Origin of the sequence: Rhodococcus sp. ACPA1 (assembly GCF_002300195.1) — a bacterium.
Lineage (GTDB): Bacteria > Actinomycetota > Actinomycetes > Mycobacteriales > Mycobacteriaceae > Rhodococcus_F > Rhodococcus_F opacus.
Map to the genome: position 1 here is coordinate 518,042 of NZ_NSDX01000003.1, position 115,343 is coordinate 633,384.

Below are 115,343 nucleotides of genomic sequence, written 5' to 3' on the forward strand. Positions count from 1 at the left end.
GAGGCCGCGCCGAGCAGGACCGCCTCGTCGGCCAGTCGCACATGCAGTGCCTTCTCGTCCGCCTCCGAGTACACGGCGACGCTGGCTACACCGGCCTCTGCACACGTGCGAATGATGCGGACCGCGATTTCGCCGCGGTTGGCGACGAGGACCTTGGACAACATGCCCGGACTCCTTGGGGTTTCGAAATACCTGTGCGATGGACGCCCCGGTGTGGGGTCGCCTTCGTAAGACCATGTCGCTTAGACAAACAATCGTACGTTCGCTTACGGTACCGTCAGATGTGGTAACGGTCAACGATGGTCCCCGCCGCATCCGTGAGGTGGGGTCGACGACAGAGAGGACACGGACGGTGATTGCGTCTGCCGAACAACTCGAGTTGCTGGTCGACGCTCTGCGAGTGACCCCCACCGGTGGGAACCGGTTCCGTGGACCGACCGCGGCCCGGAAACTGCCGCGGCTCTTCGGTGGGCAGGTTCTCGCCCAGGCGCTGATGGCCGCCGGTGCGACGGTGACCGTCGGTCGAACCCCACATTCCCTGCACGCGCTGTTCCTGCGCGGCGGAGACCCCGAGGCGCCGGTCGTCTACGAGGTGACGATCCTGCGCGACGGCCGCTCCTATAGCGCCCGCGCCGTCACAGCGACGCAGGGCGGTGCGGTACTGGCGACGCTGCAGTTGTCGTTCGCCACCGCGCAGACCGGACCTGAGCACGAGTGGTCGGCGTCGCCGCCCGGCACCACACCGGGTCAGCTGCCGCCGCTGGGCGAACGACTCGAACCGGACCTTGCCATGCTGCCGGCGTGGTGGTCGGATCCGCATCCGTTCGATTTCCGCTTCGTCGATCATCCTGAAGCGCTCGCATCGGCCGGAACCCGGGTCCCGGAACAGTTGTTCTGGGTACGCGCGGCCGCGCACGTCCCGGACGAGCCGTTGCTGCACACCGCGTTGCTGACGTACATCAGCGACCTGACACTGCTCGATCCTGCGCTGATGCCCCACGGGCGCTCCTGGTACGGCAACCGGGTGATTGCCGGTGCCAGCATCGACCACGCGATGTGGTTTCACCGCCGGTTCTCGATGAACGACTGGATGCTGTGTCGGCAGGTCAGCCCGATCGCCACCGGTGGCCGATGCCTGTGCACCTGCGACTTCACCACCGAGGCGGGTCTTCGCGTCGCCTCGGCGTCCCAGGAGGGCATCCTGCGCGAACCCTGATCTCGACGGCCCCGTTCAGACCGGCACGATCTCCGACTCGGAGGCGAGAAACCAGGTGATGTCCCCGATGAATTCTTCCTCGTGCTCGCGGACGGCGTCCGCCTCCGGCGAGGCGAACGCCTGGGCCACCGCGGCGACGGACGGGAACCACAGCTCCGCCATCCCGTCGTAGGCCCATTCCGTGCGATGCTCGATCGCCGGGTTCTGCACGTAGCGCTCGAGTTCCGGGAGCTTCCATACGTACTGGGGGTGCTCGACGTTCCAGTACCGGAGGAACTCGTCGCGAGAGAGCTCGGACTTCGACGTGATCAGCGCAACGATCTTGACGGACATACATTTCTCCTTCAGTCGGGGTCGGCGACGGTAGAAGTTCGGCGACCAATCGGGAATGCACGGCGGCGTTCGGCCGGAGATGACAGCTTCCGGTCGAACGCCGCCGTGAGGGGATTCAGTGCGCGAGGGTCTTCGTCTTGTCCAGACCTGCCCCGGTCAGGGCTCGCACTTGAAGTTCGTCGAAGGCGGCGTCATTTGCGGGCTCACGACTGAGGTAGCTGCCCACGATGCACCCGAGGAATCCGGCGGGCACCGACAGCAGGATCGGGAAGGCCAGCGGGAAGGGCGCTGTGGTCGTCAGTGAATCCGACAGCAGCGGAGCCAGACTCGGCCACACCAGCGGACCTGTCAGAATCAGCGCCAGCGCCGTCAGCAGACCCGACAGCGCCCCGACTACGGCGCCGAGGGTACGCATCCGCCGCCAGAGCAGCGTCATGATCAGGACGGGGAAGTTCGCGCTGGCCGCGGTGGAGGTCGCCAGCGTGGCCAGGAAGGTCACGTTCTGGGTGCCGCCGATGGCCAGGGTGACACCGACGGTGACGATCACCAACGCCACTGCCGCGATCCGGCCGACCGTCATTTCCTCGGTTTCGGGACGGTGGAACGTCTTGGCCCACAGGTCGTGGGCGATCGTGCTCGACGCGCTGAGCACCAGGCCGGCCGATACCGCCAGCAGCGTGGCGATCGAGACCGCGACCACCAGCGCCAGCAGCAGGTCGGACGCGAAGCCGTCGCCACCGCCGAGCCAGACGGTCAAGGCGGGTAGGGCGAGATTGCCGCCCTTGCCGGCGATTTCCTCCCCGCCGGCGCCGAGGGCGGCGCGTGCCGAGATGCCGAGGAACGCGATGAGGACGTTGAATCCACCGATCAGGCTGATCGCCCAGATCGCGGACTTGCGTGCCTCGATGGCGTCGGGAACGGTGAAGAACCGCATCAGCACATGGGGCAGGCCCACCGCGGACAACGTCACGGCCACTGCCATGGAGATGATGTTCCAGGGCCCCTTGAAGGAGTTGCCGGTGGCCAGGTAGTGATCGCCGAATTTACTCTGCGAGACCGCCTGCTCGATGATGTTGAGCGGGTTGGGATCGATTCGGATGAGAACCAGGATCACCAGCAGTGCGACGACGCTCATCAGGGCCACGGCCTTGATGATCTGCAGCCACGTCGTGGCGAGCATGCCGCCGAAGAGCACATAGGTCAGCATCAGGACCGCGGCGATCACCACGCCCCAGGAGAAGTCGATTCCGGCGAGGGCCTCCATCAGCACGCCGCCGGCAACCATCTGGGCGAGTAGGTAGAAGACACAGATGAAGAGCGTCGAGATCGCCGAGACGATGCGGACCGGACCGGACCTCAGTCGGGTGGCGAGCGCGTCGGCGAACGTGAAACGCCCCAGATTGCGCAGCTTTTCGGCGATCAGGAACATCACCATCAGGAAGATCCCGCACGCGAAGATCGCGTAGACGATGCCGTCCATGCCGTAGAGGTAGGCCAGCCCGGCGTAACCCAGCAGGGAGGCCGAGGACAGGAAGTCGCCGGCGATGGCGGTGCCGTTCTTGCGTCCGGTCATACCCCCGCCGGCCGTCCAGAACTCCGCCGACGTCTTCGTGCGGCGCGAGGCGAAGTAGGTCGCCACGAAGGTGGTCGCCAGCAGCAGGATCGTGACGACGACGGCGGTGGTGTTGAATCCGTCAGACATTGCCCGCGACCTCTCGCTCTCGGGTGGCGGGCACGCTCAGCACGGCCGCGGCCAGGGTGTCCCAGTGGCGTGCGCGGCGCACGTACCAGGCGCCGAGTCCCATCACGGTCGCGACGTAGGTCAGGGACAGGATCAGCCCGATGCTCAGCCCCGACACGGGACGCTTGGCGATGATCTCCGGGGCGAAGGCGGCGAAGCCGACGAGCGCGCAGAATGCCACCGCGAAAACGCTCCAGGCGACGGTGAAGAAACTTCGGCGGTCACGTCGCAGGCGGAGCATCGACGGATCCGACCAGAGTCGACTCCAGTCGACGGAGGTCTCGGTGGGAGGCATGGTCACCCTTTCTCGTGCTGGTCGGTGCCGTCTTTCGCGCGTATACCGCGAGTTCACGACGAGTGAGGGCGGACCGGGTCGCGTGTGGGACCGAACGGTCTGCACGCCCTCTGTAATGGGCATCACACAGGCTATACGAACGGGTGTTTGTTTGTCCAGGCGAAACGAAGGAGCTTCTGACCTCTTGGAAAAACGTGCGTTCGTTTGTATCGTGGGGTGGGTGACCGGGTCACAGCGCGGCGGCCGCACCCTTGCGCCCTGAAGGCCGCGGTCACCCCGAGTCGGAGGAGTCTCATGATCGGAAGCGGCACCCTGCCGGACACCACGGAGCAAGCGGATCTGCGCGAGATGGTGCGCGAGATCATCGAACGATTTGCACCCCCGCAGCGGGTCAGGGAACTCGACGACGCCAACGCGTTCGACCTCGAGCTGTACCGGGCGCTCGGGGAGGCCGGGCTGATCGGACTCGACGCCCAGGCCGACGGCACGAGCGGCGCCGACCCGAGACTCCAGATCATCGTCCTCGAAGAGCTCGCCGCCGGTCCGACCTCGATGGCGGTGTGCCTGGTCGTGCAGTACATGGGCGTCGGACTGCTCACCGAGTACGGCAGCGACCAGCAGCGCAGCACCGTCCTTGCCCCGCTCCTCGACGGCAGCGAGCGGGTCGCCTTCGCACTGACCGAACCCGACGGCGGCACCGACGTCGCCCGCGTCATGCGCACCCGGGCGAAGAAGTCCGACGACGGCCGGTGGATTCTCAACGGCGCTAAAACCTGGATCTCGGGTCCGCAGCACGCGAGGAATCTCATCGTCCTGGCCCGGACCTCGACGCCCGAGTCCTCTCCGATCGACGGCATCACCATGTTCGTGGTCCCGACCGACACTCCCGGCATCACCGTGCGGGAACTCGATACCTTCGCCATCCACAGCCTGGACACCTGCGAGGTCACCTTCGACAACGTCGAAATCGATGCCTCCGCCGTCCTCGGGCACGTCGACCAGGGGTTCCGGCAGGTGCTGGGCACTCTCAACGGTGAACGACTCAACGCCGCCGCCGCCGCACTCGGGATCGCGCGGGGCGCGCTGGAAGCCGCCGTCGACTACGGCCGCCAGCGTCAGGTGTTCGGGCGTCCGGTCGGCAGCTTCCAGGCCGGCCAGCACCGGCTCGTCGACGGCGCCATCGCGATCGAGTCGGCCCGTGCCTTGATGCTCCAGGCCGCCGAGGCCACCGCCACCGGGAAACGCGCCGACATTCTCAGCGCCATGGCCAAGGTCGCCGCCTCCGATGCGGCGGTCGCCGTCACCGACGCCGGCATGCGCCTGATGGGCGGATCCGGGTTCAGCAAGGAATACCCGATGGAGCGGTTGTTCCGCGACGCCCGCCTCTACACCTTCGCCCCATTGACCAACGAGATGCTCCGCAACCACATCGGTGAGAAGTACCTGGGATTGCCGCGGTCGTTCTGACTCGCGCACCCGCACACCACTACACAGAAAGAAACACCATCATGCCCGCGATCACCCCCTTCGCCGACGAACTCAACGCACTTCCGCCGCTGGCCTCGCGCTACGTCGACGTCGACGCCCTTCCTTGGCGCCCCTCCGGGTACGAGGGCATCGATATCAAGGTGCTACTCAAAGACGAGGAGAGCGGTCTGCTCACCGCCCTGTTCCGCTGGCAGCCCGGATCGGTCCTGCCGCTGCACGAGCACGTCCGGATCGAGCAGACCTGGGTGCTCGAAGGAAGCATCGTCGACGAGGAAGGCGAGACCACCGTCGGGAACTTCTCGTGGCGCCCGCAGGGCAACCAGCACCGCGCCTCTGCGCCGAACGGGGCCCTGGTGCTGTGTTTCTTCCTGACCCCCAACAAGTTCCTCGAGGGCCCGAACGCCGGCTCCACGCTGGAATGACGGCCACCAAACCAGACCCGAGGAGCTCGTGTTGTCTCAACCCACCATTCATCGCACGCGGCTGTTCTCGCCGCTGACCCTGCGCGGTGTGACTTTTCGCAACCGCCTCTGGGTAGCGCCGATGTGCCAGTTCTCCGCCGACGACGGCATACCCGACGACTGGCATCTGGTGCACCTCGGCTCGTTCGCCAAGGGGAAGGCCGGCCTGGTGCTCACCGAGGCGACCGGGGTCAGCCCGGAAGGGCGGATCAGCCCCAAGTGCACCGGGCTGTGGAACGACACGCAGCTCGAGGCGTTCGCCCGCATCAACCGGTTCGTCACCGAGCACGGATCGATCCCCGGTATCCAACTCGCGCACGCCGGTCGCAAGGCCTCCGCGCAGGTTCCCTGGGAGGGCGACGGCACCCTCCCGATCAGCGAGGGCGGCTGGGAGACGGTCGGTCCGTCGGCGACGGCCTGGGGAGACCAGGCAGTGCCGCGCGAGATGACCGTCGCCGACATCGCGAAAGTGGTCACCGACTTCGCCGACGCCGCCGCCCGTGCCCTGGCCGCAGGATTCCGGGTCGTCGAGATCCACGCCGCACACGGATACCTGCTCCACCAGTTCCTGTCCCCGATCACCAACCGGCGCACCGACGACTACGGCGGAGACCCCCACCGCCGCGCCCGGCTGCTGCGGGAGATCATCGCCGCGGTCCGCGCGGTCTGGCCGGAGGAGTTGCCGCTGTTGCTCCGGATCTCCGCCACCGACTGGGCAGAGGACGGCTGGGACGTCGACGACAGCGTCGCACTGATCCGCTCGCTCGAGGGTTCCGGGATCGACCTCGTCGACGTCTCCAGCGGCGGCCTGACCCCGGAGCAGAAGATCACCGTCGGACCGGGATACCAGGTGCCGTTCGCTCGCCGGATCCGCAACGACACATCCCTGCCGGTCGCGGCCGTCGGACTGATCACCGACTCCTCTCAGGCCGAGCAAGTCCTCGTCGACGGAGCCGCCGACGCTGTTTTCGTCGGACGGAACCTGCTGCGCGAGCCGATGTGGCCGCTCAAGGCGGCAAAGGAACTCGGCGTCGAGGACACGCTCGACTGGCCGACCCCGTACCAGTCGGCCCGCTACCGCGGCAACATCCCCTGATCTCCTGGTGGGCGCGATCGTTGACATGGATGGGTGCCCACCCGGTACCGTAAGAAAACAATCGTTCGTATGTGGTAGGCGTGCCGGGTCCCGAGGACTTCCGCGCGCCGGGCGGCACCCACGGCCGCATCATCGCCGCCAGCGTTCGTGTGTTCGCCGAGCAGCGCTACCTGAAGGAGAAAAAATGTCCGAGACCAGCCCCAGCCGTCATCAACTGCTGATCGACGGTAAGTGGGTGGATCCGGTCGAAGGCGGCACTGTCGACGTCTTCAACCCGTCGACCGGAGAAAAGCTCGCCGAGATCGCCGCAGGCGGCCCGCGCGATGTCGAACTGGCGGTGCAGGCTGCCCGCCGCGCATTCGACGACGGCCCGTGGCGGCGGATGCCGGCCGAGGCCCGCGCCCGGATCCTGCACCGCTTCGCGGACCTCATCGAGGCCAACGCCGACGAGATCGCCCTCATCGACACCCAGGACTGCGGAAAGCCCTACGCGTTCATCCGCGACATCGACCTGCCGAACATGGCCGACCTGCTGCGCTACATGGCCGGGTGGACCACCAAGCTCGAGGGACGCACCATCCCGCTGTCGCGGCAGAACCCCGGAGACTTCTTCTCCTACACCCGGCGTCAGCCGGTCGGCGTCGTCGCCCAGATCATCCCCTGGAACGGCGCAGCACTCGCCGCGGTCTGGAAGCTCGCCCCGGCGCTGGCCGCCGGATGCACCGTGGTGCTCAAGCCCGCCGAACTCGCCTCCCTGGCCCCGCTGCGCCTGGCGGAGTTGGCTGTCGAAGCCGGTGTGCCCGACGGAGTGGTCAACGTGATCACCGGAACGGGCGCGGACGCCGGAGCTCCGTTGGCCGGTCACCCGCAGGTCGACAAGGTTGCGTTCACCGGCTCGGTCGAGACCGGCAAGAGGATCGTCGTCGCGGCCGCATCGAACCTGAGCAAGCTGACCCTCGAACTCGGCGGCAAATCTCCCAATGTCATCTACGACGACGCCGATCTCGACATCGCCGTCGACGGAGTGCTCGGTGCGGTCCTCTACGCCCAGGGGGAGGCCTGCACGGCCGGGTCGCGGCTGTATGTGCAGCGCAACGTCTACGAGGAGGTCCAGACCCGCATCGCCGCCAAGGTGCCGCAGATCAAGATCGGGCCCAGTGCCGAGCGCGGCGTCCTGGTCGGCCCGATGATCTCCGACCAGCACCGCTCTAAGGTCAAGACCCTCGTCGAGGGCGCGCTCAGTGACGGAGCGGAGATCATCGCCGGTGGTGCCCAGACCCGCGAGCCCGGTTACTACCTCGAGCCGACCGTGCTCGGCGGGGTCGACGACGACATGACCATCGCCCGGGAGGAGATCTTCGGCCCGGTGGTTTCGCTGATGCCGTTCGACGACGAAGCCGAGGTGCTGCGCCGCGCGAACGACACCACCTACGGTCTGGCGGCCGGAGTGTGGACGAGTAACGTCGGTCGCGCCCACCGCTTCGCCGAGGCGGTCAACGCCGGCGCGGTATGGGTCAACTGCTACAACGTCTTCGACGCCGCTCTGCCCTTCGGTGGCTTCAAGCAGTCCGGCTGGGGCAAGGAGATGGGCGGCGAAGCCCTCGACGGCTACCTGCAGAGCAAGGCGGTCACCGTCTCGCTCGCCTGACACCTTTCGAAGCCCTCGCACGCCCGGCTGGTGCACCAGCCGGGCGTGCGCGTGTTCTGTGGCCGAAGCCGGTTCGACCCCACTACTTGGACGCTGCGGGGTTGTTCGGCACCAACTCTCGTTGTGATCGTTGACACGACAACCGAGACTGAACTAACATACGTACGTTCGTTTATTGGATTGTGGCCCCATCTTGCGCCACCGCCTGCATTTGTTCCGACTGCAATTGGCGGTCGAATCCGCCGCGCGCCGTGTGCACTTAGGTTCACCGCACCCACCCGAAGACGCCTCCTGCCTTGTCGGCGGAGAATCCAGATACCAGGAGCCACGTCATGACAACATCGACGCTCACCGGCGCGCGAGTGACCTACACACGTGCACCCCTCTACAGTTGGTGGGTCCTGCTGGTCAGCCTGCTGTGCTTCATGTGCTGCTTCATCGGCCTGAACACCGTCGCCGTGTTCGGCACGGTCATCCAGGACGACTGGGGAATCAACGCCACCCAACTGTCGTTGCTCACCACCGCATCGATGCTCACGTTCTGCGTGGTTCCGGTCTTCGCCGGCAAGTGGGCCGCCCGTATCGGGGTGAAGAAGATCGTCGTCATCGGCCTGCTCTGCAACGCCGTTTCGGCGCTTTTGATCCCGGTGGTCGGTGAGTCCTACACCGGAATGCTCGTGCTGCGTCTGCTCCTGGGCTGCTGCGGCGGCGTGATGAATGCGTCCCTGGCCACCCACGCATCCTTGTGGTTCCCGAAGAACCGTCGCGGTTTCGCGACCGGCCTGCTGATGGGCTTCCTCGGCGTCGGCTTCTCCATCACCTCGTTCGCCGGACCGCTGCTGACCGACAGCGGCATGTCGTGGGAGATCGCCTCGATGTGGCTGACCGTGGTCCCGAGCGTCGCCTGCGGTGCGTTGTTCGTGCTCACTGTCAAGGACTTCCATAAGGCCCACCCCGGTGTGCCCTCGATGGACGCCCTCGTTGCCGAACCTGTCGGACTCCGGCGCCCGCACTCGACCCGTTTCGATGCGCTCCCCAAACCGGGATCGCTCGCCGAGGCGCTGCGCAGCTCCCGTGTGTGGTGGTCCTCGCTGTACGGGGCAGGAACGGCGATCACCCTTTACGGGCTTTCCTACGCCCTGCCTTTGTTCCTCGAACAAGACCGCGGCATGACGCTGCTCGAAGCCTCGGCGATCATCGGCGTCACCTTCATGTTCAAACTCGTCGCGGCTCCCGTCGGTGGCCTGATGTCGGACCGGCTCTTCCGCGGCGAGCGATTCCAGACGAACATGATCGGTGCCGGTCTGGCCGGCGTCATGGTTGTCGCTCTGCCCGGGATTCCCGCGAGCACTCTGGGGATCTACCTGTGCATGATGTTCCTGGCAGCATCGCTCTACGGTGGCACCTACTGGGCATGGGCGGCGGAACTGTCTCAGCCGCAGGCGAATTACCAGACGAGTGGACTCATCGTCACCGTCAGCAATGTCGGCGCCGTCCTGGCCGCCCCGATGCTGGGGCTGATCATCGACGCCACCGGCAGCGCCACCTACGCCATGGTCACCATCGGAGTCCTCGGCCTGCTGAGCGTGGAGTGCGCCCGCCGCTCCCGGCTGTAGACCCACACTCAACCCCCTGATCGCCGACCCGCGAGACCGCATACCAGCCGTTGCGTCATCCTTGCGGGTCGGCTCCCAAACGCTCTCCGGTTCCGGGCGGTTCACACGACGGCGGCGCGAGTCCGGAGCCGGAGAGCACTCCCGCGCACTCTGCGGGTCGTGCTCGACAACACCCGAGATGCCTCGCATGACGGGACGAGCACTGACAAAGGGGGCTCGGACCGCGATCCGGTCCGAGCCCCCTTTGTCGTCGAAGTAGGGAAGTCAGCGGATGGTCCAGCCGCCGTCCGCGACGTAGACCGCGCCGTGCACAAAGCTCGCCTCGTCGCTGACCAGGAACAGCGCGACGTTCGCCAACTCCTCGGGCTGCGCATGCCGGCCCGCCGGTGCACTACGCAGCGCCTCCACGACCGGCAGATCCTCGTTGTACAAGATGTCCTTGGACATCCCGGTTTCCACCGCACCGGGCGCGATCGCGTTCACCCGCACATTCTGGTGCGCGTAGTCGAACGACATCTGCCGGGTGAACCCGACCACACCGTGCTTGGAACTGGTGTACGCAGTACCACCTCCACCGGCGATGAACGCGGCGACCGAGGCGGTGTTGACGATCGACCCGCCGCCAGCGGCGATCATCGACGGCAACACCGCGCGGGTCACCAGGAACATGCCCTTGAGGTTGACGCCGATGATGCGGTCCCACAGCGCCTCGTCGGTGTCGAGGAGCGGGGCATAATCGTCGAGCACACCGGCGTTGTTCATCAGCACCGTCACCTCACCCGCCACGGCCGCGGTCTCGGCGGCCGCCGCTGCCACCGCCGACGCGTCGGAGATGTCGACCGCCACCCCGTGAGCCCGTCCGCCTGCCTGGCGGATCTCGGTGACCACGGCATCGATCCCGACCGGATCGAGGTCCCATACGACGACCTCAGCGCCTTCGGACGCGAATCGTAGAGCGCTGGCCCGGCCGATCCCCGACGCGCCGCCGGTGATCACCGCCGTCCGATCGGCAAGACGAGTCCCGGTTCCACTGGCAGTTTCGATCACAATTTCCTCCCCTGAAAACGTTGATGATGAATACACAGCCACTTATCGCACCGGCCGCCCATGCCGCCACGCACCGGATCGGTGCGGACTCGGCGCTCCTCAGTTGTTCGTCGACCGCGGGTAATGCTCGGCAATGTCCCGCGCATCCTCTCGAGCACAGTGACCGTCGGTCATGATCTGCCAGAGTGCGGTGACAAACTGATCTTCCGTCAGTCCGAAGTGCACCAGCAGTTCGTCGGCCGGAACGCCGCCGTAGGGCAGCCAGGCCAGCGCCACACGAACCATCGCGTGCGCATCGGTTTCCGCCGGAGGACGCGACCTCCTACGTTCGCCGTCCCGCTTCTTGCGCCGCAGTCGCTTATAACGCTCGACCTGTGCGTCGACATCAGTCGACGCTATCTTTCCGAATCTGCTGGGCTGCATGGCGATAACTTCCAAATGCGCTGCACTGCGTGATTCCTGGATCGCGGCCCACAAAGCGTGAGGCCCACCCGTCGAACAATTGAAAGGAGCGGACCGGCGGATAAGGTGTTGTGCCACTTCCGTCGCGGGTGGGATGCGCCGCTGTGCGGGGCGACGGAGGTGACCCCGTAGCCCCGCACGTTGACAACTCGGCCTCGCTCGGGATGGCCGGAGCGGCCGAATGGGTGCTGCCGCAGCCTCAGTCGCGGAAGGGCTGCTTGACCCAGCCCTGGTCCCAATTGGACACCTGGTGGGTGCGTCCGCGCAGTTCCTGGAAATACCAGGTGCCGTCGCGCTTGACGAACTGATCGGTGTAGTTGATCGTCAGGATGACCGGGTCCTTCTTGGTGGCGTCCTGGCTGTTCTCGATGGTGCACAGGCACAGCAGGTAGAAGTATCCGGTTGCGCTCTGGCCGTCGTCGGCGAGCTCCACACGTGGGGCGATCATGTAGTGCAGCGCCCAGGTGATCTTGTCCGACAACGCCCGGAAGTGCGCCTTGATCTCCTCGTGGCCGGTCATGGATCCACCCTCGCCGTCCACGACCCACCGGCCGTCTTCGACGAACAGGCCGGCGATGCCCTCCGGGTCGTAGCCGTTGTCGCAGAAGCCGGCGTAGCGGTACTTGAGCTGTTCGATTGCGCGGACGTCTTCGAGTCGTATCAGTCGCTCGGCGAGCTCGGCGATGCTCACATCCGCGGTAGTGGTGTTCATGGTTTCGAGTCCTCCTGTGAGGGTTGAGTTCTGGAAGGTTTGTCAGGAGATCTGTGCGAGGACCTTGGAGACCGTCTCGAGGTTGCGCATGCCCTCGCCCGGGTCATCTGCCGGATCGACCCACAGCACTGCCCGTTCGATCCCCAATTCTCGATAGCTCTCGAGTGCTGCAGGATCTGGCGGCGCCGAGGCCACCGCGATACCCACGGACTCGGGATCACGACCGGACTCCTCGACGACCCTACGGAACTCGGGCACTGTCTTCGACAGAGTCGGATCCTCCGCTGAGGGCACGACGTACCAGGCGTCGGCCCACTCGGCGGCGTGCCGCATCGTGGTCGGACCGGCGCCGCCGAGGTAGGTGCGTGGACCATTCGGTTGCGCGGGTTTGGGCCACGCCCAGGAGGGGGCGAGGGACGCCCGCTGCCCGTCGTAACTCGCCTCCTCCTGGGTCCACAGTGCCTGCATGACCTTGAGCTTGTCGCGGACGGTCGAATAGCGCTGCTTCCACACGACGCCGTGTGCCTCGGCCTCCTCGACGTTCCACCCCATTCCGACGCCGCAGATGACGCGGCCGCCGGAGAGGTGGTCGAGGGTGGCGATCTGCTTGGCTTTGGCGATCGGATCGTGTTGGGCGAGCAGGCAGATGCCGGTCCCGAGCATGATCGTCTGCGTGTGTGCGGCGATCATCGACATCGTGACGATTTGGTCGTAGGTGCGTAGGTAGAACCCGGGTAGTTCGGGCCCGCCGTAGGGGATCGGGTAGTCGGTTTTCCGGGACACCGGGAAATGTGTGTGTTCGGGCACGAACAGGGACTCGAATCCGTACCCTTCCGCGGCCTGCCCGAACTCAATGGGGTCCGGACCCTGATCGGTGAAGAAGTAAACGACGCCCACATCCATGACGGGCTCCTAACTAGTGTCTGCGTGTAAGGGACGCCGACGGGTTCAGGCGTCGTCGACGACGACGTGGTCCTCGAGGACCACGACGTAGTGCTTGCCGATGAAGTTCTCGACATCCGCGAGTGCCGCCTGACCGGCCTCGGATGCCCAACCGGCCTCCATCGCCTCGGCGCTCTCGTAGTCGAGAACGGCCAGACCGTCGATCCCGAATCCGTTGTCGGGTTCGGTGGCACCTTCCTGCGGAACGACGTGCCGCTGCACGTAGCGGATCACGCCGGGCACCTGCGCGGCGAGCGGGGCGTGCTTTTCTCGCCAGTACTCGTCGAACTGGGCGAACGACATACCCGGCTTGCGTCCGATCAGTGCGATCGTGCGGACCGGTCCACCATTGACTGTCATTGATTTTCCTTCTCTGTTGGGGTCTTTGGAGGGAAGTGTGTTGTCAGCCGGGGTACTTTGCGAGCATTCCGGCATCGACGGGAAGCGCGGTGCCGGTCACGTACCGTGACTCGTCGCTGGCCAGCCACAGGACGGCCTCGGAGATGTCGGAGGAGTCCACCCACGGCACCGGGAGCAGGTTGATCCGCCCGAGAACGTCGATCCCGTCGTCGAGGGTCGGGTCCTCGAGGTCCGGCCGGAAGATCTTCGCCGCCGTCGGGTTGTCGATCATGTCGGTGCGAACGTTGGTCGGATGCACTGTGTTGACGCGGATGTTGTGCGGAGCAACCTCGTTCGCGACCGAGCCGACCAGTCCGACCAGGGCGTGCTTGGCGGCGCTGTAGTGCGCCACGTGCGGCACTCCGCGAATGCCCGCGATGGAACTGATCGCGATGATGGACCCGCCTCGGCCGCCGGCGATGATGTGCGGCAGCGCCGCCTTCATCGTCTGCCAGACGCCGGTGAGGTTGATGTCGATCAGGGTGTCCCATTCGGCACGGGTCAGCTCCCAGGAGGGTTTGGCTGCTCCGAGTACGCCGGCGTTGGCGACGACGATGTCGAGTCGACCGAGTTCGGCGGCGGCCTCGGCGACCGCGGCGATCATCGACTCGTCGCGGACGTCGGCTTCGATCACGACCGCCTTGCGGCCCCGTTCCTCGACCAGGCGTGCGGTTTCCTTCAGGTCGGCATGCTCGGGCATTGCGTAGCTGACCTGGTCGATCGGGCGTACCGAGTCGAGCAGGATGAGGTCCGCGCCTTCGTCCGCGAGGGTGAGAGCGTGCGATCGGCCTTGGCCGCGGGCGGCGCCGGTCACGAACGCCACCTTGCCGTTCAGTCGCTGACCGATGTGTGTCATGAATGTTCCTTTCCGGGAATCAGACGGTGGAGGATGTGGCGCAGGTCCAGTTGCTGTGCTCCCACCGCGACGGCGATGACCACGGCCTGGACGAGGAACTGGGTGGAGGACGGTGCGCCGAGGGAGAGCACCAGCTGGGTGAGCTGGCTCAGGAACAGGGCCCCGACGGCCGTGCCGATGATGTTGCCGCGGCCACCGGTCAGCGCGGTGCCGCCGACGACGACTGCCGCGATGGCCGGCAGGAGGTAGCTGGTGCCGGCGTTGGTGTTCGGTGTGCTCACGTACCCGGCCAGCAGGACACCGGCGCCGCTGTAACACAGTGCCGCGGCGACGTATCCGCTGATCTTGATTCGGGAGGTGCGCACACCCGCGGCGTGCGCGGTCCGCTCGTTCGACCCGACGGCGATCACCCGGCGTCCCCAGGCGGTGCGGCCGGTCGCGAAGACGGTGACGATCACCAGCAAGATCGCGAGCCACACCGTATTGGAGACACCGATCGTCTTTTCCAGTGCGAAGTCGGACACGCTCTGAGGGGCGCGGGTCGGGGTTCCTCCGGAGTACGCGAGGGCGGCGCCCATCAGGACGGCGTTGACTGCCAGGGTGGCCACCAGCGGGGTCACCGAGAACGCCGAGACGACGATGCCGTTGACCAGTCCGACGACGACGGCGATGGCGGCGACGATGAGTAACGCGGTGAGGATGCTGCCGTGGTCCTGGGCGTACTGGCTGCTGACCAGGGCGGCCATCGTCATCATGCCGGGCAGTGACAGGTCGATGCCCTTGAGCATGACGACGATGGTCTGCCCGATCGCGGCGATCGCCAGGATTCCGGCGAAGGGCAGCAGCGAGTCGATCGCGCTGCCGGAGACGCTGCCGGGTGCGATGAGCCAGCTGAAACCGAACAGGGCCACGGTGATCGCGATGACCGAGCTGGTGCTGTTCCAGGTCGGCGTCCAGCGGCGAGAACCGGAGTCCTTCGGTTCGGTGTTCGGGAGTGCTTGTGGTGCGTGCATTGCGCTCACGGCGTCAGCTCCGCTCTGCGAGGGTTCGGGACTTGGAGTAGAAGGCGGCCGCGGCGATGGTCAGACCGCCGAGCAGCCACTGCTGCCAGTACAGCGGCAAGCCGATGAACTGCACAACCGTATTGATCTGGATCACGAGCACCGCGCCGAGGCAGGCACCGATGAACGAGCCGCGCCCACCGAAGATCGAGGCGCCACCGAGTACCGCGGCACCGATGCTGGCGAGGGTGTAGCTGTCGCCGATGCTGGCATTTCCGGTACCGGCCTGCGCCATCAGCAGCACGGCCGCCGGGACGACCAGCACCGAACATCCTACATACGCGATGAGAGTGATCCGCTTGGTGCGCACACCGATCCGATCTGCGGTTGCATGCGCGGATCCGGTGGCGCGCAGGCGGATACCGAACAGAGTCCGGTACATCGCGAACTCGAGCAGCACCGCGACGACGATCGCCAAGACGATCATGATCGGGATGAATCCGAGTTTGGTGGACGCGTACGACAGGAAGATCGGGTCGATCTTGCCCGCCGGCAGTGGTCGTAGCAGGTATGCGATGCCCTGGATCGCTGTATAGGTCACCAGGGTGGCGATCAGGGGGTTGATCTTGACGACCACCGCCAAGGTCCAGTTGACCAGACCGACGACCGCGGCCACGAGTGCGAGCACGATCAGCCCGATGATCATCCCGATCGGCGTCTTGTACGCAGACAGGACGAACGAGCCGACCACGACCAATAGGCCCGCCAGCGGTCCGACCGACAGGTCGATGCCCCCGACCATCATCACCACCTGCTGGGCCATCGCGAAGAACGCCAAGGTGGCCAGCAGTGGCAAGATCAGCCCGAAATTGCGTGCGGTGAGATAGAACTCGCTCTGGCTGATCGCCACACCCGCGAGCAGGATGGTCGCGATCGCGAGAATCGCCGCGGGAGTGAGGTCGTTGCGGGCCAGCTTCCGACCGAAAGTGACTTTCCGCAGTGTCGTACCGACCCGGCTACGACTGCCGGTGGCACTGAGTGCGGCCTGGGCGATGCCGTGCTCGGACAGGTCGTCGCCGACGAGTTCCTTCGCGGCCTTGCCACGGGAGAAGACGATGACCCGATCGCAGAGCTGCTCGAGTTCAGCAGCAGAGGAGGAAAGCACGATGATCGCCGCGCCGCGGGCCGCCGCCTCCCGCAGGATGGTGTAGATCTCCTCGCGGGCGCCGATGTCGACACCCTGGGTGGGCTCGTCGGCCAGAATAAGCTTCGACTCGGTCATCAGCACTCGGCTGAGCACGACCTTCTGCTGGTTTCCGCCCGAGAGAGTGGCGATATCGACCTCGGCGGAGGGCGCCTTGACCCGCATCGACGCGAACGTTTCGGACGTGGCCTTGCGCTCGCGCAGGCGAGAGAGCACGCCGAGATGAGACAACCGCCCCAGCGACGACAGCGAGGCGTTCTCCCGCAGACTCAGGCCCGGCAGAATGCCCTCGTGGTGCCGATCGTGCGGCAGGTAGGCGATGCCCCCGGCCAACGCGGCCGTCGGACTCGACGTCTTGACCGTGCGGTCGCCGAGTTCGATGGTGCCGCGCCCGGCGACCAAGCCGCCGAGCGCACGCAGTACCTCGCGCTGTCCCTGCCCCTCGACGCCGGCGAACCCGACGATCTCGCCGGCATGGACCGTTAGGTCCAGGTCGTCGAACCCTGTACCGGAGAATCCGGTGACCTCGAGCAAGGTGTCACCGAGTGCAGTCGTGCGGGTCTCGGCCCGGGTGTGCGCGCGGGTGAGCTCACGGCCGACGACGAGGTTGACCACGTCCTGCTCGGTGACCTCGGCGCCGTCGAACGTCCCGACCAGCGCGCCGTCCCGGAGCACGGACACGGTGTGGGCGATCTGCTTGACCTCGTTGAGCCGATGCGAGATGTACACGACGGCCCCACCGGCGTCGATCAACTCCGACACCAGGCGGAACAACTCTGCCACCGCGGGCGGCAGCAGATGCTCGGTGGGTTCGTCCAGGACGATGACCTTGGGCTCTTCCGCCATGGCCTTCGCAATCTCGACGACGAACCGCGCATCGGGCTGCAACTCGCGGACCGGAGTGCGCGGATCGATCGAGGCCACGCTGCTCCACCGCGAGAGGATGCCTTCCGCCCAGCCGACCTGCTCGCCGACCGAAGGGCGGCGGTCCTCGGGCATGCTCAGGCGCATGTTCTCGGCCACCGTCAGATCCGGAAGAAGCGCCGGCTCCTGGTAGACGATGGCGAGCCCCTGCTCCCGGCACCATGCCGGGGACGGGTCGGTAGCGGCGACGCCACCGATCTCCACCGTCCCCGAATCGGCGGTGATCGAACCGGCCGCAATGCCGACGAGGGTGGACTTGCCCGCCCCGTTCTGGCCGACCAGCGCATGGATCTCGCCGCGCCGCACGGTGAGCGAGACACCCTTGATCGCGTGGACGCCCGGGTACTTCTTGTCCACCGCGTCCAGCCGCAGGACGACGTCCTGATCGGCGATCTCGTGGACCGGATCTTCCTGAACCTGCACGTCACTCACGTACATCACATCCTCGACGATCTCTTGCTGAGTCATAGTTGACCACTCCTCGTCCCTTGCGCCCGGCCGCTACTGGAAGACGGCCGAGAGCTGCTCGGGCGAGAGCGCCGAGGACAGATCGGCGTCCGGCGGCAGGTCCTCGCGGCAGGTCGGGAGCTTGCCGCCCAGGGTGTCGACGAATGTCGGCAGTTCGAAGTTCTCCGGCTCGTTATCGGGCTGTCCGTTGAGCGCGGCCAATGCCTTGCGGGCTGCGATGCGCACGACGGTCGTGGTGCCGTCGAGGGTCAGCAACTGGAAATCCGGGTTGGCCTGGTGGTACTGCAACCACATGCAGCCGAGTTCGTTGTCGGTCGCCGACGTCGCCAGCGGCGGGATTGGCCGGCCGGCGTTGATGAACGCTCGCAGCCCGCCCTTCGACGCGACACCGTAATCCGATGCCAGAGCGTCGATCTCGGGGTACTTGGTCAGCGCCCCGGCCATCGCGCGCTGCTCGTATGCCGCGTCCCAGCTCGACGGCTGCGGCTCGTTGGTCAGCGGGGTGAAGGGATCACCGAGCTCCTTGGAGGTCTCGTTGATTCCGTCCCACAGCGCCACGGTCGAGGGGCTGCCACCCGGCAGGCCGCCGCTGAAGAGCATCTTGCTGCCCGGCTGGACCTGGCCGCCCAGCCACTTGGCCATCGCGTCGCCCTCGACATCGAAGTTGTACTGGACGTATCCGTCGTAGTCGACACCGACCTCACCACCGGGATCGGCGATATAGGGCACGACGACGACACCGGAGTCATGAGCGTTCTTCAGGGCGCTGAGCGCCTGGCTGCCGAAGTCGTCGTAGGTGACGATCGCATCGAAGCCCTGTGCGGTGTACGAGTTGATCGCGGTGATGTACTTCTGCAGGTCGTTGTCGGCCTGGGTGTACTCGAGGGTCACGTTCGGGCACGCGGAGAGCTCGTCGGTGAGTTCGGCCTGCGTGATCTTGCGCCAGGAGTTGGCGCCGAAGCCAGCTACATGCGCGATCTTCAGCGGGCGATCGCCGCAGAGTTGTTCGACCGGCAGGGCCTGGCCGCCGTCGCTCGTCGAACCCCCGGAAGTACCGCTCGATTCGGCCGGGGCGCTAGCCGTGCACGCCGCGACGCTGAGGACTGCGCTGAGGGCAACTCCGGCAAGGGCTGCGCGACGACAAGAAAGAGCGTTCATGGATTTTCCTTCTTCTGCCAGATACTGACGAACGTTTGCTCGTTTCTTTGTATTGTGGCGTAGAGCACATCATTCGTCAACGGGTGATCTACGGCATGCTGCTTCCAGGGGAAATTGGCTACTTCGTAGCCGTCACACGTCAATGGGACTGTGCCGCGCCTGGCCCGCCCCATCGTCGACTCACCAACCCTGTTGCGTCGGTGAATAACCGCTCGTGGACCTTGCGGCCGTGGAGTTCGCTGTCGCGTGCAAACACCCGAAACCAACGTGCGCGATCTGTGCAGCAGGGATCGGAGGACTCGAGGGGGGCACGGCCACTAGCCCTCCCGGTCCGTGGCGGACTGGGAGGGCTAGTGGCCGTGTCGTATTCGATTGTGGAGTGCAGAGCGGCTGTCAGCCGATCGCGACCGGAGCGGCAACGCGCACAGTGTTGTGCAGTGTGCCCAGGCCGGTGATCTCCGTGGTGAGCGCCTGGCCGTCGGACAGATGTGTTCCGGTCGGGTGGCCCACCCCGCCGGGAGTTCCGGTCAAGATCACGTCCCCGGCCTGCAGGGTGACGATGTGGGAGATGTACTCGATCAACCGGGCGGGGGTGAACACCAGGTCGCCGGTCGAGTCCGACTGGACGGCGGCGCCGTCGACGTGGGTGGTCAGTGGGGCGCCGAGCGAAAACTCGTCCGGGGTCACCAGCATTGGACCGAGCGGACAGGTTCCTTCGAAGGTTTTGCCCTGCAGCCACTGCTGCGTTCGATACTGGTAGTCGCGCATGGTGACATCGTTCGCGACCGCGAAGCCGGCGATGTACTCGCCGGCGTCGTCGGCCAGTACCGTTCTCGCCGTCTTGCCGATGACTACGGCGAGCTCCCCCTCCCAGTCGACCTGTTGATCGGCGTAGGCCGGGACGTGGATGTCATCGTAGGCGCCGATGAGTGCTTCGGGGAACTTGGCGAACAAGGTCGGGTAGCGGGGGAGTTCGCGTCCCATCTCCTCGATGTGATTCGCATAGTTCAGGCCCACGCACACGATCTTCGTCGGATGCGGAACCACGGGCGCGTACTCCACGGCACCGAGGTCGACGACCTGCCCGGCTGCCTCGGTGGCGATGCGCTGCCAGTGCGGGTCGCGCAGCAGATCCGAGAGGCTGGGATAGGGCTCGATCAGCACCGCGGTTTCGCCGTCGATCCGTGCGGCGGAGGTCGATCCGTTCAGGCGCAGCGTGGCCAGCCTCATGAGACAGCGACCTCGGCGGGCTTCTTGAGCATCAGGCCGGACCGCTGCACGCGGCAAACCAACTTGTCCTTCTGGTTGAAGCCGCGGTGCTCAAACCGGACGATGCCGGTGTCCGGGCGCGACTTCGACTCACGTCGCGACAGGATCTGGGTCTCGACCCGAAGGGTGTCACCGATCAGCACCGGTGCCGGGAAGGCGATCTCCTCGAAACCGAGATTGCCCAGGGTGGTTCCGAGGGTGGTTTCCTGCACCGGGATGCCGACCACGACGCCGAGGGTGAAGACGCTATTGACGATACGCTCGCCGTACATGCTGTTCTTGGCGAACTCGGCGTCGAGATGCAGGGGCTGGACGTTCAAGGTGAGCGTCGTGAACAGCAGATTGTCAGTCTCGGTGACAGTTCTGGTCACCGCGTGCTTGATGACGAGCTCGGGCTCGAGTTCTTCGAAGTACAGTCCACTCATTGTCGATTCCTTACGAGGTTGTTGCGGTTAATGCGAACTGATGGATTCGGCGAGGGCGACCACGCCGCGGGCGGTCTTGACGTGCGCAATATCGACGTGTTCGCCCTCGAAGAGGGCGGCGGCCTGGCCCTTCGCCTGGGCCTGTTCGAAAGCCTCGATCATGCGCCGGAAGCGGTCGACGACCTTCGGGTCCGGGGCGTAGACGTCGTTGACTGTCTCGATGTGCGAGGGGTGGATGAGGACCTGGCCGGTAAAGCCGAGCCGACGGTTGCCCTCGGCGAATCGGCGCAAACCGTCCAGATCGGCGATCTCCTGCCACAGCCCCACGATGGGGTGGGCCAATCCGGCGGCACGGCAGGCGAGCACCGCCTTGCTGCGGTAATGCAAGGTCTCGAGGCCCTCAGCGGTCCACTCGAAACCGACCTCGCGCGAGACGTCGGCATCGCGGGCGGCGGCCACCATCAGCGACGCGACCCGCGGATGCGCGGCGGCGATCGCCTCGCAGTTCACCAGCGACTTCGCGGTCTCGAGGGTGGGGATCACCTCGACGCTGCCCCGGATCAGGGCGGCCTCGATCTCGAAGTGCTCGAGCAACGCAGCGAAGTCGAGGACCTCACGGGCTCCGTACACCTTCGGCAACAGCAACCCGTCGAGTCCTGCGCGCACCACAGCCGCGAGATCTCGGCCGAAATGGTCCGTGTCGAGCGGGTTCGGGCGCACCAGCACCGTCACATCCGGATGGTCACTGCGCAGGGCGTCGATCGTCTCGGCTGCCATTGCGCGGGCATCCGCCTTGCTCGGCTCGGGAACCGAGTCCTCGAGATCGAGGATCACGGCGTCGGCGCCGGCACGCACTGCCTTCTGCGCCCAGCCCTCACGATGGGCTGGCACGAACTGGAGGGAACGTAGGGGTCGCATTACTTCCTCACTCGATAGGGCACCGCCGGTGCGGGGGCGTCACTGATTCCCCACACGGTCCCGGGTGATACCGCCGATCGCCGGACCGGCCATCCGGAGAAATCCGCGCCCACCGCGAATGAGGCGCGGGACCTTGTGGTGTGCGGCATCGCGTCACATCCAGACATCGTGGTGCAGGCTTTGACCAAATGATTGACCAGCGGGTTGGCGGCCCGTACTGTTAAACGAACAATCGCTCGTACGTTAACACGGCCGGCGGCGCCGGCGCTATGAGGAGTTTCGATGACAATCAACGACGTCAGCACTGCCGCCCGAGTGATCGGGCAGCCTGATCGCTGGTGGGAGGACCTCGACCTCGGGGACGTGCTCCGCGGGCCCGGCATGACTGTCACCGACGCGCACCTGGTGCACTGGGCAGGGCTGACCTGCGACATCGTCTCGCTGCACCTCGACGAGGAGTATGCCGCCGGCACCCAGTTCGGACAGCGGATCGCGCACGGGCCGTTCACGCTGTCGCTCGCCCTGGGGCTGACGACGCAGACCGGATACTTCAACAATGTCGTCGCCTGGCTCGGCCTCGACGAGGTGCGCGCTGTGCGTCCGGTGCTCATCGGCGACACCCTGCATCCTGAAGCCGAACTCATTGCCTCCCGCCCCACCAAGAAGCCCGACCAGGGCATCTGGTCTTTCGCCTACAGCGCGCTCAATCAGCGGGGTGAAGCCGTGATGACCTTCCGGAGCAGCTTCATGATCCGCCGACGTCCCGAGGCGCTTTGCTGACGACATGCAGGTGACGGATTGCGACCCTCGCGCACTCTTGTGTGATCACGGGCGCACTCGTACGCTGCGTTGCAAGCGAACGTTTGTTCTTGAAAGGAATTGAGCATGGCTGAACATGACAAGCCGGTAGTCACTCGTCAAGGAGAGGAAGCGCAGAATACGGGCCAATCGGGTGGCGCGGTGCGTGTGTCCGGAGTCAGTGTCCAGCACACGCCGGCGACGAAGATTTGGTTCGGGAAGGTCTTCAACGAGCCGGGATATCGGTCCCTGCCGCATCATCACGGTGAGGCCGAGACCGGCGGGTACGTTCTCACCGGCAAGGCGCGAATCTATTTCGGCGAGAACTTCAGCGAGTACATCGACATGTCGGAAGGGGACTTCGTCTTCGTCCCGCCCTTCATGCCGCACGTCGAAGCCAACATGAGCACCACCGAGGAACTCATCTGGCTCACCACCCGCACGCCCGAGAACATCGTCGTCAATCTGCCCGAGGTAGACGACAGCTCTCTCGCCGGATACGTCCGTGTCGGAACCCACGCCGAGGCGCACTGACTTTCCCGCCACCGCTTCATCGCAGGGAATCCTCTCCTGCGGCTCGATAGTTTCCATCCACGGAAGTCCTCCGGCCGAATCACGGCCGGAGGACTTCGGTGTGTCGGGCGGCGGAACACATATCGGCTGTTCGGTGCGCCGAGACGGGGCGAGTCGGGGGAGAGGTTCAGCGCGCGCCGATTCCGGTTGTCATTCTCGCCACCGCCGCGGTGCGATTGTTCACCGACATCTTGCGCAGAATATTGCTGACGTGGAATCGGACCGTATTCCTCGAAATGTACAGGTCACGACCAATTTCGGCGTTCGACGCACCATCGGCCATCATTCCCAGAATCTCGTGCTCGCGACCGGTCAACGGCTCATCGTGATCGGAAGGGCGCGCGGTATCGCCGCGGGCCGGGAGTCCGGTGTGAACACACGAATCGGCGCGGCCGCCGGAGAGCAGGACCCTCTCCAGCGCCGATGCGGCACGAAGGCGTGCCGCCCGGTCATCCACGTGCTGAGAGTGAAGCAAGTCGAGGATCAGGCTCAGCTCGGAGTACATCGTCATCGATTCCGCAACCTCCGGGTCCAACCGAGCCATGGACGCTCCGACGCGGATTTCGAGACCTGCTCAAACTCGGCCTGAAATGGTTGGCCGACAGGGAGATCCTTGTCATCCGCCGGGTAGGGTCGTAGGCTAAAGCAAACAAACACTCGTAAGTTTAAGCGAGTGTCGGGTACCGAAGCAACTCCACTGAAAGAAGCGGTTCCATGTCGCTTGCCATTGGGGATCGAACAGTGCACCTCCCGCTCGAGTTAACCAGCTTTGTCGGGAGGCGCACCGAACTCGCTGACGCCAAACGACTCCTCGGTACTCACCGGTTGGTCACCGTGACCGGAATAGGGGGAGTGGGGAAAACACGTCTGGCGTTGCGCGTGGCGGCAGACGTCGCGCACACGTTCACAGGCGGTGTCCGGCTCGTCGAACTCGGCGACGTGCACGACGCCTGGAAACTGATCGGCACCCTCGCCGAGTCACTGGCACTCGAGATCACAGCGCCCTCTCTCGACGATCTGACCGAACACCTGGCGGCACAACGCGCGCTACTCGTGTTCGACAACTGCGAGCACCTGGTCGACGACGTTGCGGTAGTGGTCGGCAAACTGCTTCGGGTCTGCCCGGATCTGCGCATCCTGGCCACCAGTCGGGAATGTCTGGGCATCGGCGGCGAAGCCACCCTGGCGCTGCGACCGTTGGCGACCCCCGACTGCCACTGCCCGAGTTCACCGAGCGGGCTCCCCAGCTACGAGGCGGTCGCCCTGTTCGCCGATCGGGCCAGCGCCGCCGTGCCCGGGTTCGGGATCACCGAGGACAATCAGTTCGCCGTCGTGAAGATTTGCCAGCGTCTCGAGGGGCTTCCCCTACCCATCGAGCTAGCGGCTCGGCGGCTGCGGGCCTTGTCCGCACAGCAGATCCTCGAACACCTCGACGACCCGTGCTGTTTCCTCACCCTCGGCAGCCGGGGAGCGCCCGCCCGCCAGCAGAGCCTGCGCTCGAGCCTGGACTGGAGTTACGACCTGTGCTCCGCGGCCGAGCGATGTCTGTGGGAGGTGCTGTCGATTTTCGAAGACGGATTCGACCTCGACGCCGCCGAAGCAGTATGCGCCGGCTACGCCACCTCAGGCGAGTTACTCGACGTGTTGACCTCGCTGATCAACAAGTCGATCATCACCCCCGAACAGACCCGCGGTCTAGTGCGATATCGCATGCTCGCGACGGTGCGCCACTACGGCCTCGACAAGCTGCGGGCAACCGACCGGCACACGACCGTCCTCCACAGGTATCGAGACTGGTTCATCAAACTCGCCCTCCACGCGGACGCCTGTTGGCTAGGCTCTCGGCAGGTCGAACTCATCGATCGCCTCGCCCGAGAACGGGCCAACCTCTATGCCGTGATGTCGGCCTGCCTCGACGAGCCGCGCGACGCACCGTGCGGACTTCGCATCGCGATCGCTCTCCGGCGTTTTTGGGTGACACGCGGTCTCCTCGACGAGGGCCGACACTGGCTGAGCCACGCCCGGGCCCACCAACTCCCGGGACGCTCATTCGCACAGGTCACCGCGCTGTGCGCCGAAAGCACACTGGCCGGCTTACAGGGGCGATCTCGCGAGGCCTTCGATCTGCTCGCCGAGGCGCGTCGATTCGCCGCCCTGAACTTGGATCCGGGCGTAGGGCAACTCGTTCTACGTGCGGAAGCCGAAGTGTCGCTCGCGACTGACGATGCCACGGCGGCGGCCGCGCTCTTTGAAATCACGCTCGAGGCGATTGATGCGTCCGGGGACGACACCGCACGCTTGGAAGCACTGACCGGACTCGGTCGCGCTCTCGGTCACAACGGCGACCTCGAGAGCGCAGCCACCTACCTCCAAGAAGCCCTCGTAATCTCCGACGCACACGGCGAATCGGTGAACCGGGCCGTTGCTCATACGGCCCTCGCTGCTATCTCCGAGACGGGTGCACCCACACGGGCAGCTCATCACCTCGAAGTTGCTCTACATCTGACACGACAGCTGCGAAGTCCTGTCCTTGCAGCCGACCTCCTACATATCGCCGCGAACCTCACCGCCGACCGCCACGCCGAACGCGCCGCTGTGTTGTTCGAAGCCGCAGCTGCATGGCAACACCGTGTCGGCCGCATCCCGACCGGCGCACCGGCAAACCTCGACGATGTGCGCGCACGGACCACGCTGAGACTCGGCGAGCGGGAGCAATCCCAAGCGCAGCAGCGAGGGCGACGCTTCAGCCTCGACCAGGCCGTGGCGTACGCACTCGGTGAACAACCCGACCGAGATGAGCGCTGCACCCGATCCGGTGATCTATTGACCCCGCGTGAGTGGCAGGTCGCCCAGCTGATCAGGCAGGGGTCGACCAACAAGGCGATCGCCGAGACGCTGGTCATTTCGCAGTGCACAGCCCAAGGCCACGTCGAACGGATACTCAACAAACTCGGATTCACCTCCCGAGTCCACGTTGCCGCCTGGCTGACAGAGCGCGAAGCCGTCGACCCCGAGGCCGTCTTGGAAGTCGGCTGGCGCGGGCGGTAGACCCAATCACGTGGATGTTCGTCGGGTGAACGATAAGCTTTCGAGCCACAACAACGCGGGGCGGCGGGGTCTTGAGGGGCCTACGGAGTCGTGGAATCGCGCACACCGGCAGGCAACTCGAACGCACGCGCCCTCCGGCATCGCTCATTGGAGGCCCAACATGACCGCCGACAGCATCTGTGGCGGTGCAACTTCATTGGTAGCTCAACACAGCACCCCATGCCGGGCCGGAACACCTCCGGCCCGGCCACGCCCAACCATTGTCAGCTGACGGCGCTGTCCGACCACTCCGGGTAGTCGATGTAGCCCTTGTCCCCGCCCGAGTAGAAGGTGTCGAGATCGGGCATGGTCAGTTCGAGGCCATCGCGCAGGCGACGTACCAAGTCCGGATTGGAGATGAAGTACCGGCCGAATGCGATCAGGTCGCCGCCGCGCGACAACCACCGATCGGCATTCGCCTTGTCGACGAAGTCTGCACTTCCGACAATCGCAGGGTTCACGATCAGCGGACCAGTCCAGATCTCCCGGATCCGGTCGTTGATATCGTCCGACGCAGTCTCGAGGATGTGAAGGTACGCCAACCCCAGCGGATTCAGGGCGTTGAGAAGCGTGGTGTAGAGGCCCTCGGGATCGCTCTCGTTCATATCGTGGAACTTCCCGCCGGGTGAGAACCTGATCCCCACCCGGTCGGCGCCGATGGCGGCGCTGACGGCGGTAGCGACCTCGACCGCGAAGCGTGCCCGGTTCTCATGCGACCCGCCGTACTGGTCGGTGCGCTGATTGCTGTTGTCCGACAGGAACTGCTGAATCAGGTAGCCGTTGGCGCCGTGGATCTCGACACCGTCGAAGCCGGCGGCGATCGCACGCTCCGCCGCCGCGACAAACACGTTGACCTGCTCTCGAATCTGCTCGACGGTCATCTCGACGGGCGTGACGAACGCGAGCCGACCACCGGAGTTGAAGATCGTGCCCTGGGCGGCGATGGGCGAGGCTCCGAGCGGCTGCATACCGTTGATCTCCGGGTGCCCCACGCGGCCGCCGTGCATGAGCTGGGCGAAGATCCGGCCGCCGGCATCGTGAACAGACTGGGTGATCGGGCGCCAGGCAGCCTCCTGCTCATCGTTGTAGAGACCGGGAATATTCGGCTCGGACTGTCCCTGCTTCGAAGGCGAAATGCCCTCGCTGACGATGAGCCCTGCGCTGGCACGTTGCGCATAGTAGAGCGCGGCACTCTGGGACGGCAGTCCCGTCTCGGAGGCGCGAACCCGCGTCATGGGTGCCATGACGACTCGATTCGACAGCTCGAGTGAACCCAATTTGTATGTCTCGAACAACATGACCTGAGATCTCCTTACTGTGGGGATGTTTGTCCGCCGGTTATCGCTTGGCTTGCATCAGTACTAAGCACTGCCATTTGCACGGTTGGTTGTCGACCGCGCTTTCGGTGTCTGGTGCGCGTGAATTTGGTGGTGCCGTCGTCGGCCGAGCCCAAGGGCGCAGTCTCGTTGGCGCAGCGAGGCCCGAGGTTGCGACGAAAGAGCCCTGTTCGGGACTCATCGAACGGTGTCGTAGGACGAATCGTCGGATCCGGTAATGCTCAGGTGGGGTTGGTGTCTCGCATGATGTCTTCGTTGACCCGTGTGCGATCGATGATTGGTCGAAGTGCCTCTCCCGTGCAAAAACGTACGGACGTTCGTAAGTATTGGTGGTATCGGTCGATGTGTCAACCCTCACAGGGGGACGCATGGTCGGGTGCGTGTCACAGGCTGTGGCAATCAGGCCTGATGTGGCTGCTCCGGTGTGGGGAGTCGTTCATCTCGAACGGCCGCACTCGCAGTGAGGGCGCGGATGTCCGGCAGCGGAACGGCGCCGGCGGGATGCTTGATCGGTGTGCGCAGTCTCTTGCGCCCCCGCGAACTATGATCTACGTTACATCCAACGAACGAGCGTTTGTAGGCATTACCCCGTTCGTTACATCTACTTGTCGCTCCTGACGCGCCGTTCGAATCGTCGGCCGACCTTCCGGCTGCGCGACGTATCCGCAGCAAAACACGGAGGGCCCGCGGCAGATCCAGCTAAGCGCTCCCATTGGACCGGATAGGTATCCCTAGGCGAGGAGGATCCGTGATCGTTTCAGAGTCATCAACTGCGGACACGCGAGAAGTGAAGAGTCGCTATGTTCCAGGCCCTATCGACAAGTTGCGCGCCATCGAGGAGATTCGCCAGCTGAAGTCACGATACTTCCAGGTCGTCGACGAGAAGGACTGGGCAGGCATCGAGGCGCTCTTCACCACGGACGCACGCGTCGATTTCGGTGGTGAAGGTCAACATCACATCGGACACCACGGGGTGACTGCAGCCGACATCAACCCTGACGATTGGATCGTCAGTGGCGGCGAAGCGACGGCGCGGGTCATCGCGGGTGCAGTCTCCGAGGTCATCTCGGTTCATCAAGGACACGACCCACAAATTGAGCTGATCAGCCCGAATCGCGCTGTGGGGCGCTGGTCGATGTACGACCGTCTGGAGTACGGCGACGAGGTCATGCACGGCTACGGTCACTACCACGAGAAGTATGAGCGCGTGGACGGGGAATGGAAGTTCTCCGCGCTTACCTTGACCCGGCTTCGAGTCGTCTGGTCCGACAAATAGGCACGGTAATTCGGCGCCCTGTCTGACCGGGTGAGGATGATCCCCGGACAATCGAGGCCCGCTTCCCCATGGCGATCCGGTCATACCGGCGGCCGGATATTGCTGCTCGAAGTCCGATCCTTCGCGCACATCGCAGGGTCCCCAGGCCGCAGCTCGGCGAGATCGCGTACTCACCCCACCCATCCCACCGGCAGTGCCCCCCGGCAAGTCCCCAAACAGGAGTCAACATGTCGAAATTCCCACCTCGCGCAGACCGTCAGCGCAAACGGGCCTACCTCACCGCCGTCGCCGGTTGCACAGCCGCCACACTCCTGCTCACCGCGTGCGGCAACGCTCAAAGCAGCACGTCATCGGCGCCCGACGGCATGCCCTCATCCGGTGAGGTGATGTTCTTCGGTCAGTCCCGCGAGAATCCGTACTTCGGACAGAACGAGGTCGGCGCACGTGAAGTTGCAGAGTCGTACGGCTGGGATGTCTCCTATGTCGAGGCGTCGACGCAGGAAGAACAGGACTCTGCAATCCAGCAGATGCTGGCTCAGGGCGCCAAGCCCGTCGGCGTTGTGCTGAACCCCATTTCCGGAGAAGCGGCAGTAGCGTCCGAACAAGCCATCAAAGCAGCCGGAATTCCGCTCGTCATTCTCAACCAGGTTCCCACCGAGGAGCAGGACTCCTTGTTCGACGCGTACGCCGGCGTCAACGACTACGGCAGCGGTCGAACAGCAGCGCAGTTGCTCATCGCTGGCGCCCAAAAGGCCGGCGTCCCCCTCGGCGACGGTCTGATCGTCAACACAGTTGCCGGCCACACGGCCGCCCAGCAACGAGTCGCCGGATTCACCGACGAGTTGAAGCAGAGCTCTCCCTCGTCAGCGGTTCTCAGCGATGTGACATCCGGCGGATTCCTCGAAGCCGAGGGCTACAGCATCGGCTCCCAGGTCATCCCAGCCAACAAGGGAAAATTCACCTGGGTGTACGGAGTCAACGATGCCCTGGCGCTCGGCGCCATCCGCGCAGCCAAAGAGAACGGCATCCTTCCCGGCAAAGACGCGCTCTTCGTCGGAGGCACCTGCATGAACGCCAACACCAATGCTGCGGTAATAAATGGTGAACTTGTCGGCTCGGCGATCCAATCTCCGCTCGTCGAGGGGCAGTCCGCGATCTACGCGCTGGCGGCCTACCTGAACAACGGCTCGGTCCTCGACGGCGATGCAGACCTGTCCGCGGACGCACCGCCGTCGATCGACACCCCGCCGCACAAGCGCAACTTCATGCCCAACACCAAACTCGACGGCACCGCAGCATCGTTCGACAGCACGACCATCTGGGGCAGGCCGGCATCGGAGCTCTGCAACTACAGCTGAACTACCCCCTGCAGATCAGCGGTGTAACTATTCGAGCCTCACAATCAGAGACGGAAGAGCGAACGATGGGTTCTGTCGACAACGGCGCCGCGCCGCCTGTCCTCGAAATGAGAAGCATCAAGAAGTCCTACGGGTCGGTGCACGCCCTTCGCGGAGTGGACTTCACTCTGCGCAAGGGCGAAGTGATGGCGCTCCTCGGCGAAAACGGCGCGGGCAAGAGCACCCTGGTGAAAATTCTCGCAGGCCTCGAATCCGCGGACGAGGGAACGATCCTGGTCGACGGCGAACCGACTCAACTCGGCAGCACCCGGCGCTCACGATCTGCCGGTATCGCCGTCGCCGAGCAGGAGCTGAGCGTGATCGGCCCCCTGAGCGCCGCGGAGAACATCTTCCTCGGCGGCGTACCGTTCAAGGGCGCGTGGACCTCCGCGAGGCTCGCGAAGGAAGCGCGCAAGCATCTCGATGCCGTGGGGCTAGAGCACATCGATCCACGCACCCCGGTGGAGACGCTGTCGGTGGCAGAGCGCCAACTCATCGAAATCGGCCGTCTGCTCGCTCGTGATGCAAAGATCCTCATTCTCGACGAACCCACTGCGGCACTGTCGGATAGCGACATCGAACGAGTAAAAAGTACGGTACTGCGGCTCGCGGCCGCCGGGCACAGCATCGTGTACGTGACCCACCGGCTCGGTGAGGTCTTCGAGATCGCCGACCGCATCACCATATTCCGCAGCGGCCGGAGCAACCCTCCCTGCAACGTCAGTGACGTCACCCTCGAGAAGGTCATCGAAACGATGATCGGTCGTCCCCTCGAAGACATGTTCCCGAGACGCGCCCAATCATTCAGAGCTGCCATCCTCGACGTTGCCGGCATCACGACCCGAGAGCTTCCCAATCCCGTGTCGATGCAACTGCACGCAGGGGAGATCATCGGGGTGGCCGGTCAGCTAGGCTCCGGCTCAGGTGCGTTGGTGCGCGCGATTTCGGGTGTGGACGTAGTCGAGTCCGGGTCAATCGTGATCGACAGTGCGCTACTACCACCGGCGCACACCCTCACCGACGCCATCAAGTCCGGGATTGCGTACTGCTCGAGTGACCGGAAACTGGATGGCATCTTCGCCGACCTGACCGTCTCGACCAACTTGATGGTTCCTGCCATCAAGTCGATCTCGCCGAACGGACTCGTCAGCCGACGCCGGGTCCGGGAACTGACCCACGCGATCGCAGGGCAAGTCGCTCTGAGCCCGACCCGGATGCCCCACAAGACCGGCACTCTCAGCGGTGGAAACCAACAGAAGGTCGCGTTAGGAAAGTGGCTGGGTATCGCACCGAAAGTGCTACTGGTGCAGGAACCGACCCGCGGCGTGGACATCGGTGCGCGTGCCGAGATCTACCAGCACTTGCGGACGCTCGCCGAGCAGGGCCTGGCGATCGTGTTCGCCTCGTCAGACCTCGAGGAGGTTCACGGCCTCGCCGACACCATCGTCACGATGTTCCGTGGTCGTCTCATTCGCACGGTTCCTGCCACGTCCATCAGCACACATGAAGTGCTGCGGGACATCACTCACCCCGAGGAGGCACAGATATGAGCGCGGTCGGCACGACTACGGTCACATCCGCAGATCCGCCCGCGTCGGCAGACGCCCCGGCAGCGAGAAGATACCTCCCGCTGGCGGGGGCCGCCGTGGCGCTGGCTACGGCGATCATCGTCGCGGGGCTGACCAACGAGGCATTCCTCACCACAGCGAACGCGCTGGCCATCCTCAGGTCCGCGGCCCTGACCGGAATCGTTGCCCTCGGTGCCACGTTCATCACCGTCGCCGGCCGATTCTTCTCACTGGCGCTTGGGCAGACAGCGGTATTCGGCGGAGTGACCTTTGCTCTGCTGATGTCACACGGTGCGCCGTTTGCCCTCGCTGTCGTCGCGACGCTGATCGTAACCCTGATACTCGGTGCCGTGCAGGGCGCTTTGGTCTCGATGGGTGCCAACCCGATCGTCACCACCTTGGGGGCCGGGGCACTACTCGCGGGTCTCGCTGGTCTCGCGACTGGCGGTAAGAACGTCCGTATCGAAAGCACCTCGGTTGAGTGGTGGGGGAACGCTCGTCCGCTCGGGGTGCCGACGCAGACCTGGGCGTTCCTGATCCTGATCGTCGTTGCGTGGTTCGTGATGAGCAAGACACGATTCGGGCGGCAAACGGTGGTCACCGGTGCCAACCGGGCCACTGCGCTCAATTCCGGAATCGCGGTCTGGAAGGTCACGACCGTAGTCTTCGTCGTCGCGAGCGTAGCGGCGGGCATCGTGGGGATATTCGGCGCCGCGCAGTTCAGCCAGGCCCGGATCAGCGAGTTCGGCGGCCTCGACTTCGACGTTGTCGCAGCGATTCTCATCGGTGGCACCGCGATTCAAGGTGGGCAGGGTTCGCCGACTCGAACGGCGCTGGGCGCGGTCTTCATCGCGATGCTTCAAAACTACATGTTGTTGCTGGGCTGGTCCTTCGGAATAAGGACGACCATCATGGGTGCCTTCATCCTGGTTGTTGTGGTGTCCTTCCACCTGGTTCGTGGCAGAGCGGGAGCTAAATGATGCGGTCTCGAATTCTTCACCATGACCTCATACTGCGCATCGCGTTGGCGGTGCTGGTGTTTCTTTTCTTCGCCCTCACCACCGGAGGCTATGCAAGCAGCGGCAACATCTATGCGATCTTGGAATCCTGTGCCCTCGTCGGCATCGTCGCCGCCGGACTCGGTGTCACCATGCTGGCCGGTGAACTCGATCTGTCGGTGGGCTCGATCGCCGCCTGCGCCGGAATCGTCGCAGTCCAGATGTCCGGATCCGGAGTCGTGGTCGCGGTTGCCGCGGCGACTATCGCGGGGGTCGCCTTCGGTGTCGTTCAAGGCGCCCTCATCGCCCGATTGAACATCTCCTCACTGGTGTTCACACTCGGGACTTTCATCGCCTTGCGCGGTGTGGCATACGTACTCTCACACGAGCAGACCGTGACGATGGACCTGTCCAACCTTGCGATCACAACCGCCTTGCGCGAGCGGTTCGTCATCTTCTCCCCGTTCAGTCTGACAATGATCGCCCTCGTGGTGGCGGTCGGGTACGTCCTCCGGTACACCCGCATCGGCCGAGAGATCTACGCAATAGGTGGTGCGCGCAAGGAATCCCGCGCGGCCGGTATCTCACCCTCAAAGCCCCTCGTTCTGGCCTTCGCTCTCTCGGCGGGGCTGGCTGCTCTGGCGGGCTCGCTGGCATCCCTGCGGTCCGGTAGTGCCACTCCAAGTGGACACGAAACGCTGCTTGTCGCCGCCGTCACGGCAGCCTTGATCGGCGGGATCAGCCTGTACGGCGGCCGGGGAAGCATGTCGGGCATCTTCGTCGGCGTTCTGACCCTGCAGTTCCTCCTCTCCGGTCTGACATTGCACGGCGCCGCATTCTGGGCGGCAAGCCTTGCGACCGGAGCGGTCCTGCTCGTATTTCTGGTCCTGGACATCGCGAACGGATCCTCTCCGATCGGCCAGTCGCTCCGCAGATTCCATATTGCCCGGCGGTCCTCGCGCACACCCCGCACGCAGACGACGGTATCTGCATCCACCCCTGTGCCCTAGCTTCCCGTACCGGGGTCGACCACTACACCTCGAGAATGCTGTCCGCTACCGATATATCGAAGGAAGATGACTCATGAGTGAAACCGGCTTCGTCCAGGGCACACGTTTGGCCAACCGTAAGGCGGTCGTCACCGGGGGAGCGTCGGGGATCGGCCGCGCGAGCGCGCTCCGATTCGCGATGGAAGGTGCACGCGTCGTCATCTGGGATCTGAACAAGGAGCGCATCGACGAAACGGTCGAGTTCATTCGGAACTGCGGAGGCGATGCAGCCGGTGTACAGGTCGATATCTCTGACACGGCCAGCGTAGAGGCGGCGGCCGAAGAGTCGATCCGGATCCTCGGTGAAGTCACCGTGATCATGAACAATGCCGGGATCCTCGATGACTACGCCACCGCACTCGAGACGGACGACGCGTTGTGGGACAAAGTGGTCGGAGTAAACCTGAAGGGAATGTTCTTGGTCAGCAGGGCTCTGCTGCCCTCGATGTTGGCCGCCGGGGGCGGAGCGATCGTCAACACCGCCTCCGTCTCAGCGCTCATCGCAGGCGGCGGCGGGATCGCTTACACCACCTCCAAGCATGGGGTTATCGGATTCACCAAGCAAATGGCATTCGACTACGCCCACCAAAACGTGCGGGTCAACGCCATTGCCCCCGGCGCGGTGGAGACCGAAATGACGAAGGACATCCTCAACAATGAAGAGTTGCCTGTGGTCGAGGCACTGCGCAAGGCACCCGCCGGACGCCACGCCCAACCCTCGGAACTAGCCAACGTAGCGCTCTTCCTGGCCAGCGATGAAGCCAGCTTCGTACACGGAGCGGTATACATGGCAGACGGGGGTTGGACTATTCAGTAGGCGGTGCGGCCGCCTGAGAATCGACTTGGTGGGGACGGCCGCCGCGCCTGATTCAGTCGCCGACACCACGGCCCACCCTGCGGGGCAACGCAACGAGCCCATACCCATCAACCGGCGTCCGAGTCGGACTTCGGCCCTGCCAGACCGACGATTTCAGGTAGCCGGGGCTCACGTGCGGGTCCTGCCGAGTGCACCGCGTGCGGACGCACAAAGCGATGCCCACCTGCTCATTGTGGAGAGGAGATCCGATGAGCCGCGTCACCGACCTCCCGGCTCACAACGCCAACACTGCAATGCCGGCATGGCTTATGGTGCTGATCACGACGGCCTGCGGCGTGGTCGTCGCCAACCTCTACTACTCGCAGCCACTTCTCAGCGAGATCGGCGCATCCCTCGGGATGTCGCCGCAGACCGCCGGGCTGATCGTCACCTTCACCCAGATCGGTTACGGTCTCGGTCTTCTCCTCGTCGTACCGTTGGGCGATGTGTTCGAGAACCGAGCCCTGATCTCGGTTCTGCTGACGATCGAAGCCCTGGTCCTCGTCGCTGCCGCCATCGGTGGGGCGCCGATCCCGTTCCTGATGATTTCGGGACTGATCGGACTCGCCGCGGTAGCCGTGCAAGTGCTGGTGCCCTTCACTTCGCACTATGCCCCCGAGCATCGGCGCGGCCGCGTCATCGGCACCGTCATGAGTGGACTCACCCTTGGAATCATGCTGGCCAGACTGGTCGCCAGTCTCATCGCCAGTGTTTGGTCCTGGCGAGCCGTCTACACAATGTCCGCCCTCCTCGTCATGGCAATTGCCATCGCAATCCGATGTACGTTGCCCACTCGCCGCCCGGACTACACGGTGAGCTACCGCGCGCTGCTGGGGTCGCTTCCGGGCATCATGCGCGAAACCCCGGTGCTGCGGCGCCGCGCGCTCTACCATGCCTGCCTGTTCGGATCCTTCAGTGTCTTCTGGACAACCCTTCCCCTGCTTCTTACCAGCGAGGCATTCGGTCTGTCCCAATTGGGACTTGCCATGTTCGCCCTAGTCGGCGCCGTCGGCGCCGCAGCATCCCCGCTCGCCGGCCGATTAGCCGACCACGGACTGACCCGACCGTGGACATGTATCGCCATCCTCGCTGTACTTACTTCCCTGTTGGCTGCCGCATTCGTCCCCACCGGAACCGCCCTCGGCCTCGGTATCCTGGTCGGTGCGGCAATCCTGCTCGACTTCGGCGTCATGACCAACGTGGTCCTGGGACAACGCGCCATCTACGCCCTCGGCCCTCAGCTACGCTCCCGCCTCAACGGCCTGTACATGGCCACATTCTTCGCCGGCGGCGCGCTCGGGTCCGCCGTTGGGGGCTTCGTATACGCCCATTGTGGATGGAGAGCCGCCGCACTCACCGGTGTAGTCCTACCCGCCCTCGCCCTCGCGTACTTCCTCACCGATCGGCACTGCGAAATCTACTGTCACAGTGCTCCTTAGGCTACTCAGTGCGCCACGTCAAACGCGGCGCCGCCCTTGTGCAGGTCGCGACCATCACGGGTCGGTTTGGTAGGCCAAGCGTGTTGGATGGTATACGTTGCGCCCGATGTACATAACATCGTCGCTGAACAGGTTTGTGGGCGAGTCCATATGAAGGAGACAGGCACCGAACTTCAACATGCCATGTGGCGAGTTCACATTGCGTCGTCTTCGCAAGGATTGCCGTGCTGGCCGGCTGCTGGAACCGAGTGCAGTGACGATTCAGATCCTTTGGGGCGCGTCGGCAGTCGCCAGGTCCGCGAGGAATGTGGCCGGGACTTGCGCCCAATCGCTGCGCCACGTCCCGGCGACCTGATCCTCCCGCAGCGCCGCGATGAGCGAGACGATGTGTGGTCCACCATCGGGAAGGTGACGCATCATGCCCAGCTCGGCGCATTGTGCCGCGATCGCGGTGAGCAGTTCCTTGGCTTCGTCGATACGACCCGAGGCAGACAGACAGGCTATGAGCAACCTTCTGGCCTGCAGCAACAGTCGGTGTGCACCGCGGCCCTCGAGTCGGTTCGTCCACTCCTTTGCCCATGTGCACGCGAGCACGGCCTGGTCCGGTGAATGCTCGTCGAGCAGCAGTCTGATGGCTGTTGCCTCCTCGATCTGTGCCGTCAGTGCCTCGATACCGTCGACCGGTCGACGACGAGAGGAATATTCTGCGGGCCGCGAGACCGGGATGTCGGGACTCAGGGGAAGCCCCAGCCTGATCCGTTCGTTCTCGACGTTGGCGCGCAACCGCGGAAGAGACAGTGTCACAGCGATCCTCGCCCCCTCATCCAGTCGCTGCGCTGCCGTTATTCGGTCGCCCCGCAGGGCCTTGATACGCGCCCCGAGGACATACCGAGGGATCTTGAATTCCACGAGACCGCCCTCGCCCCCAAGCTCGTAGCCTTCGTCGAGCAAGATTTCGGCCTGGTCGATCTCGCCCCGTTCGTACAACAACGCGCCGAGGAGAGAATCGGCCAGGCGCGCGGCCTCTGAGTGCTTGCCACCCAACTTGCTCGCCACACGCACCCCCGCCCGAAAGCTGCTTTCCGCCGCGGCGACATCGAGTTGTTCGTAGGCGGCAAGGCCGGCGAAACAGTGCCCGTGCATCACCAGGTACGGACCGTTGGTTCGCGCATGAAATGTGGAGGCCCATTCCTGCAGTCGGCGTGCCTCGTCGAAATCGAACTGGTATGTCGCGCGATAGGTTGCCATGTTCGCGGCACTCGACACAACCCACGGCCGCAACGTGTCCAGCCGCGGCAGGCATGCCTGGACCAACTCGTCCGCGCCGTCGATTCGGTCCGCGCGGAACCGAATAACACCTCGCATCACAGCCGCCTCGACACGCAGGTCGGCGACCTCGTCGGTGGGGGGAACACGGTCGAGCGTTGATTCGACGAGGTCGAGTGCTCGCTGTGCGGGTGCGGCGCGATGCAGCATGATATTGGCCCAGGCTACGGCGAGTTGCAACCACGGGCGCGACTCCGTGAGTGCAGGTGGGAGTTTCGCAACCATCCCGAGGAGGGTCGTCATGTGCGAGTACTCGATCAGGTGCATCCCATCGCGCTCGACGAGCTCGGCCGCCCGGACCTGATCCCCAGCCATGAGTGCATGATCGACGGCCTCGCCGAGCAGCTCGTGATCGGCGAACCAGGTTGATGCCGTGCGGTGAAGTTCGTCGATCCGCTCGGGTTGATCACGCTCGAGTCGGCGTTGCAGGAACTCGGCGAACACGTGGTTGTACCGGAACCACACTCCGTCCTCGTCCACCCGTCGCAGGAACAAGTCCCGCTCCTCGACTACTTCGAGTAGCGCCTGCCCGCGCGACACGTGCGCCAGCGCGCCCGCGAGGCTGCCGCTGATCCGTTCGGTAACCGACGTCGCCAGCAGAAAATCGAGGATCTCCGGTTCCAACGTGTCGAGCACGTTTTCGGCGAGGAACTCGCCGATGGCGTGATGCCGACCCGACATGTGCCCGATCAGCTCGGTGGGGTCGTCGCGTCCGCGCAGTGACAGGTACGCCAATTGCAACGCTGCCACCCACCCGTCGGTCGAATCCCGCAGGTCCGCGACATCCTCTTGCTCCAGCTCCAGTCCGCCCAGGTCGACCAGGAAGGATCGTGCCTCATTGTCATCGAAACGTAATGCTGTGTAGTCGATTTCGACAAGCTCATCACGCACGCGCATTCTACTCATCGGAAGGCCGGCCCGGGTGCGGCTTGCCACGACGACCTGGAGGTGGTGGCAGCCGTTGTCGAGCAGGAATCCCATGGCTCCGCGTGTCCCGGCGTCTATGACCCGGTGCCAGTCGTCGATCACGATCGCCACCCGCTCACCGCGGGCGTGGATCTCGTTGATCAGTGAAGACAGGACGTACTGCTCGGCCTCGTCGCCGTGCTCGTCGAGCGCCTGCCCGAGGTCGCGCGCCAGGGTCGGGCGGACCCGCCGGATCGCCTCGACCAGATGCGAGAGAAACCACACCATGTTGTTGTCGTCGTGATCGACCGTCAGCCACGCGACCGCCACACCCTCCGCTGTCAGCACTTCACCCCATTGGGCGGCGAGGGTGCTCTTGCCGAATCCGGCCGGCGCGTGAATGACCGTCAACCGGCGCCGCTGTCCAGCGCGTAGGGAGTCGATCAGTTGTCTACGCTCGACCAGTTGCCGGGTCGGCGTCGGCGGGCGGAATCGGGTGGAGGGGGCGGGCGGCGTCCCTGTCGTCGCTGCATCGTTCCGGCCTGCCGTCGTCATCGGGCCGGACCTGCCCGACGCGGTCCTGGTCGAGGCGCCTCGGCGAGGTTCATCGTGGGTTTGCGTGCCGAGGTCGGTGGGTAGGGCCATCTCGTCGGCGGGCAGGCCGTTCCGGAGTTGGGCTTCGCGCAGTTCCTCCCCGAACTCGGCCGCAGTCGACGCACGATCGTCTGGCTCCCGGGCCATCGCCCTCTCGATCGCCGCACATATGTCGGCGGGGATGTCCTCCCCACGCAGTTCCGGCACCGGGTGGGAGGTGATCCGCAGGAATTGGGCCATCACCTGCTCACCGCTGCGCCGCTCGAACGCGGCATGCCCGGTAATCGCGCAGAACAACGTCGCCCCGAGGCCGTACACGTCCGATGCCGGGGTGGGGGGCCGGCCCCCGAGCACCTCGGGGGCGGTGAACGCCGGTGAGCCGACCACCGCGCGCGTCGAGGTCTCGAAGCCACCCGCGATGCGTGCGATCCCGAAATCGGTCAACTGCGGTTCCCCGTAGTCCGTGAGCAGGATGTTCGCGGGCTTGACGTCCCGATGTACGGTGCCGATCCGGTGCGCGGTCTCGAGCGCGCCCGCGACCTTTACACCGAGTCGAACCGCCTCCTGCCACTCGATCGGGCCCGTGCGGTGGATCCGTGTCGCCAGCGAACCGTGCGGGTGGTAGTGCATCACAATGTACGGTTGCCCGCTGGTGGTGGCACCGACCTGCAGAATGTTGGCGATGTTCGGATGTCCGGACAGCCGGCCCATGGCCCGTTGCTCACGAATGAACCGCTCGAGGTTGTCCGGTTCCAGATCGGCGGTGAGAACCTTCACTGCGACGGTGCGGTCGAGGGATGGCTGCAGGCAGCGGTAGACGATGCCGAAGCCGCCCCGACCGACCTCCTGGGCATCGTCGAACCCCGCCGCGGCCAACTCCGTGGCGATATCCGGGGTCAGATCACGCTGTGTCGCCGTTGGATCGTATTCGGCCACGGCCGACCTCGATCCCGTGCCTCGGTGTCCGCAATCGCGGTGTCATGCACATCACCTCTCCAGCGTCAATGCGAGCATAACCCCGACCCGAACCCTCGAATCGTCGGTGAGTAGCCAGTTCGCTCGGCCCGCGCGGTCAACCGAGGTCGAGGTCGGTGTGCCGTCGAGTCGAGAGCGAGGAGCGCTCGCACTGTTCGTCCACCCGCAGTCGGCGAGTGGACCGTCCGACCGACACCGCTGCGGCACGGCAGCGCGACAAGCAGCCGGTGGTACCTTTCGTCCCTCGGCCGCAATTTGCCCCGCTCCGGAGTGCGGCAGGGATTCCGACCTGCGGACGACTGACCCATCGCACTCGTTACGGGATTCGGGAATTGTTGTGCCCAAATAACCTTCGACTGGCGGCTTTCGGCGGCACCGCGGGGATCGTGCAGATTTCCGTCGCTGCTCGCGGTCGACTACCGTATCAAGCTCGCTTGCAACGTGATTCGTCTGCCTTGCCTTCATCAAATGCGCCGAATGGGGTGCCAGATGTAGTCGGCGCCCTGGGACTGCGCATCGGTCAGCCCAGGCCGCAGCCCTCGCTCTGTCGGGCTACCGTGCCGGCGCCCAGAGGCCGGCTATGAGCTCATACGAGCGCATACGTGCTGCTTGGTCGTAGGTCTCCGACATGAAGACGAGCTCGCGGGCGCCCGTCCGAGCCACGAGCGCTTCGAGTCGAGGACGGACGGTCTCAGACGTACCGATGTAGGACTGGCTCAGCTGCTCCGCCACTGCTGCGGCTTCGGCCCGGGTCCACAGCTGATGTATGTCGTCCACCGGTGGATCCAGCGGCTGCATCCGGCCGCGCACCGTTGCGAGGAACCGCTGTTGGACGGAAGTGAACAGCCGGGCCGCCTCTCGGTCGTCATCGGCGAGGACTGCGTTCACGGAGACCATCGCATACGGCTCGGAAAGCGTCTGCGAAGGGCGAAATGTGGAGTGGTAGAGGTCCGCTGCCTCCTGCAACCGAGACGGGGCGAAGTGCCCGGCAAAGACGAACGGCAGCCCGAGACGCGCGGCCAAGGCCGCGCTGTAGACACCGGAACCCAGCAGGTGGATGGGTGTGACGGCGCCCTCTCCCGGGATGGCCCGCACCTGTGGTCGTGTGCCGTGGAGGTAGGAGAGGAGTTCGGCGAACTGCGCAGTGAACTCCTGGTCCGCCGGTCGCCCGCGACGGATTTCGGCCGCTGTCCACGGGTCCGTTCCCGGTGCGCGCCCCAGCCCGAGATCGAAACGGCCGGGGTGCAGGGCTGTCAGTGTGCCGACCTGCTCGGCCACGACGAGCGGCGCGTAGTTGGACAGATTGAGACTGCCGGTGCCGACCCGGATGGTCCGGGTTCCGGCGGCGACGGCGCCGGCCAGGATGATGTTGGCCGAGCTCGCCATCGGCGCCATGTTGTGGTGCTCGGCAAGCCAGTAGCGGTGAAAACCCAGGCGCTCGGCATAGGCGGCGAGTTCGACGGTGCGGTGCAATGCGTCACCGACAGTGTGGCCGTGACGAATCGGTGCGAGATCGAGAAGCGAGAGTGCCGGACGATCCGGAGGAGTGGAAAGGGTATCCATCGCGTGCCGTTTCTTGTCTAGGAGTGGGTGCGAGTGCGTGAGGGGTTCCTAGGACGGGGGAGACACCTGGGAGGCGGCACGGCGGCCGCGACCTCGGCGGGACGGTCTACCGTTCCGTCGCGGTGATCCAGCCGGGTATGTATTCGAAACGCGAGATCTTCCAGGTGTCGTCTTCGCGGCGGAGATCCAACTGATAGTGGGCTCCGTAGAGATCCTGCCCATTCGGTGTAGCCGGCCGCTGAGGGATGATGCGGCCGACCACAAGGTGAGCGGTGTTGCGAGCTTCGTCGACCGTGATCTGCAGCGGACGGCCGAAATGTTGCATCCACGGCCACAGGCGACGGAAGGACTTCATCTGTCCGATAACTTCATGGCGTCCTTGCAGGTCACCCATCGGGGGGAACGCCCCGAAGACATCCTCGGTGAAGCAGCCATGCAGGAGCGTGATGTCCCCTTGGTCAATGGCCCACGAATAGCGCGAGTAGAAGTCGGCGACCTGCCGCACGGCATCGTGGGGGTCGAGATCGGGGATGCCGCGGGCCCAGGGTGAGTCCAATTCGCTCACGATGCTGGGCGTCGCGTCGCCGATCTTCCATCCTTCGGGGGAGGGGATGCTCCATTTCGCGAACCGAGCCTCGTCCCCGTCGATCCATGGGATGGACAGCCGCAGGACCTCGAATTGCCAACCGGACTCAGTCCGGACGAGGTCGGCCACAAGTGTCGCGCCGAACGTCGAAGGCGCCGGTTCTGTTTGCGGTGTGAAACCGTACAGGTAGGAGGTAAGGACGGCCCGCTCGTCGTCGCCGCCGACGAAGTGGTTCGTGGTGACTATGTCTAGGGGCATGGCGGGATCGAAATCGGCGCTGAACAGAGCCGTGATGTCCCTGGCTCCGCGGGCCTCGCCATGCGCACTGGAGTGCAGGACGCTCGAGTCGGCGAAGACGGTAGTCAAGGCGTCCTGGTCGCTGCAGGCCCAACCTGCCACGAAGATGTCCAACGCCGCGAGTGCCCCCTCGGCCGTCGGGGTCATCGGCCTTTGTCCTGATACTGGGTCGAGGCGGCCTCGCTCCGATTTGATCAATCCATTGTTGCGGGTCATGTTGTCGACGCTAATCAATGACATTGATGTCAAGGTCAAGCGAATCCGGAGTGAAGCACGTCACCACCCACGCGCGGCGCAAACGCGCAGAACGGAATTCGACCGAACTCGGAAACCTGAGATCAACACCCTGTCAGCGGCGGGCGGCCATCCCTCTCGCCTCTCAGGCGGCCGGGCTGGCGACCGTAAGGTAGGCGCGGATGGCGTCCCGATTGCGCGTCAGAGTGTCGATGCGCCGCTCGATCTCGCCGAGCTCGCGGGCGAGATTGGCGGCCAACTCCGCGTCGACCATCGGGCGCAAGGCGGCGCCGGCGCCGAGGAAGCAGGGCACGATCTCGCGAATGACCCCGGTGCTCAGCCCCGCCTGGAGCAGATCGCGAATCTGCTGGACGCGCTGCACTGCGCTCTCGGGGTAGTCCCGGTAGCCGTTGGCCAGACGGTCGGGGTGCAGCAAGTCCTGCTGTTCGTAGTAGCGGATGAGTCGAGTGGCGACTCCGGTGCGATGGGAAAGTTCACCGATCTTCATGGTGATGTGCTTCACTCCGTTTCGGCTTGACCTTGACATCAATGTACAAGTTTAGCGTCAATGGCGTGACCGACGTAATGAACGACCCCTCCAGAACAAAACGGGGCGGCCTCGGCGTCCTGTTCGTGGCCGCCTTCATGACCATCACCACCGAGACCCTGCCCATGGGTCTGCTGCCGCAGATGGGCCAAGGCCTGGGGGCATCAGAGTCGCAGGTCGGACTGTTGGTCGCGATCTACGCGCTCGTGGTCATGCTCGTGACCTTGCCGGTCACCGCGTGGACCGCCAACTGGCCACGCCGTCGACTCTTCCTGGTGATCATGGCGGCCTTCGCCGTGAGCAACCTGTTGATGGCCCTCGCCCCCACCTTTCCCGTGGCCATTATCGGCCGGCTCATCGCGGCGCTGGTGCACGGTGTGCTCTGGTCGATGATGGCTGCTTACGCCACCCAGATGGTCGCTCCCGGCCGCGCCGGCCGCGCCGTCGCCACGGTCTACGCCGGTAACAGCGCAGCCCTGTCCCTGGGCGTCCCCCTGGGTACGGCACTGGGTAACGCCCTGAGCTGGCGAGCGGCCTTCGTCGTCCTGGCTGGGGTGGCGGTCCTCGTGATGGCCGCGGCTCCCGCCCTGTTGCCTCAGGTTCCTGGCACGCGCTCCGCCGACTCGTCGGCCGCCAAGGCATTCAGGATCCCCGGAGTGCTGGCCATCGCCGTCACGACCACCGTGGTCATGCTGGGTCACTTCACGCTCTACACCTATGTCGCCCCCTTCCTGCAGGATGCCGGCATCTCCGAGAGCGCGGTCAGCCCTGTCCTTTTCGCCTTCGGCGTCGCGGGCATCGCCGGGGTGTGGTGCGCCGGAATGCTGGTGGACCGGCGCCCGCGGGGCGCCCTGCTGAGCGCCGTGGGCATCGTGGTTCTGGCCCTGACCGGATTGGGGGCAGTCGGCTGGTTCACTCCTGCGACGATCACACTGATTGTGCTGTGGGGACTGGCCTACGCGGCACTACCGACCTTCCTGCAGTCCGCCGCACTCAAAGCAGCGCCCGCGGCGCCGGCCGCCGCCTCCGCGCTGTTCATAATCGGCTTCAACCTCGGCATCGGCGGCGGTTCCTTGGTCGGCGGTCAGGTCCTCGATCACATCGGCGTAGCCGCCGTGCCCGGTGCGGCCGCTGCACTCACCGCGGTCGCCTTGCTCATCGCCCTATTCGCTCGCACGTCCGCCTTCCCTCGCCGCCCGACGTCGGCCGTCATCGCCCGCCCCGGCAACGAGGACGAGCCCACCCCTGCTCACCAACTCGCCGAGCTCGGTCAGCACCACTGACCTGCACCACCGTCACCCGCACATATCCAGGCGTGATCACGCATCCGCGCCGATCAATCCATGCATCCGCTGCAGCACGCGAAAGGCAATCTCGCACAGTCATGAACCACCTCCGCGATATCCCGCTCTCCCTTCTCAACCTCGCCCCCATCCGGCACGGCGGCACCGCCACCGAGGCGCTGCACGAGACCATCGAACTTGCCCGCAAGGCAGAGGAGTTCGGCTACCACCGCTACTGGATCGCCGAGCACCACAACATGGCCGCCGTGGCCTCCGCGGCGACCTCCGTCCTGATCGGACAGGTGGTCGCTGCCACCGAGCGGATCAAGGTCGGCTCCGGCGGCATCATGCTCCCCAACCACGCCCCGTACGTCGTCGCCGAACAGTTCGGCACCCTCGCCGCCCTCTACCCAGGACGCATCGACCTCGGTCTGGGACGCGCACCGGGCACCGACCCGTGGACCGCCCAGGCACTGCGCCGCGGTGACGCCACCGCCGAGGACTTTCCGGCCCAGGTGGCCGACGTTCGCCGCTACCTCGCGCCGGGCAAAATCACCCGCCGGGTCCGCGCCATCCCCGGCGAGGGCACCAATGTCCCGCTGTACATCCTCGGGTCCTCCACCTTCGGCGCGGCCCTGGCCGCGAAGGAAGGCCTGCCCTTCGTCTTCGCCTCACATTTCGCTCCCAACCAGCTGTCCGCTGCCCTGGACATCTACCGTGCGAACTTCCGCCCCTCCGAAAACCTGGACAAGCCGCACGCCGTCGTCGGCGTGAACGTCATCGCAGCCGACACCGACCGCAGCGCCGAGCACATCTTCACGACCCTCCAGCGCAAGTTCCTCACCCTGATCCGCGGCGAACTGCAGAACCTGCCACCCGTCGACGACATCGACCAACTGTGGTCCCCGCAAGAAGCCTCAGCTGTCGGGGCCATGCTCCGCGCGTCCTGCGTCGGCTCGCCCGCCACGGTCCGCGACGGCCTCAACGAACTGGTCAAGCACACGCAGGCCGACGAACTCATCGTTCTCACCGAGACCTGGGAGTTCAAGGACCGCATCCGCAGCTACGAACTCCTCGCCGAGCTGAAGACCGCATGACATCCGGCTCCCTCTCGGCGCCCGGCACTGTGAACTCCCCGCTTTTCGACAGCGCAACAGTGGGCGCCCTTACCGTGCCCAATCGCATCGTGATGGCTCCGATGACTCGATCCCGCGCCGCCTCGGATGGCACGCCCAGCGCGTTGATGAGCACCTACTACGCACAGCGCGCCAGCGCCGGACTGATCATCGCCGAGGGCACCCACCCCACCGCGGCCGGCCGACTCGGACCCGGCGTGCCAGGCCTGCACAGTGACGCCCACCGGCGCGGCTGGTCTCGTGTAGCTGATGCGGTGCACGACGCTGGGGGCCGGATCTTCGTGCAGCTGATGCATGCGGGACGTCTCGCCCACCCCTCCTTCCTGCCTGATGGGGTGTATCCCGTGGCGCCCTCGGCCATCGCCGCCCGGGCGGAGGTGTACACCGCAGACGGCAGGAGACTGGCCGTCCGCCCGCAGCAGCTCACCGGAGCCCAGACCCTGACCATTGTCGAGGACTTCGCCCGCTCAGCCGAGCGGGCGATGGCAGCGGGACTGGATGGTGTCGAGATCCACGCCGCCAACGGCTATCTTCTGCACCAGTTCCTCGCCGAGAACACCAATCTGCGCACCGACAACTGGGGCGGATCCAACGAGGGCCGCATCCGGCTGACGGTCGACGTCGTACGAGCGGTCGCCGCGGCCATAGGCCCGCATCGAGTGGGGCTGCGGATCTCCCCCGGCAACCGATTCGGTGACGTCATCGATCACGACCCGCACACCACCTACACATCGCTGGTTCAGGAGCTGGCACAGGAGGAGCTGGCCTACCTGCACCTCGTCGAGGCAGGTAACGCCGACCTCGACGACCGAATCCGGGGCCTGTGGCCGAGTGCTCTCGTGGTGTCGCCGACACTCAGCCGGCCTGACGATGTCACGAAGGTCGGTGCCGCAGATGCCTGGCTCCGACGCGGGGCCGACCTGATTGCCTTCGGCCGCGGCTTCCTTGCCAACCCGGATTTCGTGGAGCGTATCCGCCGAGGCGCCCCGCTCAATGCCCCGGAACCGATCGGGATCTACGGCGGCGACCACCGCGGATACACGGACTACCCGACCCTGGAACAGGCACACACGGTTCGTACGTGACGCGGCAAGCCGCAGGTGTTTGCGTGGAACGCAGTGTTCTGCTGGAGCATCTGCAGTTCTCTCAGGCTTGGTACTTCGGTCCGCGGCAGGTAGGTGTAGCACTCCGCCGTGTGCTTCTTGGCCCACTCCAAGGGCCTTCGAGGTGTATCCCGACGCTGTGAAAACAACGCATTCTCTCTGGTGCATTCGAGATCCCTTGTGAACAAGGCCTATTCGAGATTGCGACCTGTGGGCGTGGTGTTTGATTAACGCGGCGCGACCCTGCTCTCAATGACGCCGCCCGGCTGCCGAGCAAGCCATAGGCCGGGCCTACGGTTCGGTTGACTGCCGCGAACTGGCTTCGAGGAGGTGTTCTGCTTCTGCTCGAGCGGCCCGGCGAACTGCAGTGAGTGCGGCCGTCGGTGAGTTCGGTGCGTAGACGAGTACCAGAGGGAGCCCTAGTCCCAGTTTCCTGTCGAGGGGGAGGAATGTGATGTCGTCTCGGGTGTGATCGACGAACAATAGTGGCAGTACGGCCACCCCGGCGCCGGCGCCGATCATTGCGAGTTGAGCCCACATGTCGTCGGCTTCGACGATTCTTCGAGGTGAGCACTGACTGTCGGTGACGAGGCGGAGTAGTTCGTCGTAGAAGGCTGGGTTCCGGTCGCGTGGGGCCATGATGAAGTCCTCGTCGTTGAGGTCTGCAATGGAGGCGAGGCCGCGAGTTGCCAGTGGGTGGGAGCTGGTGACGGCCGCGTAGAGCGGCTCGTCCATGAGGGTGTCGACCGCGAGACCCGGTGGAGTGCTGCGGCTGCGGAGGATCCCGGCTTCGAGTTGTCCGTCGATCAGCTGACGGAGTTGAGTGTGACTGTTCATGGGGTGCAATGTCATTCGAACATCGGGAACCTCGGCGCGAACGGACGACAGGATTCGAGGCATGAGCAGCCGCATTGCTGGGTTCACCGCACCGATTCGTAGCGCTGCGGTGCGCCCGGCGGCCGCGTCGCGGGTGACCTGCTCGAGGCGGATCAGATCTGCCAGTAGCTGCCGGGATCCTTCGACCAGGGTCTCACCGGCTGTCGTGAGTCGGCTCCGCCGCGTCGTCCGTTCTACAAGCGGCCCACCGATGAGCCGTTCGAGCTTCCTGACGGTCTGGCTGAGGGTGGGCTGCGAGATATTCAACCGGTCGGCGGCCCGGCTGAAGCTCAGTTCGTCGGCCAGCACTGTGAGGTACTGCAGGTCGCGGATGTTCATCATGCATCGATTGTGTCTGAGTCACCGGACAAGGCATATAGATTTTGATAATAAATGCATGCCTGAATCTGGCATTGTTTTATGAATTCGGGCCTCTTACGCTCACATTGTCTGGTTGAAGTGATCTAGCCAACTGGGCGAGCCAACCGCTGAAGGGACAACTATCTCAATGACTACGACGGAAACTCTCGCGAGCGAGTACGACGAATACCTTGCAGAAGGCCGTATCTGGGGTCTCGTCGATCGTGAGCGGATCAAGAAGATCAAGTTCCCGCGCGTGCCGAAGGAGGTTGTCGATCGCTACCTCGCAATCGAGGACCTGACGACGTCGGTGTCGGACGTGCTCGACTCACTCGGCATCATCGGTGCGGTCCCCGCCTCGTTCCTCAAGCCACTGGCTCCCGGGCAGCAGATCGTGGGCCCCGCGGTGACCATCCGCAATCTCGTCGAGCGCAAGACGCCGACCCAGGGTTATGTGGACAAGGACTTCATTCGCATGTCCACGCGCGACATCTACTACCTGGCCGAGGCAGGCGACGTCCTGGTGACCGACACCGCCGGAGACCTTTCGGTGTCCAACATGGGCGCGCAGTCCTGCACCGTTGCGAAATCGCGCGGTCTCGCCGGCAGCATCGTGTACGGCGCAATCCGCGACGCCGGATCGATCCGCGACATGGGGTACCCGGTGTGGAGCAGCGGCGTGACCCCGATTACCGGAAAGTTCCGGATCGAGGCCATCGAGATGAATGGGCCGGTCACGTTATACGACGTTCGGGTGGAACCTGGCGACCTGATCGTCGCCGACGACTCCGGTGTATGCGTGGTGCCGTTCGAGCATGCGGAGTACGTAATCAGTGAGGTCGAGAGAATTGCGGAAGCCGAGCAGACGATGGCCAAGATGATCATCGAGGGTGCCCCCATCGATCAGTTGCGTCCCCTCTTCCGTAAGCGCTACAGCTGAGCTTACGGTTCAATCTGACGAACAACGGAGTTCGCATGCTCGGAATACACCAACGACCGCGCGCATCTCACGCGGTCCTGTCGTGGGCGACGCTCGCCACGGTCGCCGCCGTGTCGACGGCGTGTTCTGTCGGCCCGGGTGGGGCCTCCGGCTCGGGTCCGGTCGACGCGGGGAAGTATCCCTCGGACACGATCGAGGTAGTCGTTCCCTACGAGGCCGGTGGTGCGACGGACCAGATGGTCCGCTCGCTGTCACAGCCGGTGGCCGAAGGTCTCGGTGACGAACCACTGGTGGTGCTCAACCAACCCGGCGGTGCTGGAACGATCGGCACCACCCGAGTCGTTGCTGCGAGCCCTGACGGGTACACCCTCGGGTTCATTGCCGGCGGGCCGCTGACGGTGCAGCCGCACTACGGTCGCACCGTCTACTCATTTGACGATGTGACGCCGGTCGCCCGTGTCGCGGTGGCACCGATCGTGCTGGCTGTGCCGGCAGACTCGCCCTGGCAGACGGTGGGCGACATGATCGCGAGCGTGCGAGAAGATCCGGGCTCGTTCCGATACGCCTCGACCGGCGCCGGAAATCCAGCCAACCTGGCCATGGAGAAGCTGGATGCAGCAGCAGCCATCGAAACGACCCAGGTTCCGTTCGAAAGCAGCGCCGAGGCGGTGACCGCCCTGCTCGGCGGAAACGTCGAGGGGGCAGCCGGCTCTCCATCCGGTTTCGCCGCCTCGGTTCGCTCCGGCGACCTCCGGATTCTCGCCAACCTCGGCAGCGTGAAGGGTGCCGAGTACGCCTCCGTGCCCACCCTGAAAGAATCCGGATACGACGTCGCGACGGACATCACGTCAGGATTTATCGCTCCGAAAGATCTCCCCGAGCCCTACCTACGCGAGATATCCAACTCGATCCGGGATGCCCTCGAAGACCCGGAGATCCGAAAGCAGATCGAATTGACCGGCGCAGTCCCCAATTTCGGGAGCCCGGAGGAGTACCGCGCGGACATTGCCCGTGAGTACTCCGAGACAGGAGAGGTGCTCCATGAAGCTGGACTCATCTGATCGGATCGAAGAAGCCGAACGGCGCGAGCACAACGATGTCGTGGCTTCCCTCGATGAGCCGCGCGAGGTCGAGGTGTCGAAGGATCTGTTCGGTCTGACGGCGTCCCTGCTCGTCCATGTCGGGGTGACCCTGCTGGGGGTGATCGCGATATGGCTTGCGATCGACCTCGGAGTGGGGACGCTCGGCAAGCCTGGGCCCGGGTTGTGGCCGCTGGCCGCAGGTGCATTGATGACGGCGGCCGGTGTGGCCACCATCGTCCAGACGGCACTGGGGGAGCGCGTCGAATCATTGCGAGGATCGGCTCGGCCCGCGTTCGGTGTCGCGCTGGCAATCGTGTTCGTGCTGCTGTTCAGCTTCGTCAGCGTCATCGTGGCGCTGATCGCGGTGTTCGCGCTCTGGACCCGACTGCTCGGCAAACTCCCCTGGCGTTCCGTGGTGATCTGGACAGTGCTCGGCACCGCAGCGCTCTATCTGCTTTTCGGAGTCCTCATCTCGACGCCGTTCCCGGCGCCGCTGACGGCGATTCCGTAATCGAAGGACAGTCACCATGGATGCGATCCTCCACGGGTTCGGCGTTGCGTTCGAGCCCATCAACCTTCTCGCGGTGCTCCTCGGCTGCATTCTCGGCATCGTCGTCGGGGTGCTTCCCGGGCTGGGCCCGATCACCACCATTTCCATCCTCATCCCCTTCACCTACGCGATGTCGCCGGCGACGGCGATCATCCTCCTCGCCGGCGTCTACGCGGGCGTAATGTACGGCGGCACCGTCACTTCGGTGTTGCTGCGGCTTCCGGGAGAGGCGGCGTCGGTGGTCACGGCAATCGACGGGTACGAAATGGCCCGCCGAGGCCGCGCCGGACCGGCTCTGGGGATTTCCGCGATCGGGTCCTTCGTCGGTGCGACGGTCGCCCTCGTCGGGCTCACCTTCTTCGCCCCGGCACTGGCCGACCTGGCGCTTCATCTCGGCCCACCGGAATACGCGACCCTCGCGATATTCGGGCTGATGCTCATCGCGTACCTGGGCGGGGGTTCATTCTCCAAGGCCATGGTCGCCGCCGGCGCGGGGCTGTTCCTCGCCACTGTTGGCCTGGATCCGATCTCCGGCGCCGTGCGGTTCAGTGGTGATTCCCTGCAACTGGTCGACGGCTTCGACGTCGTCGCGATTGTGCTCGGACTGTTCGGTATCGGTGAGGTGCTCTACAACCTGCGCCCAGGGTCCCAGGAGGACGGCGATACGGTCACCACCAAAATCGGCCGGGTCTTCCCCTCCCGGGCGGATCTGCGGCGCAGCCGCGGGGCGATCGGCCGGGGCTCCGTTCTCGGCACGCTCGTCGGGCTGGTCCCCGGCGGCGGTGGTCTCGTGTCCTCGCTGGTCAGCTACGGCGTCGAACGCCGGGTCGCCAAGCATCCCGAAGAGTTCGGAAAGGGAGCGATCGAGGGTGTCGCCGGGCCGGAGACTGCGAACAATGCCTCCTCGACGTCGGCGTTCGTGCCGCTGCTGAGTCTGGGAATCCCATTCAATGTCACGGTGTCCCTACTGTTCAGCGTCCTGCTCGTACACGGGATCACGCCCGGGCCGCAACTGGTCGACGAGCACCCGGACGTGTTCTGGGGCGTCATCGCCTCGATGTACATCGGCAACGTCGTCCTGCTGATCCTGAGCCTGCCGCTGATCGGTGTCTTCGTGCAGATCCTGCGGTTGAAGTTCAGCGTGCTTGCCCCGCTGATCGTCGCGGTCAGCCTCATCGGCCTCTACACGATCGACAACAACACCTGGAGCATGTGGGTGGCCATCACGTTCGGCGTCGTGGGATATCTGATGCGGCTGTGGGGGTTCCCGCTCGGGCCTATGGTCCTCGCATTCATCCTCGGGGAAATCCTCGAATCGGCGTTGCGTCAGTCGCTCATCCTCTCCGGAGGCAGCTTCGACATCTTCGTGACCAGACCGGGTTCGCTCACGATCCTTCTGCTGGTCGCCGCGATCATCTGCTACTCCGTGGTCAGCTTGTTCCGCGCGCGAGCCAGGCGCGAAGGGGATGGCGCCGTCTCATCCGAGTCGTCGGGGGCTCCGGAGAACGGGCCGTCCGCTTCCGACGGCAGCGCACCCTCCGCCGGGCAGCACCGTCTCGTCGAGAAGAAATAGCGGCCGCAGTCCTCCACCACCCGGTTCCCCAAGACCGTTCCGATCCCTCCAGGTACTGGGCACGAGCCAGAAGGGCTGCCCGGTACCTGGAGAGCGCAGAGAGGAAGGAACGGTCAATGGAGTTGCGGCAGTTGCGATATTTCATAGCGGTGGCCGAGGACGAGCAATTCAGCAAGGCGGCCGCACGGCTGGGTGTCGCCCAGTCCACGATCAGTGAACAGGTCCGCCTGCTCGAGAAGCATCTCGATGCCGAACTGTTCCTGCGATCGAGCCGCAGCGTGCGCCTCACCTCCGCAGGGGAAGCGCTGCTGGCGGGAGCCCGAACCACGATCGCCGAGTTGAGCCGACTCGAAGAGGTCGTCCGCAAGCACGCGATGGGACAATCGGGGGAGTTGCGAGTCGGAGCGGTCGGGCCGGCGTTGCACCGGGCCGTCCCCCTGATCCTGCGGCGACTGATTCGAGCGTCCCCCGATCTCGCCGTGAGCATTCACACCCTTTCGACCGAGGCGCAGGTACGCAAGCTCGTCGCCGGTGAGCTCGACGTCGGGTTCGTGCGCGGCCTCGTCAGGCGCCGCGGCTTGCGTGTCGAAACGCTGATGGAAGAGGCGCTGTGGGCCGTCTTGCCCTCGGATCATTGCCTCGCGCAGGCTGACACGCTGTCCCTTTCCGACCTCAACGGTGAACCCTTCGTGTTCTGGCCCCGGGGTCGTAACCCCAGTTTCTACGACCAGCTCATCTCGACGTGCCACCAGCACGACTGTGTGCCCAGCCAGATGATCGAGGGCTCCGACATGCAAACCCAGATGGCTTTCATCGGTGCGGGTCTGGGGGTGTCGGTTCAACCCGAGTCGTTCCGGGACAGATCCCGCGACGACGTCGTCTTCGTCCCCTTGTCTGAGGCGGTGCGCAAGGTCGCGCTGCAACTCGCGTGGAGCCCGACCTTCGAGACACCGGCGGTGCGCACCTTGCTGCACAACGCACGGCTGGGTCGTGCCGAACTCCGCCGCCGCGCCAGCTGACAAACTATCGGAATTTCCGATGCAGCTATCGCCCAATGCCGGTTGTACCGAAGGGAACTCGAAAATAGTGTGAGGTGCAGCACCAGTGAGACGTAGCTGGGCTTCACATCACAGGAGATCTCGTGGAATTTCATACCATTGCAACCGATGTCGGGTTCACCGAAGGGCCAGTTTTCACTCAGGCCGGTGACATCGTGTTCACCTCCATCGACCGAGGCCGCGTGTACCTCGTCCGGGACGGCGAGACCTCCACGCTGGGTTTGACCGGTGCCGGACCGAACGGCGCGACCGAGGGTGCCGACGGCAGCATCTATGTCGCGCAGAACGGCGGCCAGTTCCCGGCCCACCGGTGGCCGGGGGTCACCGGCGGCGTTCAGGCGATCAGCCCCGAAGGCCTGGTTCGGACCATCTCGACCGACCCGTGCTTCCCGAATGATCTCTGCTTCGGACCCGACGGATTCCTGTATGTCACCGACCCGAGCCGCGGCCCGCGACGGGACGACGGCCGGCTGTGGCGGATCGATGTCACCACAGGCGAATCCGAGCTCCTGACGTCGACTGCGTGGTACCCGAACGGAATCGGATTCGGCCGCGAGGACGACGCCATGTACGTCGCTCAGGGCGCCGAGGGCCGCATCCTGCGATTCCCGTTCGCTCCCGGAGGCAAGCTCGGTACCCCCGAGCTTTTCGTCCAACTCGCTCACGGCCGCCCGGACGGATTCGCCTGGGATGTCGACGGCAACATGGTGATCGGTGCCATCACCGGTACCGCGCCGGGCGACCTGCAGGTCTACGGTCCCGACGGCAAGCTTCTCGACATCATCGCACCGGGTGAAGGCACGAAGTACACCAACGTCGCGATCTCACCGGACAAGCAGCTCATCGTGACCGACTCTGACAAGGGCCAGGTTCTGAGCGCCGACTGGCCCAGCGCCGGTCTGCTGCTGCACCCGTTCCGCAACAAGGCCTGACTCTCATGCACACCCTGCAGCACCGACACGATCTCGACGGTCACGTCACCGCCGTCACCCTCGACTTCCCCACGCCCGGAACCGCGGAGTTTCTCGCGCACAACGGGTTCGCCGCGATCGCGATCGATTTCGAGCACAGCAACCCCGACTGGAACACCGTCGAAAACATCGTGCGGGCGTGCGAGCTCACCGAGGCCACCGTCATCGCCCGGGTTCCACACTCACCCGAACTGGTTGCGAACTGCCTCGACCTCGGAATAGCGCACTTCCAACTCGCCCACGTCGACACCGCGCAGCAAGTAGAGAAGATCCTCGACTGCGCCCGGTTCGCCCCCCGCGGGACCCGCGGCATCGGACGGTCCAGGGCAAACCGCTTCGGGCACTACCCGGGTGGCTACCAACAGTTCCGGCACGTGGCCGAGTCGGTGTCCCTGATCGTCCACATCGAATCCTTGGACGGGATCGCCTCGCTGCCCGATCTGATCGCGATCGACGAGGTCCGGATCGTTCTCGTCGGCGCCCAGGATCTCGCCGCCTCGATGGGCCACATCGGTCGCAGCGATCATCCGGAGGTCCAGTCGGCGATCGACCGGATCATCGACACCGTTCGTACCAGTGGGAAGGCCATCGGAATGTCAGCCAGTTCCCCGACCGACGCTGCCGCGGCAGCCGAGTGCGGCGCAACCTTCCTCTTGGCGTCACAGGCGCGGCTGATGTCGGGTGCGGCGTCGGTGCTGCACTCCGCGCTCGACCGCAGCCCGGCTGTTCAGCCGGTCGCCGGAGGCACCCGATGATCCCTCCCGTTACCCGTCAGATTGCCGAGTTCGTCGCGGCCGCACCGACGCATCCACTCGATGCCGAGGCCGCTCGGATGGCGGTTCGGGCCTTCGTCGACACCGTGGGCGTCGCGGTCGCCGGTGCACACGAGCCGGTGGTGTCCGCGGCGCAGAGTGTGATGGTTCCCGAGGGCGGATCGTCGAACCGCGCAGCCACCCTGTTGACCAGCGGGGAGCGTGTCTCCGCCGCGCACGCCGCACTGATCAACGGCACGGCGGGTCATGCACTGGACTTCGACGACCACCTGTCCGATGTCAACGGGCACCCGAGCGTGGTGCTGGTGCCGGCGATCCTCGCCAGTGGTGAGGAGAACCGGCTGTCCGGCAGTGCGATGCTCGAGGCCTACGTCGTAGGCCATCAGGTGATGTGCGCAGTGTCCGAAGCACTGCCGGTCCGGCCGCATTGGGCTCACGGATGGCACGCGACCGAAACTGTCGGCGTGCTCGGTGTCGCTGCCGCAGTGGCACGGCTCGAGGGCCTGACCATCCGCGAGATCCAGTCTGCGCTGGGAATCGCCGCCTCCATGGCGGCGGGAAGCCGGCAGAACTGCGGGTTCAGCGTCAAGCCGGTCCATGCGGGAATGGCGGCTATGAACGGTCTGCTCGCCGCCCGCTTCGCGGCGGCAGGTATCGACGCCGACCCGGATCAGCTCGAAGCCCCGATCGGGTTCTTCCACCTGTTCGGTGTCGACTCGGACCTGTCGAAGGTCGAGTCGGTGCTCGGAGAACGGTGGACAGTCACTACCCGTGGCCTCAACGTCAAGCGGTACCCGGCGTGCTATGCCGTCCACCCCGCGGGCGATGCCGCAGTCGATCTCGCCAAGGCGGGACTGAACACCCGAGATGTCGCGGCGATCAAGGTCACCGTGCAGCCCACCGGCTTGACCGGGCCAATCCATCATCGCCCGACCACGGGAAACCAGGCGAAGTTCAGCATGGAATACACGGTGGCGGCAGCACTGGTCGACGGCCGGCTCGGGCTCGATACCTTCACCGACACCCATGTGATCGACGAGAAGATCCAACACCTCGTCCCGCTGGTCGACACCTGTGAATCCACGACCCCTCCCGTCGGGCCCGGTGAGTACGAAAAATGGTACGCAACAGTACAAATCACTACCAAGAACGGCGAGACGGTGCACGCACGTGGAGACATGCCGCACGGCTACACCCACGACCCGCTCACCGACAGTGAGCTCGACGGCAAGTTCGCCGAATGCATGGCCGTCCCCGGAGTCGTCTGGGACGGCACCGAACTGCTCGCCCGGCTGCGCAACCTCGAGCACTGCACGAACGTCCGCGAGGTGCTGGCCGAATCCACACGCACACCCCACTTCCCGAGTTCGCCGACCGAACTCGAATCCGCAACCACCGCACTCTGAAGGGGACCCCGAAATGCCTAACATCACCGTCGAAATCTTCCGAGGCCGCACCCTTGACCAGCGTCGTCAGTTCGTCCAGGGAATCACCCAGGCTGCCGTCGACGCCTTCGGTATCGCCCCTGAGGGGGTCCGGATCACCTTCTTCGAGATCGAACGCCACGACCTGGCCCGCGGCGGACGCCTGTTCAGCGACCCCGCACCGGCCGCCGTCGACGCCGCCGACTCCCAGCCCGCGGATCCGTCAGCGGTGGGACAGCGATGAAACGACGCGCGCTGCTCGCGGGTACCTGTGCCGGACTGCTCGCCCTCGTCGTCGGCTGCGCGAACAGCACGGAGTTGTCCGCGGCGAACGGCCGCACGACCATCAAGCTGGCGTCGTCGATCACCGGTAGCTCGTTCCTCGCCGTCACCGCCGGTATCGAGCAGGGGATCTTCGACAAGAACGGCATCGACGTGGAGGTCATCAAGGTCAAGAGCACCGCCGAGGGAGCCGCGGCGGTGGCGAGTGGGCAGGCCAACGTCGCGGCCATGCTCACCGAAGGCGTGATCTCCTCCCGGGCATCGGGTTCGGACCTGAAGATCATCGCCAACCTCCTCACCGAGGATCAGCACATCCTGTACAGCAAGCCGGACATCGACTCCATCGAACAGTTCGTCGGCCACAGCTTGGCCATCGTCGGACCAGGCAGCGGCACCGAGATCCTCGCCAAGGGACTCTTCGAACGATCAGGGGTGGATCCGGCAAGCGTGCAATACATTCCGTCCGGTGCGGCGTCGACCCAGATGGCTGCACTGGTCGCCGGGCAGGTCGACGGCGCCGGCCTCGTCCCGCCCTATGATCTGACCGCGGCAGAATCGGGGTCGAAGGAGATCGTGGAGTACCGCGACATCCTCCCGAAGCTCACCCCGCAGGTGTTCGCCGCCAGTGAGCGAGTCCTCACACCCAACCCGGACGAATTCCGCGCTTTCCTGTCGGCGTACAAGGAAAGCGCTCGATGGGTCGTCGACCACCCCGACGAAGCCATCTCCATCCTGATGAACGACAGCCAGATCAGCTACGACGCTGCCAAGGACGCCTACGAGTTCGCGAAGCCGGACTACTCGACCGACGGACTCGTCGACAAGGGAGGCCTGCAGACCTGGCTCGACCTTACGGACAAATACGGGACGATCCACGACGAACTACCCACCGTCGAAGAACTTTACGACCCGACCTACACGCAAGACGCGCCCTAGCCTGTTCCCCGGCCATGACACCTCCGCACACTCCCCGAGTATTCGCGAAGTCCTCAGATCTGCGGGACCTGATGGTCCGATCTGACCATCCTGCCGAGCCGATCCGCCGGCATGGAACCAACTTGGAGAACCAATGACTGCACCGACGAAAATCCCCGCAGCGGCATCAACGCGCGTGGCCACGACCGACCGCAGTGTTCCGCCGATCCTGGAAGTCGATTCCGTGGTCTTCGGCTACGGAGCTGAGACGATCATCGACAACGTCAGCTTCGACGGCCGAGCCGGCGACTTCATCTCGATCATCGGGCCCAGCGGTTGCGGTAAGAGCACCCTGTTGACGTTGCTCGACGGAATGGCGCAACCACTCGCAGGAAGCGTGCGGGTCAATGGGCAAAGGCCACTACCAGGCGAGCCCTCGCGCTCGATGGTGTTCCAGAACTTCGCGCTGATGCCATGGAAGACCGTGCTCGACAACGTCGAGCTCGGGTTGCGCTATCGCCGCAGAGATCTGGCGAAGAAGGAGCGGTATGACATCGCGCACGAGTACTTGAAGAAGGTCGGCCTGGACCGATCGTCGAAGTTGTACCCTCGGCACCTTTCGGGAGGCATGCAGCAACGAGTCGGACTCGCCCGCGCCTTTGCCGTGCAACCGCAAATTCTTCTGATGGACGAACCTTTCGGCGCGCTCGATGCGCAGAACGCCGAGATCTTGAGGGAAGATGTTCGCGCCCTTGTCCAAGAGGAGCAGCGGACGGTCGTCTTCGTCACCCACAACCTCGACGAAGCGCTGCAGCTGTCCAACCGAATCCTGCTGATGACCGCCGGCCCCGGCCGGATCCGCGAAGCCGTCACCGTCGACCTCCCCGACGAAGACAGTGACGACTACCCGGCCCGTTATGAGGCCTACCGCAAGCAACTCTGGATGCACCTTCGGCAAGAGGTCAACGAGACCCGCGCACGTGAAGAAGAAGGACCTACCCGATGACCACGACAGCAGCCAACCGATCCGACCGGTCGCAGAAGGACCCGACACCCGCACGGCAGCCCAGCACCTGGCGCCGTTACGAACGCTACTGGTTGCCGATCGGCACAGTCGTCATCATTCTCGTGGTCTGGGAAATACTGGGCAGGATGGGCCTGTGGAACCCGCTGTTCTTCAGCTCACCGAGCGAGATCTGGGGTGGATTCACGTCTTTGACGGAAGGCCCGCTCTGGTCAGATCTGCGGGTGAGCGGTATCGAGTTTGCCATCGGCATGGCGATAGCCCTGGGTCTCGGCGTCCCGATCGGACTGCTCCTCGGCTCGAATCGCCGCCTCAACCACGCCTTCGACCCGATCATCAACGCCCTGTACTCGACCCCGATCCTCGTCCTCACCCCTCTGCTGGTGATCTGGTTCGGTCTCGGCATGGGATCGAAGATCGCCAACGTCGCGATCCTCGCAATCTTCCCGGTCATCATCAACATGATCGAAGGCGTGCGAACCGTCGATCCTGTGCTGCTGCGCGCTGCCCGCTCCTTCGGCGCCAGCGGACTGTCGATCTACAAAGATGTCACCTTCCCCTCCGTGATTCCTTTCTTCATCACCGGTGTTCGACTCGCGATCGGCAAGGGAATGATCGCTGTGGTCGTCGGCGAGTACATCGCAGCAACCGAAGGCATCGGCTACCGCATCCGCGCCGACGCGGAGGTCTTCAACACCTCTCGATACCTTGCCGCAGTCATGATCATGGTCGTCATCTCGGTCGTGATGATGGGGCTTCTCAAGGTCGTAGAAAAGAAACTCGCACCCTGGCGAGACACCACAATCGCGTGATCGACCTCGCGACCTACCGTCGCATTCCGCCACCGATGCGCTGATCTGCGGTTCATCCGGCCCGTGTCCAGCGCCGCCCAACTGCCAACAGCGCGCACGTACGAGGAGTCCCAAGGCACATGAGCACAGCACTGGAGCAGATTCGGCAAGCTCACCACACCGTCAGATGCATGAGAGGTACCCGCCGGCGTCAACCGGACGTGCCCACGCGCTCGGCCCGGCGAGCGCACCTGCTGAGGCAACTACACGCGACCTCGGCAGGACAGCGATGAAGCGACGCGCGCTGCTGGCGGGAGCGTGTGCCGGGTTGCTCGCCCTCGTCGCTAGCTGTGCCAACAGCACGGAGTTGTCCGCGGCGAACGGCCGTACCACGATCAAGCTGGCGTCGTCGATCACCGGTAGCTCGTTCCTCGCCGTGACCGCCGGTATCGAGCAGGGGATCTTCGACAAGAACGGCATCGACGTCGAGGTCATCAGGGTGAAGAGCACAGCAGAGGCAACCGCGGCGGTGGCGAGTGGGCAGGCCAACGTCGCGGCCATGCTCACCGAAGGCGTGATCTCCTCCCGGGCATCGGGTTCGGATCTGAAGATCATCGCCAATCTCCTCACCGAGCAGCAGTACTTGCTGTACAGCAAGCCGGGCATCGACTCCATCGGACAGTTTGCCGGCCGCAAGCTCGCGACCGGCGGACCTGGCAGCGGAGAAACCCTGGCCAAAGGCCTGTTCGCGGCGATGGGGGTAGATCCATCGACCGTGGCCTACATCGCTTCCGGACCCCTCGCCACCCAGGTGGCTGCCCTCTCGGCCGGGCAGGTCGACGGCGCCAGCCTCGTTCCCCCATACTCCCTCGCCGCAAGTACGGAGGGCGCACGGAAGATCATCGAGTTCCGTGACATGTTCCCGAAGCTCACCCCGCAGGTGTTCGCCGCCAGTGAGCGAGTCCTCACACCCAATCCGAACGAATTCCGCGCCTTCCTGTCGGCGTACAAGGAAAGCGCCCGGTGGGTCGTCGACCACCCCGACGAAGCCGTCTCCATCCTGATGAATGACAGCCAGATCAGCTACGACGCTGCCAAGGACGCCTACGACTTCGCGATGCCGGACTACTCGACCGACGGGCTCGTCGACAAGCAAGGCCTGCAGACCTGGCTCGACCTCACCGACAAGTACGGGACGGTCCACGACGAACTGCCCACCGTCGACGAACTCTACGACCCCAGCTACGTGTCGAACACACCGTGATCGACCCCGAATCGTGCCCTGTCCCAGTTCTAGAGACGACCCATGACCGGCGTCCACTCGACGATGCGATGTTCCGGTACCAGGCCGTGGATGACGAAGGGATCGTGGGTAAAAAGCTGTGCGACCGTGTCGGTCGTATCGGACTCGACGAGGATGAAGGCACCGCTGTCATCGGCGTACGGACCGCAGGCGATGACTGTCCGGCGGTCGACCAGTTCGGAGAGCCATGCTCGATGTTCGGATCGGTACGTGTCACGGCCTGCGGCGGTCTCGGCTGAGTAGGTGTAGTCGACGACGAAGAGTGGCATGGGTTCTGATTCCTCGGGGTTGCCTCAGGGGTGGATGCAGCAGTCGAGCGGCACACTGCGGTGCGCAGTGTGCCGCCCCATGTCGGTGTCAGCCGAGCAGTTCGTAGATCAGCAGGCCGGACAGGGACAGGATCGAGAGGAATCCCAAAGCGCCGATGATGTTCTTCCACCAGGTGTTACGGAGGTTGCCCATCAGCTGACGGTTGTTGCTCATCACGAAGAGCAGGAGTCCGAGGAACGGTGCGATCAGCACGGTCAGTGCCTGGGCGAAGATGATCAGCTGGACAGGGGATTTCGTGAACAGGATCGTGATCATGAGTCCGAAGCCGAGGATCACGGCGCTGGTGCGTTTGGCTGTCGGTGTGCTGGGGGACGGTCCTTTGCCGAGCGCGTCGGAGAGCATGGTGCCTCCGGCGGTGGCGTTGGCGACCATCGCGGAGAACGCGGCCCCGGACAGCCCGAGCGCGAAGATCGTCGATCCGATCGGGCCGGCGATGGGTTCGAAGATCTTCGCCAGGCCTGCGAGGGTGGTTGCTTCGGTGTTCTGGCGGCCGAGGACGGCGGCGGCGACGATGATCACGAGCGAGGTCATGATGCCGGGTGCGACGATGCCCGGGATGGTGTCGGCGATGGTGGTTTGCCGGTATTCGGCTGCGGTGCGCTTACGTTCGTGGGTGCCGTAGGAAGTGAAGAAAGCTGCGTTGAGGGAGAAGTTGGTGCCGACGAGGGCGACGACGAGCAGTTGTCCACCCGGCGGGATGCTCGGGACGAGTCCGTGCACGGCCTGGAGCCAGTCGGGCTGGGCGATGACGGCGCTGAAGACGAAGGTGGCTGCGAGGAGGGCGACGATCACCAGCAGGACGCGTTCGACGGTTCGATAGACGTTGCGGAACAAGAGGATCAGTCCGACGAAGACTGTGCAGACAGCGGACCACACTATCGGGGACCCGCCGAAGACCATCGACAGTCCCAGGCCGGATCCGACGGCGTTGCCCACGGAGAAACACAGGGTGATGATGAAGACTCCGACGCCGGCGGAGACGCCGACACGGCGGCCCAGGATGTCCTTGACCGAGCTGATCATGGACGCGGGGGTGCGGATGCCGAGGCGGACGCTCATGTCGGCGTAGACGAGCATGAAGATGGTCGAGACGGCGATCACCCAGATCAGGGAGTAGCTGTACTCGCTGCCGGCCTGGACGGCACTGGCGAGGTTGCCGGGCCCGAACTGCCACGCTCCGGCGATGAACGCAGGACCGGCCATGGCCAGGGTCCGAACCCAGTACCGGCGCTGGGGACGGACGCGACCTCCGGGCGGCGGAGGGGTGTCTGCGACCACTGAACCGCCTCCGACGGGATCGGCTGATGTACTCATCGATGAGCCTACTTTCTGGTGTTCGAACCGCAGACGAGGAGTGTGGCGCAACTGACGAGGGTCATCCGACGCTGCCGGCTCGGAAGGGGCGAACGGAACCTGCGGCCGGGAGTGGGCCGGGTCTGCTGCGGGCGGTGCCGGCCGGCCCGGGGTGTCCGGGCCGGGCGGCAGAACCGGCACGCGACGCGGTGGCACCGCGTGCGGCGGATTCGGTGAATCCGAAGTGACGGGTCGAGCGGGGTCAGGCGTGGGCGACGACCGAGGTCAGCTCGGCCGACTGCAGCGCAGCGGCGATTTCGGCACCTGCGCCCTCGGCCAGCGGCAGCAGCGGTGAGCGCACCGTGGCGTGTTCGAGGATTCCGCGGGCGACGAGTCCTTCCTTGAGGGCGACGGTGCCTTCCATGTGCGAGCCGCGGTGGTAGACGTTCGCCGTCACCGGCAGGAGGCGGTCGTGGATCGCCCGGGCCGCGGGGTAGTCCTTGGCCTTGCCTGCCGCGATCAGTTCGACCAGCGGCTCGGGCGCGAGTCCGCCGTAGCCGACCAGCAGGCCGTCGACGTCGAAGATGGTGTGCAGCAGGTACTCGTCGTGGCAGCTCAGGATCTGCAGGTCGGGGTTCTCGCGGCGCAGGACCGGGATCTCGCGGTCCCAGCGGCGCATGTTCCGCACACCGTTCTTGGTGGCGAACACACCGGGCTGGGCGGCGATCTCGAGCTGGGTGTCCAGGTTGTACGTGGCCTTGGTGGCGTCGGGGTACTGGAACAGGATCAGTGGCAGCCCGGACCCTTCGTGAATCGCCTTGTACCGATCCTGCGGGGCGCCGTCCTGGTAGCCGAACCGCAGCCATCCGTGGGAGGGGTACACCAGGCCGGCCGAGGCGCCCGCGTCGACCGCGCGGCGAGCCTCCTCCACGGAGACCGCGGTGCCTTCGCCGGTGATACCGGCGATGATCGGCAGCCGGCCGTCGACGGAGTCCTTGAAAGCGGCGATGACGCGAACCTGCTCGTCCTGGGTGAGGAAGGTGCCCTCGCCGGCGTGTCCGAGCACGACCAGGCCCTTGACGCCGTCGACACTGCCGAGCCACGAGCCGAGGCGCTGGATGGCGTCGTAGTCGACGTCGCCGTCACGGGTGAAGGGTGTCACCGGCGCCGGGGTGAGGCCGCGGAGGTCGAGTGTGCTCATGATCGCTCTTTTCCATCGAAGGAGACTTTTGCAAACGTTCCCGGGAACGTTCCCGTGAACGATTTCATCGTGCGATACGATCGTGTCTGTGTCAAGGGTCACGTTCCGAATCGGATGTGATCAGGCCTTACCTCACGCGCGGAGGACCGGGCCGAGGCGGTAGAGAGGAAGACCATGGAAGCCAATGGGAGCGCGCCCCAGCGGGCGCGGGACGGTAAGCACGTCGTGACGCTGCGTGAAGTGGCGGACGCAGCGGGTGTGAGCACCTCGACCGTCAGCCGAGTGCTCGACGATCGCGTGCCGCCGTCCCGCTCCGCGACCGCCGAACGAGTGCGGGCGGTCGCCGATCAACTGGGCTACCGGCGCAACACCTTCGCCTCCAGCCTGCGCCGCGGGCAGACCGCGACGATCGGCGTCCTCGTCCCACGGTTGAGCGACACCGTCATGGCCTTGATGTACGAGGCGATCAGCCGAGCCGCGACCCGCCTCGGCTACTTCACGGTCGTCGCCACGACGGGGGACAACCCCGCCGACGAGTCCGACGCGGCGAGGACGCTGCTCGCACGGAACGTGGACGGCCTGATCGTCGCCTCGAGCCGGCGCGACGACCCCCTGCCGCGCGAGCTACGGGAGCGCGGCGTGCCCCACGCTCTCGTGCTCAGAACCGACGGAATCAGCCCCTCCTCGGTCGGCGACGACGAGGCGGGCGGTTATCTCGCCACCCGCCATCTGATCGACCTCGGGCACACCGACATCGCCGTCCTGTCGGGCCCGTTATTCGCGTCCACCGCCGTCGGTCGTCTGGCCGGGGCGCGAAAGGCGCTCCGGGAAGCGGGAATCGCGGAAGTGCCCGAGTGGATCGTCGAAACGACGTTCGGCATCGAGGACGGCGAGGAGGCCGGGAACCGGCTCTTCCGCTCCGCGTCCCGTCCGACTGCCGTCTTCGCCGCCAACGACAATCTCGCGCTCGGAGTCGTCGCCGCCGCGCACCGATGCTCGTTGACCGTCGGCGACGACGTCGCCCTGGTCGGCTACAACGACATCCCCCTGTCGCAACGTCTTCCGGTCCCGCTCACCTCGGTCCGCACATCGTTCGACCAGATCGCCGCCACCGCGCTCGACCTGATGCTCGCCACCACCCCCGTCGCCGAACCGATCCGGCGCGCGATGCCCACCCTGATCCCGCGGCGCTCGTCCGGATCGCACCGGGCCACGATCGCGGCGGGCCCGGCGACCGCCACCGGAATCGTGTCACCGGGACGAATAATGACTGACGATTGACCGGCAGGCGACCCGCGCCACTCGGGCTCGGGCCGCCGACGGACAGTCCGGGATTCTCGGTCGGGCGGAACCTGAAGAAGATCGGACTTCGCCAGCAGGACACGGCCGAACTCGCAGCGGCGCACGCGGAGGCGGCGATCCGGCACGCGACCGCATACGTGCAGGACCGCAAGGGTTTTCGGAAAGCCGGTCGCCGCGTCCAGAACACCAAGTTGTTCTGCACGGAAGTGGCGGCTCGAGTGATGATTTGGGGTTGTGAGCGTGAGTGTTTCGAATCCGCGCGCCGGGATCAAGCCATGGACGTCGTCGAAGTCGTCCTGCTAGCCGGCGACGGGTACCCGGGTGCCGACGGTGGTGGCTGCGCGTCGGACTTCGGGGATCAGTTGGGCGATTCGGGTGTCGGTGAGGGAGTCGGCGGGTCCGGTGACGCCGAGGACGGCGACCAGGGTGCCGTCGGAGGCTCGGACGGGGGCGGTGACGGAGGCGATGCCGTAGAGGCGTTCGCTGACCGACACGGCGAAGCCGTCGCTGCGGATCTTGTCGAGTTGGGCGAACAGTTCCGCTTTCGACAGGGTCGCACCGCTCGCCAATGCCATGTCGCCGATACCGCTGACGATTTCCTCGACCTCCGCGGTGTCGAGATGAGCGAGGATCGTCTTCCCGGCGCCGCCCAGGTAGAGCGGCAGGCGCTCTCCGACGGGGAGGATGTAGTTGAGAGGGTTGTCGCTTTCCACCCGGGCGATGAGCACTCGGGAGGATTCGACCTTCACGTACATCGACGCGGTGAACCCCGTACTCGCGGCGAGCTGCTGCAACGTGGGCTGGGCAAGGACGCTGAGCGGATTGGTGACCATGAAAGCGTGCGCGACCGCGAGCGCAGCGGGGCCGGCGGTGTAGGTGTCACCGATGCGGGCGGCGTACCCGCGTTCGAGAAGCACGCCGAGGATCCGCTGCACGGTCGCAACGTGCAGCGAGGCGTGGCGGGCGACCTCGCTGAGTCGCAGGGGTTGCTTGGCCTCCTGGAGAACGCCGAGCACGTCGAACGCGCGGTCCAGGGAACGCATGTTGTTGGTCGGCGCCGCCATGTTTCCTCCTCGATACACCTACTTTCGATGAAACTTATCATTGTGCGATAAACCTGTCAGCGGATGGCGGTCGCGTTACAGGGCGAACCGACCCCGCCGACGAAGTTCAGTGGCTTGACGGTGAGCAGGGCGTCCCAGGTGTGGGTGTGGCGGCTGTCCTCGGCGAGTGCGGTGAGGTTCCACAGTTCGCCGGGCGGGACGCCGAGTTTGCCGATCAGTTCCTGGTGCATCATGCCGGCGTCCTCGGGGGCGGACTCGGCGAACGGACTGTCGGGGAGGACGGGGAGAACTTCGACGGCGAAGGTATCGGTGCCGAAGAGCGCGATCTTGTTGTTCCACAACCACTGTGCGAGGTAGCGGCTCTGTGCGAAGCCGGTGGCACGGCGGCCGGTCCGGACCTCGTTGCGTTGGTCGTCGGTGGCGGTGAGGTACCAGTGCGCCCAGCCGGTGTGAACGAGAATCAGGTCACCTTCGCGGATCTCACAGCCCTGGCGCTGCGCGGCGGCGTCCAGATCGGCCGGGTCGAGCGCCGGACCCTGGGCGTGGTCGAGCGGATGCCCGCGTTCGGCGTGGAGCGCTTCGAGGTCGAGGAGCAGCCCACGGCCGACGATCGGGTCCTGCGACCAGGCCTGGATCCCGAGAGCGGGACTACCTTCGGTGATCCGGTCGTCGGGGACGCCGCCGTAGAAGCCGTGCCCGGACACCCGCCGGTGGCGCAATCCGTCGAGATGACTGCTGGCCTGCAGGTAGAAGCCGTCGAGTAGGTCGTCACGGGATTCGGCGTGCGCGGAGACGATGGTGTGCTTCGGCGCCGTGCGCGACCGGGCCATCGGTGGGTCGAACGCCCCGAGCGGATAGTCGAGGGCGAACACCGCACCCCGGGTGACCAGGGTGGCGGCGTCGCGGACCTGCGCGGGGCCGGCGAAGTTCGCCGTCCCGCGGTCCCGGTTGTCGAAGATGCCCCAGCTCGACCCGGCCGGGGCGTCGTCGGTGCGGGCGCACAGGTCGGCGTAGGTGGAGTCGGCACCGATCGTGTCCACGGGCCTGGTCATCCGACGTGTTCGGCGGTGCGGGCGGGAGAGTCCTCGTTTCCGAGGGCGTCCTCCTCTCCGCCGTGGTGGAAGTACGACAGGACGAAGGAGAGTAGTCCGGCGATGCCCGCGGCGCCGTAGGCGTAGGGGGCGAGCAGTTCCTCGACGTGGGTGACGACGACGCCGTCGCCGAGGATCAGTCCGACGGTCTGGCCGAGCACGATCGCCAATCCGCCGAGCAGGAATGCGACGACGCTGATGCGGAATAGGGTGGAGAAGCATTTCTGGAACATGATGTGTCCTGTCGCGGGATTAGACGGGGAGGAGTCCGAGGGCGATCAGTACCCCGATGCCGAGGATGGGAATGCAGTAGTACTTCAGGAGCGGCATGAAGATCTTCGACGGGTCGATCCGGGCAATCCCGGAGGCGACGTAGATGGGGGCGCCCGAGGGTGGGGAGGCGCCCTCGGTGGACGCGAAGACCAGGACGGCGGCCGCGGCGACGGGTGCGGCGATGCCGGTGCCGACCAGGGCGGCGACTGCGACGGGACCGACCGAGGCCATGGTGGCAGAGGCGGTCAGCGGGATCGCGATGATGACGATGATGATCCCGACGAGGATCGCCATCAGCCAGGACGGTGCGCTGAGGCTTTCGAGCATCGCGGTCAGCTGCTGAGGCAGTTTCAGCTTGGCGAGCACCGCCGATGCGGAGAACGCGGCGACGATGGTGATACCGATGACGCCGAATTGGGGGGCGGCGTCGCCGAGGACCTTCCACCAGCCCGTGCTGGTTTTGGGTAGGTGCCGGCGCCCGAGGAAGAGCACCAGCAGGATCATCAGGACGGGGATCCAGGTGATCAGGCTCAGCGCACTCGACATCACCAGGTCGGTGTAGTGCGCGATGGGTGCGGCGATCGGACCGCGGGTGAGTAGTAGCGGGATCAGGATCGGGACGAACAGCAACAGCGAGGTCCACCCGACCCGCAGGCTCCGCTTCACCGGGATTCGGTCTTCCGGGGCGATCGGCTGCAAGCCGTTCTTGCGGACCAGGTAGTAGCTCAGCACCAGTCGGTAGCCGAGGCACCAGAGGCCGGCGATGGCGAGCGGGACGATGATGTCGTCGGCGGCCATCATCCCGGTGACGGTGCTGGACCCGACCAGGATGAACATGGTCGCGCTGAACGGGAACGTCACGCCCATGCCCGCGCAGCCGGCGACGACGGTGGCGGAGAGTTCGCCGCTGACGCCGGAGCGTTTCATCCACGGCACGGTGACTGAGCCGACCGCGGCGGTGACCGAGGCGCCGACATGCGCGATGGCACCGAACATGCCGCCGGCGACGGTGGACGTGTAGATCGGACCGCCGCGCAGGCGGCCGAGGAACGAGTTGAGGATGTCGATGAGCCGGTCGAGGACCGGGGTCTTCGCGAGGATGAAGCTCATGAAGATGAACGCCAGCCCGGCGAACGTCACTTCCTCCTGCATCGAGTTGACGAAGCCCTCCCACATGTATTTCGGGGCGTCACGGCCGGCGAACGCACCGACGACGACGAACCCGACGATCATCGCCTCACCGATGTTGCGTTTGAGCACCGCATTCCAGAAGACGATGGACGCGATGAACGCCAGCAACGCCCAGATGGCAATCATGCCGCGACCTTACGGGCGGCGATGATCGCGGCGCGACGCTGCGCCTCGTCGGCTTCGACCGCCCGGCCACCCGCCAGGCTGGTGAACGCTTCGGCCGCCGGGATGATGATGACGCCGTCGTCGTCGGCGACGACGAGGTCGCCGGGGGCGCAGACGACACCGCCGACCGCGATCGGGACGTCGATCTTGCCGGGGCCGTCCTTGTAGGGGCCCGAGGGGTTCACCGCACGGGCCCACACGCCGAACCCGATTTCCTGCAGGACGTCGATGTCGCGGGCGGCGCCGTCGATGATCATGCCGACGCAGCCGCGGGAGCGGGCGCGTTCGGCGATCAGCTCACCCATCAGGGCACGGTTCTGGTCGCCTTGTCCGTTGATGACGATCACCTCACCCGGTTGTACCTTTGCCAGCGCCTCGTGCAGCGCCTTGTTGTCGCCGGCCCGGGTCCATACCGTGCGAGCACGGCCGACGATGCGTGCACCCTTCCACATTGCGTGGATACCCGAATCGACCATGCCCATGCGTTGGCGGGCGTCGCCGATGTTGGCGACCGGAAGGCCGGCGTAGGCCTCGAGCAACTCGTCGGTGGCGCGACCATTCGCGTCGGCGAGAGTGCGGTGCGCCTCGGCCGTGGCGGACGCGAGAACTGGGCGGACACCGAGCGCGTCGAGGAGCTCGACCGAAGCGGCCGCCTCCACCGTGCGTCGAGCGGCGTGCTTGCGGGTGCCGTCCCGCAGCCGGTCGAGGGCTGAGAAGCTGCCGGACAGCTCACCGGCGATCTGCGCACGCACCCACTGCTCGGCGTCGGCGGCGACCCCGGCATCGACCGATTCGACGATCAACGCGCCGAGGCCCTTCATGAACGTGCTGCGCAGCAGCTTGCGGTTCGAGGCGTCCCCGGGAGCGCCGGTGATGTCCTCGACCGCGGCGCCGAGCGCCTCGAAATACGCTGCCGCCAAAGCCGATCCGTCGCCACTGACCACCAGGGCGGTACGCGCCCCGTGGGCGGGGACGGACCCGACCACCGCGACATCGGCGAACGCAGCGCCGGCCGCGGTGACCACGTCGGCGACCTGCGCCTTGATCTCGGCCGGCGCGGCATTCATGTCCGCGTAGCAGGAACCGTCCGACAGATGCGGTGCGGCGTCGGTCGCCGCCCGCACCGCAACCTTTGCGCTGGTCAGGCTCAGCACCAGATCCGCACCCCGCACGGTGTCGGCGACGTCGTCGAAGCGCAGCACTCCCGCGGGGGTGGCGGTGTCGGCCGGGTCGAACCCGGTCACCTCCCAGCCCTGTGCGAGGAATCCCGACGAGTAGAGACTTCCGGCTTCGCCCAAGCCGAGGATCGCAACCTTCATAATTTCCTCTCATACTGTGATAACCTCTATCACATGATGCAGTAATGGTGGTCACAGTGAGAGGCGCTTGTCAAGGCGCAGAACGTCCAGGGAGTTCGGTCGGACAGAGGTGCGGGCAGCAGATGCCACGCACCATTTCGGCATGTCGAAAAATCGGTTAGCGGAAGGTCGACGGGCTCGAAGCCAGGTCCAGTGCGCTCCGGCCACGCGCCGCGGAATGAACATCGTCAACGAACGGGTGCCGGCCACAGGGATCGAAAGTGGCGGCTGGTTCGTGAATTTGTTTGGTGCGGGCCAGGTTTTGTCTCGGCTCGACTCGCGCGCTCACCGGAGGTCTATCGGCGGTCGATCATCACGTTCGCCGACACCACCGGATCACGAAGACTGAAACGGGGTGAAGATTCTACGCCGAGAAGAAGTCGATGAGTTCGCGTGCGATCTGTTCGGGCGCGTTCTCCGTGGGGATGTGCCCCGCATTCGGGATGCGGATAAGCGTGGTGTGCGGGATCTCCGAGGCGAACTGCTCGGCGTACTCCACTGTCTCGAAGGCGTCGTCCTCACCCCAGATCAGCAACTTGGGCGTCGTGGACTGCCGCAGCGCTGGAACGAGATCGAGGGTGTAGCGGTTGTCGGCCGCACCCGCGAGAGCGATCCAGGAACGGCGAACCCGCGCAGCCGACCACGGATCCAGATAGTCCGCTATCCGCCGTTCGGTGGCGGCGCCGGCCAGCGCCGCCGTCACCGCCTGTCGGCGGGCGGCGAGAACGTCGTCGACGGTGGTTCCCGCGTCGACTCCCGGGCCCTGGAACCGCGCCACGTGGGGCGCCGGCCAGGAGTCGTAGGTGACCGAGTTGACCAACGCCAGCCGCGACACTTCCAGCCCATCGTGAATGAGGAGATGCTGGGCGACGGCGCCGCCGATGTCATGACCTGCCACGGCGATCGGCCCGGAGATCTTCAGTGCCGACGCGAATCGCACCACCCAATCCGCAAGGGCCGGGACGGCTGCCGTTTCCAGGGTGAGCTCGCCTCCCGAACGCCCCAGCCCGGGGAGATCGACCGCGATCGGCTGCAGCCCCGCCTCGGCGAGGCTGCCCAGCACCGGAAGCCAGACCCGGCTCCAATACGTTCCGTGCAGCAGCAACACCACCGGACCGTCCTGCTCGACGGTCAGGTAGCTGGCCGCTTCGCCGTCGACCTGGACTGCGGTCCTCACAACCGCTTCCGTCATTTCGCTCATGGAACCACTGTGACGGAGGCAGGCCTCCCCGCCCAGAGTCAGAAACGACATTCATGAGTACATTCCTGCCATGAGCTTCCGTCGGATGGAGGCACTCTTTGATGAGCCGCTCACCGCCGGCCTCGCCGAATGTCGAACCCGACTCGTTCGGTCGAGGGCGTTACCCGAACCGCGTCGTCCACCACCGTGTGACGATGGTTGCGGCGGCGACTACCAGGTCGGAGTCGGTGACCCAGTGACCGGGCGAATGGTCTGGAGCCATGGAGGATTCGATCCTTTCGAGAGCGGGGCGTTCGTGCGGGAGGGTTGTCGGATCTACCGGACGTAGTCGGCGCCGGTGATGTCGACGGTGGTTCCGGTGGCGTGCCGGGCGCGTCCGGATGCGAGGAACGCGATGGTCTCGGCGACATCGCCGGGCGGGGTCACCTCACCAGCCTTGACGAACGATTCGAGCGACCCGTTCACCGTCGATGCGACGACACCCGAGCGGATGAGTTCCCGCGCAAGCACTCCCGTGATCAGCGGGTAACGCTCGGCCGACGAGCGACGCTGCGGAACAAAGTTTTCCGCAGCGTCGCCTCGTCACCGTGTTACTTCCCTCCGACGATGCCGCTGTCGAGGAGTTTCGCGATGTCGGAGTCGGAGCTGCCGAGGAGGTCCCGGAGCACGCTGCCGGTGTCGTCGCCGACTGCGGAGGCGGGTGCGACGGTGGCGTGGTGGCCGTCGAACGACGCGGGATGCCCGGAAGCGAGGTAGGTGCCGATGCGCGGCTGATCGAGGGGAGTGAACATCGGGTTCTTCTCGAGTTCCCCGGATTTCACGACTTCCTCGAAGGTGCGGTAGCGCTCGGCGAGTACGGACGTCTTCGAGAGTGCCTCGGCCACTTCGGTTGCGGTGTGTTCGCGGAACCAGCGGGCGAACAGGGCCGTGAGGACGTCGCGGTGGGTGAAGCGATCGGTTTCGCGCGCGAAGTCCACGTCGAGTGCGGTGGCGAGTGCCTCCACCGCGGCGGTGGTTCCGGTAACGGCGACAAGGTCACGGAAGTGACGCGGGGTGAGGGCGACGATCATGAACCGTTCGCCGTCGCTGGTGGTGAAATCCGTTCCGTACGTGCCGTAGACCGAGTTTCCGGTCGCCGGCCTGCCGGTGCCGTTGATCTGGACTTCGGTGAGGTAGCCGAGCGTACCGGCGGTGGCGAGCGCGACGTCCTCGAGCGGCAGGCGGATGTGGGTGCCTTCCCCGGTGGCGTCACGGTGCCGGACGGCGGCGGCAACGGCCAGCGCGGCGTACAGCCCACACACCACGTCCCACGCGGGCAGGACGTGGTTGACGACGCCGGCATGATCGGTGGGACCGGTGATGGACGGGAAACCGAGTCCCGCATTGACGGTGTAGTCGACGGCGGGGGAACCGTCGGTGCCACCGAGAACTTCGAGGGTGATGATGTCGGAGCGCAGGGCGCTGAGCGCGTCGTGGGCGAGCCAGTCACGGCCACCGGCGTTGGTGACGAGGATTCCGCCACCCGCACCGGGTGCCGTGACCAGTTGCTGCACGAGTTCCTGCCCCTCGGGGCTTCGCATGTCGACGGCCACGGACCGCTTACCGCGGTTGAGACCGGTCCAGTAGATGCTCTCACCGTCACTCGTGACCGGCCAGCGCTTGTAGCAGGCGGAGCCGCCGACGGGGTCGACCCGGATCACCTCGGCCCCCAGCTGAGACAGCGTCAGCCCGCACAGGGGGGACGCGATGAAGCTGGAGACCTCGACGATCCGAAGTCCGGCAAGGGGAGTGTGGGCAGTCACGAGAGAAGCTCCTTGATGGTGGAGGTCAGGCCATGAGGGCGGTGAAACGCCAGTCGAGGACGGGAACGTCGGAGGCTGCGGCGTTGTGCGCGAACACGAGTGAACGCAGATGCACGACGCCGCCACCGCCGGGCAACGCCTCGGCGCTCTCGATCTCGAGTTCGCTGGTGAGGGTGTCGCCCTCGTGGACGGGACCGGTGTGGTCGCAGGACTTCCAGCCCAGGACCGTGACGAGGTTGGGCAGCGCGCGCGTGGCCTGCCCGAGAGCGATGCCGATGGTGTGCCCGCCGTAGACGAGCCGTCCGTCCGCGCCGACCCGTTCGTCGTGATGGGTGGCCGCGATGTTGAGGGTGAGGCGCGCCAGTTCGGGGGCGCTCGAGACCACATCGCCGCTGCTCCGCAGGACCGCGCCGGCGAGGTCGGTCGAGAAGTGCTGTCCGGGAACCTTGTCGCGGTAGCGGGCGAGGTCCCAGCCCACGGGGGCGGCGAAGGCCTGCTCGGTCTGCGGACCGATCGCGGACAGGTCGTCGGACTTGCGGACGCGGTCGTCGTCGGGGTTCTCGCTCAACGGGAGCATCGCGCAGCGGTAGAAGTCGAGAACGGTGCGGCCGTCCTGGTCGGTGGACGTCATCCGGAGTGCCGCCAGCCCGGTGGGTTTGCGTCCCGGCTTCGCCGAATTCTCGCGCAGGCCCACCACTTCGGTGCGGGTGTACAGGGTGTCGCCGAGATGGGGGAAGTGGTGGAAGCGGAGGCCGCGGTAGAACAGGTTGGCCTTCACGTGGTGCGTGGCGAGCGTGGACTGTCCGATGGCGACGTCGCAGACGAGGCCGGGGTTCGCCACGGCGTCCCCGGATCCGGTGACGGCCCGGGACAGGTGCGCGTCGAGGGGCAGCCGCAGGCGGTCGCCGAGGATGGCTTGATGGGCGGCGGTGAGGCCGCTGGTCAGGGTGACGGCGGGGGCGGTGTCGAACACCTGCCCCACCTCGAGTTCGTCGAAGTACGGTCCACCGACGTACGTCTGGGTGATCGTCACTGCGCACCTACCTGGGCGAGGACCCGTCGTGCGGCCACCGCGACGGCCTCGTCGAGCATCTGTCCGTCGAGTTGCGCGGCCCCGCTGCCCGCGGCCTCGGCGGCGGCGAGTGCGTCGATCACGCGGCGTGCGTCCTCGACGGCGGTGTCGGTGGGGGTGAACGCCGAAGCGGCCGATTCGACTTGCGCGGGATGGATGACCCATTTCCCGTCGAACCCGAGTGCGCTGGTCCATGCTGCCGAGTGGCGGAAGGCGTCGTCGTCGGCGATTCCGAGGAACGGGCCGTCGATCGCCTGGATGCCGGCGGCGCGGGCGGCGACGAGGACGCCGTCCTGGATCGCGAGCCAGTGCTCGGGAAGGGCGGAGCGGGAACGGCCGAGGGCCGCCCCGAGATCGGCGTAGCCGATGATGACGGACTCGAGCCGGGCGACGGACCGGGTGATGTCGCCGATGTTCTGCACCCCGACCGGAGTTTCGACGAGAGCCTGCAATCCGATGTCGGTACCGGCGAGAGCCTGATCGGCGTGCGCGAGATCCTGCGCTGTCTCCGCCTTGGGAACCACGATGCTCGTGAGCGCGGCGCCGAGGGACGCACACAGGGCGAGGTCGTCCTCGGCCCACGGTGTGGTCAGCGCGTTGATGCGGACCGAGACGGCCCGGGAGCCGTCCGACTCGCGCACGAGACGGCGCACGAGGTCGCGGGCGTCGGCCTTCCTGGCCGAGGCGACGGCGTCCTCGAGGTCGAGGACCACCTCGTCGGCGGTCGACCGGAGCGCCTTGACGGCCTTGCGTTCGTCGGATCCGGGGGCCACCAGAACGGCGCGCCTGCGGGTGAGGTTCTGCACGATGCTTCATTCCTAGCGTCTGGGAGCCCGGGTCGGGCTGGTATGTACAGCCCGGGTCGGGCTGATATGTACGGCCAGCCCAAAGGGGCTGCGCTGCTGATGCTGGCAGCGGCGTAGTCGTCATGTCAAGACCGATCGTTGACTTTAGGCAGACATTATCGGATTATGGCCGTACAAATGTTGTGCGAGTGCGAGGTGGAGTGATGGGCAAGCTGAACGAGGAAGAGGCGTACCTGGTCGAGACGGTGCGCGCCTTCATCGACCGCGACGTGAAGCCGACGGTGCAGGCGGTGGAACACGCCAACGAGTACCCCGAGAAGTGGATCGAGCAGATGAAGCAGATCGGGATCTACGGTCTGGCGGTCCCGGAGGAGTACGGCGGATCACCGGTGTCGATGCCCTGTTACGCGCAGGTCACCCAGGAACTGGCCCGCGGGTGGATGAGCCTGGCGGGGGCGATGGGCGGGCACACCGTCGTCGCGAAGCTGCTGTCGCTGTACGGCACCGAGGAGCAGAAGCAGCAGTACCTGCCGAAGATGGCGACCGGCGAGATCCGGGCCACCATGGCGCTGACCGAGCCCGGTGGCGGTTCCGACCTGCAGGCCATGTCCACCAACGCCAAGACCGACGGCGACGATCTGGTGATCACCGGTTCGAAGACGTGGATCTCCAACGCCCGCCGATCCGGCCTGATCGCGCTGCTGTGCAAGACCGATCCGAGCGCGACCCCCAAGCACAAGGGCATTTCGATCGTCCTGGTCGAACACGGCCCCGGTCTGACGGTGTCCCGAGATCTGCCCAAGCTCGGCTACAAGGGCGTCGAGACGTGTGAGCTGTCGTTCGACGGTTACCGCACCCCCGCCACGGCGATCCTCGGCGGCACCCCGGGCAAGGGGTTCGCGCAGATGATGAAGGGCCTGGAGACCGGCCGCATCCAGGTGGCCTGCCGGGCGCTGGGCGTGGCCACGGCGGCGCTCGAGGACTCCCTCGCCTACGCGCAGCAGCGGGAGAGCTTCGGCAAACCGATCTGGAAGCACCAGTCGATCGGCAACTACCTGGCCGACATGGCAACCAAGCTGACGGCGGCACGGCAGCTGACCTGGCACGCGGCCGAGCAGTACGACAGCGGCGACCGGTGCGACATGGAGGCCGGGATGGCCAAGCTGTACGCGTCCGAGGTGGCGATGGACATCGCCCTCAACGCGGTGCGCATCCACGGCGGTTACGGCTATTCCACCGAGTACGACGTCGAGCGGTACTTCCGCGACGCCCCGCTGATGATCGTCGGCGAGGGCACCAACGAGATCCAGCGCAACGTCATCGTCTCGCAACTCGTGTCGCGGGGCGGTCTGTAGTCCGGCAACCTGCACGTAGGATCGGTGCGCGATGAACGGTAGGGAACGAGAACGAGAGACGGAGCCGGCGTACCAGCTGGTGTCGAAGCAGCTCCGTGAACACATAGCCGCGGGCAAGTACCGCGGCGGCCTCAAGCTCCCCACCGAATTCGAGCTCGCGGAACAGCACGGCGTGAGCCGGCAGACCGTGCGACGCGCATTCCAGGACCTGGTAGCCGAGGGCATCGTCTACCGGGTCCCGGGCCGCGGGACGTTCGCAGCCGAGTCCGACGGCCGATACCTGCGTCAGCTGGGGTCGATCGAGGATCTGATGAATCTGTCCACCGACACCACCATGGAGGTGGTCTCGCCGCTGCGCCGCCGGGTCGACATCGAGGCCGCGAGCAGGCTCCGCCTCGACACCGACCTCGTCCACACGGTCGTGTTCCGGCGCCGCCACGACGACACCCCGTTCGTACTGACCACCGTGTACCTTCCCGACGAGATCGCCCGGCTCGTCGTCGACGCACCCGAGATGTCCGAGGGCGCCGTCAGTGCGTACACGATCATCGGTCTGCTGGAGCCGCACCTGCGCAGCCCCATCATCGAGGCGGCCCAATCGATCACGGTCGCGCCCGCCCCCGCGGACGTGGCCCGCGAACTCGGCTGCCCCGAAGGCCATTCGATGCTGCGGGTGGACCGCCTCTATTCCGATTCGGAAGGGCGGACCGTCGAGTTGGCGGTCAGCTACTTCCTGCCCGAGCACTACACCTACCGCGTGACCCTGCGACGTGGCGGACGCTGACCGTCCGCGTCCTCCTCGGGATCGGCGTCTGCCGCCGCCGTCCGCGCGCTCGACCCACGTTTCCACGACCACATCCCGGCGCTGCTGCCGTTCCGTCCCGAACTCCGCGACAGGCCGGGGACTTCACCGCCGGCCCGGGTGAACAGTGGAGACCGACCGGTACGCATCGAGGTCCGATCGGCAGCTCGAGCGACCGTCCAGTCCCTCTGCCAGGGGATGACGCCTCGAACTTCACCCCCTCGACCCGATAGTGTGCACGGCGGGGGCAAGCGCACGTCATCACCGAGAATTCGCAGAGGTTTACATTGTCGAGTCCCGAAAACGACGCCGAGCTCGCAGGCCGCGTCCAGCGCCTGCTGCAGTTCCTGCGCGAGATCGTCAGGGCTCGCACGAAGCCGGTTCTCCGCGTCGACCAGCACGAACAGGTCGAATGGCTGCATCAGGACGGCCGGACGATCCAACTCGATTCCGACGCCGCGCAGGGTGACATCGTCCTGCGTGTGCCCCTCATCGGCGTCGAGGATCCGCCGGAACTACCCGCGGTCCTGGCCGGCTGGGTGGACGCGTCGGCCCGCTCCGACAGCTCGCGTTCCGATCTGGAACTGAACGCGTCCGACGCCTACGCAGAGGACTCCGACGAGGAATACGACGTGCGTCGCGCGTACGACGTCCGGCAGGCGTTCGACGCCTACGTGCCGCGCTGGCAGGCGTGGGCGAAGGCCGACCGGGAGCGTCGCCCGCACGCCGATCTGTACCAGTCGTTGCAGCGGATGCTGCAGGAGCTGAACGCCCGCCCCGAGTCGATCGAACTCGTTCTCGCGTCCGGCCTGCTGACCCTGGCGGGCGCCGGTCCGGTCGACGGCGTCCAGACCCACCTGGTCACCCAGTCCGCGAGCATCCACCGCGACCCCCGGACCGGCGACCTGCTGGTGCGGCTGATCGCGGGCTCCCAGCCCCGGCTCGAGGACTCCCAGCTGTTCACCGGACTGGACATTTACGACAGCGCGCACGCGATGCCGCTGCAGAAGCAACTGCAGGACACGGCCGCGTCGCCGCTGAGCGACGGCGTTCGCGCACTGCTCGCGGAGTGGGCACCGAAGTCGCTGATGACGCCTGTCACGGTGCGGGACGGCGTCCGGCCACCCGACGCCGACGCCGACGGCACCCTCACCCTGTCACCGGCCCTGGTCCTGCGGAAGCGCAGTGCGTTCGCCCTGGTCGAATATTACGAGCAGATGATCTCCCACCTCGAACGCGACGGCGCGACCGTTCCCCTCGGGCTCGCGCAGCTGGTCGAGGCGATCGAACCGGCAGACCGGCTGTCGTGGCTCGAGCGCACCGGCGCCGCCACCTCGTCGACGCTCGCCGAAGACCCGCTCTTCCCGCTCCCGGCCAACGCCGAGCAGTCGCAGATCATCGAGCGGCTCGGCGGCGACAGCGGAGTGGTGGTCGAGGGCCCGCCCGGCACGGGCAAGACCCACACGATCGCCAACCTGGTGTCAGCGCTGCTCGCGCGCGGCCAGCGGGTACTCGTCACGAGCGAGAAGGCGCAGGCGCTCCGGGTGCTGAGGGACAAGCTCCCACCCGAGATGCAGGAACTGTGCGTCTCCATCACCGACCTCTCCCGCGGCGGCTCCGACGAGCTCACCCGCAGCGTCGCGACGATCGCCGAACGGAAGTCGTCGTTCAACCCGCACAGCGAGGGCCAGAAGATCGCCGATCTCCGCGCCCAGCGGGACGAGGCCGTGCAGAAGCGGGCCGTCGTGCTCGAGCAGGTGAAGGCGCTGCGCGAGTCCGAGACCTACCTCCACGACGCTGTCGCGGACGGCTACGAGGGCACCGCCGCCACCATCGTCCGCAAGGTCATGGGCCTGCAGGACGCCTTCGAGTGGCTTCCCGGTCCGCTGCTGAGCGAGCAGCCGCCCCTCACCGGCACCGAGGTCGAGACGCTGCGCCGGCTGTCGGTGACGGCGTCCCCCGAACGGGCGCAGCGGTCCCGTCAGACGCTTCCCGCGCTCGACTCGCTGCTGCCCAACCGGGCCGAACTCGAACGGCTCTGCTCGCGGGCGTCGACCAGCGTCCCCATCGACACCCCGCAGTCGGCGCATCTGCTCGAGGTCCTCGGGGGCGTGGACCCCGAGACCGCGTACACCGTTCGCCGGCACTGCAAGGAACTGCAGGCGCGCGCTCACGACGTGCTCGATCTCGACGGTCAGTTCCAGAGCCTCGCCGACACGGTCCTCTCCGGCCGGGCGACGCACCTGTGGGGTCGGCTGGACGCTCTGCCCGCGATCGTCGAGGCGGCCGCGGCCGCCGACCGCTACATCGGTGCGCACGACGTCCAGTGCGCCGTCATGACCCGACCCGCACTGCAGGCGGTCGGTGCACTCGCCGTCGCGATGGAATCCGGTGCCGTCGAGTGGAAGGCACGTTTCCGTCGCAGCGAAGAGCAGAAGGCCGTCGAAGAACTTGGCCTCGATGCCACCGTCGACGGCGCACCCGCCACGACCGCCGCCACGGTGCGGCTCGTGACCGAGCACCTGCGCGCCCACGACGCCGCGCAGACCGCCGCCACCCTGCTGGCGGATCTCCGGATTCCGGTGGACATGAACGGTTCCCGTGCCGTCCAGGTCGACAGCCTCAACATGATCGTCGGCCGGGTGGCCCGGGTGCGCGCCCTCCTCGTCGCCCGCGACGCGCTGGCCCGCGAACTGTTCGCGCTGTCCCCGAACGCGCCGCGGATCCGTACTCTCGCGGACGCCGTCGCGGTGGCCGGGGCCGCAGAGGCGATCACCACGCGTGCCGACGTGGACAGTGCCCGTGCGGAACTCGACGCCATCGTCTCGACCGTCTCCACCGAGGTCGACGCGGGACCGTCACCGGAAGGCACCGCCCTGGTGGCCGCGCTCGATCAGGCCGACAACACGGCCCTCTCGGATGCCCTCAGCCGCTACGCGATCGCCCGCGTCGAACAGCAGGATCAGCGGCTGTTCGACGAACTGTCCGACAAACTCTCACCCGTCGCCCCGGCACTGTACGAATTGGTGCGCAGGACGGCGGCGCTCACCGAGTGGGACGAGATGAGCTGGCAGATGTCGGAGGCGTGGGCGTGGCGCCGTGCCCGCCAATGGGTCACCGAGCAGCATCGTGCCGGTCGTGAGCAGGAACTGGAAGCCGAACTCAACGCCGTCGACGCGGATCTCGCGCATCTGACGGCGCGGCTCGCGGCGGCCACCGCCTGGCGCGACTGCCTCGAACATCTGACGGCGGATCAGGTGCGGGCGTTGCAGACGTACCGCGAACACATTTCGAGCATCGGCGCAGGTGCCGGTAAGTATGCCGAGAAGTACCGCAGCGCAGCACGATCCGCGATGGGCGAGGCGCAGGGCGCGGTGCCCGCGTGGGTGATGCCGCTGCAGCAGGTGCTCGCGTCGATCCCGCCCGTACCGGGCAGCTTCGACGTCGTCATCGTCGACGAGGCGAGCCAAGCCGACATCACCAACCTGTTCCTGCTGTGGCTGGCGCCGCGGGTGATCGTCGTCGGAGACGACAAACAGTGCGCACCCGCCGACATCCCCACCACCGGCACCCTCGACGACGTGTTCACCCGGCTCGACGCCTACCTGCCGGACCTTCCGGAGTACGTCCAGGCCACACTCACGCCGCGGTCGAGCCTGTTCTCGATCCTGCGCACCAGCTTCGGGCAGGTGGTCCGGCTCCGCGAGCACTTCCGCTCGATGCCCGAGATCATCAACTGGTCGAGCACCCAATTCTACGGCGAACTGCCGCTCGTCCCGGTGCGGCAATTCGGCGCGGACCGGCTTCCGCCACTGAAACATACGTACGTATCCGACGCCACCGTGGCGGGCAAGGACGCGACGCTGACCAACCACGTCGAGGCCGCCGCCCTCGTCGACCAGCTCATCGAATGCCTCGTCGACCCCCGCTACGACGGCAAGACGTTCGGAATCGTGGTGCTGCAGGGACAGTCCCAGGTCGACGCCATCCGAACCGAGCTCGTCAAGCGCATCGGCATCGAACAGTGGGAGCAGCGGCGACTGCGGGTCGGGACGCCGCCCGACTTCCAGGGCGACGAACGGAGCGTCGTCTTCCTGTCGATGGTGGTGGGACCCGAGCAGAACTTCGCACCACTGACGGCGAACCAGTACAAGCGACGGTTCAACGTCGCGGCGTCACGCGCACAGGACCAGCTGTGGCTGTTCCACTCCGTGACCGTCGACGAACTGAAGCGGGCCGACCTGCGCAACTCCCTGCTCAGCTACATGATGTCGACGTCGCCGGCACCGGCCGACCCCATGCCGCAGGACGTCGACCGCGACGTCCGGATCCCGCCGTTCGACAATCTGCTCGAGCAGCGGGTGTTCAACGACATCGCCGACCGCGGCTACCACGTCAATTCCCAAGTCGAGGTGAACAATCGGCGCATCGACCTCGTCGTCACCGGCGGCACCATGAGACTCGCCGTCGAATGCGACGGCGACGCGTTCTCGACCACCCCGGAACAGCGGATCGCGGACCTCGAACGCGAACAGGAACTCAAACGGTGCGGCTGGACGTTCTGGCGCGTCCGCGAGTCGGAGTACTACCTCGACCCGAAGGCTGCCCTGTCGAGTTTGTGGGACACGCTGGACAACCTTGGCATCGCGCCGCACGCGGTGGATCACGCGATCGCCATCGAAGCGGCCGCCACCGAGCGGGCAGCGCGCGACGCCGCCGCGTCCGAGCGCGGAAAGCACGCGGCCCCGATAGGCGCTTCGCGCCCGTGAGTACTTATTAACGTCCCGCGGTTAACAAGTACTCACAGGTGCGGAGCGCATGAGAATCCAGGAGTTCGCCGTCTCCGACGAGACGTCGGGGCCGTATGCGATCACGACCGGGCCCGACCACGCCCTGTGGGTGACGCTCGTCCACGCCGGTCGGATCGCGCGCCTCACCGTCGACGGCGAAGTCGCGACGTATCCTCTCGACACTGCGGAGTGTGGGCCCACCATCATCACGCCGGGCCCGGACGCCGCCTTGTGGTTCACACGATTCCACGACCACCGGATCGGGCGGATGACGTCGGACGGTGCGATCGACTCCTTCCCGACCCCGACCTCGGACAGCGGTCCGTTCGGGATCGTCGCCGGCCCGGACGACGCACTGTGGTTCACCGAGACGAATGCCGATCGGATCGGGCGGATCACCACTGACGGGCAGATCGCCGAGTTTCCTCTGCCCACGGACGGCGGGTTCCCTTCGGCGATCACGCTGGGTCCGGACGACGCACTGTGGTTCACGCTCAACCAGGCGAACGCGATCGGCCGTATCGACGTCGACGGCAACGTCGCGGTGCATTCGCTGCCCACGCCCGCCGCCGGGCCGGTGGGAATCACTCGCGGGACCGACGACGCGCTGTGGTTCGTCGAGATCGGCGCCGGGCAGATCGGCCGGATCTCCGTCCAGGGCCGGATCGACGAGTTCGCACTCCCGGACCGCTCCGCTCGACCTCACGCCATTGTCGCCGACCCCGACGGCGGTTGCTGGTTCACCGAATGGGGCGCAAACCGCATCGGACACATCGGGCCGGGCGGCGATATCACCGAATACGACCTGCCGACACCGTCTTCGGAACCGCACGGGATCGCCGTGGGACCGGACGGTGCGGTCTGGGCGGCGTTGGAGATCGGACTTGTCGCGTGCCTTCGGCCCGTGAGTACTTGTTAACGTCCCGCGGTTAACAAGTACTCACGGGCGCGGCTGCGCACGACTGTCGCCGCGGAACTCGGCGATGACGTCGTCGCCGCGCCGGACGGTGACGTCGTAGATGCCGTTGCGCCCGAAGCGGGCCCGTTCCACGGCCTCGGCGACGAGGGTGTCGCCGAGGCGGGTGGCGGTCAGGAATCGGATGTCGGCGCGGGCGGCGACGGCGGGTGAGTCGTATCCGTTGCACGCCATCGCGAATGCGGTGTCGGCGAGGGTGAACACGAAGCCGCCGTGGGTGATGCCGTGGCCGTTGACCATGGTCTCACCCACGACCATCGACGCGACCGCGTGGCCGGGGCTGAGTTCGAGGATCTCGATGCCGAGCGCCTGGGACGCGTTGTCGGCCTCGAACATCTTCCGCGCGATACGGCATTCCGCGGATGCGTCGACAGTCATGGTTCTCCTACTGGTTGTAGACGGATTCTTCTTCTTGGACGTACATGGTGACGCCGCCGGTGGCGAAGTTGCGGACGTCCTTGCCCGCCTGCTTCATCTCCTCGGACTGCAACCCGGACTTCATGGTGGCGGCGTCGGGGAAGACGAGGCTCGCCACCGCGTAGTACGGCGGCGTGCCGCCGTCGAGGGCACTGCACTTGCCCCAGGTGAAGTCGGTCAGGCCGGGGACCTTGCGGGCCAGCGGCATGTGGGTGTCGCGGTAGTAGGCGTCGAACGCCTCGGGATCATCGGGCTGGCCGTAGCAGACGGCGACCTTGAAGCTCATGCGTTTTCTCCTTTGGCGACGAGGGTGAGAACGTCGTATGTTGCGACGGGATCGCCGTCCTGGTTGACGACGACTGCATCCCAACGGACTTCACCGTAGTCGGCGCTGCTGCGCGGGGTGATGAGCTTCGCGGTGAGCGTGACGGTGAGGCTGTCGTCGGCCTTGACGGGGGTGAGGAACCGGAGGTTGTCGACGCCGAAGTTGGCGAGGACGGGACCGGGATTCGGTTCGACGAACAGGCCGGCGGCGAGGGAGACGACGAGGTATCCGTGGGCGACGATGCCGCCGAACAGCGGGTTGGCGGCCGCGGCCTCGGGGTCGGTGTGGGCGTAGAACGTGTCGCCGGTGAACTCGGCGAAGTGGTCGATGTCGGCGAGGGTGACCTGGCGGGGGCCGCCGACGATGGTGTCGCCGATCCGCAACTGTGCGAGGTTCTTCCGGAACGGGTGGATGCCGTCGTCGTTGCGCTGCGAACCGGTGACCCACTTGTTTCCGACCGCGGTGAGGATGTCGGGGGTGGCCTGGACCGCGGTGCGCTGCATGTGGTGCAGGATGCCGCGGATGCCGCCGAGTTCTTCACCGCCGCCTGCGCGTCCGGGGCCGCCGTGCACGAGGACGGGCAGGGGTGAGCCGTGGCCGGTGGATTCCTTCGCGTCGTCGCGGTTGAGGACGAGGACGCGGCCGTGGAACGGGGCGAGGCCCAGCACGATGTCGCGGGCGAGTGCGGAATCGCGGGTGACGAGGGAGGCGACGAGGCTGCCCTTGCCGCGGGCGGCGAGTTCGATGACCTCGTCGGTGCTGTCGTATCCGATGACGGTGCTGACGGGTCCGAAGGCCTCGATGTCGTGGGGTTCGGTGGCGTCCTTGTCGTCGGAACGCAGCAGGATCGGCGGCAGGAATGCGCCCGTCGCCTTGTCGGCGCCGACGACCTCGAAGTTCTCCGGGTCGCCGACCACGATCTGCGCCGTCTTGGTCAGGCCGCGCAGCGATTTCAGGACCTCGTCGCGCTGTTCGAGGCTGGCGAGCGCACCCATCGTGACGCCTTCGGCGTCGGGGGCGCCGACCACGACGCGCGAGAGCCGGGCCTCGGCCGCGGCGATGACGTCGTCCATCAGTGCGGTCGGCACGAAGGCGCGCCGGATGGCGGTGCACTTCTGGCCGGCCTTCACCGTCATCTCGGTGACGAGCTGCTTGACGTAGAGGTCGAATTCCTCGCTGCCGGGCTCGACGTCGGAGCCGAGGATCGACGCGTTGAGCGAATCGGCCTCGGCGTTGAAGTGGACGCCCTCACCGACGACGTTCGGGTGCGCCCGCAGGGTGGCCGCGGTGTCGGCGGATCCGGTGAACGCCACGGAGTCCTGCCCGCCGAGGTGGTCGAGCAGCCCGCGGGCGCTCCCGGACAGCAGCTGGACCGAACCCTCGGGCAGCAGCCCGGACTCGATGATGCGACGGAACACGAGCTCGGTGAGATAGGCCGATTGGCTCGCGGGCTTCACGATCGACGGGACGCCGGCGATGAACGCGGGGGCGAGCTTCTCGAGGAAGCCCCACACCGGGAAGTTGAACGCGTTGATCTGGACGGCCACGCCGCGGCGCGAGGTGTAGACGTGCTGGCCGAGGAACGTGCCCTTCTTGCCCAGCTGCTCGAACGCGCCGTCGAGGTAGACGGTGTCGTTGGGCAGTTCCCGCCTGGCCTTGCTGGCATAGCTGAGGAGGGTGCCGAACCCGCCGTCGATGTCGACGCCGGAGTCGCGCTTGGTGGCGCCGGTCGAGGTGGAGAGGGCGTAGAACTCGTCCTTGCCGGCCATGAGGGTGAGTGCGAGCGCCTTGAGGGCGGCGGCGCGCTCGTGGAAGGTCAGCTTCGCGAGTGCCGGTCCGCCCACCTCGCGGGCGTAGGTCACCATCTCGCCCAGGTCGAGTCCGGTCGCGGAGATGCGCGCCACCTCGGAGCCGTCGACCGCGCTCAGCAGCGGCGTTCCCTCGTCCGGCGCGGTGTGCCAGCGTCCGGCGGCGTAGCTTTCCAGTAACTTGCTCACGACAACTCCATTTCACCGTACGTTCGGTCGGTTAACACAATCGTCGCTTCTGCCGCTGGTTGTCAAGGGAGGATCGCAACTTTTCGTGCGCTACCTCCTCTTGCGTACCGACCGAAGATTCGGTTATTAATAGACGGCACCCCCGTGAAGGAGAAGACTGTGGCCGAAGTGTTTCTGGTGGACGGAGCCCGTACCCCGCAGGGTCGATACGGCGGAGCGCTCGCAGGAGTGCGCCCCGACGACCTTGCCGGTCTCGTGGTGGCCGAGGCCGCCCGCCGGGCCGGAATCCCGGGCGACGCCGTCGACGAGGTGATCCTCGGTGCCGCCAACCAGGCCGGCGAGGACAACCGCGACGTCGCCCGCATGGCCGTGCTGCTCGCGGGCCTGCCCGACAGCGTTCCCGGTTACACGGTGAACCGCCTGTGCGCGAGCGGTCTGACCGCCGTCGCGTCCGCCGCGCACACCATCCGCAGCGGCGAGGCCGACATCGTCATCGCCGGCGGCGTCGAATCGATGACCCGCGCACCCTGGGTGATGGCCAAGCCCGGCACCCCGTGGGCACGCCCCGGAGAGGTGGCCGACACCTCGCTCGGCTGGCGCTTCACGAACCCGCGATTCACCGCCACCGACCGGGACGTTCCGGCCGGGGCCGGACCGGACGTCCGCAAGGTGACGTTGTCGATGGGCGAGACGGCCGAGGAGGTCGCCGCGCTCGAGGGCATCACCCGCGCCGAGAGCGACGCCTTCGCGCTGCGCAGCCAGGAGCGGGCGATCGCGGCGGTCGACGCCGGCCGGTTCGAGCGCGAGATCGTGGCCGTGCCGGTGCGCGACGGTGAACTGATCGCCGACGAAACCCCCAGGCGGGGAACAACGCTGGAGAAGCTGGGCTCGCTGAAACCGGTGTTCCGCAAGGACGGCATCGTGACCGCCGGTTCGTCGTCCTCCCTCTCGGACGGCGCCGCGGCACTGGTCGTCGCGAGCGAGGCGGCGGTGGAGAAGTACGGCCTGACCGTTCGCGGCCGCATCGTCACCAGCGCCAGCGCGGGTATCGCCCCCAACGTCATGGGGCTGGGCCCGGTCCCGGCCACCCGGAAGGCGCTCGCCCGCGCCAACTGGTCGATCTCCGACCTCGGCGCCGCCGAACTCAACGAGGCCTTCGCGGCGCAGTCGCTCGGGGTGATCCGGCAGCTGAAGCTCGACGAGTCGATCGTCAACGCGGACGGCGGCGCCATCGCACTCGGCCACCCACTGGGCTGCTCGGGTGCGCGGATCCTGCTGACGCTGCTCGGCCGGATGGAACGCGAAGGCGCCCGCCGCGGGCTCGCCACGCTGTGCGTGGGCGTCGGCCAGGGCGTCGCGATGCTGATCGAGGCGCCGTGAACACACTGAAGATCGAGGACCGCGACGACCGCATGGTGGTCACGCTGCACCGTCCCGCGCAGCGCAACGCGATCAACGCGGAGATGATCGGCGAACTGCACCAGGTGTGCGCGTCGCTGGAGGCGACCCCGAAGCCGATGCTGCTGACTGGCGAGGGCGACCACTTCGCCGGCGGCGCCGACATCGCCGAACTGCGCGAACGCGGCCGCGACGAGGCGTTCGCCGGCATCAACCGCAATCTGTTCGACCGTATCGCGAAGCTGCCGCTGCCCACCGTCGCGGCGGTGAGCGGGTACGCGCTCGGCGGCGGCGCCGAACTGTCCTACGCGTGCGACATCCGCATCGCCACCGAGACCGCGGTCTTCGGGAACCCGGAGCCGGGACTGGGGATCATGGCCGCGGCCGGGGCCAGTTACCGGCTGCCCGAACTGGTCGGCAAGTCCGTCGCCAAGCAGGTCCTGCTCGGCGGCCGGAACCTCGACGCGCAGGACGCGCTGCGCAGCGGACTCGTGATGAGTGTCGTCGCACCCGGCGAGCACATCGATGCAGCGCACAAGATCATCGACCGCATCACCCGGTCGGCGCCGCTGGCGCTCAAGCTCACGAAGATGATCGTCGACGCGCCGGGCTCGCACCCGTTCGCCGACGACATCGCCCAGGCGGTGCTGTTCGAGAGCCGCGACAAACACGACCGCATGACTGCGTTTCTGGAGAAGAAGAGATGACGAGCACAGCACCGAAGAACGTCGGCGTGGTCGGCGGCGGCCGGATGGGCGCGGGTATCGCGCAGGTCTTCGCCACCCTCGGCTCCACCGTCACCATCGCCGAGAGCGGCGACCGGCAGGCGGCCCTGCAGCGGGTGTCCGACGGACTGGACCGCGCGCACGAACGCGGCAAGCTCGGCGACGTCGATCCCGCGACGATCCTCGGACGGGTGTCCACGGTTGCCGCCCCCGACGCGCTTCCGCCGGCCCTGGATCTGGTGGTCGAGGCGGTGCCGGAGTTGGTGGACCTCAAGCTCGGCGTGCTGTCTGTCGTCGAAAAGACGGTCGACCCGTCCACGGTGATCGCCAGCAACACCAGTTCGATCTCCATCGCCGAACTCGGCAATGTCCTCACCGACCCGGCCCGGCTGATCGGCATGCACTTCTTCAACCCGGTTCCGGCGTCGACGCTCGTCGAGATCGTCCGCGCCCCCGCCACCGACGCGGCTGTCGTCGACCGGGTGCGCGAGTGGGTGTCTCAGCTCGGCAAGACCGAGGTGCTGGTCAACGACTCCCCGGGTTTCGCGACCAGCCGGCTCGGCGTGTGCCTCGGGCTCGAAGCCATCCGGATGCTGGAGGAAGGCGTCGCCGACGCCGAGTCCATCGACCGGGCCATGGAACTCGGCTACCGGCACCCGATGGGTCCGCTGCGGTCCACCGACCTCGTCGGCCTCGACGTCCGGTTGGCCATCGCCGAACACCTCGCGAAGACGCTCGGCGACCGGTTCGCGCCGCCCGCGCTGCTGCGGGAGAAGGTCGCGAAAGGCGAACTCGGCCGTAAGAGCGGCCAAGGGTTCTTCACCTGGTCCTGACCGGGCCACGCACACCACAACCAGCAGGAGGCACATTCTCATGAGCACTGACGACGTGGTCGGACTTTCCGTGGACGCGGGACTGGCCACCATCACCCTGCGCCGCGCGGGCGCGTCCAACGCCCTGGACCGCGCGGTGAAGGAACAGTTGCTGGCGGCGGTGGAGAAGGTCGCCGCCGACGACGGCGTGCGTGCCCTGCTGCTGCAGGCGGAGGGCAAGAACTTCTGCGTCGGCCAGGACCTGGCCGAGCACGTGGCCGGCCTCGAGGCGGACGCCGCGCACGCGATGGACACCGTCGCCGAGCACTACAACCCGCTGCTCCGGGCGCTGGCCGGGGTCCGCGTCCCGGTCGTCGTCGCGGTCGGTGGGGCCTGCGTCGGGGCGGGGCTGGGCATCGCCCTGGCCGCCGACATCCGGATCGCGGGGGAGGGCGCGAAGTTCGCTACGGCCTTCACGGGGATCGCGCTGGCCGGCGATTCCGGGCTGAGCCACACCCTGGTGCAGGCGCTGGGACCGAGCCGGGCGACCGGGCTGATGATGCTCGGCGACCGGTTCACGGCGGCGCAGGCGCTGGACTGGGGGCTGGTGCACCGGGTGGTTCCCGACGCCGAACTCGGGGACGCGGCCACTGCGCTGGCGCGGAAGCTGGCTGACGGTCCCACGGCCGCGTACGCGCAGGTCAAGTCGCTGGTCTCGGCGGCGTCGAGCGGGCTGTCGGAGGCGCTCGAGCGGGAGCGCGAGGCCGCGGAGCAGCTCGGCCGGTCGAAGGATCACCGCAGCGCGGTCGACGCGTTCCTCGCGAAGCGCACGCCCGCCTTCGAAGGCCACTGACGTAATTCGGCTCCTGCCCTTGTGTGGGCGGGAGCTGACATGCATACTTGATACCAACCGATCATTCGGTAATAGAGGTAGGACATATGACCACGTCACACGCTTCCGATGAGCTGCAAGAGCTCTTCGATGACACCATCGCAGCCGACCAGAGGGTCGAGCCGCGGGACTGGATGCCCGACGGCTACCGCAAGACGCTGATCCGGCAGATCGCGCAGCACGCGCATTCGGAGATCATCGGCATGCAGCCGGAGGGCAACTGGCTCACCCGCGCGCCGTCGCTGCGTCGCAAGGCGATCCTCATGGCGAAGGTCCAGGACGAGGCCGGACACGGCCTGTACCTGTACTCGGCGGCCGAGACGCTCGGAGCCGACCGCGCCGACCTCACCGAGAAGCTGATCGAGGGCAAGCAGAAGTACTCCTCGATTTTCAACTATCCGACGCTGACCTACGCCGATGTCGGCGTGATCGGCTGGCTCGTCGACGGCGCCGCGATCTGCAACCAGGTCCCGTTGTGCCGCAGCTCCTTCGGGCCGTACGCGCGGGCGATGATCCGGGTGTGCAAGGAGGAGTCCTTCCACCAGCGTCAGGGTTTCGAACTGCTGATGACGATGATGCGCGGCACCGACGCCCAGCGCGAGATGGTGCAGGAGTCGGTGAACCGCTGGTGGTGGCCGGCGCTGATGATGTTCGGACCGCCGGACGATCAGTCGCCCAACTCCGAGCAGTCCATGAAGTGGCGCATCAAGCGGCACACCAACGACGAACTTCGTCAGCGGTTCGTCGACATGTCCATCCCGCAGGCCGAGGTGCTCGGCGTGACGTTCCCGGATCCGGACCTGAAGTGGAACGCCGAGCGCGGCGCTCACGACTTCGGCGAGCCCGACTGGAGCGAGTTCATGCAGGTGATCAAGGGCAACGGCGCGTCGAGCGTCGAGCGCGTCGCCAACCGGCGGGCAGCACACGAGAACGGGGCGTGGGTGCGGGAGGCCGCGACGGCCTTCGCCCGCCGCGAGAGCAGCAAGGAGAACGCACGATGAGCACGGACGACAACGCGGTGCGCGCGGACTGGCCCCTGTACGAGGTGTTCCTGCGCGGCAAGCGCGGACTCAACCACGTTCACGTCGGATCCCTGCACGCCGCCGACGACGAGATGGCCGTCCGGCACGCCCGGGACGTCTACACCCGCCGCAACGAGGGCGTGAGCATCTGGGTGGTGCGGTCCAATTCGATCGTGGCGTCCAGCCCGTCGGAGAAGGATCCCTACTTCGCGCCCAGCGGCGACAAGGTGTACCGGCACCCCACGTTCTACGAGATCCCCGACAACGTTCCCCACATGTGAGGCTGACGATGACCGACCACGACAATGCTTACGAAGGCCTCGTCGACGAAGACAGCCACGGCCAGTGGGCGTTCGGCACCAGCTTCGACGACCCCCTCGCGGGTGTCGACACCACGGTTCCCGAAGATGTCGACCTCTCCGCGCTGGCCGGCTACTGCCTGATGCTCGGTGACGATGCACTGATCAGCTCACAGCGTCTCGCCGAGTGGAGCACGCGCGCACCGGAACTCGAGGAGGAGGTCGCGCTCGCGAACGTCGGACTCGACCTGCTCGGTCAGGCGCGACTGCTGCTCGCCCGTGCGGCCGCGGCGGACGCGTCGGTGGTGCCGTACATCTCGGACACGAGCCCGGTTCCCGCGGAGGACGCGCTCGCGTTCTTCCGGGACGAGAATCGGTTCCGCAACACCCGGCTGGCCGAACTCGACAACGGCGACTTCGCTCAGTCGATCACGCGACTGCTGGTGTTCTCGACGTGGCGTCTCGCGCTGTTCGATCGTCTCCGCACGTCCCGGGACCCGGTCCTCGCGGCGGTCGCGGTGAAGGGCGTCAAGGAACTCACCTACCACCGCGACTACGCGGCCCGCTGGGTTGTGACGCTCGGCTGCGGCACGGAGGAGTCGAAGACCAGGATGGCAGCGGCGCTTACCCACGTGTGGCCGTTCGTCGAGGAACTGTTCGTCCCGACCACCGAGGAGCTTGCGCTCGCGGCGGTGGGGGTGGGCGTCGACCCGCGGGACGTGCGTGAGGAATTCGATTCGGTGCTCGAGCAGGTGCTGCACGCCGCCGAGCTCACCGCCCCGACCGGCCGGACCGTCGGCACCGTCGGCGGCCGGGCCGGACGGCAGGGATTGCACACCGAGGCGCTCGGACTGCTGCTCGCCGAGATGCAGAGCGTGGCCCGGGCGCATCCCGAAGGAGTGTGGTGACATGACCACCGCCGTGCGCAGCGACGCCCGTCGCCTCGCCGAATCCGTGCTCGACCCCGAGATGCCGATGCTCACGCTCGCCGATCTCGGTGTGCTGCGCGACGTCGAGGAACACGCCGACGGGTCGGTGGTCGTGACCATCACCCCCACCTATTCCGGTTGCCCCGCGATGGCCACCATGCGGGACGACATCGAGCACACCCTGCAGGACGCCGGGTTCGGCAGCGTCGAGGTCAGGACAGTCCTGTCGCCGCCGTGGAGCACGGACTGGATCAGCGAGAACGGCAGGCGCAAGCTCCGCGAGAACGGCTACTCGACACCCGGTCCCGCGCCGCGACGCGCATCGGGTCCGGTGCCGTTGACGCTCACCGTCAAGCCGCGACCCGTGGCGTGCCCCAAGTGCAACTCGGCGAACACCCGGCTCGACTCGGAATTCGGGGCGACGCTGTGCAAGGCGCTCTACCGGTGCCTCGACTGCCTCGAACCCTTCGATCACGTGAAGGAAATCTGACCATGACCACAGCGGTCTCCCCGAAACCCGGTGCGGCGTTGCGCAACAGGGCGTTCCACACCCTCACCGTCGCCGACGTCGAATCCCTGTGCGACGACGCGGTCGCGGTCACGTTCGACGTTCCTGCCGAGCTCGCCGACGAGTTCGCGTTCGGCCCCGGACAGTCGCTCACGCTGCGGCGGACGATCGACGGTGTCGAACACCGCCGCTCCTACTCCATCTGCGCCCCTGCCGGTTCCGCGCCGCGGGTCGGTGTGCGCGAGGTGTCCGACGGTCTGTTCTCGACGTGGCTCGTGCGCGACGTCCGCCCCGGCGACCGGATCGAGGTGCAGGGCCCGAGCGGAACGTTCGTCGCCGACCCCGCGGCCGGTGGTCGCCACGTGCTGATCGCCGCCGGGTCGGGCATCACGCCGATGCTGTCGATCGCCGCATCGATGCTCGCGAATCCCGAGGCCGAAGTCGTTCTCCTGTACGGTAACCGGCGGACCCGCTCGGTGATGTTCGCCGAGGAAATCGCCGACCTCAAGGACACGTACGGGTCGCGCTTCGACATCGTCCATGTCCTGTCCCGCGAGCCCCGCGAGGTCGAGCTGTTCACCGGCCGTCTCGACGCCGACCGGCTCCGGGCCATCTTCGACGCCGTGGTCCCCGTGGCCGATATCGATCACTTCTGGCTGTGCGGACCGTACGGGATGGTCACCGACGCCGAGACGGTTCTCGGCGACTTGCAGATCGACAAGAGCCGCGTGCATCACGAGTTGTTCTTCGTCGACGACGTGCCCCCGCCCATGGAAACCCACCGCGAGCCCGGCGTCACCGGGCCGAGCAGTGAAGTGACCCTGGTTCTCGACGGTCGCTCGACCACCGCGACGTTGCCGCGGGACGAATCGATCCTCGACGCCGCCGAGAAGTACCGCTCGGACCTTCCGTTCGCCTGCAAGGGCGGCGTCTGCGGAACGTGCCGCGCCAAGATCACCTGCGGTGACGTGGACATGCGCCGCAACTACGCGCTCGAGGACTACGAGGTCGACTCCGGCTTCGTGCTGACGTGCCAGACCTTCCCGGTCAGCGACAACGTGACCGTCGATTTCGACGCCTGACCATACCCAGCCCGCCCACCCCGGAGACTAGAATGACCAGTATCGCCACCCCCTCGCAGGACATCGAGTTCGCCACGCGCGACCGGATCTCATCGCTGCAACTCGAACGCCTGCAGTGGTCACTTCTCCACGCGTACACCAACGTTCCGCACTACCGGAAGGCGTTCGACGACGCCGGTGTGCACCCGAGCGACCTGAAGGACCTGTCCGACCTGGCGAAGTTCCCGTTCACGGCGAAGGCGGACCTGCGGGCGAACTATCCGTTCGGGATGTTCGCGGTGCCGCAGGAGAAGGTCTCGCGCATCCACGCTTCCTCCGGGACCACCGGGCGCCCGACGGTCGTCGGGTACACCACGGGCGACCTGAACAACTGGGCCGATCTGGTCGCGCGGAGCCTGCGGGCGGGTGGGGTGAAGCCGTCGGACAAGGTGCACGTCGCGTACGGGTACGGCCTGTTCACCGGTGGCCTCGGTGCGCACTACGGTGCGGAGCGGCTGGGCTGCACGGTGATCCCGATGTCCGGTGGCATGACGGACCGCCAGATCCAGCTGATCGAGGACTTCGAGCCGGACGCGATCATGGTGACCCCGTCGTACATGCTCACGATCGTCGACGCGATGATCAAGAAGGGCATCGATCCGTCGAAGACGTCGCTGCGGACCGGTGTGTTCGGTGCGGAGCCGTGGACCGAGGAGATGCGCACCGAACTCGAGAAGCAGCTGAACATGGACGCCGTCGACATCTACGGACTGTCCGAGGTGATGGGCCCGGGTGTGGCGATGGAATGCGTCGAGACCAAGGACGGCCTGCACATCTGGGAAGACCACTTCTACCCGGAGATCATCGACCCGGTCACCGGGGAGGTGCTGCCCGACGGTGAGGAGGGCGAACTCGTCTTCACGTCGCTGACCAAGGAGGCCATGCCGATCATCCGGTACCGCACCCGCGACCTCACGCGGCTGCTGCCGGGCACGGCGCGGTCGGTGCGGCGGATGCAGAAGGTCACCGGACGCACCGACGACATGATCATCCTGCGCGGGGTGAATCTGTTCCCCACCCAGATCGAGGAACTGATCCTCGCGGTGCCAGCGCTGGCCCCGCAGTTCCAGTGCATCCTCGACCGCCCGGGCCGCATGGACGAGCTGACCGTGCGGGTGGAATCGCGTCCGGATGCCGTGATCGACGACCACGCGCGGGCCGCGGGTGAACTGCAAAAGCTGGTGAAGAATAGAATCGGCGTGAGCGTGAAGGTCGACGTCGTCGCTCCCGGCGACCTCGAACGCTCACTCGGTAAGGCACGTCGACTGATCGACAACCGCTCAGCTCTGTGAGGTGATCGAAGGTGCGTCTCGGTGGTGGGCCCGCGCGTGACGACGGGCAGTTCGAGCACTGGCGTCAGGCCGTTTCCACGGCGTTCGTCCCGCTCGCCGTGATGTCCACGGCGGAGGACGGGCCGGGGCGCTTCACCGGGACCCTGCGCACCACCGCGCTCGGCGGGTTGCAGCTCAGCGAGGTCGGGGGACACGCGGTCGACGTCCGCCGGACCCGCACGTCGATCAAGCGGTCCGACCCCGGCCTGGTGAAGGTGGGCCTGCAACTGTCGGGCAGCGGCGTCATCGTCCAGGACGATCGCGAGGCCGTGCTCGGGCCCGGCGACTTCGCCGTCTACGACACCAGCAAGCCGTACGACCTGCACTTCGCGGGCGACTTCAGCATGTTCGTGTTGATGTTTCCCCGCGAACTACTGCGCATCGCCTCGCGGGAACTGGGCACCGTCTCCGCGCGCCGCATCCGCGGCAGCACCGGCATGGGCGCGCTCGTCTCGCCGTTCCTGACGAACCTCCACCACTCCGTCGTCACCGGCACCATGCCGACGACCCCCCTCGTCGAGGACGCGGTGCTCGACCTGCTCAGTGCCGCGGTGCAATCGGAGGCGCCCGCCGACGCCACCGCTCCCGGCGCGTCGTTGCTACTCCGGGTGAGGTCGTTCATCGACGCGCACCTGCACGACCCCACACTCGACACCGCTACGGTGGCGTCCCACCACCACGTGTCGACGCGGCACCTGCAGAAGATGTTCGAGGCGGACGGACACACGGTGGCCGGGTGGATCCGCCACCGCAGGCTCGAGAAGTGCCGCCGCGATCTCAAGGACGTCCGATTCCGCGGCGACAGCATCGGAACCATCTGTGCCCGATACGGTCTCGTCAACTCGTCGCACTTCTCGCGGCTGTTCAAGGAGACGTACGGGGTCTCGCCGCGAGCCTTCCGCGAACAGGAACTGCTGTCGATCACCGCGTGACGGCGGCAGAAATTCGGTCGCGCCGCACGGCCCTCCGGGTCACACTGAATCGGTCGTCGCGACCTGAGGAGTGGGACTGCTGGAACTGCACGAGTACACCGGGCTCGACGCCGTCGGTCTGAGTGAGCTGATCCGCGCTGGTGAGGTGACGGCAACGGAGGTCGAAGCCGTTGCGCGCGTCGCGATCGCGCAGGCCGATGCCGACCTCGGCGCACTGACAATGCCGATGTTCGATCCGGCCCTCGACCACCGGTCCGACGGGCCACTGGCGGGGGTGCCGTTCGTCATCAAGGACAGCGGCCCGTTCGCGAAGGGGGTGCCGTTCACACTCGGTAGCCGCAGCATCCGCGGCGCCGTCGCCGGTGTGGATCACGAACTGATGTCCCGGTTCCGGTCCGCCGGACTGGTGGCCCTGGGGCAGACGACAGCGCCGGAGTTCGGGCTGAACTTCGCGACGGAGCCGGTGCGGTACGGACCGACGCGCAATCCGTGGGGGCTGGGTCGCGGCACCGGCGGGTCGAGTGGTGGATCCGCTGCGCTCGTCGCCGCCGGGGCGGTTCCGTTGGCGCACGGCAACGACGGCGCCGGTTCGCTACGGGTGCCGGCCTCGTGCTGCGGGCTCGTCGGCCTGAAACCGAGCCGCGGCCGAATCCCCTGCGGCCCACTGGTCGGCGAGGCGGGGTTCGGGCACATCTACGAGTTCGCCCTCACCCGGACCATCCGCGACACGGCCCAACTGCTGGACGCCGTCGCCGCCCCGCCGGTCGGTGAAAAGTACACCGCCCCGGCGCAGTCCGGTCGCTACGCCGACACGATGCGCGCCGATCCCGGCCGTCTGCGGGTGGCCCTGACGACCGAGCCGTGGGGCGGGAGTTCGGTCGAGACGCAGGTGTCGGCGGCCACGGTCGCCGCCGGGAAGATCCTCGAATGGATCGGCCACACCGTGACCGAGACGCGTCCGCAATTCGACGCGGAGGACGTCGTCGAGGCGTCGACACTCACCGCGATCGCCACGGGCGCGGCGATCCTGCGCGCTCCACGCAGGCCCGATCCCGCTCTGCTCGAGGCGGTCTCGCGGACCGTGCTGCAGGAGACCCAGGCGTTCACGGCGCTCGACGTCGCGGCAGCACTCGACGCGCAACACCGGGTGACCCGGTCCATCGGACTGTTCTTCACCCGATTCGATCTGCTGGTGACCCCGACCGTCGCCTGGCTGCCGGTGCCGCACGGCACCCTCGACTACGACGACCCCGGGCACAGTGTGCGCTCGTGGTTACGCCGCATCTTCGAGTTCGGACCGTTCACGGCACCGTTCAACGTGTCCGGGAATCCCGCTATCAGCTTGCCGCTCGCGTTGAGCCGGGAGGGCCTCCCCATCGGCGTCCAACTCGTCGCGGCCACCGGCAGAGAGGATCTGCTGCTGCAGGTGGCCGCGCAGTTGGAACAGGCTGCGCCGTGGAAGGATCGCCAACCGTCGATCTTCGTCGCCTGACGACCTTCTGTCATTGTCAGAGTGCGGATTCCAGCCATGCGGCTGTCTCGAACAGGCGTTGCTCCGCGCCGGGACGTCCGATCAACTGCAATCCGAGGGGAAGCCCTGCGGTGTCGCGCTTCCCGGGGATCGTGACCACCGGCAGACCCATGGCCTGCCACGGCCGACTGAGCACGGGCGTGCCCGTCGCGTCGTGACCGTGTGGAGCGGCGCCGAGAGCCGCGGGCCCGAGGATGGCTTCGTCCTCGTCCAACGCCGAGAGCAGCAGCTGCCGGGTCTCGCGGATTCCGGCGAGGGCGGCACGGTAGTCGACCTCTGCGGTCGCTGCCCCCGCGGCGAACAGTTCGGCGAGGGGTGCGCTGATCTTGTCGGTCTGCGCGGCCTCTGCGGCGCGTTCCCTGGCCGCCTCGTACGCCATCACTGTGTGGTGATGTTCCGTCAGTGCCACGATCGTTGCGGCGGCGTCCAACTCACGACATCGGATCCCCGCCGACTCGGCGGAATCAGCGGTCGTCCTGAGCGTCTTCGTCATCTCTCGGGACACCTCGCCGAGCTCGAACCCACTCCACAGGCGAAGCCGGCGCGGAGCGGAAGGTTCGAGGACGGGCGCCGGCGTGCCGTCGCGCAGTGCGGTCCACGCGAAGTGGAGATCGGACACGGTTCGTGCCAGCAGCCCCACCGTGTCGAGACTGGGACTCAGCCCGGTGATGCCCGCGGTCGGAAGTTCGCCGTGGGCGGTCACGAAACCTGCGACTCCGCAGAACGACGCGGGCCTCGTCAGCGACCCCGCGGTCTGCGTGCCGAACGCCAGCGGCACCATGCCCGCGGCCACCGCTGCCGCCGAGCCGCTCGACGACCCGCCGGGGGTGTGACCCAGGGTGCGGGGATTGCGGGTCGGGCCGGGCTTGAAATACCCGAACTCGGTGGTGACGGTCTTGCCGAACGGGAGCGCGCCGAGGGCGCGCGCTCGCGCCACACAGTCGGCGTCCGCCGTCGCCGGATCCGTGCTCCGCAGCTCACTGCCGCAGCGCGTCGGCATACCGGCGACATCGATGAGATCCTTGACGCCGACGGGTACGCCCCAGAGCGCGCCGTCCGGGCCGCTGTCCTGGATCCGGGCGGCCGCGGACCGCACCGCGTCGGCGTCGAGGTCGGCCCAGGCGTGGATATCCGGCTCGAGGTCCGCGATCCGTGCGAGTGCCGCCTCAGCCACGTCGATCGGCGTCGTCCCGCCCGTCGCCAGCTGCTCCGCCAGGTCCCGGAGTGGGCTCGGTGACCGTAGTTCCGTCTTCATCGCATCGCCACCATCGTGTCGTCGTTCGTCGTCTCGGTCTGCCCGGTGAGTGCTCGGGTGCGCATCACCGAGAAGAGGCGATCGGCTCGTGCTTTCGCCTCCCCGGACGGCGCCGACACCAGCGCGACGATGACGGACACCGCCAGCGAGAGGGGTGCCACGGCAAGTGCCGGGTTCGAGAATCCGAGGATGGAGTCCGGTCCCTGCACGACCGGGCTGAGCAGGATGACGGTGACCGACAGGACGAGCCCGACAACGATGCCGGAGATGACGGCGCGCGCCGTCATGCGCTTCCAGTACATGGTCAGAAGCAGTGCCGGCAGGTTCGCACATGCTGCGATGGACATGCCCAGTGACGCGAGGAACGCGACGTTCTGCTTCTGCGCCGCGAATGCGATGGCGACACCGATGACGCAGGTGGCCACCGTCGCGACCCGGGCCGCGCGGTGCTGAGCCTTCGCCGACACCGATCCGTTCCTGATCACCTGCCCGTACAGGTCGTGTGCGATCGCACCGGAGGTCGCGATCACCAGGCCGGACAGTGCGGCCAGAATGGTCACGAACGCCACGGCCGCGACGAACGCCAGCAGGACTCCGCCGCCGACTGTCTCGGCGAGCTGCGCGACCGCGAGGTTGCCGCCCCGATTCTCGGACTTGATCACCTCGACACCGACCAGCTTGGCGGCGCCGTAACCGAGCACGGGAACCAGCAGGTAGAAGGCGAAGAAGATCCAGATCGCCGTGTAGGCGGACGTTCTCGCCTGCTTCGCGTCCGGAACGGTGAGGAATCGGATCATCACGTGCGGCAGGCCGAGCACGCCGAGGACGAGCCCGACGGTCTGCGACAACTGGTCGAACGAGGCGGCACCGGACGTGCGCTGCGGCGCGACGAACGATTGCCCGAACTCGGCGAGCGCGGTGCTGAACGGGCCGAAGGGATTGAAGTCGAAGCGCACCAGCACGAGAACGAACAGCACCACGGCGCAGACCATGAGAAGACCGGTCTTGATGATCTGGATCCAGCTGGTGGCGAGCATTCCACCCACCAACGTGTACGCGGTGGTGAGTGTTCCGATGATCAACACGGCCACGGCGTAGTCGAGGTCGAACAGCAACGACACCAGAAGCGCGGCACCGACCAGCTGCGACACGAGATAGACCACGCTGATCACCACCGTGCTGATCGCCATCATCGACCGCACGTCCTTGCCGGGGAACCGGGTGGCGAGGACATCCGCCAGCGTGAAGCGGCCGAGGTTGCGCAGGGGTTCCGCGATCAGCAGCATCGCGAGGACGAACGCGACGGGCACGAAGACCGCGAGGTAGAACCCGTTGAAACCGGTCAGCGCGATCGCACCGGTGACTCCGAGAAACGAGGCGGCGGAGATGAAGTCGCCGGCGATGGCGACACCGTTCTGCCTGCCGGTGAGGCTGCCGCCCGCGACGTAGTGATCGGCGGCCGACTTGTTCCTCTTGGAAGCCCATGCGGTGATCATCAGGGTGACAGCGACGAGGGCCGCGAAAAGCGATGCGGAGACGAGGTTCATGGCTGTTATCCTTTCGCCGGCGAGGTGGTCCGGGAGTCGAGTTCGGCTGCCCGCGCCATGTAGTACCGGGCCACGACGATGGCGACGACGAATTGCGCGACCGCGTAGAGCCACGCCACGGTGACACCGCTGAAGACGACGCCGTCCAGCAGCGAGGTGAAACCACCCAGGATCGGCAGGGGCAGGAACAGTGCGAGGACCAGGGCGCTGAGACGAAACGTCAAGGCGGCACGCGTGTCTGCGAGCACCTGCAGGTCGGAATTCTGTGGGACTTGTTCGGGCGGTGACGAGGTGACCATGGCTATTTACCTCCGGCTGCGGCGGGAACGAGGGCGGGCGTCACGGTGATCGGATCGGACCATTCGTCGTAGAACAGCCAGTCGGGGGACTCGACCGGAACCGACAAACGGTGGAATTTGCGTTGGAAGTAGACGAGGCTGTCGCCGTGTTCGCGGGTCTGCACGCGGTCCAGTTCGACGAACATCACCGAATGCGAACCCACGGTCTTGCTGTCCGCGATCCGGCCGGCGAGCACCACGTGTGCGGCGCGCAGGATCGGAACACCGTCGTCGGTGTCTTCTTCCCAGATGTCCCACTGGAACCGGTCCGCCATCGCGACTTGGGTTGCGCCCGCGAAATGCATGGCCAGCTCTTCGTCGTCGCCGGAGAGCACGTTGATGCCGACTCGGCCGTTGTTCTGGAATACGTTGTGCATGGCGCTGTTCTGATTCACGCACACGAGTGCGGTGGGCGGGGAGTCGGTCACCGAGCAGACGGCGGTCACCGTCATTCCGCAGCGCCCGGCAGGGCCGTCGGTCGTCACGATGTTGACCGCGGCCGGCAGATTCGCCATGGCGGTGCGGAAGCTCGATTGCATGGTTGTGAGTTCGGGCATTTCGCCTCCATGAGTTGGAACAGGAAGTCGTGTCACCACGTTGCGCCGGCGTTCCTGCAAGAAGGATATGACGCGCGTCGTGCGCTGGAACATTGGCGGCGACGCTACTTTCTCGCAGTAAGTCGCGTATCCGAGTAGGGGATTCCTTCAGTTGCCTACCGCTTCCGTTACGGTCGGTGTTGACTGGACGAGAAAGCAAGCCATCTGTGCGAGGCAGGATTCGATGGATCAGCAAGAAACACGGGTTTACATCGTCGACGACGATCAGGAGTTGTGCGCATCGCTTGCGTGGCTACTCGATTCGGTCAACATCACGTCGGAGTACTACTTCTCCGTTCAGTCGTTCCTGGACGAGTACCGCCGCGACATCCCGGCCTGCCTCGTTCTGGACGTCCGCATGCCGGAAGTCGGGGGATTCCAACTCCAGGAGGCACTCCTCGCCGACGAATCCCCGATCCCGATCATCTTCGTGTCGGCGCACGGTGACATCAAGATGTCGGTGCGGGCCCTCCAGCGGGGCGCGCTGACATTCATCGAGAAGCCCTACGATCCGCAGCACATGCTCGACGTCATTCAGGACGCGCTCCGGGTTGCGCGTCAACGGTTCGGCGAGCGTCGCACGAGAACAGAATTGCAGGGACGAATAGACGCGCTGACGGTGCGAGAAAAGGAAATCCTCGCACTCGTCCTCGACGGATTGCCGAGCAAGAACATTGCGAAAGAGCTGGGAATCAGTGTGAAGACGGTCGACGTGCATCGCACCCGTATCAAGGAAAAGACCGGAGCAGAAAGCATCGCGGTTCTCGTACGCGATATTCTGCAGGCCGGAATTGCCGTGACCTGAAATGATTCAGCACTTTTCAGGGAAGTTCGACGAGTAGTCGCCCGGATTTCGCGCGCGACACACACGCGGCAATTCTGTCTCCCGCCTTTCTCTCACTCTTGGTGAGGCAATTGTCGCGGTGGTCGGGCTCGCCCTCCAGCACGTCCATGACGCACGTGCCACAGATACCTTCCCGGCACGACGTGTCGATCTCGATGTCGTTCTCTTCGAGTACGTCGGCGATGGACTTCCCGGCAGGCACTTCGAACACCTCGCCCGTGTCGAGTTCCAACTCGAACGCCGTGTCAGATCCGGTCGCTGTAGGCGTCGCCGCCTCGAAGTGTTCGAAGTGGACCGCGTCCTCACCGACCGCGGGTTCCGCCAACCCACGCACCCGATCCATGAAACCTTCGGGGCCACAGGTGTAGACGTGCGTGGCGGCGGACGCGTCCGCCAGGATCTTCTCGAGGGCGGATAATTGGTCGTCCCTCGTCAGGCCGAAGTGCAGGTGCACGTCCCGGCGGAAATCCGCACCCTCCAGCAGGTCGACGAACGCGGCCTGCGCCCTCGTCCGCGCGAAGTAGTGCAGGTCGAACTGTTGTCCCTGCCGGTGCAACGCGAACGCCAGACTCAGCATCGGGGTCAGCCCGATGCCCGCCGCGACGAGGATGTGCCGATCGGCGCCCTCGGCGAGTGTGAGCAGTGTGCGCGGCCGGCTGATCTGCAACTCGCTGCCGATCGTCACACGATCGTGCAGCGCGGCCGAGCCACCGCGGGGCCCGGTCTCGCGTTTGACGGCGACCACGTACGAGTCGGACTCGTGCGGCGGACTGCACAGCGAGTACTGGGTGAGGACCTCGGTGGGACCGAGGATGTCGATGTGGGCGCCGGGAGGGTACGGGTCGAACGGTGACCCGTCCGTCCGAACCAGCCGGAACGACTTGATATCAGGCGTTTCCTCGACAATGTCCGCAACGGTGACAGTGAACATGCTCATGGTGATTTTTCCTCCGGTGCTGCGACCCGTCGCCCTGGAGCGGGGTCAGCGCATGTACAGGCCGCCGTTGACGTCCCAGCAGGCTCCCGTGACCGACGCGGCCGTCGGCGATGCGAGCAGGGCGACGGTCTCGGCTATGAAGTCGGGCGAGCCCAGGGTGCCCACCGGAATCGTGGTGAGAATGGCGGCCAGCTTGTCCGCGGGCACCGTCTCACGCACGACCGGTAGATCCAGAGGCCCCGGGGAGACGGCGTTCACCGTGACACCCGACGGGGCGAGTTCGCGTGCGAAGACCTTGGTCAGTGTGCCGACGCCGCCCTTGGCCGCGGCGTAGTGCGCGCCGGTCGCCGTGCCACCGTTCTGTCCCGCCAGCGACGCGATGTTGACGATTCTGCCGTATCGCTTCTCGGCGAAGTAACTTCCGAACACCTGGCAGCCGAGAAAGGCGCCGTTGAGGTTGATCTCGACGATGTCGGAGAATTCCTCCGGCGCAATGTCCATCAGCGAGCCGGTCTGCGACCGGCCGGCGTTGTTGACGAGGACGTCGATGCCGCCCCACTCCTGGATCACCCGGTCACGTACGGCTTCGAAACTCTTCCGCTTCCGAACGTCCAACTCTACGCCGATGGCCGTGTCGCCGTTCGGATCCAGCTCCGCTGCGGTCTGTTTCGCGGCACCGCTGTCGATGTCCGCGACCGCGACGCGGTATCCGCGGTCGTGCAATTGCTGTGCGATCGCGGCACCGAGGCCGCGTCCGCCGCCGGTGACTACTGCGACAGAATCCACGTCGAGCTCCTGTTCGGTCGATGAAGTTCGGAAAATGCTGATCAGAGCAGGTAGCCGGAGGCGTTGACCGCTGCCTGCGAGTTCACCAACCGGATGACCTTGAGATCCAACCGCGGCCCGCTCTCGGTGTAGCGGATGCGGTGCGTGACGTCGGCGGCGAGGGTCTGCTGATCGTCACGCTTGAAACCCACGAGGATCTGCGCGGACTTCACCGTGATCGAGTCCTCGGTCCGTTCCTCGACCGTGAACCGCGAGACGGTGCGGACCGTCCGGGCGGCGGCGAGCGCGGACATCGAGTATCCGGAGGTCAGACGTTCGATACGCATGCGCCGCATGCGAGTGTCGTCATTGACCATGTTCAGCGATCCGTCGAAGTCGTCGGTGTCCGGGTCGATGGGAATGACGTACCGGCCTTCGTCGGTCCAGAGGGCGTCCCACGCCTGGTAGTCCTTGGCGTCGAGGAGGGCCGCTTCGTGCCAGATGAGTTCGATCGCCTGAAGTACCCGGGTGTCGGCGAGTTGGGCGGTCATCAGATCAGTGCTCATCGGTCATCATCCTCTTCCACATTGCGTAGGCCTCGCGCATGCCGGTCTCGTCGGTGACGTGTGAGGTGCGGTGTCCGTCGCTGTCGAGCGCTTCACGATTGAGACCGCGGTTCACCATGATCGGCATTCCGGGTGCGCCGCGAGAGCCGCGTTGTACCCGGTCCCAGGCCTCGGAATCGTCGGGGCTCCCGAACCCGAACGGGCCCTGGAAGTGTTCGTGGATGCGGAGGCGTTCGCGGTTGACGATCTCCGGTCCACCGTCCATCCCGAGGGCGATGTGCCGGATCTCGGTCTCGTCGACGGAGATCGGGCGCAGTACCCGGAAGAACGACATCGACATCGCGACGTTGGGGAAGATGTTGAGGTTGAACCCGGCGCCGTGCATGGAGCGGACGATGCGGCGGACCTTGTCGGCGGGCATCGTCTTCGACAGTTCTTCGACGATGTGGTCGAAACGGGCCTGAATCTTCTCGGTGCCGTCGTCGTGGTCCAGGTCGACGTGCTCCGGCACCATGATCGCGACGCTGTGGCCGTTTCCGAGAGCGTGGGTCACGGCGTTGTCGTCGGTCATGAAGGAGAGCATGTCTGCGGTCTCGGCGTCGACGGAGGACATCCAGGACCGGTGCACGATCGGGAAGTGGTATCCGTCGGTGGTGTTCTCCAACTGGATCTTCCAGTTTCCGCGGAAGCGGAAGCAATGTTCGCCCTGCGTCTTGATGGGGTATCCGGCGCCCTGCTTCATGAACAGGTCGATCCATACCTTCGCGTCACCGAGGAAGTCGTCGAGGGGTTCGACGTCGGGGTTGAAGCTGGCGAAGATCATCCCGGCGTACGACTCCACCCGCAGGCTCTGCAGGGGCAGGTCCTTCTTGTCGAGGTCCTCGTCGTAGCCGTCGGGGTACGGGATTCCGCGCAGTCGCCCGTCGAGGGCGTACGACCAGCTGTGGTAGGGGCAGGTGAACCCGTTCGCCTTGCCCTTGGGGACCTCGCAGACGCTGGCCCCGCGGTGGCGGCACCGGTTCAGCAGGACATTGAAGTTCCCCTTGCGGTCGCGGTTGACGATCACCGGTTGCCGGCCGATGGTCGCCATCTTGTAGCTTCCGGCCTCGGGGATCTCGCTCTCGTGGGCAACCCATACCCACGTGCGGTAGAAGATCCTCTCGAGCTCCGCCTCGAACATGTCGGGGTCGGTGTACAGCGATCCGTCCACGCGGTCGTCCGTGGCGAGGTCCGCGAAGTTGGTGTCCGTGGTGGTGGGATCCAGTGAAGTGGTCATCACGTTCTCTTTCCATTCGATTCGAGCAGTCGTGTCGCCTCGTCGAGGCGAGTGACGAACAGCTTCTCGGTCGTGAAGTGCTTGATTCGGGCGATACCGCCCCGCACTTCACACTCGGCGGTGATGCGTGCGACGAGCAGTTCGGCCGATTCGTCCTCGTATCGCGACAGCTGCTGCATGATCCACCGCCCCCGCGCTGCGGGGCCGTCCACGTCGATCTGCTCACTCCCGAGCAGGTGTACATTTCCCCGGAAATGGGAGTTCGGTGGAAGGTACGCGGTGAGCATTCCGACGATCTCCGGCCGGCCCCGACGCGTGCCGAACTTGTGCGCGTACTCGGCGCCGATGCCTTCCCACACCGCGTCGGGCGTGAACAGCGAGGCGAGTTCCTCGACCGAAAACTCCACGGAGGGAACATCGCACAGTTCCATGTAGCGGCACATCACGCGGTGAACGGCCTCGCGGCTCTCGATGCGCTCGGTCGCGGTCGCAGAGTGCATTTCGCTCACACGCCGAGGTCGACGTCTTCGCGGACGGTGAGCGCACGGCCGATGCGGGCTTCGATCTTGGCGTATCGCCACAGCGTGTACTCGCCGACCGGGGTGGTGCGGAAGAGGTTGCAGACGGCCTTGACGGTCTCCTGGGTGTCGACGTCGGCGAGGATGTAGCAGGTCCACGGCCAGCCGTCCGACGGTCCGACCATGTGGCTGTCGTCGTCGATGTCGCCGATCACCCGGACGCCCGGTGTCTCGGCCACCGCGTCCATCATCCCGGAGAACGCCTTCCACACCAGCCCGCCCTGGCCGGTCGGGAGGTCGAAGAAGTTCTGATTGATGCCGATGCAGAACAGTACTCGCAGCGGTGCGGTCTTGGTGTCACTCACGATGATCTCCTCGATTCGAACGGGGTGGTCAGATGAAGCCGGGGAACGGCGGGATGTCCATGAGCACCGCACCGGCGCTGTCGTAGATGCCGTCGCCGAGGAAGGCGTGCTGCGGCGGGACCAGGGCCTCGCGCATGTACCGCTGCATCGCGTTGCCGTCGTAGATCGCGCCGGTCCCCGACAACTGGAATGCGGTGTGGACGGCGGAAGCGCCCGCCTTGGCCACGTGCGTCGAGGACAGGCGAAGAAGTGCCGCAAGCTTGTCCGGGACCGGATCGCCGGCGACCACAGTGGCGTACGCCTCGTCGGTGACCTCGTAGAAGAAGGCACGCGCGGACCTCAGCGTCGCCTCGGCCTTGGCCAGGTCTATGCGGTAGTAGGCGCGATCGGCGAGCTTGGGCGCTCCGGTGATTCCCGTGCGTCCCGCACCGACCTTGATCGCGTAGTCGAGCGCGGCGCGGCCGACTCCGAGATTGACGACGGCCAGGACCTGGGCGGCGTAGGCGATGGAGGGGTAGCGGTAGAGGGGTTCGTCGACGGTCGGGGTTCCGCCCCGGATGAACGTCCAATCCTCGGGTACGACGACGCCGTCGACCTTCAGTTCGTGGCTTCCGGTACCCGACAGACCGACCACGTCCCAGTTCTCGACGATCTCGACGTCCTTCGGCCACAGCAGTGCGGTGCGGGGTTTTCCGGCTGTGGAGTCGCCGCCGCGGATTCCGACACCGAGAATGTCGGCGCCCTTGCATCCGCTGGCGAACTTCCACTGCCCGGTGATCTTCAGACCACCCGGCACCTGCTCGGCGGGTTGGACCGGGAACAATCCGCCGGCGAAGACGAGGTCCGGGCTGTCCTTGTACAACTCCGCCTGCGTCGCGAGGGGCAGTGCCGCCAGGTAGACGAGCGCGGAACCGAAGCTCGCAACCCAGCCCGCCGACGCATCCACCGCGGAGATTCGTTCGATCATCCGCAGAAACTCGCTCGGGGGCAGTGCGTCGCCACCGAACCGGCGGGGGGTCGCCGCGCGGTAGATGCCGATCTGCTTGAACTCGTCGATCATGTCGCGAGGCACGAACTTCTGGCGAGCGAACTCTTCCCGCCGCAATGCGACGTGCTCGAGGACGTCCTCGAACGACAGCGTCCCGTTCGCGGCGGTGTCCGTCGTGTCGAGGGTCGGTGCGTTGGTCATCAAATACTCCGATCGACGCGAAGTAGAAGGGGTGTGGCGTTTTTCGTGTCGAATTCACGCTATTGCGGTGGCGGGCATCACTCAATCGGGGCTTCCTCCCGCGGACGTGCAGAGATGTCGCCTCGGAGTAAAGGATTTCCCTATCGTGTCCGCGGTCCGTCCGCTCAGTAGACTCGAGATGAGCCGAAGGAGGCCGCATTGTCCGATCTCGCGCCGTCCGACTACGAACGACTCGTCGAGTCCCTTCGCTACTGCGTCCTGGTCCACGATGCGGCCACCAAGGACATCCTCTGGGCGAACCGGGCTGCGTCGGAACTGCTCGAGTTCACGGTCGAGGAACTCAAACCGCTCAAGGCGCCCGATATGAGTTCCCCGGCGAAGCGGTACCGCCGTTCGGTGGGACGGCGGTGGCTGCAGGAGGCTGTCGTCAACGGGGCGGCGGTCATCGAATGGACGTATCGTGCGAAGAGCGGGCGAGAAGTCCTGACGGAGGCGATCGCGATCCGGGTCGAGTTGAGCGCCCGGACCGTGGTGATGGTGCAGTTCCGCGACATCGAGCAGGAAACGTCGATGCGTCGCGACCTCACCCGCACCGAGGCCGACCTCACCCGCACCGAGGCCCGCCTGGCCGCCTTCCTGCGGAACATGGCCGAAGGAATCCTCGTCCTGGACGACGACAGCCGTATCACGTACGCGAGTGAGGCGGCGTCGCAGCTCCTGAAAGTTTCGGTGGCATCGCTTGTCGGCGAACGCTTCACGGAGTTCTGCCGGGCGGGGCAGTCACGGGAGAGCGTGCGCCGCGCCCTGGAACTGACAACCGCCGACGGGGGCTCCCAGAGCCTGCGCTACGAGGTGGAACTGTCAGCCGAGGAGCGCCGGTGGCATGCGGGAAGCTGCCAGCACATCGGTATCGAGAACGATCTGAGCGGCCACCTCCTGCTCTTCCACGACGTCACCGAACACGTCCGCACCGAGCAGGAGCACGAACGGGACTCGCAGTACCTCAATTACCTGGCCCGCTACAACGCGATGGGCGACATGGCCATGGCCATCGCTCACGAGTTGGCCCAGCCGCTCGCGGCCGCCACCAATTTCATCGCCGGAACGCAGAGCCGCCTCGACGACGGCCGGAGCGGTCACGACGAGGTGAGCTGGGGCCTGGGGGAGGCGCGCAAGCAGATCGACCGGGCCAATCAGATCGTCCGGAGTCTGCGTGAATACGTGACGCAACTCGAGGAGTCCCAGCAGATCGTCGATCTCAACGACATCGTCGACGAATGCGCGTATTTCATCGACATTCGTGCGCGGCAGAAGGGAGTTCACGTCGAGTACCTCCGTGCGCACGACACGGTTGCCGTCGTGTGCGAACGTGTGCTCACCGGGCAGGTCATCCTGAATCTGTGTTTCAACGCCATCGACGAGATGGCGGAATGGCCGGCGGCCGACCGCATCGTGACGGTACGCACCGACGTTACCGCGACGGAGGGCGTCGTGAGCGTCGAGGACCACGGCAAGGGGCTCTCGCACATCCCGGACGGCCGAATCTTCGACGGCGCGTTCACGTCGAAGTCCACGGGCCTTGGTATCGGGCTCGCACTGAGCCACCGCATCATCACTCGCCAGGGTGGGACACTCACCGCGCGCGAGAACGATCCGCACGGGGCCGTCTTCACGTTCACGTTGCCCGCCGATCCGAACCGCTGAGCGGCCGACCCTCACGCGGGTAAAGGTTTCTTGGATTCCGTTGGGCACGATCCGGTTCTAGCGTGGTGGGAAACACCACCGCGGCCCGGAGGTACCTCGTGGACTATTCGCACCATCACCGGACATTCCTGACCTGTTACGCCGACACCCACCGCTACGGGTGGCACCACGTCGACCTCTTCGTGCACGACGAGGACGGCAACGAAGTGAACTGGGTCCATTGGCAGACCCGCGAGGACGGACCGGACGGCGCCGACGCGGCTACCGCGCGTGTCGAGCCGAACCTGAGACGGACCACCGACTGGCAACGCGGAATCAGCGCCGACGGAAGCGAGTACTGGATCGCCGAGGCGGCATGGGCTCAGTGAATCGACGGATCGGATAGACGTCCAACAGCCGGTTCGCCGACCGAGCGGCGAACCGGCTGTTCCGACGTATCGGTACCGGACTTACGCGACGCTTTCGGCGACGCGCTGGAACACGACCTCCCCGCCCAGCACGGTGGAGACGACCTGCATTGCCGGAATGTCGTGCGGGTCGATGGTCTCGAGGTCGCCGTCGAGGATGCACAGGTCGGCCACCTTGCCGACCTCGAGGGATCCCTTCCAGTCCTCGGCGAAGTCCTGCCAGGCCGCGTTGATCGTGTACGTGCGGATCGCGTCGGCGAGCCCGATGCACTGGTCGGGCCCGCTCACCGCGCCGCTGGCCTTGCTCTCGCGCAGGATCATCGTCGAGATGCCCTGGCGCCAATCGGGCGGTGTGACCGGTGCATCGGAACTGCTCATCAGGTGCACCCCGGATTCGACGGCGCTGCGATACGGCCATTCGTAGGCGGCTCGTTCGGTCCCGACTACCCCGACCTCCAAGTCGGCGATCGTCCACTTGATCGTCGGGTTCATGTTGACGCCGATGCCGTTCTCGGCCAGGCGCTTCAGGGTGGCTTCGCTGATGAAGTCGCCGTGGATCAGGTAGTGCCGGGCATCCTCGCGGGGGTGCGCATTCTGCGCGGCGACGATCGCGTCGGCGACGGTGTCGATGGCACGGTCACCGGTGACATGCACACCGATCTGGTAGCCGGCCTCGTGGCCGATGCGGACCATCTCGGTCACCTCGTACACCTGACGTTCGTCGGTGTCGCCGCCGACGCAGAGTGAGCCGCAGCCGCCGCCGACGTACTCCTCGTGCATCCACGCGGTCTTGCTCGGCGGGATGCCGTCGGCGAACACCTTCACTCCGAGTACCCGGAACATCCGCGGATCCACCGATTCCGGAACGTCGATTTCGGCGAGGTTGCGTCCGAAATCCTCAGCCGATCCGGACATTCCGGTAGGCAGGAGGAGAAGGTTGACGCGGGCGCCCAGTTCGCCGCGGCGGGCGAGGTCGGCATACACCGCGAGTCCCTCGGCGCCCATCGCGCCACCGGCGAGGGCCTCGCCGCCGGGGCCGATCGCGGGATCGGTGAAGCTGGTGATGCCCTCGCTCTGCAGGATCGAGACCGCCGAGCGAAGTGCCTCCTCCCGGCGTTCCCGGGTGAGGGCCGGGAGAACACGCTGCACGAGGGCCTGCGCACCCTCCATGACGATGCCGGTCAGCAGGCCGTCCTCGCCGACGGGCATGAGGCTGCCCGGCGGCAACGGGGTGGTCTCGTCCACCCCGGCGAGCGCGAGCGCCGCGGTGTTCACCCACGACGTGTGCCGCGAGAAGTCCTGCAGGAACACGGGATTGTTCGGGGACACCTCGTCGAGGTCCCAGCGGGTCGGCGTGCGACCGGCCTCGGCGAGACACTCGTCGAGATACCCGTCGTCCCAGCCGGTTCCGATGATCCACTCGCCGTCCTCGGCCGCCGCGGCGGCCTCCCGCACGAGTTCACGGACGTCCGCGATCGACCGGACAGCAGGGAACGACACATCCAGCGACAGCGGCGGAGTGTCGAGCCCGTAGGCGATGGCGTGCAGGTGCGAATCGTTGATTCCCGGGAGGATCGTCTTCCCACCGAGGTCCGTGACCACGGTGTGCGGTCCGATCAGGGTTTCGATCTCCGCATCGCTGCCCACCGCGTGGACGAGTCCGTCACGCACCGCGAGGGCGGTGGCGATCGTGAAGTTCTCGTCGACGGTGAAGACCTTGCCGTGGATGTAGACGGCATCGGCGTAACTCATCGGTTCCTCCAGGTTGCTGTCGGTGGGAAGGATGTCAGACGGCCATGGGAGCCATGCCCAGGATCATCAGTGCGGATCCCGTCGCCGCGGTCTTGACGCCGGACCCGTGTTCGGGGCGCGGGGTGGAGCGAAAGAGATGCAGTGTCACCAGTGCCCAGCACACGAGCACAGCGAGGGGGAACCAGCCCGTCGAGATCCCTGCGCCACCGTGGTGGTGACCCGAGGGTGCCGGCGCCGACGCCGTCGAGGCGGGAGCGGACGTCGGGGCCAGGAGCAGCAGCACCCCCATGGCGGTGAGGTCCACCGCGCAGGGAACGGCTGTCCGGCGGTGCATGGTCTCACCGGTGACGAAGACGGCGAGGGCGATGAGGACGGCACCCTCGAGCAGGTGAATCCCCGCCGGCACGCCGGGGATCATCATCGCGACCATGGACACCGCCATCGCACCGTGCGCGATCCGCACCCGGCAGTCCGTTCCGTGCGCCCGCCACATCGGCACGACGGCCCCGACCGCTCCGACGAGCATCGCCGCGTGCACGGCAGGGATCTCGAACATCGTCGAACTCAGATCGTGGGGGTGAGTTCGCGACGCTGCCCGACGTCCGCCCGGCTCTGCCGGGTGACCCGGGCGACGACCAGTCCGGCGACGAAGAACAGAGCGATCACTGCCAGCAGGATGTCCGCGAGCAGTTCCGAACCGCCGATCAGCGTGGTGAAGTTGTCGAGCACCAGCCCGGTGACGGCCACCAGACCCACGCATCCGAGCACCGGAGCGATGCGCGTGTGCCAGAGCCGGGTATCCAGCCGGGTGCGGGCGAAGAAGGCGATGATCGCGACGCTGGTGAGCACCATCAGCACCAGGATGCTCACGGTGGCCAGACCCGCCATCCAGGTGAACAGTTCCAGCACCGGGTCCGCGCCGACGAGGGCGAACACCCCCACGACCACCGTCGCGGAGATCGTCTGGGCGACCGAGCCGATATGCGGGGAACCGTGCTTGGTGTGGGTGCGGGACAGTGCGCGCGGAGCCGCGCCCTTGCGGGCCAGGGCGAACACGTACCGGGAGATGGCGTTGTGGAAGGCGAGGAGCGCGGCGAACAGGCTGGTGACGAGCATGATTGCCATGACGTCGGCCGCGGGTCCGCCCAGGAACTGCGCGGCGGCGGCGAACGTCAGACCGGCAGGGTCAGCGGCGGCTGCGGCGGAGACGTCGTCGCTGCCGAACGCGAGCACCACGGCCCAGCTCGCCAGCGCGTACACCAGTCCGATGACGATCACGGCGGCGTACGTCGCGATCGGAATCGTGCGCCGGGGGTTGCGGGCCTCCTCGCCGTAGATCGCGGTCGCCTCGAATCCGATGAACGACGCGATAGCGAACATCAATGCGACACCGGGGGATCCGCTGAAGAACGACGTCGGGGTGAACGACGCGAAGTCGATACCCGCGGCCCCGCCCCGCACCAGCACGCCGAACGACAGCGCCAGGATGATGCCGATCTCGAGCACGAGGAGAACCCCGAGGACCTTGGCGCCGAGGTCGATGCTGCGGTATCCGAGCACGGCCACGAGTGCGATGAGCACGAGCGCCCACATCCACCACGGCAGGTCGGGTCCGCCGTACTGGACCACGAGGCCCTGAATCGTCGCGGCCGCCAGACCGTACACGGCGGCCTGGATGGCCGTGTAGGTCAGAAGTGCGAGGCCGGCGGCCCCGAGCCCGCAGGATTCGCCCAGCCCCTTGGCGACGTAGGCGTAGAAGGCGCCGGTGTCGACCATGTGGCTGCTCATGGCCGCGTAACCGACGCTGAAGACGAGCAGGACCAGTGCGGCGATGAGATAGGCGGTCGGGGCGCCCGCGCCGTTGCCGATCGCGATCATGACGGGCAGAGCACCGCCGATCGCGGTCAGCGGCGCGGCGGCAGCGATGACGAGGAAGACGATCCCGACGACGCCGATGGATCCGCGTAACTTGCCGGCTCCCGAACCCGTGGTGGTGTCAGACATCTGTTCCCCCGTCCGCGTGGCAGCTGCCGCCTCCGGTCGCGCAGTGCTTCGACGTCGTGCGGGGAACGTCGAGAGCGGGGTTGCGGTCGAAGAAGCCGTTGGGCTTCAACGTGAAGCCGGTGTAATCGACGGGCATGATCGGCCAGTCCTCCGGTCGCGGGAAGTGGGTGAGGCCGAACGTGTGCCAGACGACGACGTCTTCGTTCTCCAGATCCCGATCGCCGGCCACGAAGCTGGGCAGACCGGCGCCACCCGCGTGCTGGTTCACGAAATCCCCTGCTGCGTAACGCTCTTTCTCGTCGAACTGGGTTACCCACAGGTGCTTGGTGGCGAACGTCGCCCGCGCCGCGATCGAGGAGTCGTCGTCGGCCAGCAGGATCGGCTGCCCCTCCGGGTGGAGTGCGTACGCCACCGGCTTGCCCAGACGATTCAGCTTGTTGGGGTTGCTGATGTGCCACACGCGTCCGACGCTGTTGTCCGCGAGGCGCTGCGCCTCGGATTCCTTCGTCAGCGGCGTGCGCTCGAGGGTGAATGCGTTTCCGTGCAGGTTCCCGGGGCCCATCTTCACCCGCTTGGTCTGTACTTCCTCGACGGAGTTGCGGTCGCCGTCGATCATCATGTCGAGGCGGGCGCTGAACAGGTGCTGGTGGTACGGGGCGCCGAGGCCGGGGGCGATCTCCGAGGCGTACGGGTAGTCGCCGCCCGGGTGACCCGACGTGAAGACGATGCCGGTGGCCTTGACCTCGAACTCGATGGTGCCGTCGAGGTACAGGTACCAGAAGAATCCGTAGTCGTAGTTGCCGATCGTGGTGAAGAACGAGATGACGAGACGGCGCTGGCGGCGAGTCTCGGCGGAGCCGGCCCACAGGTCGGTGTGCTTCCACAGCACGCCGAAGTCCTCCTCGTGCATGCACACGGCGTTCTTCAGCGTCTTGGGGGTGCCGAACTCGTCGGCGATCACGGCGTCGAAGTAGGTGATGTCGCCGACGCAGTCGCAGCCGAGTTCGAGGGCGTTCGCGTAGCGGCCCACCATGTACTCGCCGGTGTCGAAGTAGTTCTGCCACGACCGGACCGGCGAGGGATCGCCGTACGGCACCACCATCTCGGCGATGGACGCGCGGTGGATGATCGGGCGGACCCGGTCACCGTCGGCGAATCCGAGCTGATGGAGGACGAGACCCTCACGGGCGTCGAAACCGACGCGGAAGGACCACTTCTCCCAATCGACGTGGTTGCCGTCGACGACGAAGCTGGGTCCCTCGGGCTGGGTGATCTCGATGGGCTTCTGGGTGGTGCGCAGGGGGCCGGTGACGGCGAGATCGTCGAAGTTGCCCGACTCCTCGGGGATCGGGACGGCGCCGAGGTCGAGAACATCGGTGACGGTCCGGTTCATGACGTCGACGAATCCGACGAGCCCGTCGATCGGGTGGGCCCAGGCATGGTCCTTCGGGTGGTCCTGGCGGAACGCGAGCCCCCGGAGGATCCGGGTGCCCGTCTCGCCGGGGTAGTCGAAGACACCCGCCGAGAGGGGAGCGACCCGGACGTCGGCGACGTCGAGTCCGCGGGCGGCGAGCGCGGCGAGCCAGCGTTCGTCGGCGGCCAGTACCTGCTCGACGAGCTCGAACTCCTCGTCCAGGACGGGCATCTGACCGTCGCGGGCGGCGTCGAGGGTCACCGAGCTGATCACCGACCGCTGGGTCACGGACACCACGACGTCCACCGCGTTCGGCGACGAGATGTCGTGCAGCAGAACGCGGAATCGGCGATCGGTCTCCGGGGACTCAGCCGTGTACAGCGTCGACTTGTCCGGTTCCTCGAGGCCGACGTAGACGAATCTCGTCTGCTCGGTCAGCGCGTCGGCGGCCTCGAGGATCTCGCGGAGGGAGGCGATTTCTTCGACGGTCGGCAGCGACAGCGGGTGGTCGATACGCGCAGGGGAAAGGGTGGGCATGTCGCGATCCTTTGGTTCTACGGATGTTGAATAAAAAGCTTAGTGACGTACGTTACAGCCGAGGTGCCCTCGTGTAAACAGTGAGTTTCGCGCCCGAACATACTGACCGTTCGGTCAATAATGCCGCGTTAACAGATTCCGGGGCAAGGTTTTTGGTGGAGCCGCTGACGGCTCAGAGCGCGGCGAAGAACTGCTCGAGCATCTCCAGCTGACGTGCCGCCGACGTTTCGCCCGGCGTGAGGACACCCAGAATCTGCATGCCCATCATCATGTTCAGAAGTTGCTCGACCACGATGCTGACGTCGATGTCGCCAACGGTGCCGTCCTCGCGCGCCTGATCGAGGAAGACGGCCATCTGCTCGCGCCAATTGTCCATCGTCCGGCGGTTGGTGGCGGCCATCTGCTCGTCGTACATGGCCCGCGGCCACAGCGAGGCGGCGATCCGGGCCTCGAGGAGTTGCTCCTCGTTGATCGGCATCACTTCGCGGC

At 66.2% G+C, this 115,343-nt stretch carries 106 protein-coding genes and 1 pseudogene (2 of these 107 running past the window's edge); 52 read left to right on the forward strand and 55 right to left on the reverse strand.

All coding sequences use genetic code 11. The features are described from left to right. On the reverse strand, positions 1 to 164 hold the 5' end (the start) of the coding sequence (locus tag CJ177_RS12895) for an acetyl-CoA carboxylase biotin carboxylase subunit (protein WP_025433375.1). 1,627 nt of this gene lie to the left of the window's left edge; 164 of the gene's 1,791 nt are visible here — the first part of the coding sequence; the start codon lies at positions 162 to 164; the stop codon falls past the left edge of the window. Positions 165 to 352: 188 nt separating this feature from the next. Here CJ177_RS12895 and CJ177_RS12900 point away from each other — a divergent pair, with 188 nt between their 5' ends. Further along, complete coding sequence (locus CJ177_RS12900) at positions 353 to 1,216, forward strand: acyl-CoA thioesterase II (RefSeq protein ID WP_005250641.1); 864 nt, start codon at positions 353 to 355, stop codon at positions 1,214 to 1,216. A gap of 15 nt (positions 1,217 to 1,231) precedes the next feature. Here CJ177_RS12900 and CJ177_RS12905 read toward each other — a convergent pair whose 3' ends face one another. The 3 genes from CJ177_RS12905 to CJ177_RS12915 form a co-directional block, all read right to left on the reverse strand. Further along, positions 1,232 to 1,549, reverse strand: coding sequence for an EthD family reductase (locus tag CJ177_RS12905; RefSeq protein WP_005250642.1), 318 nt, complete (start codon positions 1,547 to 1,549; stop codon positions 1,232 to 1,234). A 115-nt stretch (positions 1,550 to 1,664) separates the two neighbouring features. Then, positions 1,665 to 3,251, reverse strand: a complete 1,587-nt coding sequence (locus CJ177_RS12910; protein ID WP_025433374.1) for a cation acetate symporter — start codon at positions 3,249 to 3,251, stop codon at positions 1,665 to 1,667. Beyond that, a complete protein-coding gene (locus CJ177_RS12915; RefSeq protein WP_095867881.1) occupies positions 3,244 to 3,585 on the reverse strand; it encodes a DUF485 domain-containing protein in 342 nt (113 codons plus the stop codon). The genes CJ177_RS12910 and CJ177_RS12915 overlap by 8 nt, the downstream gene beginning before the upstream one ends. 294 nt (positions 3,586 to 3,879) lie before the next feature. On the opposite strand from CJ177_RS12915, the gene CJ177_RS12920 reads away from it, so the two are divergent. The 5 genes from CJ177_RS12920 (at position 3,880) to CJ177_RS12940 (ending at position 9,894) form a co-directional block, all read left to right on the forward strand. Next, entirely contained in the window at positions 3,880 to 5,052 is a 1,173-nt protein-coding gene (locus tag CJ177_RS12920) for an acyl-CoA dehydrogenase family protein (RefSeq protein WP_025433372.1), read from the forward strand. Between the two features lie 41 nt (positions 5,053 to 5,093). Further along, positions 5,094 to 5,495 (forward strand): cupin domain-containing protein, encoded by a 402-nt coding sequence (locus CJ177_RS12925; RefSeq protein WP_005250650.1) that lies wholly within the window; start codon positions 5,094 to 5,096, stop codon positions 5,493 to 5,495. A gap of 31 nt (positions 5,496 to 5,526) precedes the next feature. Then, entirely contained in the window at positions 5,527 to 6,630 is a 1,104-nt protein-coding gene (locus CJ177_RS12930) for an NADH:flavin oxidoreductase/NADH oxidase (RefSeq protein WP_095868218.1), read from the forward strand. Between the two features lie 184 nt (positions 6,631 to 6,814). Then, a complete protein-coding gene (locus CJ177_RS12935) occupies positions 6,815 to 8,278 on the forward strand; it encodes an aldehyde dehydrogenase family protein (RefSeq protein WP_095867882.1) in 1,464 nt (487 codons plus the stop codon). 332 nt (positions 8,279 to 8,610) lie between these two features. Then, positions 8,611 to 9,894: a nitrate/nitrite transporter gene (locus CJ177_RS12940; RefSeq protein ID WP_061045930.1), complete on the forward strand. Its 1,284-nt coding sequence runs from the start codon at positions 8,611 to 8,613 to the stop codon at positions 9,892 to 9,894. A gap of 264 nt (positions 9,895 to 10,158) precedes the next feature. Here the strand turns inward: CJ177_RS12940 and CJ177_RS12945 are convergent, their stop codons facing one another. The 12 genes and pseudogenes from CJ177_RS12945 to CJ177_RS13000 all read right to left on the reverse strand — a co-directional run bounded on the left by CJ177_RS12945 (position 10,159) and on the right by CJ177_RS13000 (position 21,679). Then, on the reverse strand, positions 10,159 to 10,941 hold the full coding sequence (locus tag CJ177_RS12945; RefSeq protein WP_082764949.1) for an SDR family NAD(P)-dependent oxidoreductase: 783 nt from the start codon (positions 10,939 to 10,941) through the stop codon (positions 10,159 to 10,161). Between the two features lie 99 nt (positions 10,942 to 11,040). Beyond that, positions 11,041 to 11,364, reverse strand: coding sequence for a hypothetical protein (locus tag CJ177_RS46780; protein ID WP_025433369.1), 324 nt, complete (start codon positions 11,362 to 11,364; stop codon positions 11,041 to 11,043). A 238-nt stretch (positions 11,365 to 11,602) separates the two neighbouring features. Next, on the reverse strand, positions 11,603 to 12,115 hold the full coding sequence (locus CJ177_RS12955; protein ID WP_005250660.1) for a nuclear transport factor 2 family protein: 513 nt from the start codon (positions 12,113 to 12,115) through the stop codon (positions 11,603 to 11,605). Positions 12,116 to 12,157: 42 nt separating this feature from the next. Next, positions 12,158 to 13,018, reverse strand: coding sequence for an LLM class F420-dependent oxidoreductase (locus CJ177_RS12960; protein WP_025433368.1), 861 nt, complete (start codon positions 13,016 to 13,018; stop codon positions 12,158 to 12,160). Positions 13,019 to 13,063: 45 nt separating this feature from the next. Then, positions 13,064 to 13,417 (reverse strand): EthD family reductase, encoded by a 354-nt coding sequence (locus CJ177_RS12965; protein WP_005565844.1) that lies wholly within the window; start codon positions 13,415 to 13,417, stop codon positions 13,064 to 13,066. A 43-nt stretch (positions 13,418 to 13,460) separates the two neighbouring features. Beyond that, positions 13,461 to 14,312 (reverse strand): mycofactocin-coupled SDR family oxidoreductase, encoded by an 852-nt coding sequence (locus tag CJ177_RS12970; RefSeq protein WP_005250666.1) that lies wholly within the window; start codon positions 14,310 to 14,312, stop codon positions 13,461 to 13,463. Next, positions 14,309 to 15,325, reverse strand: a complete 1,017-nt coding sequence (locus CJ177_RS12975) for an ABC transporter permease (protein WP_095867883.1) — start codon at positions 15,323 to 15,325, stop codon at positions 14,309 to 14,311. Before CJ177_RS12975 ends, CJ177_RS12970 begins: the two co-directional genes overlap by 4 nt. A gap of 13 nt (positions 15,326 to 15,338) precedes the next feature. Further along, positions 15,339 to 17,879 (reverse strand): ATP-binding cassette domain-containing protein, encoded by a 2,541-nt coding sequence (locus CJ177_RS12980; RefSeq protein ID WP_037183036.1) that lies wholly within the window; start codon positions 17,877 to 17,879, stop codon positions 15,339 to 15,341. 63 nt (positions 17,880 to 17,942) lie between these two features. Then, a complete protein-coding gene (locus CJ177_RS12985; protein ID WP_061045928.1) occupies positions 17,943 to 19,067 on the reverse strand; it encodes a substrate-binding domain-containing protein in 1,125 nt (374 codons plus the stop codon). Positions 19,068 to 19,460: 393 nt separating this feature from the next. Then, complete coding sequence (locus CJ177_RS12990; protein WP_025433364.1) at positions 19,461 to 20,297, reverse strand: fumarylacetoacetate hydrolase family protein; 837 nt, start codon at positions 20,295 to 20,297, stop codon at positions 19,461 to 19,463. Then, a pseudogene (locus tag CJ177_RS12995) lies at positions 20,294 to 20,764 on the reverse strand (MaoC family dehydratase); the annotation flags it as partial. The gene CJ177_RS12990 and the pseudogene CJ177_RS12995, both read right to left, overlap by 4 nt. A 24-nt stretch (positions 20,765 to 20,788) precedes the next feature. Beyond that, positions 20,789 to 21,679, reverse strand: a complete 891-nt coding sequence (locus CJ177_RS13000; RefSeq protein ID WP_005250676.1) for a CoA ester lyase — start codon at positions 21,677 to 21,679, stop codon at positions 20,789 to 20,791. Positions 21,680 to 21,961: 282 nt separating this feature from the next. Between CJ177_RS13000 and CJ177_RS13005 the strand changes: the two genes are divergently transcribed. Continuing rightward, positions 21,962 to 22,459, forward strand: a complete 498-nt coding sequence (locus CJ177_RS13005) for a MaoC/PaaZ C-terminal domain-containing protein (protein ID WP_025433362.1) — start codon at positions 21,962 to 21,964, stop codon at positions 22,457 to 22,459. 105 nt (positions 22,460 to 22,564) lie between these two features. Then, positions 22,565 to 23,011 carry a cupin domain-containing protein gene (locus CJ177_RS13010; protein ID WP_061045927.1) on the forward strand — a complete coding sequence of 149 codons (447 nt, stop codon included), beginning with the start codon at positions 22,565 to 22,567 and terminating at the stop codon, positions 23,009 to 23,011. A 166-nt stretch (positions 23,012 to 23,177) separates the two neighbouring features. On the opposite strand, the gene CJ177_RS49195 is transcribed toward CJ177_RS13010, so the two are convergent. Beyond that, on the reverse strand, positions 23,178 to 23,561 hold the full coding sequence (locus CJ177_RS49195; protein ID WP_143548693.1) for a helix-turn-helix transcriptional regulator: 384 nt from the start codon (positions 23,559 to 23,561) through the stop codon (positions 23,178 to 23,180). Positions 23,562 to 23,902: 341 nt separating this feature from the next. Between CJ177_RS49195 and CJ177_RS13020 the strand changes: the two genes are divergently transcribed. Further along, positions 23,903 to 26,098 carry a LuxR C-terminal-related transcriptional regulator gene (locus CJ177_RS13020; protein WP_257014504.1) on the forward strand — a complete coding sequence of 732 codons (2,196 nt, stop codon included), beginning with the start codon at positions 23,903 to 23,905 and terminating at the stop codon, positions 26,096 to 26,098. A gap of 263 nt (positions 26,099 to 26,361) precedes the next feature. Here CJ177_RS13020 and CJ177_RS13025 read toward each other — a convergent pair whose 3' ends face one another. Further along, positions 26,362 to 27,435 carry an alkene reductase gene (locus CJ177_RS13025; protein WP_005250686.1) on the reverse strand — a complete coding sequence of 358 codons (1,074 nt, stop codon included), beginning with the start codon at positions 27,433 to 27,435 and terminating at the stop codon, positions 26,362 to 26,364. A gap of 787 nt (positions 27,436 to 28,222) precedes the next feature. Between CJ177_RS13025 and CJ177_RS13030 the strand changes: the two genes are divergently transcribed. The 7 genes from CJ177_RS13030 (at position 28,223) to CJ177_RS13060 (ending at position 36,057) form a co-directional block, all read left to right on the forward strand. After that, entirely contained in the window at positions 28,223 to 28,750 is a 528-nt protein-coding gene (locus CJ177_RS13030; RefSeq protein WP_143548686.1) for a nuclear transport factor 2 family protein, read from the forward strand. Positions 28,751 to 28,977: 227 nt separating this feature from the next. Beyond that, positions 28,978 to 30,108, forward strand: a complete 1,131-nt coding sequence (locus CJ177_RS13035; RefSeq protein WP_025433360.1) for a sugar ABC transporter substrate-binding protein — start codon at positions 28,978 to 28,980, stop codon at positions 30,106 to 30,108. Between the two features lie 65 nt (positions 30,109 to 30,173). Then, a complete protein-coding gene (locus CJ177_RS13040; protein WP_037182463.1) occupies positions 30,174 to 31,697 on the forward strand; it encodes a sugar ABC transporter ATP-binding protein in 1,524 nt (507 codons plus the stop codon). Beyond that, a complete protein-coding gene (locus CJ177_RS13045; protein ID WP_005250691.1) occupies positions 31,694 to 32,695 on the forward strand; it encodes an ABC transporter permease in 1,002 nt (333 codons plus the stop codon). The genes CJ177_RS13040 and CJ177_RS13045 overlap by 4 nt, the downstream gene beginning before the upstream one ends. Then, positions 32,692 to 33,723, forward strand: a complete 1,032-nt coding sequence (locus tag CJ177_RS13050; protein ID WP_257014505.1) for an ABC transporter permease — start codon at positions 32,692 to 32,694, stop codon at positions 33,721 to 33,723. Before CJ177_RS13045 ends, CJ177_RS13050 begins: the two co-directional genes overlap by 4 nt. A 73-nt stretch (positions 33,724 to 33,796) precedes the next feature. Then, positions 33,797 to 34,579, forward strand: a complete 783-nt coding sequence (locus CJ177_RS13055; protein ID WP_025433357.1) for an SDR family NAD(P)-dependent oxidoreductase — start codon at positions 33,797 to 33,799, stop codon at positions 34,577 to 34,579. Positions 34,580 to 34,827: 248 nt separating this feature from the next. Beyond that, positions 34,828 to 36,057, forward strand: coding sequence for an MFS transporter (locus tag CJ177_RS13060; protein ID WP_257014506.1), 1,230 nt, complete (start codon positions 34,828 to 34,830; stop codon positions 36,055 to 36,057). A gap of 261 nt (positions 36,058 to 36,318) precedes the next feature. Here the strand turns inward: CJ177_RS13060 and CJ177_RS13065 are convergent, their stop codons facing one another. The 4 genes from CJ177_RS13065 to CJ177_RS13080 all read right to left on the reverse strand — a co-directional run bounded on the left by CJ177_RS13065 (position 36,319) and on the right by CJ177_RS13080 (position 43,046). Next, positions 36,319 to 39,819, reverse strand: coding sequence for a serine/threonine-protein kinase (locus CJ177_RS13065; RefSeq protein WP_095867885.1), 3,501 nt, complete (start codon positions 39,817 to 39,819; stop codon positions 36,319 to 36,321). A 591-nt stretch (positions 39,820 to 40,410) separates the two neighbouring features. Beyond that, positions 40,411 to 41,421 carry an LLM class flavin-dependent oxidoreductase gene (locus CJ177_RS13070; protein WP_095867886.1) on the reverse strand — a complete coding sequence of 337 codons (1,011 nt, stop codon included), beginning with the start codon at positions 41,419 to 41,421 and terminating at the stop codon, positions 40,411 to 40,413. 106 nt (positions 41,422 to 41,527) lie between these two features. Beyond that, on the reverse strand, positions 41,528 to 42,559 hold the full coding sequence (locus tag CJ177_RS13075; RefSeq protein ID WP_228380638.1) for a nuclear transport factor 2 family protein: 1,032 nt from the start codon (positions 42,557 to 42,559) through the stop codon (positions 41,528 to 41,530). 124 nt (positions 42,560 to 42,683) lie between these two features. Next, positions 42,684 to 43,046 (reverse strand): MerR family transcriptional regulator, encoded by a 363-nt coding sequence (locus tag CJ177_RS13080; RefSeq protein WP_095868220.1) that lies wholly within the window; start codon positions 43,044 to 43,046, stop codon positions 42,684 to 42,686. A gap of 77 nt (positions 43,047 to 43,123) precedes the next feature. Here CJ177_RS13080 and CJ177_RS13085 point away from each other — a divergent pair, with 77 nt between their 5' ends. From CJ177_RS13085 to CJ177_RS13095, 3 genes are all read left to right on the forward strand, one after another. Further along, positions 43,124 to 44,368, forward strand: a complete 1,245-nt coding sequence (locus CJ177_RS13085) for an MFS transporter (RefSeq protein WP_005250707.1) — start codon at positions 43,124 to 43,126, stop codon at positions 44,366 to 44,368. Positions 44,369 to 44,469: 101 nt separating this feature from the next. After that, positions 44,470 to 45,465, forward strand: coding sequence for an LLM class flavin-dependent oxidoreductase (locus CJ177_RS13090; RefSeq protein WP_095867887.1), 996 nt, complete (start codon positions 44,470 to 44,472; stop codon positions 45,463 to 45,465). After that, positions 45,462 to 46,589: an alkene reductase gene (locus CJ177_RS13095; protein WP_037182464.1), complete on the forward strand. Its 1,128-nt coding sequence runs from the start codon at positions 45,462 to 45,464 to the stop codon at positions 46,587 to 46,589. Before CJ177_RS13090 ends, CJ177_RS13095 begins: the two co-directional genes overlap by 4 nt. 309 nt (positions 46,590 to 46,898) lie before the next feature. Here CJ177_RS13095 and CJ177_RS13100 read toward each other — a convergent pair whose 3' ends face one another. After that, positions 46,899 to 47,825, reverse strand: coding sequence for a LysR family transcriptional regulator (locus CJ177_RS13100; RefSeq protein WP_095867888.1), 927 nt, complete (start codon positions 47,823 to 47,825; stop codon positions 46,899 to 46,901). A 166-nt stretch (positions 47,826 to 47,991) separates the two neighbouring features. Here CJ177_RS13100 and CJ177_RS13105 point away from each other — a divergent pair, with 166 nt between their 5' ends. The 13 genes from CJ177_RS13105 (at position 47,992) to CJ177_RS13165 (ending at position 60,490) form a co-directional block, all read left to right on the forward strand. Continuing rightward, positions 47,992 to 48,783, forward strand: a complete 792-nt coding sequence (locus CJ177_RS13105) for an RraA family protein (RefSeq protein WP_095867889.1) — start codon at positions 47,992 to 47,994, stop codon at positions 48,781 to 48,783. Positions 48,784 to 48,818: 35 nt separating this feature from the next. Then, the gene (locus CJ177_RS13110) at positions 48,819 to 49,844 is read left to right on the forward strand and encodes a tripartite tricarboxylate transporter substrate binding protein (protein ID WP_061697290.1); all 1,026 of its coding nucleotides are present in this window, start codon (positions 48,819 to 48,821) and stop codon (positions 49,842 to 49,844) included. Continuing rightward, positions 49,825 to 50,376 carry a tripartite tricarboxylate transporter TctB family protein gene (locus tag CJ177_RS13115; RefSeq protein WP_257014507.1) on the forward strand — a complete coding sequence of 184 codons (552 nt, stop codon included), beginning with the start codon at positions 49,825 to 49,827 and terminating at the stop codon, positions 50,374 to 50,376. Before CJ177_RS13110 ends, CJ177_RS13115 begins: the two co-directional genes overlap by 20 nt. 16 nt (positions 50,377 to 50,392) lie before the next feature. After that, complete coding sequence (locus CJ177_RS13120) at positions 50,393 to 51,988, forward strand: tripartite tricarboxylate transporter permease (RefSeq protein ID WP_061045916.1); 1,596 nt, start codon at positions 50,393 to 50,395, stop codon at positions 51,986 to 51,988. A gap of 116 nt (positions 51,989 to 52,104) precedes the next feature. Continuing rightward, the gene (locus tag CJ177_RS13125) at positions 52,105 to 53,007 is read left to right on the forward strand and encodes a LysR family transcriptional regulator (protein ID WP_095867891.1); all 903 of its coding nucleotides are present in this window, start codon (positions 52,105 to 52,107) and stop codon (positions 53,005 to 53,007) included. Positions 53,008 to 53,129: 122 nt separating this feature from the next. Continuing rightward, complete coding sequence (locus CJ177_RS13130; RefSeq protein ID WP_095867892.1) at positions 53,130 to 53,978, forward strand: SMP-30/gluconolactonase/LRE family protein; 849 nt, start codon at positions 53,130 to 53,132, stop codon at positions 53,976 to 53,978. Positions 53,979 to 53,983: 5 nt separating this feature from the next. After that, on the forward strand, positions 53,984 to 54,772 hold the full coding sequence (locus CJ177_RS13135) for an HpcH/HpaI aldolase/citrate lyase family protein (RefSeq protein WP_095867893.1): 789 nt from the start codon (positions 53,984 to 53,986) through the stop codon (positions 54,770 to 54,772). Beyond that, entirely contained in the window at positions 54,769 to 56,196 is a 1,428-nt protein-coding gene (locus CJ177_RS13140; RefSeq protein WP_025433348.1) for an MmgE/PrpD family protein, read from the forward strand. The genes CJ177_RS13135 and CJ177_RS13140 overlap by 4 nt, the downstream gene beginning before the upstream one ends. 13 nt (positions 56,197 to 56,209) lie before the next feature. Further along, a complete protein-coding gene (locus tag CJ177_RS13145; RefSeq protein ID WP_005250725.1) occupies positions 56,210 to 56,458 on the forward strand; it encodes a tautomerase family protein in 249 nt (82 codons plus the stop codon). Continuing rightward, the gene (locus CJ177_RS13150) at positions 56,455 to 57,432 is read left to right on the forward strand and encodes an ABC transporter substrate-binding protein (protein WP_061045913.1); all 978 of its coding nucleotides are present in this window, start codon (positions 56,455 to 56,457) and stop codon (positions 57,430 to 57,432) included. Before CJ177_RS13145 ends, CJ177_RS13150 begins: the two co-directional genes overlap by 4 nt. Before the next feature lie 133 nt (positions 57,433 to 57,565). Next, positions 57,566 to 58,417: an ABC transporter ATP-binding protein gene (locus CJ177_RS13155; protein ID WP_005250727.1), complete on the forward strand. Its 852-nt coding sequence runs from the start codon at positions 57,566 to 57,568 to the stop codon at positions 58,415 to 58,417. After that, entirely contained in the window at positions 58,414 to 59,247 is an 834-nt protein-coding gene (locus tag CJ177_RS13160) for an ABC transporter permease (RefSeq protein ID WP_005250729.1), read from the forward strand. Before CJ177_RS13155 ends, CJ177_RS13160 begins: the two co-directional genes overlap by 4 nt. 268 nt (positions 59,248 to 59,515) lie before the next feature. After that, complete coding sequence (locus CJ177_RS13165; RefSeq protein WP_095867894.1) at positions 59,516 to 60,490, forward strand: ABC transporter substrate-binding protein; 975 nt, start codon at positions 59,516 to 59,518, stop codon at positions 60,488 to 60,490. Between the two features lie 29 nt (positions 60,491 to 60,519). Here CJ177_RS13165 and CJ177_RS13170 read toward each other — a convergent pair whose 3' ends face one another. From CJ177_RS13170 to CJ177_RS13180, 3 genes are all read right to left on the reverse strand, one after another. Continuing rightward, positions 60,520 to 60,798 (reverse strand): YciI family protein, encoded by a 279-nt coding sequence (locus CJ177_RS13170; RefSeq protein WP_095867895.1) that lies wholly within the window; start codon positions 60,796 to 60,798, stop codon positions 60,520 to 60,522. An 88-nt stretch (positions 60,799 to 60,886) separates the two neighbouring features. Further along, the gene (locus CJ177_RS13175; protein ID WP_095867896.1) at positions 60,887 to 62,062 is read right to left on the reverse strand and encodes an Nramp family divalent metal transporter; all 1,176 of its coding nucleotides are present in this window, start codon (positions 62,060 to 62,062) and stop codon (positions 60,887 to 60,889) included. A gap of 352 nt (positions 62,063 to 62,414) precedes the next feature. Continuing rightward, positions 62,415 to 63,353 (reverse strand): dihydrodipicolinate synthase family protein, encoded by a 939-nt coding sequence (locus CJ177_RS13180; protein WP_005250735.1) that lies wholly within the window; start codon positions 63,351 to 63,353, stop codon positions 62,415 to 62,417. Positions 63,354 to 63,527: 174 nt separating this feature from the next. Between CJ177_RS13180 and CJ177_RS13185 the strand changes: the two genes are divergently transcribed. Beyond that, complete coding sequence (locus CJ177_RS13185) at positions 63,528 to 64,634, forward strand: LacI family DNA-binding transcriptional regulator (protein ID WP_095867897.1); 1,107 nt, start codon at positions 63,528 to 63,530, stop codon at positions 64,632 to 64,634. Positions 64,635 to 64,954: 320 nt separating this feature from the next. On the opposite strand, the gene CJ177_RS13195 is transcribed toward CJ177_RS13185, so the two are convergent. The 10 genes from CJ177_RS13195 to CJ177_RS13245 all read right to left on the reverse strand — a co-directional run bounded on the left by CJ177_RS13195 (position 64,955) and on the right by CJ177_RS13245 (position 74,678). Beyond that, the gene (locus CJ177_RS13195) at positions 64,955 to 65,719 is read right to left on the reverse strand and encodes an IclR family transcriptional regulator (RefSeq protein WP_025433344.1); all 765 of its coding nucleotides are present in this window, start codon (positions 65,717 to 65,719) and stop codon (positions 64,955 to 64,957) included. 56 nt (positions 65,720 to 65,775) lie between these two features. Next, positions 65,776 to 66,771: a cyclase family protein gene (locus CJ177_RS13200; RefSeq protein WP_095867898.1), complete on the reverse strand. Its 996-nt coding sequence runs from the start codon at positions 66,769 to 66,771 to the stop codon at positions 65,776 to 65,778. After that, positions 66,768 to 67,043, reverse strand: a complete 276-nt coding sequence (locus CJ177_RS13205) for a hypothetical protein (protein WP_005250742.1) — start codon at positions 67,041 to 67,043, stop codon at positions 66,768 to 66,770. The genes CJ177_RS13200 and CJ177_RS13205 overlap by 4 nt, the downstream gene beginning before the upstream one ends. 19 nt (positions 67,044 to 67,062) lie before the next feature. Continuing rightward, complete coding sequence (locus CJ177_RS13210; protein WP_005250744.1) at positions 67,063 to 68,400, reverse strand: TRAP transporter large permease subunit; 1,338 nt, start codon at positions 68,398 to 68,400, stop codon at positions 67,063 to 67,065. Then, positions 68,397 to 69,758 carry an NAD(P)-binding domain-containing protein gene (locus CJ177_RS13215; protein WP_095867899.1) on the reverse strand — a complete coding sequence of 454 codons (1,362 nt, stop codon included), beginning with the start codon at positions 69,756 to 69,758 and terminating at the stop codon, positions 68,397 to 68,399. Before CJ177_RS13215 ends, CJ177_RS13210 begins: the two co-directional genes overlap by 4 nt. A gap of 403 nt (positions 69,759 to 70,161) precedes the next feature. Next, positions 70,162 to 70,974, reverse strand: a complete 813-nt coding sequence (locus CJ177_RS13220) for an alpha/beta fold hydrolase (protein ID WP_257014510.1) — start codon at positions 70,972 to 70,974, stop codon at positions 70,162 to 70,164. A 339-nt stretch (positions 70,975 to 71,313) separates the two neighbouring features. Beyond that, a complete protein-coding gene (locus tag CJ177_RS48320) occupies positions 71,314 to 71,508 on the reverse strand; it encodes a hypothetical protein (RefSeq protein ID WP_257014511.1) in 195 nt (64 codons plus the stop codon). Positions 71,509 to 71,588: 80 nt separating this feature from the next. Further along, positions 71,589 to 72,800, reverse strand: a complete 1,212-nt coding sequence (locus tag CJ177_RS13235) for a CoA transferase (RefSeq protein WP_005250752.1) — start codon at positions 72,798 to 72,800, stop codon at positions 71,589 to 71,591. A 25-nt stretch (positions 72,801 to 72,825) separates the two neighbouring features. After that, on the reverse strand, positions 72,826 to 73,833 hold the full coding sequence (locus CJ177_RS13240; RefSeq protein ID WP_005250755.1) for a MaoC family dehydratase: 1,008 nt from the start codon (positions 73,831 to 73,833) through the stop codon (positions 72,826 to 72,828). Next, complete coding sequence (locus CJ177_RS13245) at positions 73,830 to 74,678, reverse strand: CoA ester lyase (protein ID WP_005250757.1); 849 nt, start codon at positions 74,676 to 74,678, stop codon at positions 73,830 to 73,832. The genes CJ177_RS13240 and CJ177_RS13245 overlap by 4 nt, the downstream gene beginning before the upstream one ends. 203 nt (positions 74,679 to 74,881) lie before the next feature. Between CJ177_RS13245 and CJ177_RS13250 the strand changes: the two genes are divergently transcribed. The 4 genes from CJ177_RS13250 (at position 74,882) to CJ177_RS13270 (ending at position 82,544) form a co-directional block, all read left to right on the forward strand. After that, a complete protein-coding gene (locus CJ177_RS13250; RefSeq protein ID WP_005565798.1) occupies positions 74,882 to 76,033 on the forward strand; it encodes an acyl-CoA dehydrogenase family protein in 1,152 nt (383 codons plus the stop codon). 31 nt (positions 76,034 to 76,064) lie between these two features. Further along, positions 76,065 to 76,817 (forward strand): GntR family transcriptional regulator, encoded by a 753-nt coding sequence (locus CJ177_RS13255; RefSeq protein WP_005250759.1) that lies wholly within the window; start codon positions 76,065 to 76,067, stop codon positions 76,815 to 76,817. Between the two features lie 305 nt (positions 76,818 to 77,122). Continuing rightward, positions 77,123 to 81,604, forward strand: coding sequence for an AAA domain-containing protein (locus tag CJ177_RS13265; RefSeq protein WP_061699847.1), 4,482 nt, complete (start codon positions 77,123 to 77,125; stop codon positions 81,602 to 81,604). A gap of 49 nt (positions 81,605 to 81,653) precedes the next feature. Beyond that, on the forward strand, positions 81,654 to 82,544 hold the full coding sequence (locus tag CJ177_RS13270; protein ID WP_095867900.1) for a virginiamycin B lyase: 891 nt from the start codon (positions 81,654 to 81,656) through the stop codon (positions 82,542 to 82,544). Between the two features lie 21 nt (positions 82,545 to 82,565). Here CJ177_RS13270 and paaI read toward each other — a convergent pair whose 3' ends face one another. The 3 genes from paaI to paaZ are packed head-to-tail and all read right to left on the reverse strand — an operon-like array spanning position 82,566 to position 85,340. Continuing rightward, positions 82,566 to 82,979 carry a hydroxyphenylacetyl-CoA thioesterase PaaI gene (paaI, locus tag CJ177_RS13275; RefSeq protein ID WP_005250762.1) on the reverse strand — a complete coding sequence of 138 codons (414 nt, stop codon included), beginning with the start codon at positions 82,977 to 82,979 and terminating at the stop codon, positions 82,566 to 82,568. 7 nt (positions 82,980 to 82,986) lie between these two features. After that, a complete protein-coding gene (locus CJ177_RS13280) occupies positions 82,987 to 83,304 on the reverse strand; it encodes an EthD family reductase (protein ID WP_005250763.1) in 318 nt (105 codons plus the stop codon). After that, complete coding sequence (gene paaZ, locus CJ177_RS13285; protein ID WP_095867901.1) at positions 83,301 to 85,340, reverse strand: phenylacetic acid degradation bifunctional protein PaaZ; 2,040 nt, start codon at positions 85,338 to 85,340, stop codon at positions 83,301 to 83,303. The genes CJ177_RS13280 and paaZ overlap by 4 nt, the downstream gene beginning before the upstream one ends. A gap of 159 nt (positions 85,341 to 85,499) precedes the next feature. On the opposite strand from paaZ, the gene CJ177_RS13290 reads away from it, so the two are divergent. From CJ177_RS13290 to CJ177_RS13345, 12 genes are all read left to right on the forward strand, one after another. Continuing rightward, positions 85,500 to 86,720: a thiolase family protein gene (locus tag CJ177_RS13290; protein ID WP_095868222.1), complete on the forward strand. Its 1,221-nt coding sequence runs from the start codon at positions 85,500 to 85,502 to the stop codon at positions 86,718 to 86,720. After that, positions 86,717 to 87,445, forward strand: a complete 729-nt coding sequence (locus CJ177_RS13295) for an enoyl-CoA hydratase/isomerase family protein (protein WP_025433341.1) — start codon at positions 86,717 to 86,719, stop codon at positions 87,443 to 87,445. Before CJ177_RS13290 ends, CJ177_RS13295 begins: the two co-directional genes overlap by 4 nt. Then, a complete protein-coding gene (locus tag CJ177_RS13300; protein ID WP_005250769.1) occupies positions 87,442 to 88,296 on the forward strand; it encodes a 3-hydroxyacyl-CoA dehydrogenase family protein in 855 nt (284 codons plus the stop codon). The genes CJ177_RS13295 and CJ177_RS13300 overlap by 4 nt, the downstream gene beginning before the upstream one ends. Positions 88,297 to 88,336: 40 nt before the next feature. Continuing rightward, on the forward strand, positions 88,337 to 89,128 hold the full coding sequence (locus CJ177_RS13305; protein WP_005250771.1) for an enoyl-CoA hydratase-related protein: 792 nt from the start codon (positions 88,337 to 88,339) through the stop codon (positions 89,126 to 89,128). Between the two features lie 86 nt (positions 89,129 to 89,214). Continuing rightward, the gene (gene paaA, locus CJ177_RS13310) at positions 89,215 to 90,168 is read left to right on the forward strand and encodes a 1,2-phenylacetyl-CoA epoxidase subunit PaaA (RefSeq protein WP_005250773.1); all 954 of its coding nucleotides are present in this window, start codon (positions 89,215 to 89,217) and stop codon (positions 90,166 to 90,168) included. Further along, entirely contained in the window at positions 90,165 to 90,470 is a 306-nt protein-coding gene (paaB, locus tag CJ177_RS13315) for a 1,2-phenylacetyl-CoA epoxidase subunit PaaB (protein ID WP_005250775.1), read from the forward strand. Before paaA ends, paaB begins: the two co-directional genes overlap by 4 nt. Before the next feature lie 8 nt (positions 90,471 to 90,478). Continuing rightward, on the forward strand, positions 90,479 to 91,396 hold the full coding sequence (paaC, locus tag CJ177_RS13320) for a 1,2-phenylacetyl-CoA epoxidase subunit PaaC (protein WP_061697930.1): 918 nt from the start codon (positions 90,479 to 90,481) through the stop codon (positions 91,394 to 91,396). 1 nt (position 91,397) lies between these two features. Next, entirely contained in the window at positions 91,398 to 91,907 is a 510-nt protein-coding gene (gene paaD, locus CJ177_RS13325) for a 1,2-phenylacetyl-CoA epoxidase subunit PaaD (RefSeq protein WP_061697888.1), read from the forward strand. Positions 91,908 to 91,909: 2 nt separating this feature from the next. Further along, a complete protein-coding gene (gene paaE / locus CJ177_RS13330; protein WP_061046099.1) occupies positions 91,910 to 93,007 on the forward strand; it encodes a 1,2-phenylacetyl-CoA epoxidase subunit PaaE in 1,098 nt (365 codons plus the stop codon). Positions 93,008 to 93,039: 32 nt separating this feature from the next. After that, on the forward strand, positions 93,040 to 94,338 hold the full coding sequence (gene paaK / locus CJ177_RS13335) for a phenylacetate--CoA ligase PaaK (protein ID WP_061697889.1): 1,299 nt from the start codon (positions 93,040 to 93,042) through the stop codon (positions 94,336 to 94,338). 11 nt (positions 94,339 to 94,349) lie between these two features. After that, entirely contained in the window at positions 94,350 to 95,309 is a 960-nt protein-coding gene (locus tag CJ177_RS13340; protein WP_061697890.1) for a helix-turn-helix domain-containing protein, read from the forward strand. 70 nt (positions 95,310 to 95,379) lie between these two features. Next, positions 95,380 to 96,801 (forward strand): amidase, encoded by a 1,422-nt coding sequence (locus CJ177_RS13345; RefSeq protein WP_082833294.1) that lies wholly within the window; start codon positions 95,380 to 95,382, stop codon positions 96,799 to 96,801. 16 nt (positions 96,802 to 96,817) lie between these two features. Here CJ177_RS13345 and CJ177_RS13350 read toward each other — a convergent pair whose 3' ends face one another. Genes CJ177_RS13350 through hpaC form a run of 4 tightly spaced genes read right to left on the reverse strand, consistent with a single transcriptional unit; the run spans position 96,818 to position 100,537 of the window. After that, positions 96,818 to 98,095, reverse strand: a complete 1,278-nt coding sequence (locus CJ177_RS13350) for an amidase (protein WP_061697891.1) — start codon at positions 98,093 to 98,095, stop codon at positions 96,818 to 96,820. Continuing rightward, positions 98,092 to 99,642, reverse strand: a complete 1,551-nt coding sequence (locus tag CJ177_RS13355) for a cation acetate symporter (RefSeq protein ID WP_061697892.1) — start codon at positions 99,640 to 99,642, stop codon at positions 98,092 to 98,094. Before CJ177_RS13355 ends, CJ177_RS13350 begins: the two co-directional genes overlap by 4 nt. Before the next feature lie 5 nt (positions 99,643 to 99,647). Then, positions 99,648 to 99,941: a DUF485 domain-containing protein gene (locus tag CJ177_RS13360; protein ID WP_061697893.1), complete on the reverse strand. Its 294-nt coding sequence runs from the start codon at positions 99,939 to 99,941 to the stop codon at positions 99,648 to 99,650. A gap of 2 nt (positions 99,942 to 99,943) precedes the next feature. Next, entirely contained in the window at positions 99,944 to 100,537 is a 594-nt protein-coding gene (hpaC, locus tag CJ177_RS13365) for a 4-hydroxyphenylacetate 3-monooxygenase, reductase component (protein ID WP_025433337.1), read from the reverse strand. Between the two features lie 223 nt (positions 100,538 to 100,760). Between hpaC and CJ177_RS13370 the strand changes: the two genes are divergently transcribed. Next, entirely contained in the window at positions 100,761 to 101,381 is a 621-nt protein-coding gene (locus CJ177_RS13370; protein WP_005250795.1) for a response regulator transcription factor, read from the forward strand. 16 nt (positions 101,382 to 101,397) lie between these two features. Here CJ177_RS13370 and CJ177_RS13375 read toward each other — a convergent pair whose 3' ends face one another. From CJ177_RS13375 to CJ177_RS13405, 7 genes are read right to left on the reverse strand one after another with little or no spacing between them, the layout of a single operon-like run. Further along, on the reverse strand, positions 101,398 to 102,357 hold the full coding sequence (locus CJ177_RS13375; protein WP_061697894.1) for a PDR/VanB family oxidoreductase: 960 nt from the start codon (positions 102,355 to 102,357) through the stop codon (positions 101,398 to 101,400). Between the two features lie 45 nt (positions 102,358 to 102,402). Then, entirely contained in the window at positions 102,403 to 103,143 is a 741-nt protein-coding gene (locus tag CJ177_RS13380) for an SDR family NAD(P)-dependent oxidoreductase (RefSeq protein WP_061697895.1), read from the reverse strand. Between the two features lie 41 nt (positions 103,144 to 103,184). After that, positions 103,185 to 103,688, reverse strand: a complete 504-nt coding sequence (locus CJ177_RS13385) for an aromatic-ring-hydroxylating dioxygenase subunit beta (protein WP_061697896.1) — start codon at positions 103,686 to 103,688, stop codon at positions 103,185 to 103,187. After that, complete coding sequence (locus CJ177_RS13390) at positions 103,678 to 104,964, reverse strand: Rieske 2Fe-2S domain-containing protein (protein WP_061697897.1); 1,287 nt, start codon at positions 104,962 to 104,964, stop codon at positions 103,678 to 103,680. Before CJ177_RS13390 ends, CJ177_RS13385 begins: the two co-directional genes overlap by 11 nt. Next, positions 104,964 to 105,464 (reverse strand): nuclear transport factor 2 family protein, encoded by a 501-nt coding sequence (locus CJ177_RS13395; protein ID WP_061697932.1) that lies wholly within the window; start codon positions 105,462 to 105,464, stop codon positions 104,964 to 104,966. Before CJ177_RS13395 ends, CJ177_RS13390 begins: the two co-directional genes overlap by 1 nt. A 5-nt stretch (positions 105,465 to 105,469) precedes the next feature. After that, positions 105,470 to 105,847 carry a hypothetical protein gene (locus CJ177_RS13400; protein ID WP_061046108.1) on the reverse strand — a complete coding sequence of 126 codons (378 nt, stop codon included), beginning with the start codon at positions 105,845 to 105,847 and terminating at the stop codon, positions 105,470 to 105,472. Between the two features lie 28 nt (positions 105,848 to 105,875). Continuing rightward, positions 105,876 to 107,036: an acyl-CoA dehydrogenase family protein gene (locus tag CJ177_RS13405; protein ID WP_037182472.1), complete on the reverse strand. Its 1,161-nt coding sequence runs from the start codon at positions 107,034 to 107,036 to the stop codon at positions 105,876 to 105,878. A gap of 198 nt (positions 107,037 to 107,234) precedes the next feature. Here CJ177_RS13405 and CJ177_RS13410 point away from each other — a divergent pair, with 198 nt between their 5' ends. Continuing rightward, complete coding sequence (locus CJ177_RS13410; protein WP_005250809.1) at positions 107,235 to 108,740, forward strand: PAS domain-containing sensor histidine kinase; 1,506 nt, start codon at positions 107,235 to 107,237, stop codon at positions 108,738 to 108,740. Positions 108,741 to 108,838: 98 nt separating this feature from the next. Continuing rightward, positions 108,839 to 109,108, forward strand: coding sequence for a hypothetical protein (locus CJ177_RS13415; protein ID WP_005250812.1), 270 nt, complete (start codon positions 108,839 to 108,841; stop codon positions 109,106 to 109,108). Positions 109,109 to 109,189: 81 nt separating this feature from the next. On the opposite strand, the gene CJ177_RS13420 is transcribed toward CJ177_RS13415, so the two are convergent. The 5 genes from CJ177_RS13420 to CJ177_RS13440 form a co-directional block, all read right to left on the reverse strand. Next, positions 109,190 to 110,899 carry an amidohydrolase gene (locus tag CJ177_RS13420; protein WP_061046111.1) on the reverse strand — a complete coding sequence of 570 codons (1,710 nt, stop codon included), beginning with the start codon at positions 110,897 to 110,899 and terminating at the stop codon, positions 109,190 to 109,192. A 34-nt stretch (positions 110,900 to 110,933) separates the two neighbouring features. Beyond that, positions 110,934 to 111,455 (reverse strand): hypothetical protein, encoded by a 522-nt coding sequence (locus CJ177_RS13425; protein ID WP_005250815.1) that lies wholly within the window; start codon positions 111,453 to 111,455, stop codon positions 110,934 to 110,936. Positions 111,456 to 111,463: 8 nt separating this feature from the next. Further along, complete coding sequence (locus tag CJ177_RS13430) at positions 111,464 to 112,903, reverse strand: APC family permease (RefSeq protein WP_061046112.1); 1,440 nt, start codon at positions 112,901 to 112,903, stop codon at positions 111,464 to 111,466. Further along, a complete protein-coding gene (locus CJ177_RS13435) occupies positions 112,896 to 114,854 on the reverse strand; it encodes a primary-amine oxidase (protein WP_005250817.1) in 1,959 nt (652 codons plus the stop codon). The genes CJ177_RS13430 and CJ177_RS13435 overlap by 8 nt, the downstream gene beginning before the upstream one ends. Before the next feature lie 172 nt (positions 114,855 to 115,026). Beyond that, positions 115,027 to 115,343 carry the 3' portion of a TetR/AcrR family transcriptional regulator gene (locus tag CJ177_RS13440; protein WP_095868223.1) on the reverse strand. It continues 253 nt past the right edge of the window, so the window shows 317 of its 570 coding nt (coding positions 254-570); its start codon lies beyond the right edge, outside the window; the stop codon is at positions 115,027 to 115,029.

Bases quoted from the DNA above. Each gene is read 5' to 3' on its own strand.
- CJ177_RS13090 (WP_095867887.1), top strand. From the start codon at position 44,470: ATGAACCACCTCCGCGATATCCCGCTCTCCCTTCTCAACCTCGCCCCC.
- CJ177_RS13250 (WP_005565798.1), top strand. From the start codon at position 74,882: ATGGGCAAGCTGAACGAGGAAGAGGCGTACCTGGTCGAGACGGTGCGC.
- paaE (WP_061046099.1), top strand. From the start codon at position 91,910: ATGACCACAGCGGTCTCCCCGAAACCCGGTGCGGCGTTGCGCAACAGG.
- CJ177_RS13370 (WP_005250795.1), top strand. From the start codon at position 100,761: ATGGATCAGCAAGAAACACGGGTTTACATCGTCGACGACGATCAGGAG.
- CJ177_RS12965 (WP_005565844.1), bottom strand. From the start codon at position 13,417: ATGACAGTCAATGGTGGACCGGTCCGCACGATCGCACTGATCGGACGC.
- CJ177_RS13005 (WP_025433362.1), top strand. From the start codon at position 21,962: ATGACAATCAACGACGTCAGCACTGCCGCCCGAGTGATCGGGCAGCCT.
- CJ177_RS13210 (WP_005250744.1), bottom strand. From the start codon at position 68,400: ATGATTGCCATCTGGGCGTTGCTGGCGTTCATCGCGTCCATCGTCTTC.
- CJ177_RS13255 (WP_005250759.1), top strand. From the start codon at position 76,065: ATGAACGGTAGGGAACGAGAACGAGAGACGGAGCCGGCGTACCAGCTG.
- CJ177_RS13035 (WP_025433360.1), top strand. From the start codon at position 28,978: ATGTCGAAATTCCCACCTCGCGCAGACCGTCAGCGCAAACGGGCCTAC.
- CJ177_RS12935 (WP_095867882.1), top strand. From the start codon at position 6,815: ATGTCCGAGACCAGCCCCAGCCGTCATCAACTGCTGATCGACGGTAAG.
- CJ177_RS13420 (WP_061046111.1), bottom strand. From the start codon at position 110,899: ATGAGTTACGCCGATGCCGTCTACATCCACGGCAAGGTCTTCACCGTC.
- CJ177_RS12955 (WP_005250660.1), bottom strand. From the start codon at position 12,115: ATGAACACCACTACCGCGGATGTGAGCATCGCCGAGCTCGCCGAGCGA.
- CJ177_RS13385 (WP_061697896.1), bottom strand. From the start codon at position 103,688: ATGAGCACTGATCTGATGACCGCCCAACTCGCCGACACCCGGGTACTT.
- CJ177_RS13360 (WP_061697893.1), bottom strand. From the start codon at position 99,941: ATGGTCACCTCGTCACCGCCCGAACAAGTCCCACAGAATTCCGACCTG.
- CJ177_RS12910 (WP_025433374.1), bottom strand. From the start codon at position 3,251: ATGTCTGACGGATTCAACACCACCGCCGTCGTCGTCACGATCCTGCTG.
- CJ177_RS13125 (WP_095867891.1), top strand. From the start codon at position 52,105: ATGGAGTTGCGGCAGTTGCGATATTTCATAGCGGTGGCCGAGGACGAG.
- CJ177_RS12970 (WP_005250666.1), bottom strand. From the start codon at position 14,312: ATGACACACATCGGTCAGCGACTGAACGGCAAGGTGGCGTTCGTGACC.
- CJ177_RS13160 (WP_005250729.1), top strand. From the start codon at position 58,414: ATGACCACGACAGCAGCCAACCGATCCGACCGGTCGCAGAAGGACCCG.
- CJ177_RS13280 (WP_005250763.1), bottom strand. From the start codon at position 83,304: ATGAGCTTCAAGGTCGCCGTCTGCTACGGCCAGCCCGATGATCCCGAG.
- CJ177_RS13060 (WP_257014506.1), top strand. From the start codon at position 34,828: ATGAGCCGCGTCACCGACCTCCCGGCTCACAACGCCAACACTGCAATG.
- CJ177_RS13205 (WP_005250742.1), bottom strand. From the start codon at position 67,043: ATGTTCCAGAAATGCTTCTCCACCCTATTCCGCATCAGCGTCGTCGCA.
- CJ177_RS12915 (WP_095867881.1), bottom strand. From the start codon at position 3,585: ATGCCTCCCACCGAGACCTCCGTCGACTGGAGTCGACTCTGGTCGGAT.
- CJ177_RS13100 (WP_095867888.1), bottom strand. From the start codon at position 47,825: ATGATGAACATCCGCGACCTGCAGTACCTCACAGTGCTGGCCGACGAA.
- CJ177_RS13270 (WP_095867900.1), top strand. From the start codon at position 81,654: ATGAGAATCCAGGAGTTCGCCGTCTCCGACGAGACGTCGGGGCCGTAT.
- CJ177_RS13435 (WP_005250817.1), bottom strand. From the start codon at position 114,854: ATGCCCACCCTTTCCCCTGCGCGTATCGACCACCCGCTGTCGCTGCCG.
- CJ177_RS13110 (WP_061697290.1), top strand. From the start codon at position 48,819: ATGCTCGGAATACACCAACGACCGCGCGCATCTCACGCGGTCCTGTCG.
- CJ177_RS13150 (WP_061045913.1), top strand. From the start codon at position 56,455: ATGAAACGACGCGCGCTGCTCGCGGGTACCTGTGCCGGACTGCTCGCC.
- CJ177_RS13045 (WP_005250691.1), top strand. From the start codon at position 31,694: ATGAGCGCGGTCGGCACGACTACGGTCACATCCGCAGATCCGCCCGCG.
- CJ177_RS13050 (WP_257014505.1), top strand. From the start codon at position 32,692: ATGATGCGGTCTCGAATTCTTCACCATGACCTCATACTGCGCATCGCG.
- CJ177_RS13395 (WP_061697932.1), bottom strand. From the start codon at position 105,464: ATGCACTCTGCGACCGCGACCGAGCGCATCGAGAGCCGCGAGGCCGTT.
- paaD (WP_061697888.1), top strand. From the start codon at position 91,398: ATGACCACCGCCGTGCGCAGCGACGCCCGTCGCCTCGCCGAATCCGTG.
- CJ177_RS13010 (WP_061045927.1), top strand. From the start codon at position 22,565: ATGGCTGAACATGACAAGCCGGTAGTCACTCGTCAAGGAGAGGAAGCG.
- CJ177_RS12990 (WP_025433364.1), bottom strand. From the start codon at position 20,297: ATGAGGCTGGCCACGCTGCGCCTGAACGGATCGACCTCCGCCGCACGG.
- CJ177_RS13025 (WP_005250686.1), bottom strand. From the start codon at position 27,435: ATGTTGTTCGAGACATACAAATTGGGTTCACTCGAGCTGTCGAATCGA.
- CJ177_RS13185 (WP_095867897.1), top strand. From the start codon at position 63,528: ATGGAAGCCAATGGGAGCGCGCCCCAGCGGGCGCGGGACGGTAAGCAC.
- paaC (WP_061697930.1), top strand. From the start codon at position 90,479: ATGACCGACCACGACAATGCTTACGAAGGCCTCGTCGACGAAGACAGC.
- CJ177_RS13095 (WP_037182464.1), top strand. From the start codon at position 45,462: ATGACATCCGGCTCCCTCTCGGCGCCCGGCACTGTGAACTCCCCGCTT.
- CJ177_RS13375 (WP_061697894.1), bottom strand. From the start codon at position 102,357: ATGAGCATGTTCACTGTCACCGTTGCGGACATTGTCGAGGAAACGCCT.
- CJ177_RS13115 (WP_257014507.1), top strand. From the start codon at position 49,825: ATGAAGCTGGACTCATCTGATCGGATCGAAGAAGCCGAACGGCGCGAG.
- CJ177_RS12925 (WP_005250650.1), top strand. From the start codon at position 5,094: ATGCCCGCGATCACCCCCTTCGCCGACGAACTCAACGCACTTCCGCCG.
- CJ177_RS13135 (WP_095867893.1), top strand. From the start codon at position 53,984: ATGCACACCCTGCAGCACCGACACGATCTCGACGGTCACGTCACCGCC.
- CJ177_RS13300 (WP_005250769.1), top strand. From the start codon at position 87,442: ATGACGAGCACAGCACCGAAGAACGTCGGCGTGGTCGGCGGCGGCCGG.
- CJ177_RS13040 (WP_037182463.1), top strand. From the start codon at position 30,174: ATGGGTTCTGTCGACAACGGCGCCGCGCCGCCTGTCCTCGAAATGAGA.
- CJ177_RS46780 (WP_025433369.1), bottom strand. From the start codon at position 11,364: ATGCAGCCCAGCAGATTCGGAAAGATAGCGTCGACTGATGTCGACGCA.
- CJ177_RS12980 (WP_037183036.1), bottom strand. From the start codon at position 17,879: ATGTACGTGAGTGACGTGCAGGTTCAGGAAGATCCGGTCCACGAGATC.
- paaI (WP_005250762.1), bottom strand. From the start codon at position 82,979: ATGACTGTCGACGCATCCGCGGAATGCCGTATCGCGCGGAAGATGTTC.
- CJ177_RS13215 (WP_095867899.1), bottom strand. From the start codon at position 69,758: ATGAAGGTTGCGATCCTCGGCTTGGGCGAAGCCGGAAGTCTCTACTCG.
- CJ177_RS13155 (WP_005250727.1), top strand. From the start codon at position 57,566: ATGACTGCACCGACGAAAATCCCCGCAGCGGCATCAACGCGCGTGGCC.
- CJ177_RS13070 (WP_095867886.1), bottom strand. From the start codon at position 41,421: ATGGATACCCTTTCCACTCCTCCGGATCGTCCGGCACTCTCGCTTCTC.
- paaB (WP_005250775.1), top strand. From the start codon at position 90,165: ATGAGCACGGACGACAACGCGGTGCGCGCGGACTGGCCCCTGTACGAG.
- CJ177_RS13085 (WP_005250707.1), top strand. From the start codon at position 43,124: ATGAACGACCCCTCCAGAACAAAACGGGGCGGCCTCGGCGTCCTGTTC.
- CJ177_RS13305 (WP_005250771.1), top strand. From the start codon at position 88,337: ATGAGCACTGACGACGTGGTCGGACTTTCCGTGGACGCGGGACTGGCC.
- CJ177_RS12905 (WP_005250642.1), bottom strand. From the start codon at position 1,549: ATGTCCGTCAAGATCGTTGCGCTGATCACGTCGAAGTCCGAGCTCTCT.
- CJ177_RS13140 (WP_025433348.1), top strand. From the start codon at position 54,769: ATGATCCCTCCCGTTACCCGTCAGATTGCCGAGTTCGTCGCGGCCGCA.
- CJ177_RS13105 (WP_095867889.1), top strand. From the start codon at position 47,992: ATGACTACGACGGAAACTCTCGCGAGCGAGTACGACGAATACCTTGCA.
- hpaC (WP_025433337.1), bottom strand. From the start codon at position 100,537: ATGCCCGAACTCACAACCATGCAATCGAGCTTCCGCACCGCCATGGCG.
- CJ177_RS12960 (WP_025433368.1), bottom strand. From the start codon at position 13,018: ATGGATGTGGGCGTCGTTTACTTCTTCACCGATCAGGGTCCGGACCCC.
- CJ177_RS12920 (WP_025433372.1), top strand. From the start codon at position 3,880: ATGATCGGAAGCGGCACCCTGCCGGACACCACGGAGCAAGCGGATCTG.
- paaK (WP_061697889.1), top strand. From the start codon at position 93,040: ATGACCAGTATCGCCACCCCCTCGCAGGACATCGAGTTCGCCACGCGC.
- CJ177_RS13355 (WP_061697892.1), bottom strand. From the start codon at position 99,642: ATGAACCTCGTCTCCGCATCGCTTTTCGCGGCCCTCGTCGCTGTCACC.
- CJ177_RS13145 (WP_005250725.1), top strand. From the start codon at position 56,210: ATGCCTAACATCACCGTCGAAATCTTCCGAGGCCGCACCCTTGACCAG.
- CJ177_RS13120 (WP_061045916.1), top strand. From the start codon at position 50,393: ATGGATGCGATCCTCCACGGGTTCGGCGTTGCGTTCGAGCCCATCAAC.
- CJ177_RS13055 (WP_025433357.1), top strand. From the start codon at position 33,797: ATGAGTGAAACCGGCTTCGTCCAGGGCACACGTTTGGCCAACCGTAAG.
- CJ177_RS49195 (WP_143548693.1), bottom strand. From the start codon at position 23,561: ATGACGATGTACTCCGAGCTGAGCCTGATCCTCGACTTGCTTCACTCT.
- CJ177_RS13170 (WP_095867895.1), bottom strand. From the start codon at position 60,798: ATGCCACTCTTCGTCGTCGACTACACCTACTCAGCCGAGACCGCCGCA.
- CJ177_RS13425 (WP_005250815.1), bottom strand. From the start codon at position 111,455: ATGTTCGAGATCCCTGCCGTGCACGCGGCGATGCTCGTCGGAGCGGTC.
- CJ177_RS13175 (WP_095867896.1), bottom strand. From the start codon at position 62,062: ATGGCCGGTCCTGCGTTCATCGCCGGAGCGTGGCAGTTCGGGCCCGGC.
- CJ177_RS12940 (WP_061045930.1), top strand. From the start codon at position 8,611: ATGACAACATCGACGCTCACCGGCGCGCGAGTGACCTACACACGTGCA.
- CJ177_RS13080 (WP_095868220.1), bottom strand. From the start codon at position 43,046: ATGAAGATCGGTGAACTTTCCCATCGCACCGGAGTCGCCACTCGACTC.
- CJ177_RS13405 (WP_037182472.1), bottom strand. From the start codon at position 107,036: ATGACCAACGCACCGACCCTCGACACGACGGACACCGCCGCGAACGGG.
- CJ177_RS12985 (WP_061045928.1), bottom strand. From the start codon at position 19,067: ATGAACGCTCTTTCTTGTCGTCGCGCAGCCCTTGCCGGAGTTGCCCTC.
- CJ177_RS13165 (WP_095867894.1), top strand. From the start codon at position 59,516: ATGAAGCGACGCGCGCTGCTGGCGGGAGCGTGTGCCGGGTTGCTCGCC.
- CJ177_RS13200 (WP_095867898.1), bottom strand. From the start codon at position 66,771: ATGACCAGGCCCGTGGACACGATCGGTGCCGACTCCACCTACGCCGAC.
- CJ177_RS13390 (WP_061697897.1), bottom strand. From the start codon at position 104,964: ATGACCACTTCACTGGATCCCACCACCACGGACACCAACTTCGCGGAC.
- CJ177_RS13350 (WP_061697891.1), bottom strand. From the start codon at position 98,095: ATGAAGACGGAACTACGGTCACCGAGCCCACTCCGGGACCTGGCGGAG.
- CJ177_RS13000 (WP_005250676.1), bottom strand. From the start codon at position 21,679: ATGCGACCCCTACGTTCCCTCCAGTTCGTGCCAGCCCATCGTGAGGGC.
- paaA (WP_005250773.1), top strand. From the start codon at position 89,215: ATGACCACGTCACACGCTTCCGATGAGCTGCAAGAGCTCTTCGATGAC.
- CJ177_RS13195 (WP_025433344.1), bottom strand. From the start codon at position 65,719: ATGGCGGCGCCGACCAACAACATGCGTTCCCTGGACCGCGCGTTCGAC.
- CJ177_RS13180 (WP_005250735.1), bottom strand. From the start codon at position 63,353: ATGAGCACACTCGACCTCCGCGGCCTCACCCCGGCGCCGGTGACACCC.
- CJ177_RS12975 (WP_095867883.1), bottom strand. From the start codon at position 15,325: ATGCACGCACCACAAGCACTCCCGAACACCGAACCGAAGGACTCCGGT.
- CJ177_RS13430 (WP_061046112.1), bottom strand. From the start codon at position 112,903: ATGTCTGACACCACCACGGGTTCGGGAGCCGGCAAGTTACGCGGATCC.